Below are 114,311 nucleotides of genomic sequence, written 5' to 3' on the forward strand. Positions count from 1 at the left end.
TGCAGCGGGTGTGCCCCTGCGTGATCATGGGCCATAGCCAGGCCGGCCAGTTCGTGTACACGGCGGCGCAGCATGCGCCGGACAAGGTCAAGGCAGTGGTGCTGATCGAACCGGTGTCCGCTATCGACCCAGCCAAGGAAGACCCGGCCCGCGTCAAGCACATCCCGCATCTGACCGTGTGGGGCGACTACGTGTCTGAGAGCGCACTGTGGACGCGGTCCCGCAACACGGTCGAGACATACACCAACGCCATCCGCAACGCAGGCGGCACGGCCGACACGATCGATCTGCCCACACTGGGCATCCGCGGCAACAGCCACATGGTAATGATGGACCGCAACAGCGACGACGTGGCCCGGCTGGTGCGCAACTGGATGGTCAAGCAAGGACTTGAGAACTGAGGAAGGACTGTTTATGAGCGACAAAAAACTGACAGGAAAAATTGCCCGCGAACGCATCGGGCTGATGGAGGTGCCGCGCCCGCCTGAAGGGCTGGTCGAGCGCTTCAAGGCGCTCGGCGATGCGAGCAGCGTCGTCTCGGACATCCTGGACGAGCTGGGCATCACGGGGGCGCAGGGGGCTTCGCAGTTCGTTCCCACGATCGCGGGCGCGTGCATCGTCGGCCCGGCTTTGACGGTGCGCAACATCATGCTGCGCGAGCACCCTTATGAGTCGGCTCGTAAGCATGCGAACCGCATGGCCGAGTTCGAGGCGCACAACCTCGCCTTGCCGGGCGACGTGGTTGTCATTGATGGCGTGACCGGCGTCTCCAACATGGGCGGCATCTCAGCCCAGACAGGAAAGCGGCAAGGTGAGGCAGGCGCCATCGTCAGCGGCGCGATCCGCGACATTGGGCACTCTAGAAGCGTGGGCTACCCGCTCTGGGCGACGGAGATTTCGCCGGTCACGGGCAAGTGGCGCATCGAAACCGTCGAGATCAACGGCGACGTGGAGATCGGCGGCATTCGGGTCTCTCCGGGCGACATCGTGCTGGCTGACGACACGGGCGTGTGCTTCATCCCGCGCGCAAGGGCCGAAGAAGTGCTCGTGCTGGCGGAGAAGAAGGCCGCCGCCGAGGCCCGCAAATGCAAGCTCATTGAGGAAGGCTGCCCCGTGGCCGACCTGCCATCCAACGCCTGAGGATATTTCCATGAAGATCGCTATTCTCGATGACTATGCGGACATCGTCCGCCATCTGGACTGCTTCCGGAGCCTGCAAGGGCACGAAGTTTCCATTCTCAACGAGCACATCGCCGACCTCGACGCGCTGACCCGGCGCGTGCAGGAAGCAGATGCGCTGGTGCTGCTGCGCGAGCGCACGGTGATCGACGAGGCGTTGCTGAGCCGGTTGCCGGGGCTCAAGCTCATCAGTCAGAACGGACACGTGCCGCACATCGACCTGGATGCTTGCACCCGGCATGGCGTGGCTGTGTGCTCCGCGCTCACGTCGCGCCCTTCCTATGCGGCGGCTGAACTGACCTGGGGGCTCATCATTGCCGCCATGCGCCATATCCCCTTCGAGGCCCATGCGTTGAAGAACGGAACCTGGCAATCATCCATCGGGCGCGGGCTGCGCGGGCGCACCCTGGGCATCATGGGCTATGGGCGCATCGGTAAGGTCATTGCCAACTACGCCAAAGCCTTCGAGATGAAAGTGCTGGTGTGGGACCGCTACCTCGACCAGGCCATCAAGGACGGACACGCTGTTGCCGCAAGCCGCGAGGCGTTCTTTGCCGAATCCGACGTGCTGACGCTGCACGTGCGGCTGAACGACGAGACGCGGGGCTTCGTGACCCCCGAAGACCTCGCGCGGATGAAGCCCACCGCGCTCCTGGTCAACACGAGCCGGGCTGAGCTGATCGCCCCTGGCGTGCTGGCCGCGGCGCTGAAGGCTGGCCACCCCGGCATGGCCGCCGTCGACGTGTTCGAGAACGAACCGGTCACCGGCGCCGCCGACCCGCTGCTGTCGTTGCCGAATGCGCTTTGCACGCCTCACATTGGTTACGTGGAAATCGACAACCACGAGATCGCCTACGGCAATGCGTTCAAGCAGGTGCTGGCCTTTGACGTAGGCTCGCCGATCAACGTTCACAATCCGGAGGCCGTCCAGGGGATGCCGTTCGAGGCAGCCCAGGTGGCCCACTGATTGCCATGATCGTCGAGAACGCCTCTACACGATCAAGCCCGAGCACATGAAGGAATACCTCTCGCTCTACGAGCGGGAGGGCGCACCGATTCAGACGCAAGTCCTGCACTTGCTCGGACACTCTTCGCCGGACACGGGCGTGCTGCATCAAGTCATCCACCTGTGGGCCTACGACAGCATGGAAGACCGAGCCCGCAAGCGCGCTCAGCTGCGTGATGCGCCGGGATGGAAGGAGTACGCAGCCAAGGTCAGTTGAAGCCGGTTTTGGGGCTATTATTGAGATTTCCGTAAAACATGACAACCGATTCTTTGCTGGCGCGTTATCTCACTAACGGAATGGTTGGAGATGCGTGCGATGACGAAGAAGCCGTTGGACGATGCAACGAAGAAACGCTTGCGGGCTGGCCGGATGCTATTGGCGGGCAAGCGTCCGGCAGAGGTGGCGTTGGCCGTGGGGGTAGCCCGACAGACCGTGTACACATGGAAGGGCTTGCTCGATGAAGGCGGAATCGATGCGCTACGGGCCGTGCCAGGTCGAGGTCGCCCGGCCAGACTGGAACCGGAGCAACTCGCCGGACTGCGCAAGGCGCTACTACAAAACCCGACCGAACACGGCTTTGGCACCGAGCTATGGACGCTCAAGCGCGTGGGTGCGCTCATCAAGCGCATGTACGGTGTCGAGTTCGGACAAACGCAAGTCTGGCGCATCCTTGGGACCCTGGGTTTCAGCGTGCAAAAGCCTGAGCGCCGCGCGATCGAGCGCGACGAAGAGGCTGTACGCCAGTGGAAGCAGCGCACCTGGCCGGCGCTTAAAAAAAAGCCCGGCGCGAAGGCCGATTGATCGTCTTCATCGACGAATCCGGTATCAGCGAACGCCCCACTCGGGTGCGGACCTGGGCGCTGAAGGGGCAAACGCCGGTTATCCAGTTTCACTTCAACTGGAACCACGTGTCGGTGATCGCCGGCCTGAGTCGCACCAATTACCTGTTTCGGTTGTACGAAGGCAGCGTCAAGAAGGAGCAGGTGGTCGAGTTTCTCAAGGCGCTCAAAGCGCACCTCGAGCAGCCGCTGCTGATCATCTGGGATGGTGCCCGACCGCATCGCTCTGCGATGGTCCGCCAATACCTCGATTCCCTCGAGGGGCATATCCAAATGACCTTCCTGCCACCGTACTGTCCCGAGCTCAATCCGGTTGAGTACCTGTGGGCCTGGCTCAAACGGCATGCGATCGCGAACTTCTGTCCCAAGAACCTCGACGAGCTGCGCACCACCGCCCGCAACAAGCTCAAAGGTGCACAACACCGACCCTCGATCATCACTGCCTGCTGGATTCAGGCGAGCTTGTGGTGATGTCATGATTTACGGAAAGATCAATAATCCCGGCGCCACCAATACCGACCGGGTCAAGAATGCGCTGGAAACCGAATCCAGGCTTACTGGAAAGTCCGAGGCTGAACTGCTAAAGGCGAACGAGGATCGGATCCCGCTCGGCAGGTACGCCCGCCCGGAAGAAGTTGCGCCTATTCCTCGCGTCGAATTGCGCAAGCTACGTGACTGCGGCGTTGGTCACCATGGATGGTGCTCTGAATCCGATGGTGGTGTGAGCGCAAGCAAGTTTGTCGAGGGCGCGCGGGTATGCAACTGGGAGTCGGTCCGCCTCGTGGCTCGGTATGGTTCTCGGCCTGCGTCACGTCTTCTGAAACGATGCTACGAAAAAAGTCGCGAGCGCTTGTTCGCGGCGCAACAAGGCCCAAAGGGTGAGCGCGTGAGCGTGGGGGCTACGCGCTACGATCGAGATCGCCCCCCCAACATATGAGCGGTCCAAGACTGGTGGCAATCCAGAAATGATGCACCAGGGCCGGTCACATTTTCATTCCATTTCACTTGGAGAACCGTAATGCCGATCATTCAAATTACCATGGTCAAAGGTCGTCCCGATGAGCTCGTCAAGCATTGCATCAAAGGCATCGCGAATACAGTTCACGAGACCCTCGGGGTACCGCTTGAAAGCGTACGCGTCATTGCGTGCGAAGTGCCAGCCACGCACTGGGCTGCGGGGGATGTGACCAAGGATGAGCAGCGTGCGCAAAAGGGCGCTCCGCAATAGACACTGTCTTCGGCGTGTTCCCTGCCATCGCAGAGTGCTAGGAGAAGGGAAAGCGAATACCTTGCCGGTATCTTTCCCGCTGCCGCGAGAAGACAAAAAGACGAGAGACTGACGAGGGATGAATGGCGGCAGCAGGCCACCGCCACGGTCTACGTGGAGACCTGCCCTCGGGTTGCCGTCCGCAGGAGGATTCAGGTGCGAGGGACCAGCTTCTTTGGTCCCTCATCCTTCAGTCCTACGCGCTTGTGCTGCTATGCGAATCCGAGAGGAAATCGCAGCGCGAACTGGGCTTCACAGTGGCATTTGGCTTTGACCCATTATGTGAGTTCGTCGTGCTTTGGCATCCAGACATCTTCGTGCGAGAGGAGGAGTTTGTCGAGCTGCGCTGCCATCAGCGGACGGCCACGGAAATTGCCGTATGAAGACCTGCTACTAGCGTGAACGGGCCCCGACGTAGCTGCTCGTCACAGCCGCTCAAGTAGCCCCTTGGCTTGCCACAAGTCAGCGGTGTCGAAGCCTTCCGTGAAGGAGCCGCGAATTTCGGCAAGCATCTGCCGCGCTGCCGTCTTGCCCTGTCGTTGCCAAAGCCGAGCCAAGCTCAGCGCCGCTCGCAGCTCCAGCGACTTGGCACGTTGGTGGCGCGCCACTGCGATGGCTTTGTGAAAACACACTTCCGCCGTGTCGTCGCCCGTGGATCCATCGGTCCGAGCGCTTGGCTCATGAACCAGCAGTTCACCTTTGAGTCGATGCAGCTCCGCTTCGTAGTAGCGTTCCCCGGTTCTGTTCAGCATGGCCATTGCCTCGACCAGCGTATTCTGGCCTGCCTCGGCTTGCCCCGCGTTCCCATAGGTTTCGGCCAGCAGGGCCAGAAAGTATGACCTTCCGAGTTGTGCGCCCGTGGCCTGATAGGCGGTCAGGCCACGACGTATTAGGGCAATTCCTTCCTCGCCATGTCCGAGCGAGGCCAGCGCCCGGCCCTGAAAGATAGTTCCCCACGCCAGGTGAAGCGGAAACCCCTGCTCGGTCGAAAGCGTGACGGTCGCCTCGGCGCAGTCCATGGCCAGTTGCGCCTCATGCCGCACCTGATGTAGCTCGGTGGTAACGGCCGGCGCTGGCGAAGCCGGCCAACCCTCATGATGGGCACCATCTGCTTCTACACGTAAGACATCTGATGTTGATGCGTAAACCGCATCAATTCATCGAAACATTGCAATTCCCATTTTCCGTTGATCCCTACAAACTGGCTTCGAGTCGCCATCCGTCGTTTGCGCGGCCGCAAGGGCGGGGCGAAATACCAAAACAAGCCATGGGGAGATTGAATGAATATCAAGCTGGCGCGGGGGAACCGGGTAAACAGGAAGCTGGCGGCGGGAGCCGTCCTTGGTTTCGTCATCACTGGTGCCGTTCAGGCGCAGACCTCGTCCGGGGTCAACCTGTACGGCATTATCGATACCACGGTCCGCTATTCGAACAATAATGCGGGCGACAACAACTTGGCCGAATTGACCGACGGGTACTTCAACGGCTCGCGCTGGGGCATGCGCGGCAACGAGGCGCTCGGGGGCGGTCTGTCCGCCATTTTTAATCTGGAAAGCGGCTTTGATCCGACGACTGGGATATCGTCGCAGGGTACCGCAACGGCAAACTACGGTCAGCAAAGCACGGGCGGACAGGGACGCTTGTTCGGTCGGCAGGCCTGGGTGGGGCTGAACCACGACACCCTCGGCAAAATGACCTTTGGCCGGCAGTTCACCACGGCCTACGATGCCACGTCGCGTTTCCAGCCGAATGGGCATCCGAATCTGGACGCCGTTACTATCCTCAACGGCTATACGGGGCCGCGCCAGGACAACATGGCCAAGTACTTTGGGCAATGGGGCGCGCTATCGGCGGGCGCGCACTATACCTTTGGCGAGGTGGCCGGCCATATGAAGCGCAGCTCCAGTTATGGCGTCTCGCTGGGCTATAAGCAGGGTCCAGTGGACCTCGGTGGCTTCTGGCAGCAGGCCAATGCGCTGACGACGCCCGAGGCGAGAAAGGTGTGGGGCCTGGGCGGCAACTACCAGTGGGGGATAGTCAAGCTGACCTTCGGCTATCTGAACAATCGATTCGACGTGAGTCCAACCCGCAATGACGTATTTACCGGTGGCTTCGCGGTGTCGGCCACGCCGGCCCTTACGCTCTCGGTGGCGTCGCACTACGACCGGCAGCGCAATGCCTCCGGCAGCCGCATCATGGTGACCGGCGTCGCCGACTACAACCTTTCGAAGCGCACGGACATCTACGCCGAGGTTGATTTTAACCGCATCAACGGTGGCTACGCGCTGCCCGCATTCATGGGCGTCAAGGGTAGCAAAGTAGGCGGCGGTATTGGATTGCGACACCGCTTCTGAGTGACGCGAGCCGTCGCGCTGGCGGATGGGCTTGCCGACCCGGCGATTCAATGCGCATCCTGCATCAATACATCATAACTAGGCAATTCCCTCCGCCGGCGCGCGCACTCACAATCTGGTGTAAGCATGGCCGGGCAAGCACATAAAGCAAGGAGTCATCAGTGGAAGAACAGGCAATCGACCCTAAGACATGGATCGGACGCAGCGAGCAGCGGGAGGATACGGTTATCGCCGCACCGGTCGCGGCGCTGCGGGCAACGCTGGATTATCCGGCGGCAGCGCAACCGGCGGGCACCCCACTGCCGCCACTGTGGCATTGGCTCTACTTCTTGCCCATGCATCGCCAGAGCGAGATCGGGCCGGACGGCCATGCCAGGCGCGGGGGGTTCCTGCCTCCCGTGCCGCTGCCGCGACGGATGTGGGCCGGGGGCCAGTTCGAGTTCCGCGCTCCTCTACGGGTGGGCGACCGAATCCTGCGGACCTCGACGATCGATGACGTCTCCAGCAAGGAGGGGCGGACTGGCAAACTGGTGTTCGTCAAGGTCCGTCACGAGGTGTGCGCGGAAGGGGCTGCGGAACCGGCCTTGGTGGAGTTCCACGACATCGTCTACCGCGAAGCACAGCAATCAGGCGATGTGCCGGCCCCGCCCCAGGCCGCGCTGGCGGAAGCAGCGTGGCAGCGCCAGATCGTGCCGGACGATGTCCTGCTGTTCCGCTATTCGGCGCTGACCTTCAATGGGCACCGTATCCACTATGACCGCCGCTACGTGACCGAGGTCGAGGGCTACCCTGGGCTGATCGTCCATGGCCCGTTGATCGCCACGCTGCTGCTGGATCTGCTGCGGCGAGAGTTGCCCCAGGCCGACGTGGCGAGCTTTCGCTTCCGCGCGGTACGCCCGACCTTCGACCTGCATCCGTTCCAGGTCAGCGGGCAACCGCAGGCGGACGGCAAGACTATTCGCTTGTGGGCGTCCGATCATGAGGGCTGGTTGACCATGGACGCCACCGCGGTTCTTCGCTGATTTGCCTTACGGGAAAGGATGATGCAACCCCTCAAAGACCTGACTGTCGTCACCTTCGAACACGCTATCGCGGCGCCGTTCGCCACGCGCCAGCTTGCCGACCTCGGTGCGCGTGTCATCAAGATCGAGCGGCCGGGCGTCGGCGACTTCGCTCGCGGGTACGACGAACGCGTTCGCGGCATGGCGTCGCATTTCGTCTGGACCAATCGCTCGAAGGAAAGCCTGACGCTCGACGTCAAGCATCCGGCAGCAGCGGGCGTACTAACGCGCCTGATCGAGGAGAAGGCGGACGTGGTGGTGCAGAACCTCGCGCCGGGCGCGGCAGCGCGTCTTGGACTAGGCTACGACAGGCTCTCCGTGGTCAAGCCCGAATTGATCGTCTGCGACATCTCGGGCTATGGCGACGATCCTGAGCATCCCGGGCCGTACCGCGACAAGAAGGCCTATGACCTCCTGGTCCAGAGCGAAGCTGGCTTCGTGTCGGTGACGGGAACGCCGGAAGTGCCCTGCAAGGCTGGCCCTTCGATCGCCGATATTGCCGCCGGCATGTACGCCTACACCAACATCCTGGCTGCGCTGCTGCAGCGCAGCCAGACCGGACGTGGCCAGCGCATTGACATCTCGATGTTCGAGTCGCTGACGGAATGGAACTCTTATCCCCTCTACTACGCATTCGACGGCGCGGCGCCGCCGCCGCGGACCGGTGCAAGCCACGCGACCATCTATCCGTACGGGCCTTTTCCGGCTGGAGACGGCGTCACAGTGATGTTGGGGCTGCAGAACGAGCGGGAGTGGGCGAGCTTCTGCCGGAAAGTGCTCCAGCGGCCCGAACTCATCGAAGACCCGCGCTTTAGCTCAAATTCCAAACGCGTGGCCGAACGCACGGCGTTGCGGCAGATCATCGTGGATGCCTTTGCATCCCTGACTGGTACGCAAGTGGTGGAGCGACTGGAGTTGGCGCAGACCGCGAATGCCCAGGTCAACGACATGCAGGGCGTCTGGGAGCACCCGCAACTCAGGGCGCGCGGCCGCTGGACCGAAGTTGACTCGCCCAAGGGTGCACTGCCAGCACTATTGCCGCCGGGTACATGGAACGAAGGGCCGCGCATGGACCCGATACCGGCACTGGGCCAGCACACCGACGCTATTCTCGCGGAGCTTGGATATGGGCCCCACGAAATCGCGGCGATGCACGCGGACAGCGTTGTGTGACAGTCGCCTGGCGGGCGACGATACATCTGACATTGACGGAGAGGTAAAACACTATGGCTTCCACCATCATCGACTCGCGCATCTTTGGCGACATGTTCAGCGACGTGCGCATGCGCGAGGTGTGGTCCGACGAAAACCGAACCGCGAAGTACCTGGACATTGAACGTGCGCTGGCAAAGGTGCAGGGTGAGCTTGGCATCATCCCGAAGGAAGCGGCCGACGAGATCGTCCGGAACTGTGAGCTCTCGCAGATAGACTGGGTGAAGCTCAAGGCCAAGACCGAGCAGATCGGTTATCCGATCATTGCGGTGGTCAACCAGATCAATGAAAACTGCCGGGACGGACTCGGCGAGTTCTGCCACTGGGGCGCCACTACCCAGGACATTACCGACACCGCGGCAGTGTTGCAGATGCGCGAGGGGCTCGCACTTATCGAATCGGATCTCGACGAGATCGCCGACGCGCTCGCAACGCTGGCGAAGAAGTATCGCGACACGCCGGTGATTGGCCGGTCCAACCTGCAGCAGGCCACGCCCATTACCTTTGGCTATAAGATGGCCAGCATTCTCGCCGGGATCGATCGCCATCGCGAGCGGCTGCAGCAACTTAAGCCGCGTGTGCTGATGGGGGAGTTTGGTGGGGCGTCAGGTACGTTGTCCTCGCTGCAGACGGGCGCCATGGAAACACAGGCGGAGCTGATGAAGGAGCTGGGGCTGGCGCAACCGCTGATTTCCTGGCACACGGTGCGCGATACTATCGCCGAAGTCGGGGCCTTTCTCGGACTCGTCGGCGGCTCCCTCGGCAAGATCGCCATGGACGTAAAGCTGATGATGCAGACGGAGGTCGCGGAGGTGTTCGAGCCATTCGCGCCGGGGCGCGGCTCTTCGTCAACCATGCCGCAGAAGCGCAATCCGATCTCGTGTCTGTACATCCACGCCAACATCTCGGTGGCGCGACAGCACGCGGCTGCCCTGATGGACGCCATGGTCGCCGACCACGAGCGTTCCACCGGGCCGTGGGAGATCGAATGGGTATCGCTGCCAGAGATCTTCTGCCTGATTTCCGGCGCCTTGAAGCAGGCGAAGTTCGTGTTGCAGGGATTGGAGGTCGACGCCGATCGCATGCGGGCAAATATAGACATCACGCACGGGCTGGTGATGTCCGAGGCGGTAATGATGGGTCTCGGGCCGTACATTGGCCGCGAGTACGCGCATGATCTCGTCTATGACCTTTGCCGCGAGGCCATCACCGGCAACCGGCAGCTGATCGACATTCTCGCGGCCCATCCCGAAATCAGCCGCCACGTGTCGCGCAACCAACTCGAGGCGATGTGCGATCCAAGCAACAATTTGGGGCAAGCCGGTGTGATGGTCGACCGGGTGCTGTCGAGCCGGCGCTAGGTTGCTACCCTTGGAGGTGCGGCCCGCCCAGGAAGGCGTGGTGGCGCTGGCGCTTACGACCGGCTATTCCTTCAAGACGGCCGTGCGATCTACCTGGCGTCGGTGCGCATTATCCAGCCTGAGCCCTTCACTGAACTGGCGCCAGCGAGAATTGATGCCGCTGACGCGGACCGGCAGCGGATCGGACACGCTGGTCGCCACGCTGACTGCCATCTCTTAGCCGAAGCGGTCGAGCAGAGTTTGCCGAAAACGGGACTCGGGGCCAGCCCCGCGGCAAACTGCAGCATCGCCACCGTTACCCGCCGCGCCGGCGGCCGCCAGCTTTGCGACGCCCTGACTTTATCTCGCTAAGGAAGTCGTATAACTGCTGCGCTGCAGGCGTCAGGGAGCGGCTCTTGCGACGTATCAGCCCGATCTTGCGCGTAACGACAGGGTCGGTCAGCGGAACGCTAACGAGCAGGGGGTGGTCCGGGCCCGGCATGGCGATTGATGGCACCGCGGCGATGCCAAGGCCGGCTTCCACTAAGCCCAGAGTCGTGGTGACGTGCTGGGTCTCATAGATGCTCTGCGGCAATCCTGACACGTTGGACAGCGCCTGATCCAGGAGCAGGCGGTTGCCGGAGGCCTTGCTGACCGAGATGTAGTCATATTCGGCGAGGTCTGCCCAAGTCACGTGCCGCCGCTTCGCGATCGGATGATCGCGGCGGCAGGCTGCGACGAACCGTTCCTCCAGCAAAGGGCTGAACTCGATATCCGGCTCCTGTCCCCCCACGAAGTTGATCCCGAAGTCCGCTTCGCTGCGCGACACCGCTGACAGCACCTCGTTCGCGCTGGCATCCAGGATTTTGACTCGGATCTTTGGATACTGCGCGTGGTAGCGCGAGATGACCTGCGACAGGAAGTAATAGACCGTGGACGGTACGCAAGCAATGGTCACTTCTCCCATGCGAGTGGTCGTCACGCCCCGTATGCCAAGCAGCGTCTCGTCCAGTTGGTCGAGTATCTCCTTCACCTTCCGGTCGAACTCCCGACCGACAGTCGTCAAACTCACACGCCGGGTGGTGCGGTCCAGTAAGCGCACACCCAGCGCCTCTTCAAGCTTGTCGATGCGTCGGCTGAAGGCGGGCTGGGACACATTGAGGGAGGCGGCCGCCTTGCGGAAACTGTTCAGTTCGGCCACCGCGCGAAATGCCTGCAGATCGTTGAGGTTGAAGTTGATGGTCATCGGTGTTTTCTCCGTGCATTGTCACTGATGCTCAGTGTGCATCAATTGATCCTAAAAACTCAATTCACTAAATAGCGGGAAACGACGACCATGCGTATGCGGCCGGGCAGGCCGACGACAGAACGACATTAGACGGAGCAGACAGATGCAATCAACCAAGCGACTTTTCCTCGGCAGCCTTGTCATCGCGGCGGCGCTCGGGAGTACTGGCGCCCTGGGGGCCTACCCGGAAAAGCGAATCACACTGGTCGTGCCCACTGCGGCGGGAGGCGCCAACGACGCCATGGCGCGCGTGGTCGGCCAGGCCATGTCGTCGATCCTCAAGCAAACAATCGTGGTGGACAACAAGGCGGGAGCCAACGGGGCAATTGCAAGCGAGTTCGTGATGCGCGCACCCCCCGATGGTTACACGCTGCTGCTCGGCTACGTGGCCACGCACGCGATGAATCCCGCGCTGCAGACGCTACGCTATGACCCGGTCAAGGATTTCGTGCCGGTCGGCATGGTCGGTTCTTCGGCAACCGTGATGGTGGTCAATCCAAGTCTGAAGGCGACCGACGCAAAGACGGTGGTGGCGTTGCTCAAGGCGGCACCGGGGAAGCTCAGCTACGCCTCTGCCGGCAATGGGACAGCCCCTCACTTTGCGGCCGAAATGTTCAAGCTCTCCACCGGCACAAACATGCTTCATGTGCCCTATAAGGGATCAGCTCCCGCGATCAACGACACGGTTGCCGGACAGACCCAAGTGATGTTTCCGAGTCTTTTTACCGCGTTGCCGCAGTTGAAGAACGGCAAGCTGAAGGCCGTTGGCATCGCGGGCAGCAGGCGCTCGGCGCTGATGCCGGACCTGCCGACCTTGAAGGAACAAGGTATCAACGATGTCGACGTCTCACAGTGGTACGCCATCTTTGCACCGGCCAACACGCCGGCGCCAGTCGTCGAGGCGCTGAACAAGGCGCTCAATCAGGCGCTTGCCGACAAGAACGTGGCGCAGCGCCTGGAAGGCCAGGGCGCGGAAGTTACGGCCATGACAACTAGCCAAATGCGCACCTTCATGCAGCAGGAGCAGGTCAAGTGGAAATCGGTGGTTCACGCGGCAAAGCTGAAGGCGGACTGAGATGAGCAAGACCATACCTTGCGTGCTGATGCGCGCCGGCACCTCACGCGGGCCGTTCTTCCTGCGGGAATGGCTACCGGAAGGCGACGAGGCGCGCGACCAGGCGCTGATTGGCGCCATCGGCGCATCGGACCCGCTGCAACTCGATGGCGTCGGCGGTGGCAGTACGCTCAACAGCAAGGTCGCGATCGTGTCGCGATCCACGCAACCCGGGTGTGACCTGGACTACCTGTTCGCGCAGGTCGGGGTCGGCAACTGCTCGGTGGACACGCGGCCGAACTGCGGCAATATGCTGTCCGGCGTTGCCCCTTTCGCCATCGAGCAGGGGCTAATCCCTGCCCAGCATGGATCCACCCGCGTGCGCGTTCACAACGTCAATACCGGCGCCAGGATCGACGTGACGGTACGTACGCCGGGAGGCCGGATCAGCTACGACGGCGACACCCGGATCGATGGCGTCGCCGGCACCGGGGCGCCGATCTTGCTCGACTTCCTCGACGCGTGGGGCGCCGTGACCGGCAAGGTTTTCCCCACTGGCAACCGCATCGACCTGATCAATGGCATCGAGGTGACCTGCATCGACGCGGCCATGCCCCTGATGATTGTTCGGGCGCGCGACCTTGGAGTCAGTGGGCGCGAGGCACCGGCCACACTTGACAATGACGCCGCGTTGCTCGAGCGCTTGGAGGCGCTGCGGTTGCGGGCCGGACAGATGATGGGACTCGGCGATGTTTCCGAGAGCGTCATTCCAAAGCCCGTGCTGGTCAGTCCCGGCGACTCGCCGGATAGCATCACGTCGCGCTACTTCACGCCGCGCAAATGCCATGCGTCTCATGCCGTCACGGGCGCCATCGGCGTGGCCAGCGCATTCGCATTGCCGGGCACGGTGGCGAGTGAATGCCGTCGGCAGCCCGGTCGCCACGCATTGGTGGTCTTACATCCAGCGGGACGGATCGAGGTGGAGGTTGAACTGGAAGGTGAGGGCGAAGAGGCGATTGTGACCCGTGCAGCACTCGTTCGCACGGCCCGCAAGATCATGGACGGCCAGCTTCACCTGCCAGACTATGTTTTCTCGCGACCAGAGCAGGTAGGTGAGGCAACTCAGGTATCGCGACCAAAACCCCTTCGGATCATCGTGCCCACGCGCGCCGGCGGTGGCAACGATGCGGTGGCGCACCTCATCGGCGCGCGGCTTGGGCGACTGCTGGGGCAGGAGGTGGTCATAGACAACCGTGCCGGCGCCAACGGCGGGATAGCCTGTGAGTATGTGGCACGAGCGCTTCCAGATGGACAGACCCTGTTGCTCGGCTATGTCGGAACCCACGCGATGAATCCCGCGCTCCAGGAAGTCGCGTACGATCCCGTCGGCAGCTTCGCACCGATAGGGCTGATCGGATCGTCGCCGATACTGCTGGTAGGAAATCCCGCGCAGACGCCGGCCGACCTGTACACACTGATCGCCAGCCTGAAGCATGCGCCACGAAGCCTCAGATATGCTTCCGCGGGCGACGGGACGCCGCCGCACTTCGCTGCCGAGTTGTTCCAGTTGGCCACCGGCACGTCGATGCGCGGTATCACATTCGAGGGGGCCGCACCCGCGATCGCATCGACCATCGATGGACGATCCCAGCTCATGTTCTCCAGTCTCCTTACCGCTTATCGGCCGCTGCGCGCGGGCCAGTTGCATGCACTGGCGGTCGCCGCTCCACAACGCCTTCCCGGCCTGCCAGAGGTGCCGACGCTTGCGGAAGTCGGCGTCGCGGGGATGGAAATGGCGCAGTGGTACGCTCTATTCGCGCCTGCAGAAACTCCCGCTACGAAGGTGGATGAACTGAACCACGCTTTGGGTGAAGTTCTGAAGGATCCGGAGGTTAAAGCAGGCTTCGAGAGCTATGGCGCGGTACCCGAGCCTGGCCGCCCTGAACTGCTTGCCGCACGCGTGGAGGCTGAGTTGGCACGCTGGCGGCGCGTCGTTCGGGAATCGTCCTTGGCCCCGTCGCCGAACGGCGCTGAGCCATTGCAGCAGTTTTAAGAGCCGTGCTGATGCGCATGCGCGCGTGGTCGACCCGGCCGATAAGTGTTTCGGCCGGCAGTACAACGTCACTGGCATTTTCTAATCACATCTTTCCTCGACATGTAACCATGAACGCCGCTCAGTCAGATGGCACCCGCTCGTTTGAAGGAATTCCGATGGACCGAGATACTTCGCCTTCAGTGCCACCTTCCGGTGGGGCGTTGCCAGTTGTAGTCAAGCTTCTCCTCCAGCAGGCTGAGGACGATGATCTCCGGAACGTCGCCTTACTCGGATACAACTGACGCTCCGAACAGATGCGGCAAGAACGTCGCCCCTCTCACCCGCCAACTTCGACCACCGCCGCCCCGACCCTTCACAAAAACTGAACACGTCTTAATCACCGTCATCTTTCGTCGCCGCCGGGCTTTGCTTACAGTCGAGCCCACAAGGAGATTCCCCCATGAAAGATGTGCTGGTGATCGGCGGCGGCAATGCCGCGCTGTGCGCCGCGTTGATGGCGCGCGAGGCGGGTGCCTCGGTGCTGCTGCTGGAGGGCTCGCCGCGCGAATGGCGCGGCGGCAATTCGCAACACACCCGCAACCTGCGCTGCATGCACGAGGCCCCGCAGGATGTGCTGGTCGACGCCTACCCGGAAGAGGAATACTGGCAGGACCTGCTGAAGGTGACGGGTGGCATCACCAACGAGTATCTGGCGCGCATGACAATCCGTGCATCGTCGCGTTGCCGAGGCTGGATGCGCCGTCATGGCGTCCATTTTCAGCCGCCGCTGTCTGGCGCGCTGCATGTGGCCCGCACCAATGCCTTCTTCATGGGCGGCGGCAAGGCACTCGTCAACGTCTATTTCCGCAGTGCCGAGACACTTGGTGTCGAGATCCGCTACGACACCCCGGTTGTTGCCATTGAGCGCGACGGCGACCGTTTCGTCGCGGCCGTGACCGCTACCGGCGAACGCATCGAGGCCAGGAGCTGCGTGCTGGGCGCCGGCGGTTTCGAGTCGAACCGGGATTGGCTGCGCGAAGCCTGGGGCCAGAATGAACGCGGCGAGTGGCCGTCGGACAACTTCCTGATCCGGGGCACGCGCTTCAACCAGGGCGTGCTGCTGCGCCATATGATCGACGCAGGCGCCGACGCGATCGGCGATCCGACCCAGGCCCATATGGTGGCCATCGACGCACGCGCACCGCTCTATGACGGCGGCATCTGCACGCGGATCGACTGTGTTTCGCTCGGCGTGGTCGTCAATCGCGACGGGGAACGCTTCTACGATGAGGGCGAGGACTTCTGGCCCAAGCGATATGCTATCTGGGGCCGTCTGGTAGCGCAGCAGCCGGGGCAGATCGGTTTCTCGATCATCGACCAGAAGGCCATCGGCCGCTTCATGCCGCCGGTCTTCCCGGGCACGACCGCCGATACGCTCGACGAACTGGCGCGCAAGCTCGGCGTGCCGGAAGCCGCCTTCGTGCGAACCGTGGAAGCCTTCAACGCCAAGTGCCGGCCCGGCACGTTCGACCACACGGTGCTGGACGATTGCGCCACCGAGGGCATCGCACCGGCCAAGACGCACTGGGCGCGGCCGCTCGACACGCCGCCCTACATCGGCTACGCGCTGCGCCCCGGCGTGACCTTCACTTACCTGGGCCTCAAGGTCAACGAGCGGGCGCAGGTCCACTTCGATGGCCGGCCGAGCCCGAACCTGTTCGTTGCCGGCGAAATGATGGCCGGCAACGTGCTGGGTAAGGGCTATACCGCCGGCGTCGGCATGGCGATCGGCACGGCTTTTGGCCGCATCGCAGGCGTGAGCGCCGCGCGTGCCTGCGGTTTCCGACATCTCGATTTCGACATGGAGCAGCCCAATGCCATCGCTCGCTGAGCTGGTCGATCAGGCTCGTGCCGACGCGCAAGGCGTGGGCGGCACAGACCGACGCGTGATTCCGATTCATCCCGTATTGCCGCTGACGGCTGCCGAGGGCGAAGTCGCGCGCATCCTGCAGATCTGCAATGCCTGCCGCTATTGCGAAGGCTTCTGCGCGGTTTTCCCCGCCATGACGCGGCGGCTCGAGTTTGGCCGTGCCGATGTGCACTACATGGCCAACCTCTGCCACAACTGCGGGGCCTGCCTGCATGCCTGCCAGTACGCGCCGCCGCACGAGTTCGCCGTCAACATCCCGGCAGCGATGGCGGAAGTCCGTGGCCAGACCTACCAGGACTATGCGTGGCCGCTAGCGCTCGGCAAGCTGTACCGGCGCAATGGCCTCGCCTTGTCGCTGGCCCTTGCGCTCAGCCTGACACTGTTCCTGCTGATGGCTGTGGCGCTTAACGGTACGCTGTGGGGTGGTCCTGCCACCGGAAATTTCTATGCGCTGTTCCCGCATAACCTGCTGGTGTCGATGTTTGCGCCGGTGTTCGGGTTCGTTGTGCTTGCGCTGGCAATGGGGGTGCGCAGGTTCTGGCGCGAAGTCACCCCCGCGACCAGCGGTGCGCCAGTGAGCGCGCCGGCGGCGGCGGAGGCCGGTTCCGCCGTACTGCGGCTGAAATACCTGGACGGCGGTCACGGTGCCGGCTGCAACAATGCCGACGATGGCTTCACGCTTTCGCGCCGACGTTTCCATCACCTGACGTTCTACGGCTTCCTGCTGTGCTTTGCCGCAACTGCCGTGGCGACGATCTATCACTATGCCTTCGGCTGGCACGCGCCATACGAATTACCGAGCCTGCCCAAGGTGCTCGGTGCCGTCGGCGGCGTCAGCCTCGCGATCGGCACCGCAGGTCTCGGCTGGCTCAACCTGCAACGTCACTGCTTGCACCTGGCCCACGGCCAGCGGCCGATGGACCTCGGCTTCATCGCCTTGCTGTTCCTGACCGCCACCAGCGGCCTGGCGCTGTGGCTGGGCCGCGGCACGCCGGCGATGGCCATCCTGCTATGCCTGCACCTAGGGGCGGTGATGGCGCTATTCGCCACCCTGCCTTACGGCAAGTTTGCCCACGGCGTTTTTCGCAGTGCCGCGCTGCTGCGCCATGCGGTCGAGAAACGCCGGCCGAACCCGGTCGGGCTCGGGGCGGACTGATCGCCCGGCCGGCCATTGGCCAATTCTCACGCCCTTCCAGAATGACAATACGGAGACCGATTCGATGAACCGTCGACTGATCTTGCGCGCTACCTCGTTGGCAGCGCTCTGTTTTCCCCTTTCATCGGGCATTGCGCAAGCGCAGCCCATCGCCGGCGGCAAGCCGGTCACGCTGGTGGTCGGCTTTGCGGCCGGCGGCGCCGCCGATGCCGCCGCGCGGCTGATCGCCAAGAAGCTGGCGGACAACCTCGGCCAGCCGGTAGTCGTCGACAACCGTGGCGGTGCTGGCGGCAATATCGCCCACCAGCTGGTGGCCCGCGGTCCGGCAGACGGCAGCATGCTGCTGTTCGGCTCGATCGGGCCGCTGACCATCGCGCCACACCTGATGACGCTGCCCTACGATCCGTTCAAGGACCTGGCCCCCGTATCGGGCGGCGTGAACTTTCCCAATATGCTGGTGGTGCACAAGGGCGCCGGCGTGAAGAACCTGGCCGAGTTCGTCGCGCTGGCGAAGAAGAAGCCCGGTGCCGTGGACTACGCGTCCACCGGCGCTGGCTCCGCATCCCATCTGGCGGGCGAACTGTTCAACCAGCGTGCTGGCATCGAGATGGTCCATATTCCGTACAAGGGCGGTGCACCAGCACTGCAGGATTTGCTTGGCCAGCGTGTGACGTCGTACTTTGCGGCACCGCCGACTGCGATGCCGCAGGTCGAGGCCGGCAAGCTGGTGCCGCTGGCCACTACCGGCCCGGTGCGACCGGCCTACCTGCCGAACGTCCCCACCGTGGCGGAATCCGGCTACCCCGGCTTCGAGGCGCTGAACTGGTATGCCTTCGTGGCCCCGGGAAAGACGCCGGGGTCCGTCCTCGATCGCTGGAATCAGGAGATCGTCAAGGTGCTGAACGACGCGGAGGTGAAAGACGCCCTGAACAAGCATGGCCTGACTCCGCAGCCGACCACGCGGCCGGAACTGCTTGCCTTCATGAAGAAGGAAAGTGCAAAGTGGAGCGCGATTGTCAAGGAGCGAAAGATCACGGTTGATTGAGCCTGGGGATCGAACCGTCGCATCGCGTCGTGCAGATGCGGCTGGTGGCGGATCATGCTGGTCAGGCTGATGGCGGCATTGCGGCACCATCTCGATCTCACTCCTTGTGGAGCGTCGCACCGAACCACGCACCGTCGCGCACCAGGCTGCGCGCGGTATCGGCCAGCACGACCCGCGCCGCCAGCGCCGCAGGCGACAGTTCGTCGTCGGAAAGGCTGGCCAGCATGTTGTGCCGTCCAACCTGGGCGTCGACTACCAGCGAGCGGACCAGCGTCGGATCATTGAGGCGCGCGGTCGCTGCGCCCGGCTGGATGGTGGCACCGAAGCCGGCGCGCACCGCATCCATCGGCAAGAGCGTGAAGCCGCAGGTGGTCGTCGAAAACTATGGCGGCGGCACCGGGGTAATCGGCGCCAACAAGGTGCTGGCCGCGCCGGCCGACGGGTATACCTTCTTCCACGGCTCGATCAACGAGGTGTTCCTGTCCCCGTTACTGAATCCGGCAGCCCGCTATAAGCCCGAGGACTTGATGCTGGCGGCCCCCATCAGCGACGCCAATATCTTGCTACTCGTGCGCAACTGCCTGCCGGCCGACACGCTGGACAAATTCCTCGAACTGGCGAAGCAGAATAAGAGCAAGCCGCTGACCTACGCAACGGTCGGCATCGACTCGATCTATCACCTTATCGGCGACGCCCTCGGCGCGCATTGCCATCAGGCGCGTCATGTTCACCGACGGCGCCTAGTCGCGTACCACATTGATCAAGCGTGGTGGGCGCTTGGACGAGGTCAAGGATTTCACCTTGACCTTTTTGTTTCCGGCGCGCGTCACGGCAGTTGCGCAAGCTTCAGTCCGTCAGGAAACGCTGCGCCAGCAGGGTCCAGTAGGCCGCGCCGATGGCGATGTTGTCGTCGTTGAAGTCGTAGCCCGGGTTGTGCACCATGCAGGCGCCCGCGCTGTCGCCGTCGCCATTGCCGATCAGCAGGTAGCTGCCCGGGCAGCGCTCCAGCATGAAGGCGAAGTCCTCGCTGCCCGGCAGCGCCGGACCTTGCAGCACGACACCGTCCGCTCCCAGCAGTTCGAGCGCCGTGCGGCGCGCGAATTCGGTCTCCTGCGCCGTATTGACGAGCACCGCGTAGCCCTGCCGGTAGTCGATCTCCGCGCGCACGCCATAGCTTTCCGCCTGCGCCTGCACCAGGGCCTTGATGCGCCGCTCCAGCGTGGCGCGCACTTCCCGGTCCAGCGCGCGTACGCTGATCTCCAGCGTGGCCTCCTGCGGAATCACGTTGTTGGCGCGGCCGGCGTGCATGGCGCCGACGGTTACCACTGCCATCTGCAGAGGATCGACGTTGCGCGCGACCACGGTCTGCAGGGCTAGCACGATGCCGGCCGCCGCCACCAGCGGATCGGCCGCGCGGTGGGGCAGGGCGCCGTGGCCGCCCACGCCCCGCAGGGTGACGGTCGCGTAGTCCGACGAGGCCATCGTCGGCCCCTCGCGCAGCACCAGCTTGCCCTGCGGCATGCCCGGCATATTGTGCATGGCGAACACGGCGTCGCAGGGGTACTTCTCGAACAGTCCTTCCTCGATCATGCGCAGGGCGCCGCCCAGGCCTTCCTCCGCAGGCTGGAAGATCAGGTGGAGCGTGCCCGAGAACTCCCCCGCCCGCGCCAGGTATTCGGCGGCGCACAGCAGCATGGCGGTATGGCCGTCGTGTCCGCAGGCATGCATCACGCCGGCGTGGCGGCTGGCATAGGGCAGCCCGTTCGCCTCGTCAATCGGCAGGGCATCCATGTCGGCCCGCAGGCCAAGCCGGCGCTTGCCGTTGCCGCGCCGCAGCGTGCCGACCACGCCGGTGCCGCCCAGGCCGCGCTCGACTTCGTAGCCCCATTCCACAAGGCATTTCGCGACGGCGTCGCTGGTGCGATGCTCCTGGAAGCCGAGCTCGGGATGCTGATGGAGATCGCGCCGCAACGCGATGAACTTGTCTGCGCCCGCGCGCAGCGATTCCAGGACGGCATGCATGGGGTTTCCCTTTTTTTGTCGGGTGAGGGCCGTGATGCGTGAGGTGCGTCGGCGCGTTACTGGGGCTGAAGCCCAATGGCCTTGGCCAGGCCGCGATAGCGTGCGGTTTCGCTCTCATAGAAACGGGCCGCTTCCTGCAGCGACATCGGTGCGGCCACCAGTTGCATCTGGGTTTCCAGGCCCGCGCGCACGGCGGGATCCTGGAGCACGTTGCCGAGCGCCTGGTTCAGGCGCTGGACCACGTCGGGCGGCGTTCCCTTCTTGACCATGACGCCAGTCCAGATGGTGAAGGCGAAGTTCTTGAGCAGCTTGCCTTCGCTGATGGTCGGCTCATTGGGCAGCAGCGCGGGACGGTTGGCGCCCACGGTGGCCAGCAGCTTCAGCCGCCCCTGCTGCGCCATGGCGCCGAGCGCGGCATTGAAGGGCACGATGGCGAAGTCCAGCTGGCCACCACCGATGTCCTGGACCAATGGCGCCGCGCCCTTGTATGGCACGTGGGTCATCCTGGTGCCGGTGAGCTGCTGCATGTGTTCGACCAGGATGTGGTACAGGGAGCCCACTCCCACGCTGCCGTAGGACAAGGGCCTGTCCTTGCGGCTGCGCGCCAGCGTGATCAGTTCGTCGGAGGAATTGGCCTCCAGGTCCTTGCGCGCAACCAGCGCCAACACCGCGGTGGAGATGGGCTGCACCAACTGGAAGTCTTCGGCCTGCAGCTTAACCGCGGCGTTTGCCAGCGGGGAAAGAATGACCTCGTTGGGTGAACCCTGAAACACGTAGTAGCCGTCGCCCGGGGCGGACAGTACCTTCTGCGCGGCGATGGCGCCGCTGACGCCGCCCAGGTTTTCCACCAGCACGGTTTGGCCGAGCTGCTTGCCGATGGGCTGGCTCAGCACCCGGGCGATCGCGTCAGAAGCGCCGCCGGCGGGGTAGGGAACCATCAGCGCGATCGGCTTGGCCGGATAGGGTCCGGGTCCGCTCGCGGCAGCGCAAGCGGCGCCGGCCAGCGAGGCGGTGAGCAGGCCGGCCAGCAGGCGGCACAGGCGTCGTGTGAGGTACATCGTTGTCTCCTGTTGAAGGTGCCAGGTCTTGTGCTTGCCCCGGTCGGGGACGCATGGCTGCGAGCCATGTTAGGAAGGCCGTCCCGCGATGTCCAATGCATCATTTTTTGCATTATCATTACAAAATTGCATACGAGACGGCCGCATGAACCTGATTCAGCTCAAGCATCTGATTGCGCTGGCCGAAACCGGCTCTTTCAGCCAAGCTGCGGCGCGGCTGCACCTGACGCAACCGGCCCTCAGCCGCAGCATCCAGGCGCTGGAATCGGAGCTGGGCATGTCCCTGGTGGACCGCATCGGCAAGCGCAACGAGTTGACGCCGTTCGGGCAACTGGCGCTGGAGAGAGCGCGGCGAATCGCTTTCGAGGCCGGCGAGCTGAAGCAGAGTGCGCGCGACCTGCAAGCCGGGGAGGCGGGCATGCTGCGCATCGGGTTCGGGTCGGGGCCGGGCGCCATGCTGATGACGCCCTTCCTGGTCCATATGGGCAGGCACCATCCGAAGGTCCGACTCACCATCTCCCGCGGCGCCACCAATCTGCAGCTGCAGCAGTTGCGCGGCCGCGCACTGGACGGCATCGTGATCGACCTGCGCTCGCTGGTGCCGGGCTCCGATCTGAACGTGGAACGGCTGCCGGACCTGCGTGCCGGCTTCATCTGCCGCAGCGGCCATCCGTTGCACCAGCTGGCGTGCGTGCGCTTCGAAGATCTGCTGGCCTATCCGATCGCTTCAAGCCCGCTGTCGGACGAGGTGGCGCGCATCCTGGTCGCCCACTTCGGGCCGCGCGCACATCCGGATGAAATGGTCACGTTGCGCTGCGAGGAAATCGCCAGCCTGGTGGAAGCGGCCCGGAAGACCGATGCCGTCTTCCTCGGCATCATCGCGGCCGCGCGCGAGCCAATTGCGAGGGGGGAGCTGGCGGAACTGGTGCTGACGCCGCCCCTGCATACCAACGCGCAGTTCGCCCTGATCACCTTGCAGGGGCGGACCGAGACGCCCGCAATGCAGACGCTGCGGACGTTCATGGCACAGAGGATGCGGGAGTAGCGGCGCCGGCGGGCTCGGGGATCCACGTCTGCGCGACCGCGGCTGCGCCCGGTCCGGCTCCGTTCGAACTGCCCCGGCGGCCGTCCCCTGTGTGGGCAAGATCGAGGAACAATTCCCGCGCCGGAACAGGTCGGTGGCACGCACGATCGGTGTGGAACTGACATCGACCTCGATTACCCCCATGGGCGCGTCCAGCTTCAAATGGCTCGTCGGCGGCGGTGAGCGTACGCCGGAAGAGCGCATCCGGGAATTCTCCGGCCTGTTCACGAACGCGCGATATGTGGATGCCTATGGCCTGACGGAGACGTGTTCAGGCGACACGATGATGGAAGCCGGGCGGGAGACTGACAAGATCGGCTCGGGGCAGAAGAAGTGGCAAAGGCTGTCTTGTTCCTGGCCTCCGACTGGGCCGCGGCCATCACCGGGGTGAATCTGCCGGTGGATGCGGGATACCTTGTGGCACGATCCTGGGCTAGCTATGGCGGTTTGCGTCGGGCGACCGCCTAGACAAGCCACCGGCTGCCCACGGAATGCAACTGAATAACATCCGGCTGCCGTTCGATGTTGATGTCCACTGCCGCAGTGGAGGCTGCTGGTTGCGCGGCGCGATGGGTAGTGTCGCATTGAAGGCGGGGGAAAGTGCGCGGGTGAGCGCGTATCGGCGCTTTGACCTGTACACCATGTCGCATAGCCTCATAGCAGCCAGTGATGCCATACATTTTGACGTCATGGCTTCGAGGCGTCCCATCCGGGACGAGAGCGGTGATCACTCGCCGCGCAACTGGGCGCACGATCCGGCGAAACCCCTTACCTTGAAACTTGCGCGGGCAGTCTTTGGAGAACCGAATGCGCCTTGGAGTCGGGCGCATGCCGCAAGGATGCTCGATCTTTCACTGCGAGACCTCAGTGCGTGGATGCTCAGAGAGGGGGCAGCACTGACAAGCTTGGTTTGCGAGCAGCGTCTGATGCGAGCATTGATCGAGGTCTCGCAAGGCAAGGGCCAACATGGCAGGTATGGCTTTGTATCGCGCGAGCGCCGTGATACCGCCTTCTTTGAACGCTTCGGTGTATGCGTGGAACAGGCTGCCGTGATCGGCCGAGTCGGTACGGTGAGTTGGTCCGGTGACTTGGTCCTGGAACCCGGTTGACGCGGGTCGGTGGCAGGGCCGTCGGTCTTTATCGACGGTCAGGCGCAATCGTGCCCCGGCATGCCCGACGGTCTCGTCGGTGATGCAACTGCCAAGCGTTTATAACCGGGAGGGGACAGGTTTGGGGCAGACCGACACAAATTCGTCAAAAATCTGTCACTCACGTCAGAGAGATATCGGCGCGCCCCGGCGATGGAGTTTAGCTGCCGGACGTGCACATATTGTTCTTGATTTTGAAATGATTGTGCGAATCTCTGCATAATTGTTGACTCATTGCTGTCACATTCCTGTCGCACTATCTGGCGGCCGCGTCGGTGGGTGGTTTCGGCTCGCATGCAAGCCGTGACGCCACCGGCTGGACCCTCCGCCAAATAAGAACCTGGAATTGACAGTGAAAAAAGCTCTCTTCGCAGTAGCAGCCGCAGCTTGCGCCATGTCTGGCTCTGCCTTTGCCCAATCGTCGTCCAATGTGACGCTCTATGGCATCGCTGATGCCGGCATCAGTTTCCAAAACCACGTCAATGGTGGCGCAAATGGCAGTGGCTCTGTCGTTGGTGTGACTTCCGGGGGCCTCTCAGGTTCACGCTGGGGTCTGCGCGGGGTCGAGGACCTCGGCAGCAACCTGAAGGGCGTCTTCGTGCTGGAAAGCGGCTTCGATATCGATAGCGGCAAATCCGCGCAGGGTGGCCGGCTCTTCGGTCGCCAGGCCTACGTTGGCCTGCAGGGCAATTTCGGTGCCGTCACCCTCGGCCGACAGCAAAATTCGCTGTATGACCTGTTCGGAGCCTATGACCCGATGGCGGCGGGCCCGATGTACTCCCTGAATTCGGTCGACAATCAATTTAACGGTCGCGCCGACAACGCTATCAAGTACACCGGTAAGTTCGGCGGCTTGACGGCAACCGGCTTCTATAGCTTCGGCCGCGACGTGAACTCCGGCCTCGGCGGCGAAGTGCCGGGCCACTTCCAGGTCGGCAAGAACTTTGGTGGTGGTTTGGCCTACGCGAACGGGCCGTTCTCGGTGGGCGTCGCGTACGACCAGTTCCAGGGCAGCACCCTGGCTTCCGCGGACCTCGCCGCAAAACGTGCTGCGATTGGTACGTCGTATGCCTTCGGCGCTGCCAAGGTGTTTGGCGGCTACCGCTGGATGCGTGACGAAGTCACGACTGGCACGGCCCGTCACGACAACCTGTACTGGCTCGGCGCGAACTACAAGTTCACTCCCGCCTTTACCCTGACCGGCGCGGCTTACTACACCGACGCCCGCACCGACAGCAAAGATTCGTGGATGTTCGTGCTGAACGCTGACTACGCCTTGTCCAAGCGTACTGACGCGTACCTGCTGCTTGGCTATGTTAACAACAAGGGCAATGCAACCTTCGGTGTGACCAGTACGCCCAATACGATGCCAGGCCAAAACCAGACCGGCGCAATGCTCGGCATGCGACATCGCTTCTAACTTCCTGCCCGCAGGACGAGGCGCGCCCCCTGGCGTGCCCACGACAGTCTCATATCGACCTTGGCTTTCACTGTTAAGGGCGTTTGGCCGGCACAAGTGTCGGCCATTTTTTTCGTACGTCGCTCGCTGTCAACCGGTCCAGATGGGTTTCCCACGCGGCGGAACTGGGGCAGCCGGGCAGCGACGGAGCTTCGACGGGGGCAACTCATGCCGCGCCGCGAAGCCATCCGCTTTAGTGATCGGCGAGTTCACACAGGCGCGGCGCTAACGCATAATGCTTGGTCATACGAATTTCATTGCAGCGCTGTTCCAACCGCGCCGCATCGAATCCGGACCCGACGAGGCTTCGGAGAGAACAAGAAATCGGAGTCGCCTTGCCAACAGATCAGGTGCAGCGCAGTTCTGACGGGAACTGGATCGTTCCTATCCCCGGTCATAGTCCCTATTCATTCACCCGCATGAAATGCGGCTTCGACGCCCCCGACTCGCGTCATAAGGTGGTCTTGATCGACCTGAAGAAGCTGCTTGCTTGCGCAGATCGCGATAAAACGGACTATGTCCTCCAGGCTGCGCAGTACTGGCATGCGGGCAAGGTGCGCGGCATTCGCGAGTTCCTGGCACCCGGGCAGGAGCGGATTCCGGAAATTCCCTATGTAACGTTCACAACCCGGCGCTGCCGTACGTTAGCCGGATTGATTGGCTTTGCCCGCGAAGGTGTGGTGTCGTTTCGAAACGGCCAGCATCGCGCCCGCTATCTGGCCTTTGCGGGCGCAGGCGGCCTGCCGGTCGAGGTCCATGAAACTGAGGCGGATCTGCTCGAGCGTTTTTGCGGTTGGGGTCGTTAGCAAACGTCTGAACGCTTGACGGGCGCGGAAAGGGAAGAGTCTCTGCCTGGTTGTCGATCGAACACGGCGACCAGCGCTGCATGAAATCAGCGGCTGTCCTGGTCGAAGGGGTTCCAGCCGATCGTCCGGAAATCCTGGGCCAACGGCGCCGATCAGTCACGCAGGCAGAGGGGCGCGAACGGATCAGGCAGCCATCGCTTCCGGCTTGGCGCTCGCGCCTTCCAGCGAAAAGCCGCTATAGCGCTTCCAGCGCTGACTTCGTGATGATGTCCTTGTATTGCTTGCCGCCACCCAGATATACGAGGAAGACTCGCGGCTTGCCAGGGACGTTGGCACCCCTGGTGCACACGGTGCGGGGCACGGCGGGCAACGTCAACGACGTGGTTGAGGCCAACAGCCTGCTGCATGGCGACGAAACCGACGCGTTTGGCAATGCGGGCTATCAAGGCGTGGACAAGCGTCCGGACGCGCGGGCGGGCGTGAACTGGCACGCGGCGATGAAGCCCGGCAAACGTCGCGTCCCGGACCAAAGCAAACCGCTTGGCGCGCTCGTCAATCAGGTCGAGCGAATCAAGGCGGGCATCCGGGCCAAGGTCGAGCATCCGTTCCGGGTCATCAAGCGGCAGTTCGGCTACACCAGGGTCCGCTTTCGAGGGAGAGGAAGAACACCGCGCAACTCATGACCTTGTTCGCGCTGTCCAGCTTGTGGATGGCGCGCGGCAAACTGCTGGCTGCTCGAGCATGAGCGCGGTTCGGGCTCATGCTGATGCCTCGCGCGCAGCCCGCGAATGCTGCTCCGCGCGTGCCAGACAGCTTCGCTCTGGGCTGATAGGTTGGCGTCGTGGCGCATTTAGTTTCCCGTTAAATGGCCAAGCATACTCGATTCGCGTTTGTGCAGAGCATCCTTAGATCCAACGGTACCGAGAAAGTCGGATACCGCAGTCACAGTGATTGCACTTGTGTTGCGCGATGCCCTTTTGTCTTGGGATCAGGGCAATCGTGCAATACGATCGCGCGCAGCAACGTACTCCCGACTAAGCCGTCTCACGATCTCGGAGGTGGTAGGAATGTCATGGATCTGCGCCACGCCATGCCCGGCGCCCCAGATATCCTTCCAAGCTTTTGGCTTGGAGCGACCATCCGCAAAGCTCATCTTGGATTTCTCGCCTTCTCTCAGATTGTCGGGATCCAACCCAATACGCTCGATGCTTTCGCGGACGTAGTTTCCGTGCACACCGGAAAATAGGTTGCTATAGACGATGTCAGACGCGCCGGCCTTGATCAGCGATTGCTTGTAGTCCTGGCTCGCATTGGCTTCCTCGCTGGCGATGAAGCGCGTACCGATGTAGGCAAAGTCAGCGCCCATGGCCTGCGCCGCAAGAATTGCATCGCCGGTGGCGATAGCGCCGGACAGCGCGATGGGACCGTGGAAGCGACGACGGACCTCACCTACCAAAGCCATCGGCGACAGAGTTCCAGCATGTCCACCGGCACCGGCAGCGACAAGAATCAGCCCATCAACACCAGCTTCCAACGCTTTCTCTGCATGGCGCAGATTGACCACATCATGGAAGATAATGCCGCCATAGGAATGGACGGCTTCGACGATCTCCCGCACCGGCGCCCGCAGTGAGGTGATGAAGATTGGCACGCGATGGCGCACGCACGTTGCTACGTCTTGTTCCAGCCGCACATTGGAAGTGTGGGCAATCTGGTTGACCGCGAGCGGCCCGACAATCGCGCCGGGATTGGCCGCCCGAAAGGTGTCGAGCTCCTCCCTCATCAGCGTCAGCCATTCATCGAGTAATTCCGGCTGACGCGCATTCAATGCGGGAAACGAACCGACGATGCCGGCCTTGCATTGGGCTAGCACCAATTCCGGATAGCTCACCGTGAACATTGGCGACGAGATCACTGGCAAGGTCAGGTTCTGCAGGATGGGAGGCAGATGGGGGGCGGTAGCCATGATGGTGGTTCCCTTGAGTTGATTAAGTTCGGCTCAATCGAGCGACACACCGGAAAGTTTCACGCGTTCGCTCTGGATTTTTCGGTCTTGTGCCAGAAAATCCTTGAAGGCCGCTGGTGTGGAGCCTACCGCGACATAGGAGAACGCATCGATATACTTTCTCCGGAAGTCTGGAGACTGGACGATGCGGCTGACGTCAGAGGAAATCTTCTCCACTAGCGCGGTCGGCGTGCCATGCGGCGCCACAAGGCCGATATTGAAGACCGCATTGATCTCCTTGATCCCTAACTCCTTGAAGGTGGGCACATCGGGCAGCGCCGCCGAGCGCGTGTCCGCCGAGACGGCGAGGGCCTTGAGCGCGCCGGACTTGACGTGCTGCTCGATCACCGAGACGCCGAGCACGGCGGCATCGATCTGCCCTGAGATCACTTCTGGGATCAGTGGCGCGGCACCCTTGTAAGGGACGTGTACCATGGTCAGGTTCTCGTTATGCGTGAACATCGCCATGGGTAGGTGCGCGATGCCGCCGGCGCCAGAGGAGCCGTAGGTCATCGGCTTGCTTGCCGAAACCTTCTTCGCGAGCGCGATGAACTCCTTGAGTGAATTGGCGGGCGAGGTCTTCGGCACGAAGAACACCAACGGTAGTGCCACGAGTCGCGAGACCTCGGCAAAGTCCTTGTCTGGGCTGTACGGCAGCTTTTTGTACAGGAATTGGTTCATGGTTAGCGCAGCTTCCGTGCCAGCAAACAGCGTGTAGCCGTCCGGCGCGCTCTTGGCGACGAACTCGGCGCCGATGATTTCATTGGCGCCAGGCTTGTTCAGCACCACCACCGGCTGCTTCCACGCATCGGCAAGCCGTGGCGTGAGCCCTCGCACGAAGCTGTCCACCGGCCCGCCGGCCGAGTACGGCACGACGATGGTCACCGGCTTGCTCGGGAAGCTCTGTGCCGCCGCGGTGCCGGCAACCGTTAGGGCGACCAGCATGCCGGTCAGTCTGATAAGGGATTGCATGGTGTCTCCTGGTGTTCGTCTGGGGTTGCAATGCGCTACCGCGCGGGCGGCCGCGGACAGGGGCCCCGATTCTGCGATCGGATACCCCGCTGAAATTGATAATGGGAAAAAGCGGCGATGTGGCGCGCGTTCAGGCGGCCTGGGCGTCGCGCTTGAGCACCAGCACGTCGGTCGTGCCGTCCTGGATCACGCCACCGGTCTGGTCGATTAACTGCAGTCGCCGGTTCACGCGCCCTACGCGCTTGCTGGTGCCGGCCTCTGTTTCCAGGATCTCCATCCTGAGCCGCAGCGTCTGGCCTACGAAAATCGGGGCCGCGAAGGTCCAGTTCTGCAGCGACATCATGGCCACGGCTGATTTGTCAAAGACGCCGAGTTGATGCAGCATGCCGGTGGCCAGTGCGATGCCTAGCGCACCGTGGACCACACGCTGTCCGAAGCGCGTGCCCCTGGCGAATTCCGCGTCGGCATGGATCGGATTCCAGTCTCCAGACAACATTGAGAACATCGTCAGGTCGGTCTCGGTGATGGTGCGGCCAGTGCTCTCGAACACCTGCCCGCGAAGGAAATCCTCGAAATATAGCGTAGTCGGCATGAAATTTTTCCGGAGGGGGTTCACGCGCCGGCGGCCGGGACAAGTTCCGCCAGCCGCGCCAGTGCCAGGTCGCGCAGCCTGTTGCGCTGGATCTTCACGCCGTTGGAGCTCAGCGTGACCGGATAGGCATCGACGAACCAGACACGCGCGGGCACTTTGAACGGCGCTACTTGGGCGCGCATCTGGGCCATGACATCGGCCTCGGCTAGCCGGGCGCCGTCAGTGAGGATCAGAAAAGCGACCACGCGGGTCTGCCCATCGATTTCCACGGCGACCACTTGCGCATCGGCGACACCCTCGAAGCGCTTGAGCACGGCCTCGATTTCGACCGGGTTGACCAGGAACCCGCCCAGGCGAATCGCATCGCCCATGCGCGTTTCATACACGAAAGTGCCGTCGGCGCGTAGATGGCCAAGGTCACCGGTTCGGAAATAGCCGTCGGGACGTACCGCTTCAGCGGTTGCGTCCTGATCGTGGTCATACCCCAGGAACAAGCTCGGTGCGCTGATCTCAATCTCGCCGGACTGTCCAGCCGGCAGCAACGCCCCCGTCTGGACATCACGGATGCGCACGGTGGCCTCGCCCCGTGCCACCGGGAGGCCGCCTCCTTCGATGCGCGCCTGCACCGGCAGCGTCATCGGCTGGCAGGAAAACAATGCCAGGACTTCGCTCGATCCGTACAGCCCTGCGAGTGGAATGCCCCGTGCGCAAGCCTCGCGGGCATATTCGGAGAAGCTTGAAGTAAATGCACCGAAGCCGAATAGCCGCGCGGCCGGAAATGGCCGGTTCGCCGGTGCCGTGTCCAGGATGCGGCGATACATCTCATCGCTGCCGAATGTGTGCGTAACACGCTGGTCAGCCAGCAGCCTGGCGGCCTGAGGCCCGTCAAACGTGTCGAGCAGTACCACGGGCGCGCCCCCCGCGAACGCCGCCAGCACGCCATTCAGCCCGAATACGCCGCAGAATGGCAGCATGGCCAGCATGACCGCACCATCCGCATCCATGCCATAAGCGTGTGCACAACGCCAAGCATGATCGACGAGCGTGTGTTGGGGGTGCATCACCAGCTTGGGGCCTTTGGTGGTACCCGAGGTTGTGAACAAAATGGCGCAGGCATTGGGATCGGATTCATCCAGCCCTTGCACCGGCTCGCGCATATGCAAATCGAAAGGCACTACCGGGCGGCCCAACAGACGGGCGGGCGTTGCCGGACTGGCATCCACCACCGCGATGGCTTGCAGCGCGGGCAGCGAGGCGGGATCCACGGCATCGAGAATCCCGGCGAAGTCGACCTTTCGGAAGCCTGGTTGCAGCACCAGCAGGCAGGCGCCGCTCTTTTCGATGAGGTAGCTCACCTCTTCACTACGATAGCGCGTGTTGACCGACACCAGCGTCGCGCCGACGCGCGCCAGCGCAAAGAACAGCGCCAGCCATTCGATGCGATTGACGAGCCACACACCTACCCGGTCTCCCTTGCCGATACCCTGGGCGTCCAACCAAGCGACTGTGTGACGGCACAGCAGATCGAACTCCGCATGGGTGATGGCACGCTCACCCTCTATGAATGCCACCGCATCCGGGTGTTCTGCCAGGTGCGAATCGATCAGGCTCCACAGATTCGTCCTCATGCGGCCTCCCGTATTGCTGCATTCGCAGCGTGTTGATTGTTGTTCATCCATACACTTGCTGCCGCTTGTTCAGATCCTGCGCCCGGCATGCTGCCAGTAGCCATCGCGCAGCTTGCGCTTGTGGATCTTTCCGCTTTCCTGGCGCGGCAGTTCGGTGCGCAGTTCGATCACCTTCGGCACCTTGTAAGCGGCGAGCCGGTCTTTCAGCCACGCACGCATTCCCTCCGGATCCAGTTGCGCGCAGTCGGCAGGCTGTACCACTGCCACGACCATTTCGCCAAACTCTTCATGGGGCACGCCAAACGCCGCGCAGTCCGCCACACCCGGCATGCCGGACAGCGCGTTTTCGATTTCGGCCGGGTAGATGTTCACACCGCCGGAGATCACCATGTCGCTCTTACGGTCGCAGATGAACAGGAAGCCGTCGGCATCCACGTAGCCCATGTCGCCTACGCACGCCAGTCCTTCGCAATCCATCGCGGCGCGCGCCTCAGGGCGATTGTGGTAGGTAAAGTCCGCATAAGCAGGCTGGCGCACATGGATGTTGCCAACCTCTCCTGTGCCGAGGCGGCAGCCCGCGTCGCTGTAGATGCGCACCTCGGCCTCGCTCACAGGCCGGCCGACCGACCCGGGCTTGCGGATGGCGTCCGCGGACGAAATCACGGTGATCATGCCCATTTCGCTGCACGCATACGATTCGTTGATCACTGGCCCCCACCAATCGATCATGGCCTGCTTGATGGCAACGGCAAAGGGCGCGCCTGTACAGGCGACGAAGCGCACGGACGACAGGTCGTAGCGGTTGCGTACGTGTTGCGGCAATGCCAGCAGGCGTACGCACATGGTGGGCACCAGGTACAGGTGCGTGATGCGATGGCGCTCGATGGCGCGTAGCGTGGCTTCGGCATCGAAGCGGGGATCCAGCACGACCAGCCCGGTCGCCAGCATGGCCTGCATACCGTAGAGATTGGGGGCGCCGTGGTACAGCGGCGCGGACAGGTACACGCGCGCATCCGCGGAAAAATCGAACACGGCCTTGACGGTATCGCGCAGCAGGCGCGGCTGCTCTGGATGCAGGCCCTGCGCGAGGCGCCGCACGCCTTTTGGACGTCCAGTAGTGCCGGAGGTATAGGCGAAGCGTCCGCGCGGCCGGTGCGACGGACCGCTGTACGCCGCCTGTGCGCTGCGCCATGCTTCATAGCGAAGGACGTCTGCCGGCACTTCGCCGGTAACGCGCGAAGTGGGATAAGCCTGCAAGGCCAACGGTTCTGGCGTGACCGCCAGTACGCGCACCCCTTCCGGGATCGCGGCACGCAATGTTGCTAACAGGTCCGCCTCGATGAACAGGACACAGGCACCGCTGTCCTGCAGGATATAGCCCAGCTCATCCACGGTGAACCGCCAGTCCACCGGACAGTGATACGCGCCGACGCGGTTGCATGCCAGCGTGATCTCGAACAGCGCGGGCGCGTTGCGAAGCACGATGGCCACGACATCGTCCTCTCCCACGCCCAGGGCAGCCAGGCCGCCGGCAACCTGCGCGGCGCGGCGTTCGATCTCAGCGCCGTCGAACCGGGCTTCGCCATATTGCAGTGAGGCAACCATCAACTCTCTCCTTTGCGGTACGTGCAGTTATTCGGGCTGCAGCCCGGCGTCCTTCACTAGGCGGCCATGGACCGCCAGTTGGTGTTTGATCAGACGGCCGAACGCTTCAGGTGACGAGGGCGTCAAAGGAAAGCCCAGCCGGTCCATTTGTTCGCGTACCTTCGGATTGTTCATCGCGGCAACGAATGCTTGGTTCAGACGGGTCACGACGTCCTTGGGCATGCCCGCCGGTCCGACCAGACCTGCCCACGGCATGATCTCCAGATCCTGCATGCCGGCCTCGCGCAGGGTCGGCACATCAGGAAGCAGGCTGTTGCGCTGGGCATTGATGGATACCAGCGCGCGCAGTTTGCCCTCGCGCAGATAGGGCGCGCCGATGGTCGTACCGATCATGGCCTGGGTGCGGCCGGCGATCAGATCCAGCATGGCCGGCGGCTCGCCCTTGTAGGGCACCTGGGTCAGCTCAATGCCAGTGAGTGTCTTGAAGTGCGAGAACGCGACCACGCCGGTGTTGTTGCCGGTGCCGTAACTCAGCTTGCCGGGATTGGCCTTGGCGTAGGCAAGGAACTCTTTCAGGTTGCTGGCCGGGACGGCAGGGTTCACGTACAGGAAAAAGCCGAAGCGGCCGACATCGGCGATGGGCGTGAAATCGGTCAGCACGTCGTAGGGCGGCTTCTTGCGCAGCGCCGGCACCAACGACAGGTTGCCCGACGTGGCGAGCAGCAAACGGTAGCCGTCCGGTGTCGCCCGGGCCACCTCCTGCGCGGCCACTTGCCCTTCCGCGCCTGGCTTGTTGTCGATCACGATGGGCTGGCCAAGCTGGGCCGATGCCGCCTGGCCGACCACGCGGGCCACTGTATCCGTAGTTGCGCCGGCGGGAAAAGGCACCACTAGCGTGATGGGCCTGACGGGATACTCGGCCTGCGCATTCGTTGCGATTGTCGCACTACAAAGCAGTAGCGCGGGTATGATCCGCTTCATGTCTCCTCCGCCTTTTTAACAAGCAAACTGGGCTTTGGGAGAGTATTGCATCCACATTTCAGGCAGGTAAGCCTGCGCTTGCGCACAGGTGCGTTGCGCGCAGCACACCAATCGCCGCTCAAACTATGGAACTCGACGCTTACTTGTTTTTCGCCACGGTTGTGGAATCTGGCAGCTTTATGAATGCGTCGCTCAAGCTTGGCATTGACCGCTCCAATGTCAGCCGGCGTATCCGTAAGCTGGAGCGCGATGTGGAGGCGCAGCTCGTACGGCGGAGCACGCGCCGCATGAGTCTGACGGAAATAGGCGAGGCGTTTTACGCGCAATGCGCCGTCATCCGCGCCGAGGTAGAGCGCGCGGACGAACTACTGCATACCTTCGGCACTTCCATCCGCGGTCCATTGCGTGTGAGTTGTCCACCGGCGGTCGGCCGACTGTACTTGACCGCTATGTTTGCCGAGTTCTGCAATCTGTATCCCAAGGTATCGCTGTCGGTGAGCTTCAAAGGCGGTGCCGTGGACCTGATGGAAAATGATCTCGACTTGGCTTTGCGGGTCACCAATGACCCCGGCGAACATTGTGTGGCGCGTGCACTCGGGCCGATCGAATGGATGCTATGCGCGAATCCCGAGTATTTGGAGCGGCATGGTCGACCGGTCACGCCGGAAGATTTGGCGTCTCATACCTGCCTTGGCGTGCGCACACGTGTGGGGCTTGAATATGTGCGAGAAGGCAGTGACCTCGTGCACAGGGTTTCCATCCAACCGCATTTGGAGTGCTCGGACTATGGTTTCCTCGGCGAAATGGCTGCGGCAAAGCTTGGCATCGGCTTGCTGCCTTCGTATGTCGCAGTAGAACATCTGCAAAGCGGTAGGTTGGAAACCGTCCTAAACGAATACAGGCTAACCCGTTCGCCTGGCGGCACACTGTACGCGATCACGCTCCCTAACCGATACACGCCGCCGCAGTTGCGTGCATTTATTGACTTTCTGAAATGCAAATTCGAGCAGGGCTTGCCTTGGGGAAAGGACCTGATACGAACAGGGGCATAGCCCCCGCGAGTGCAAGGCGCAGCTGGAAGCCGCTATTGCATTCGAGTCTGGGCGAAAGGGGGCCGCTGAAAGCCTGAACAGTCAGCGCGGAGCGAAGCATGCTCGTCGTAGCGGCGAGTTTGTATCTGCGTTGGAGGCGCAGAAGAGGCGAGACGCTGTCCAAACGGGGGTCGAGGCCAAGAGCAAGCAGGAGGAGCGCCCCTGATCACTGGAGTAGGAAGACTAGCCAGCTGAAGGGGCCGGCCAGCTTCGACTCGACGTTGGTCGCGTTCGATCTTCGCGTTGCTTTGAGCTGCCGCCTTGTTGCGGATTTGCCGGTGCGCCAGATGTGCAGTTATTTCGGTTATGCCTCGCTCCAAGAGGCTCAGCGGTCGATTGCAGGCTTATTGCAGCGGGATGCCGGTGTCCTTGACCACGCGTGCCCAACGCTCGCGCTCACTCTTGATGAAGTTTCCGAAATGCGTGGGCGTATCGCCGCCGGGCACGCCGCCCAGATCAGCCAGGCGTGATTTGACCTCGGGCTCGGCGAGGATGATAGCCACGGTCCTCTGCAGCCGGTCGATCACGGCCGGAGGCGTGCCTGCCGGGGCCACCAGGCCAAACCACGCAGTCACCTGGAAGTCCTCCAAACCGGCCTCCTTCATGGTAGGCACGTCTGGCAGCTCAGGGACGCGGCTCGCGCTGGTCACGGCCAGAGCACGCAATTTGCCCGACTGGATATGAGGCAGGGAGCTGGGGAGATTATCCACCATCATGGTTACCTGGCCAGCGACTAAGTCGGCCACGGCCGGCGCCGCGCCCTTGTAGGGCACATGGATAATGTCAGTACCGGTGCGTTTGCGGAACAACTCGCCAGACAAATGGACCGACTGGCCAGTGCCGGACGAGGCGAAGGAAAGCTTGCCGGGCTGGGCCTTGGCCAGCGCTACCAGCTGGGCCACTGTACGCGCCGGCACGTTAGCATTGACCACAAGAATGTTGGGTACCGACACCACCATGCTGACCGGCGCAAAGTCCTCCGCGCGATAAGGTAGTTGCCGGTACAAGCTATAGTTGATCGCATTGGGTCCGATATTGCCCATCATCAGGGTATAGCCGTCGGGGGCAGATTGCTTGAGCGCCTGCGCGCCAATGATGCCGGCGCCTCCGGCACGGTTTTCTACCACTACTGGCTGGCCCAGGAGTTCGGCCATGCGTTTGCCAACCAGACGCGACGCGATATCCGTTGTACCTCCCGCTGCCGCAGGCACAATCAGGCGGATCGGCTTGTCGGGGTATGCCGCCAGCGCGGCGCCAGGGACGGCCAATGCCGCCACGCCAACGGCCCCCGTCATCCCGGTTGTCACCAATACCAGCCTGGCGATTGCCAGCCGCAGTCTTTCAAGGCCTTGCTTCATCGTCGTCTCCCTAGTTGATCACGCCAAGGCGTGCGCCCGCTATTTGCTGGATTGGTTCCAAAGGCGCGGCAAATACGGTAAGCCCACGGCGGTGACATTGGAATTCACCATTCACAAACGAGGCCTTCGACTTGACGAAACGCATGATCCCGGCAGCAACGAGCCTGCCGACCCCTTTTCCGTTCCGAGATGTGCGTGGGCGAAACGCTGGAGCATTGCCCCGTGATGCTCGGCTTCAGTGCCTTGGGGATGGCCAAATGCGGGGTGAATGTTGTGGCACGGCGAGACGAAACGCTGCTTCGAGAGGCTAGAGTTGCTGCGACGGGACACAGGTTGGGTTGGCGCTCGCAATCCACTAGGGCCGCGTGATCCATTATCTGCGCTGTTGCTCTCGCTATCTCGCGAACTATCAGCAGCGGGGGGCTCAGGGCTGTCCATTTCAAGCACGGGAGCAGAGTCGGTGGTCGACTATGTCATTGGCCAACGCATGAAAAGGAACGGGCGCATGCGATGGGCGATTACTGGAGCCAAAGGACTACTGCAGGTTTGATGTGCTGTTCTCAACGGCGAGGCAATATGCAATTTCAGGTGGTGGTATCCCTCGGCCGGAAGATCGTGCCATATGCGATTGTGGACTGTACGGTATAAACAGCGCTCCGCGTTTGGCCACTTTCAAGCTCGGGGTCTACGAAAACTGCGACTGATTGCTCCGCCTTGGCTATCTGCTGCGCGCTGGAGTATCGTGTTTGTCCGATGCACAGGAGGCGCGCGAGATGCGAGGCTGGCAAAGCACCTATTTGGGCGCGCGCGAGGTGCCGCGTGAACTCAGCTGTTTCGAATTGCAGACGTTCTTCAAGCGCTTCACCTCACGTGTACCGCCACGTCAACGTGACTGAACCAGTCAGGCTGGTCGGCGGCCCAAGCATCAATCGGCCTTCACACCTTCCACTTGGATGGCCAGCTTCACTTCCTGCTTGAAACCATACTGCTCACCGTAGTTCACGCCAAAGTCGGCGCGACTGAAGGTGCCGGTCGCATCGGCGCCGCAGGCTTCACGCTTGAGCATCGGGTGCTGAATGCATTTGAAGTCATGGATGGCCAGCTTGACGGGCTTGGACACGCCGTGGAGCGTGAGGATGCCGTCGACTTCGGTCGGCACGTCACCCTTGAACTTCGAGAACTTGCCCTTGTAGCTGGCTTCCGGGAACTTGGCGACATCGAGCATTTCGGCGCTCTTGACATGCTCGTTCAGCTTTGCATTGCCGAAGTCGATCGATGCCGGGTCGATTTTGACGTCGATCGAGCCCGCCCTCGCTGCGCGATCCAGGATCACAACGCCGCTGGTCTTGTCAAACTTGCCACGCCAGATTGAAAGACCGCCCATGTGATCCGCTTCAAAGCTCGGATACGTATGGGTCGGGTCGAGATTGTAGGTCACAGTGTTAGCTGATGCCACGCCAACAGCGGAAAAGGCCGCGATCGCGGCAAAGACGGTACGCAAGTTCATGGGGAGCAAACAAACCTCAGTAAACGAATAAGAGAAGGCAGGATGTCTTTTTCTGACATTCTGACGCCAACGCTCGTCGGGCGTCTGGTGTATTGATTATTGGGTGTGCAGCACCGTCGGCGGAAGCCTCTCGTTCACGAGTGTATTCAAAAAATTTGAATGCCCTCACGCGCCGGCAATGCGGAACTGTTGCTCACCGCCCCCCGTTATCAGCCCAAGCGTCCCCGCTGCTCTAACCCTCAAAACTCCACCATCGCAAAATCGTCTTTCCCCACATCGCACTCCGGGCAGCGCCAATCAGCAGGAATGTCTTCCCAGCGCGTGCCCGGCGCGATGCCGTCTTCAGGCCAGCCGTCGGCTTCGTCATAGACCCAGCCGCAGATGATGCAGACCCATTGCTTGAACTCGTTGCTGGAGGCCTCCACTGCAGCGGGGGTGGCAGTAACGGACTTGGTCACGGTGCCTTCCGGCTCTTCCAGACTAAACACCAGCGGCGACGACTGCGTCTGCTCCCTGTTTCCCATTCGTGCCTGCAGTTGCGTGAGCAGGGCTTGTGCTTCATCGGTGGTCAGGTCGATCCAATAAGGATCGCCGGCGCCGTCGTTCAAGCGTTTCGGGGAAAACTGGATTTCTACTGCGGTGCCTTTTTTATACATGCGACAGGGACGATGGAATCTGGTGTCTGCCGGCGGCTGCGGTGGGCCGCGCCGGCACAGTGGGCGAAGCGGAAGCACCGCGCGGCGGCTCAGCCGTGCATCTCAGTACGACGGAGGCGAGCAGGCCAAGCACGGCGACCAGACCCAAAGTCGAGGGGCGAGAGGTTGGTGTGGGGTTAGCCTGAGGCGGTGGGTTGCGTCGATCAGGCCAGCGCGAGCGGGCCGGCCAGCCATAGCGCGAAGTCGCTGACGACTTGCTGGTTCAGCGTGTGTCCGATCGGATAGCGGCGGTTCTGGTTTGGCACGCCCAGCGCAGTCAGCCACTCTTTGGCGCGCTCGGCCCAGGCCACTGGCAGCTTGTCGTCGAACTCGCCGTGGGCGATCAGCGCCGACAGCTTGGACAGTGCCTCGCGCGGCCCGAGATGCGGTTCGATCTCGGGCAGGATACGGCCGCTCAGCACTGCGAAGCCCGCTACCTCTTGCGGCGTGGTTAGCGACACGCTGGCGCTGAGGATGCCGCCCTGGCTGAAACCGGCGATCACCGTGGGCACGCGCTGCGCTGCAGTGTTGGCATCCTGCGCATGGAAGCTGCGCACCAGCGTGATCAGTTGCTGCCGGCTGCGCTCGGCCTGCGCCGCGTTGATGGCCGGCGCGCCGCCCTGGAAGCTGACTTCGAAGAAGCCATGCTGGCGCGGGCCGAAGGTCAGCGGGCCTTGCACCAGCGCTACCTGCACGCGCGGGTCGATGTAGCTCGCCACGGGAGCGAGGTCGGTCTCGTTGCTACCGACGCCGTGCAGCAGCAGTAGACGCCCATCTGGGACGCCATCCGTGTCGCGCAGGCGATAGCGCAGGCCGGAGGCAGCATCCTGCTGCAGCGGGCCGATGTCTTGTGGGGTGGTGTTCATCTCAAATCCTGTGTTCAAGGCTTGGGGACGGAGTTTTTGCTCAGGCCGCCGCGCTCGCGCCGATCGCATACGACTCCATCGACAGTACGCCATAGGTGATGCCGCCGTCGATCACCTGCAGCGGCTCGCCCGCGCTGGCCGCGCCCACGGCCATCAGCAGCGGCAGGAAGTGCTCGTCGCTTGGGTGTGCGCGCAGGGCATGCGGCGCGAGGCTGCGGTAGTTGATCAGCGGCTGCACGTTACCGTGCTGCGTGGCGGCCTGCACCGCGCCGCGCACCCAGCGGGTGAACTCGGCCACATAGGGCGCCTCGCCGCCGCCGTGGACGCGGAACTCGTTGAGGTTGTGCGTCATGCTGCCGGAGCCGACGATCAGCAGGCCCTCGTCGCGCAGCGGCGCGAGCGCGCGGCCCAGCGCCAGTGCGCCGGCAGGGTCCAGCGGATGCGGCAGTGGCACCTGGAACACCGGCACGTGCGCATCGGGTAGCAGGTGGTGCAGCGGCACCCAGGCGCCGTGGTCCAATCCGCGCTGCGGGTCCAGCCGCGTGGGGAAGCCGGATTCCGTCAGCAGTTCGGCCGTGCGCGCGGCCAGGGCCGGATGGCCGGCCACCGGGTATTGCAGCTCATACAGCGCGCGCGGGAAGCCGCCGAAATCGTGGATGGTATCGGGCTGCGCGTTGGTGCTCACGCGTACTTCATGCGGCGTCATCCAGTGCGGCGACACCACCAGCACTGCTTTCGCGGGCGGCAGCGTGCGACCCAATTCAGTGAGCTGCGGGCCGGCCATGCCGGGCTCGATGGCGAAGGTGGGCGCGCCGTGCGAGATGAACAGCACGGGTAGGGTGGTGCGAGTGGCGGTGGCGGTAGCGGACAAACGCAGTCTATTGGTTTCGCATTCGCTGATAAACTGCCTATCCTGTGATTAATCGTCCCGATAATCGAGACAATCAGCAAGAACGTGATGGATAGAGCCCTGGAAATGACTGTCTTCACCGCCGTGGTCGATGCGGGCAGCTTCGTCGGCGCAGTGGAGGGGCTGCGCATGTCCAAGGCGGCGGTGTCGCGCCATGTGGATGCGCTGGAGCAGCGCCTGGGCGTACGGTTGCTCCAGCGCACCACGCGCCGGCTGTCGTTGACCGAGGAGGGACGCATCTTCTACCAGCGCGCCAAGGAAGTGCTGGGGGCGCTGGACGATGCCGAGTCCGAGGTCAGCTCGCGCACACTAGAGCCCAGCGGACTGGTGCGCATCAACGTGCCGCTGACCTTCGGCATCCTGCACCTCGCGCCGCTGTGGGCCGCGTTCATGGAGGCACATCCGCAAGTGGACCTCGACATCACGTTGAACGACCGCGTGGTCGATCTCGTTGACGAAGGCTATGACCTCGCCGTGCGCATCGGCGACATGCCCAGTTCCGCCCTGATCAGCCGCAAGCTGGTCAGCACGCGCGTGCTGCTGTGCGCCACGCCGCGCTATCTGGAACGGCACGGCACGCCGCTGCATCCGCACGACCTCGCGCAGCACCGCGTGCTGGCCTACACCAACTGGTCCGATCGCGACGAATGGCATTTCGACGGCCCGCACGGGAAGGTCAGCGTGCGCACGCGTGCGCGCGTGCACACCAACAACGGCGACACCTGCCGCGCCATCGCGCTCGGTCACGGCGGCGTCATGCTGCAGCCCAGCTTCATGCTGCACGAGGACTTGCGTAGCGGCGCGCTGGTAGAGCTGATGCCCGATTTTCGCGCCGCCGAGATCGGCGTGTACGCCGTCTATCCCACGCGCAAGCAGCTGGCGCTGAAGGTACGGCGCCTGGTGGATTATCTGGTGGAGGCTTTTAAGGACGTGTCGTGGGAGCCGGCGGCCCCAACGCGCTGAGCAGCGCCACGGCCGCAGGTCGACACCACAACGGATACGAAGGATGCGGGGCCACACCGGCGCAGGCAAGCATGGGTTGCCGGCCAGTCCATCGTGATCACCGGCGTATCGCTGACCTGACCCGCCGCGATGCCAGCGGGCCAGCGCGCCACCAGCGGCACGCGGATGCCGCAGGCGGGGACGAGCTGGCCGCGTCTTCGGGCTGCACGCGGCATCCTGAATTTACGCTGGCGCTGGCGGGAAACGAAGGGCACGGCCTCGGCGCGCACCAATGGCCCTGCTCAATCTCTTGTCCGCCCCGCCAGTCAACGTTGGCCTGTTGCGCAGGTTGGGAATGAGGCGAAAGCCGCACTTGCGAACGCCTGGCGCCTCCTTTGTTTTGGATTGCGATCCCTCTGGGCTGGCCATCAAAAATGTCCATGCTTCCAGGCAGCGGTCTCCCTATCCGGTCAGTTCGACCGGGCTAAACCGGTCTTTTAGAAAAGCTTGATTGTCCGTTGCGCCACAAGTCCATTAGATTGGACCGAGCCGCCATTTCGGTGAATCAAACAGAAGAGAGACCATTCAGGAGACAACCGCCATGAATTGTGGACCCGTAGGTGACTTTGGCAGTGCAGGCGTTGCAGCGTCCAGGGAGGCGATCCATGGCAGCCACTGACGCGCGCGCGGGGGTGAATCCCGACCAGGTAATCCAGAAGTGCGCGCGGCGCATTGTGCCACTCGCCCTCTTCGGTTTCTTCCTTTGCTATCTCGATCGCTCCAACGTCGGCATGGCATCGCTGACCATGAATGCCGACCTGGGTATCACGCCAGCAATGTATGGGTGGGGTGTCGGCTTGTTTTTCTGGGGCTATTGCCTGTTTGAGGTGCCTAGCAACATTGCGCTGGCCCGGTTCGGCGCCCGGGTATGGATCGCGCGCATCATGGTGATGTGGGGTGCCGCCTCGCTGGCGATGGCCTGGGTCTGGAGTCCTGAAAGTTATTATGTGCTGCGCTTTCTGCTCGGCGTGGCCGAAGCGGGGTTTGTCCCTGGCGTGATCTATTATTTCCGGCTGTGGTTCCCGGAGCGGTACAACAACCGAATGATCGGTTTGTTCCTGTTGGCCAACCCCCTGTCGGCATTGATCGGCAACCCTCTCTCCGGGCTCCTGTTGCAAATGGACGGCATATTGGGAATGAAGGGATGGCAGTGGCTCTTCATTATTGAAAGCGTGCCGACCATTCTGTTCGGCATCGTGATCTTCTTGCTGTTGCCGAACTCCCCGCGTGCAGTCAACTGGCTGGCGCCGGCGGAAAAGGAATGGCTCGAGAACACGCTGGAGCGGGAGCGTATCGCCCGTCAGGGCATCAAGAGTGAATCCGTCGCCGGTGTCCTGCTGAGTGCGCGGATCTGGGTGCTTAGCTCGATCTATCTGGGGATCGTCATCGGCATCTACGGCGTTGGGTTCTTCCTGCCGCAGATCGTGAAGGAGTTCGGCCTGTCCACGGCATCGGTCGGATTCGTCAGTGCGATTCCGTCATTGTTCGGCGCCATTGCCATGGTGTTGTGGTCGCGGCATTCGGACAAGACCGGCGAACGGGCCGGACACACCGCCATTGGCTGCGCGCTGACGATGTTCGGACTGGCGCTGGCAGCCTATGCGCCGACACCGATGATCTCCATGATCGGGCTCACGCTCACCTCGATGGGGACGCTGGCTGGGATGGTGACCTTCTGGTCGATGCCTAACGCGCTGATCTCTGGCGGGCAGGCCGCGGCGGCCTTTGGACTGATTAATACGATCGGGTCCTTCGGCGGGGTGGTCGGCCCGAACATCATGGGTTACCTGCGCGGCAGCACCGGCGACTTCCGAAGCGGACTTCTCGGGCTTGCAGCGTGCCAGATCGTCGGCATCGCGGTGGCGTTGTACTTCCGCACGGCCGTCAACGCCGCGAGGGCGTCGCAAGGTCGAACCAGCACATTCGCGACGCCGCAGCATGGCCTCGGCAGCAGGGCCGGCGAATGAACGATTGCCATCCAAGCCAGCAAAGCTGGACCTACAAGAATGAGGATCAAATGAAACGCTATCAGTTGTTCATCGACGGCCGTTATGTCGATCCGGTGAAGGGAGAGTGGTTCGATACGGTCAACCCATATACCGGCGAGGCCTGGGCGCGCATCCCTCGAGGCACGAAGGAGGACGTCGATATCGCGGTTGCGGCCGCGTCGCGGGCTTTAAAGGAAGGAGCGTGGGCGACGATGACACCCACGGCGCGGGGCAAACTGATGCGCCGTCTCGGCGACCTGGTCCTGGAGAACGCGCAGCGCCTGGCGGAGACCGAAGTACGGGACAATGGCAAGCTGATGAGTGAGATGCTGGGCCAGCTTCGGTCCCAGCCTGAGTGGTGGTGGTACTTCAGCGGCCTGGCCGACAAGATTGAGGGCTCGGTCGTACCCCTTGACAAGTCCGATGCCTTTGCCTTTACCACGCACGAGCCGGTTGGCGTGGTGGCAGCCTTGACCGCCTGGAACTCGCCTTTGCTGTTTGTGGCGATGAAGTGCGCGCCTGCTTTGGCGGCCGGCTGCACAGTGGTCCTGAAGCCCTCCGAATTCGCTTCGGCGAGCACGCTGGAGTTCATGGAACTGACGCAGCAGGCAGGCTTCCCGGAAGGGGTGTTCAACGTCGTCACCGGCTTGGGTGCGGAAACCGGCGCCGCCTTGGCTGAGCACCCGGACGTCGCCAAGATCAGCTTTACCGGATCGGACGCCACGGGGGCCAAAGTCTATGCCGCGGCTGCAAAGTCGATGAAGCGGGTATCACTAGAACTGGGCGGTAAGTCACCCAACATTGTGTTCGAGGACTGTGATGTCGCTCAGGCCATCGCCGGTGCGGTGTCCGGAATTTTTGCGGCGACGGGTCAGACTTGTGTCGCCGGTTCCCGATTGCTGGTGCAGAACAGCATCAAGGACCGCTTCGTCGACCAGCTTGTCAGCATGGTTGCATCGGCACGCGTCGGCGACCCCAGCGCGCCGGAGACGAATATTGGTCCTGTCGCAACGCCGGACCAGTATCAGAAGGTGTTGCGGTACATCGACATCGCCAGGTCAGAAGGCGCCCGCTGCGTATTTGGCGGGGAACCTGTCTGGGATCTCCCTGGTGGCCAGTTCGTGCAGCCCACCATTTTTGTCGATGTGACGAATGACATGCGCATCGCGCAGGAGGAGGTCTTCGGCCCTGTGCTGTCCGTCATCGGGTTCGATGACGAAGCCGACGCAGTGCGGATCGCCAATGACGTGATTTACGGGCTTGCAGCCGGAGTGTGGACTAAAGATATTTCCAGGGCACTGCGTATGTCCAAGGCGCTGAAGGCTGGCACAGTCTGGATCAATACCTATCGGGGGATGAGTTTTAACTTGCCGTTCGGCGGGATGAAGCAATCCGGGCTAGGCCGTGAGAACGGTATCGAATCGGTTCGAGAGTTTCTGGAGACCAAGAGTGTCTGGGTCTCCACTGCTACAACTGCGCCGGTCAATCCGTTCATTCTGCGGCTTTGAGGTGGCGTCTGGCGCGCGCGGGGCGCTACCCCGGAAACCGGATTCCGGTCCGGCTTTTGCGGCATGCCGTCCTGCGTATTGCCAGCGGCTGAAGGGGGGACGGGGGCGGGGTCTATACTACATACTTGAGAGCCAGCGCCAAGGCTCCGTTACAGGCTGTGCCCAAACGCGATACGGGCACGGCAATCCCTTCTCACGCTTGCAGGTGCCTCAATGTCCAACGTTCCGCGCTTCGACCTGGTCGACCTCAGACTCTTCGTGGCGGTCGCAGAGGGCAACAGTCTCACCCGAGGCGCTGAGCGGGCGTTTCTGTCGGTGGCTGCGGCCAGCCTACGCATCAAGGGCCTGGAGGAAGGGTTGGGCGCGCAGCTTCTCTATCGAAACAAGCGCGGCGTATCGCCCACGCGGGCTGGTGAAGTGTTCGCGGAGCACGCGCGGCGCGTGCTTGCCGAGGTGGAGCAACTGCAGAGCAGCATCCAGCCATTCTCGCAGGGCGTGCGCGGCCATGTGCGCCTGTTCGCCAATGCCACGGCCATATGCGAGTTCTTGCCGGCGGTGCTGGCGCGTTTCTTCGAGACCCATTCCGCCATCACGGTCGATCTTCAGGAGCGCCTGAGCGCAGAGATCGTCCGAGCCGTGCTCGAAGGCATTGCCGATATCGGCGTCATCTCCGCACGCGTGGCCGCGGACGGGCTCGAGACGCTACCCTACAAGAAGGACCGCATGGTCCTGGCCGTTCCGGAAGGCCACCCATTGGCGGAGGTGCAGTTCATTCACTTCGCCGACACGCTTGATCATGAATTCATCAGCCTGGATTCACACAGCGCGACGTATTCCTATCTGCAGCAGGAGGTGCTGCAGCTTGGCCGCAGCATGCATCAGCGCATCCAAGTCGGCAGCTACGATGCGATGTGCCGCATGGTCGAGGCCGGCGTAGGCATTGGGGTGTTGCCCGAAATGGCGGCAAGCCGGCACGCCCGGTCCACGCGGATCAAGATCGTGCAGTTGCTCGACGACTGGGCCACCCGCGAGTTGCGCATCTGCGTGCGCAAGCAGAGCGAGTTGCCTGTATTCGCGCGGGAACTCATCGAATTTATCCTGCAGAACGACTGAACCAGTCGGGCCACACAAAGGTATTTTCGACGGGCCTAAAGCAGTCGTTTGTGAATCTCAAATTGCCGCCTTCGGCAGCGGCCACCAAACTATGACCTCGCGATAGAGGACGACAGCAATCGATACGGCTGTCTGACTCAACGTGCCCGGCCACGGCCTGGACGGGGGACTGGTGAGGTGATGCCGATGAAAACCCTGACTTATGTAAGTGAACAGTGCGCCCGGCGCTACCGATCTGCCGGCTGGTGGGAGGGGCGCACGCTTCTCGATGATTTCAATGCCGCAGTCGCGCGCCGCCCCTCGGCCACGGCTGTGGTCGGCCCGGACGGCCGGCGCATGAGCTTCGCCGAGCTCGATGAAGAGTCGCGGCGCGTGGCCGCAAGCTTCATGGCGATGGGGCTCGAACAGGGCGACGTGGTCTCGGTACAGCTACCGAACTGGATCGAATTCGTTACGGTGCATCTGGCTGCCACCCGCTTGGGCGCGGTGACGGCACCACTGCTTACCAGCTACCGCGAGCACGAGCTCTCCTACATCCTGCAGGTCTCGCGAACCTCGATCGCCGTCATTCCTGGCCACTACCGCGACTTTGATTTCCCTGCGATGTATGCCGGCCTCTGGCAACAGTTGCCGGAACTGAAGCAGGTGGTGGTCGTCAGCGGTGAAGCCCTGCCTTCGATGCGGACCTACGCCGAATCCCGCGCGTCGCCAGCGGCTGCTTTGCCAGCGAGGGAGGTGCGCGGTGACGCCGTGGCCGCCCTCATCTTTACCTCGGGAACTGAGGCCAGGCCCAAGGCCGTGATCCACAGCCACGACACAATGATGTACGGCACACGCACCATGCCGAAGCTGCTCGGGCTTACGCACGAGGACGTGGTATGGGCGCCAACCCCGCTGGGGCACGCAACCGGCTTCTTGTGGGGCATGCGGCTCGCCCTGACGCTGGGATGCAAGCTGGTGCTGCAGGATGCCTGGGATGCGGAGGATGCGCTGCGGTTGATCGAGGCCGAGCGCTGCACCTTCACGCTCGCGGCGACGCCTTTCGTGAAGATGCTCCTCGACAGTCCATCCGCCGGCCAGTGTGATAGCGCTTCATTACGCATGTTTGGCTGCGCAGGTGCACCGATTCCGCGCAGCCTCGGCCTGGAGGTCGAGGAAAAGCTTGGCTGCCGGCTGATTGGCATGTGGGGCATGTCGGAATGCTTCGTGGGCAGCGCGTCGCTGGCCACCGATCCGGAGGAAAAGCACTGGGGCACCGATGGGCGCGCCATGCCGGGCAGTGAACTGGCGATCTTCGACGAGACGCGCACACGCATGTTGCCGCCAGGGGAAATTGGCGAACTTGCAACGCGTGGGCCACACGTGGCGCTGGGCTACTTTGACGACCCACAGCGCACGGCGCAGGCCTTCTCGCCTGAAGGCTGGCTGTTTACCGGCGATCTGGCGACGCTGGACGCCGAGGGATATATGCGAATCGTCGGCCGCAAGAAGGACATCATCAATCGCGGCGGGCTGAAGATCAGTGCGCGGGAAGTCGAGGATTTCCTCCTGCAGCACCCATTGGTAAAGGAAGCCGTGGTGGTAGCCGTGCCGGATGCGCGCCTGGGTGAGAAAAGCTGCGCCTGTATCGTGCCTGACGGCCCGCGTGAGCCGACGCTGGCCGAACTGGTGCAGTTCCTGGAGGCACGTGGCATTGCCAGGTACAAGCTGCCCGAATCACTCGCCGTACTGGCGCGGCTGCCGATGACACCCAGTGGCAAGATTCAGAAATTCGCGCTGCGCGACGCCGTGATCAACGGCGGCTGCGCGGTGGAGACCATCTGAACGGACTGCACGCGTCCAGCTTCGCTCGTCCCACTACTAAATATTGGCGCGCTTGCCGCCCGTACTCGTGCTATAGGAGACAAAATTGAAACGAGATAACTACGATTATGTGATCGTCGGCGCCGGCTCTGCCGGTTGCACGCTCGCGTACCGGCTTTCGGAGAATCCCAATGTCCGCATCCTTGTGCTGGAGGCGGGCGGCTGGGATACACATCCGTTCCTGCATATCCCGCTTGCGTGGCCACATGTATTTTTTAACCGCATGAGCGACTGGATGTATTTTTCCGAGCCGGACGCCACGATCGCCAACCGGCGGCTCGATTGCGCGAGAGGCAAGGTCGTGGGGGGCTGCTCGACGGTGAATGGCATGACCTACATGCGCGGGCATCCGGGCGACTATGACAATTGGGCAAAGACACCAGGACTGGAGGCATGGGCCTATGACCGCGTGCTTCCCTATTTCCGCCGCACGGAGTCGTGGGAGGGCGGGGCGGACGCTTATCGCGGAGGTACCGGTCCGCTGACCACCCGCTATTCCCGCTTTGATGATCCGATATCAGAGAATTTTGTCGCCGCCGGCGTCGAGGCGGGCTACGCCTTTACGAAGGACTTCAATGGCGCCGAACCGGAAGGGTTCGCGGCATGGCAATCGACCATCCGTGACGGTCGCCGTTGCAGTGCGGCCGTCGCCTTTCTGAAGCCGGCGCTCAAGCGAGACAATGTCAAGCTCCAGACAAAAGCCCATACCACACGCATCGTGATGGAGGGCACAAAGGCGGTAGGGGTTGAGTATATTCAGGGAGGGCGATCACAGATCGCATATGCCGACAAGGAGGTCATCGTCGCTGCGGGTGCGATCAACTCGCCGCAGCTCCTGAACTTGTCCGGCATCGGTGATCCCTCCGAGCTCAAGGCGTTTGGCATCAAGACCGTTGTTGAACTACCCGGCGTGGGCAAGAACCTTCACGACCATATATCGGTCGGCGTCTCCTTTGCGCGCAAAGAGCGCAGCCCACTGCATCGCGCGATGCGCGCCGATCGCATCGTGCGCGAGTTGGGCAAGGCCTATTTTCGTGGCGAGGGCATCGCCACTGACCTTCCTTCCGGCGGCCTGGCTCACATCAAGAGTTCGCCCGACGAAACTCTGCCTGATATCGAACTCCTGACAGCCGCCGCGCCGAGCAACGCCGGGCCATACTTTCCGCCGTTCGTGCGCAGCTATACCGATGGCTTCATGATCCGGGCCGCCGTGCTTCGACCGGAAAGCCGCGGGCAGGTGCGCCTCGCCTCGGCAAGCCCGGATGTTGCGCCAATCATTGCGCAGAACTTCCTTGCCACGGATCGGGACCGCAAGGCCCTCAGAGCCGGCGTCAGGATGGCTCGCGATGTCGGACGCCAGAAATCGCTGGCGAAGATCGTCGACCGCGAAATCGCGCCGTCGGGCTATAGCGATGCCGAAATCGATGCGCATATCGGAGCGGCCGCGATCAGCGTTCACCATCCGGTGGGGACATGCAAGATGGGAAGCACGGACGACAGGATGGCCGTCGTCGATGCCGAACTGAGGGTGTTCGGTGTGCAGAATCTTCGCGTCGTGGACGCATCCATCATGCCCACGATTGTCGGCGGGGGCACAAATGCGCCCACCATCATGATCGCCGAGAAGGCTTCTGACCTGATCCTTGCTTCACACCGCTAAGACGCTGGCCCTGCCGGCCGTGGCGCCTTCCTGGATTCTGGCAAGAACGGCAAGCCAGGGCCAAGGAGGGCGCCGAGCCTGACGCCGGGGACACCCGGTGCTGTAGCACTCTCACCGCGCCACAAAAAATCCCCTTGCCTCGGAACGTAGGGCGGCTCGCCGCCCGTTAATACTGGCTTTGGTTCGCCATTCCAGCCACCAAATGCGATGCGGCCGTGGGAGATCCCCACGGCCGCATTGCCGAGACCACCAGGTTTAGTCCAGCGTCAAGACATATTTGCCGGATACCTGGCCGGAAGCGAGCTTAGCCAACGCCTGACCGGCGTGCGCCAGCGGCAAGGTGCCGGCGATCTTCGGCTTCAGCGCGCCTTGCTCATACAGCCGGAAGATTTCTTGTTGCACAGCCAGCACCTTCTCGGGTTGGCGCTCGCGGTAATCGCTCCATTGCAGCCCGCTGACAGCGATGTTCTTGACGAGAAGATAGTTGACCTTGACCTCGGGAATCCGTCCTGCCGCGAAGCCAATGACCACGGCCCGGCCGCACCATGCCATCGCGCGCAGCGCGGCATCGAACACGTCGCCGCCTAGGGTATCGAGCAGGACATCCACACCGTGTCCGGCCGTGGCGATGCGTACCTGGTCGCGCAGCGATTCGCGCAAGTCCGGGGCAGCGAGGTCGATCACCGCATCCGCGCCCAGTTGTCTTGCGGTGTCCACATGCTCGGCGCCGCTGACTCCGGCCAGCGCGATACCGCCCAGGCCCTTTACGATCTGGATCGCCGCCGAGCCGACGCCGCCGGCGGCACCGGTGACGAGGACTGTCTCGCCTTGGCGGAACCCACCGCGTTCCATCAGCGCGAAGTAAGCGGTCTGGTACACCAGGCCCATCGCGGCTGCGTCCTCGAACGACATGGCATCCGGGATGCGGAAGCACGATGCGGCATCGACGCTGACGAGCTCGGCGTAGCCACCGTACTCCAGCTGCGCTACCACGCGGTCGCCGGGCCGGAACCCGGTCACGTCAGCGCCGACCGCCAACACCACGCCGGCGGCATCCTTTCCCGGCGCGAACGGCCGTTGCGGAAGGATCTGATATTTTCCCTGCACGACCAGGACATCGGGATAGTTGACGGCGGCTGCACGCACGCCAATCAGTACATCGCTTTTGCCGAGCCGGGGATCGGGCAAATCGCCGACGGTGACGGATTCAGGAGCCGTAAATTCCTCTATGACAATAGCTTTCATAATCGATGGACCTCAGCGATCAAAACGTTGATTGTGCGCACCAAGCGCCGGCGCAGGCGCTACGCGCTCCGTGCCGCGGAAGGCGGCGTCCACGGGGACCGGCAGTGCCGGCATGGTCGCGCCGGCCACCGTGGTGACGGTGCGATCGAACAAACCTCGCTCCTGGAAGTGAGGGTCATGACGGGCCTCCTGCAGGCTCACCACCCGGCTCGTGCAGACGTCCTGCCCGGCAAAGCGGTCTTCCCAGTAGGCCACAGGATGTTTCGCAATGGCGGCGGCAACCGTGTCGACCGCTTGCGCCGGTGGCAACGCCGCCAGCGCGCCGGCATCGAGCCCAACCAGCGCCACGAAGTTGCCCCAGAACTTGTCTTCCAGCGGCGCCGCTGCCAGGAAGGCCCCATCGGCGGTGCGGTAGATCTGGTAGCGCGGCGTACCGCCCGTGACCAGTTCCGATGCCGTTCCGGGCCAGGATCCGAGCGCGCCGTTGCCAAGTCCCCAGTATTGGAAGGTAAAGAGGTTGTCCGCCATGGCCACGTCCAGGTGGACACCCTTGCCGGTCTGGTCGCGCTGACGCAGGGCGAGGAGGATGTTGATCATTGCCGGATAGGTGCCCCCGGCGATGTCCGCAATCAGGGCGGGCGGCAAGACCGGCGCACCATCGTTGCCCGCGGTCAGCGACAGCATGCCGGCCGCGGCCACGTAGTTGAGGTCATGCGCGGCTTCCGATGCGCGCGGGCCGCGCTGGCCGAAGCCGGTAATCGAGCAGTAGATCAGACGCGGGTTGATTTCGGCGAGCGCGGCATAGCCGAGTCCGAGACGAGCCATCACGCCGGGACGGAACTGTTCGATCAGCACATCGGCCTCACCAATCAGCGGCGTGAGTTGCGCCAAGGCTTCAGGCGACTTCAGGTCGATTGCGACGGACTGCTTGCCACGATTGAGCAGCACGAAGTTCGCGCTGTCGTCATCCACTTTCGGCGCATAGGAGCGCATCTCGTCGCCACGATCGGGACGTTCGAGCTTGATGACCTCGGCACCGGCTTCCGCAAGCAGCAACGAGCACAGTGGTCCGGGCAATAGCGTGCTGAAATCCAGCACCTTCACGCCGGCTAGCGGTTGTGTCATGGCTTGCCCCTGGATGCGTGCTCGGATCGGAGGGCGGCCACGCGCGCGCGCCGAGCCGGCGCGTAGGGTTCCTGTCCCAGCGCCTCGTAGAGCGCCTGCGTGACCCGGAAGTGGTGGGCGAGACCGGTGCGCTCCAGCAGCGAAATCGGTCCTTCGGGATAGCCAAGACCCAGGCACAGGGTCTTGTCCAGATCGTCCGCGTGCGCGAGCTTTTCATCCAGGCGCCGCAGGGCCGCGTTGAAGTAGGGACGGATGAGCCGGTCGACGATTCGGCCCGGGAAGTCATTGCAGACCGCAACGACCAGCCCGGCCGCCTGGAAGGCAGCCTTGGCTGCCGCCACGGCGGCGGGAAGGGTGCCCGGTTGCTTCACCAGTTCGATCAACGGACTTGGATCGGCGTCGCCGAGCCGGAAGCGGGCAAATCCGACCACGTTGGAGCCCTCAAGGCCACGGCTTTCGCCGGTGTAAATGCCGAGGCATTCCGTGCCCAGTTCGATGGCAACGAATGTACGGTACTCATGTCGGACACCGTCTGTGTAGGCCTTACCTGCATTGGCCCCAAGATAAATGACGCCTTCGGCGTCCTGCGATGCCGATTCGAGGAACGGGTGGGGCGAGGGAAAAGACCGGCTGCTGCCGGCTTGAACGATTTCATAGCGCATATCAGGCTCCAAACATCTTGGTGTCGCCATAGGTGTGGAATCCCACGCCTGTCTTCTTGCCGAGGCGGTTTGCGGCGATCATGCGACGCACCAGCGGCGGGCAGGCCGCGCGCGGCTCATGGGTCACGCCATGGAGGGCTTCGCACAGCAGCTTCTGCGTGTCCATCCCGACCAGGTCGAGCAACTCGAGCGGGCCCATCGGATAGCCGAGCGCGCTCTTGATGGCCAGGTCAATATCGGCTGGCTCGGCCACGCCTTGCTCGACCAATCTGATGGCATCGTTGTTGAACGGGATCAGGAAGTAGTTGAGGATGAAGCCCGGGGTGTCCTGCGTGGTGACCGGCTTCTGGCCCATCGCCTCCGCGAATGCCCACGCCTGCCGGAACGTGTCGTCCGATGTGGCTAGTCCCGGCGACATCTCGATCAGCTTCATCAATTGCGCCGGAAGGCAGAAGTGCATGCCGACAAAACGGTCCGGCCGTCCCGAGCCGCCGGCGATCTCGGTGATCGAGATCGTCGAGGTGTTCGACGCGAAGATCGTGCCCTCTGGGCAGACCTCATTGAGTTGGTGGAACAACTGGTGCTTGACCGAAAGATCCTCGAAGATGGCTTCGATGACGATGTTGCAGCTGGCGAGGCCGGCCAGCTCGGTGGTGCCTTGCCAGCGCTCCATCGCCGCGGCCGCGGCGCCTGCCGGCAGCTTTCCGCGTTCTTCGGATTTCCTCAGGAACGCCTCGGTCTGGCCGCGGGCGCGGTCCAGCGCTTGCTGCCGCGTGTCGAACACGATGGTCCGGAAGCCCGCGCGCGCCGCAACGATCGCAATACCCGCGCCCATGGTGCCGGCGCCCGCGACGCCGACGGTTTGAATGATTGTCACATCTATCTCCTATTTCTTAAGGAAGCTGCGCCCGATCAACTGACGATGGACCTGGTTGGTTCCCTCCCAAATCTGGGTGATCTTTGCGTCGCGCATCAGCCGTTCGACGCGGTAGTCATTGCAGTAGCCGTAGCCGCCAAACAACTGCACCGCATCGGTGGTGATGCGCATGGCGGCATCCGTGGCACGTTGCTTCAGCATCGAGGCTTCGATGCCGAAGTCCCGATCGCCGGCGTCTACCATCTCGCCTACCCGCCACAGCCACGATTCGCAAAGCGCGAGTTCCGTCGCCATGTCGGCGAGCATGAACTGGATGCCCTGGAACTCCAGGATCCGCTTGCCCGACTGGCGCCGCTCGTTGATGTAGTCCACGGCATCATCGAAGGCGGCCCGTGCGATCCCAAGCGCGTGTGCCGCGACGCTTGGGCGTGAACGGTTCAGCGATCCGAACAGGATCTGCAGGCCGTCACCGGGATTGCCGATCAGGTTGGCGCGCGGCACCCGGCAATTGTCGAACGCCAGGCTTGCTGTGCTTGATGCCCGCGTTCCCATCTTGTGCTCGGTGCCGAGGACACGTAGGCCTTCCGTGCCTTTTTCGAGGATCAGTACGGAGATTGCCGCTTTCGGGTCGCTGATGCCTGACCATTTCCCGAACACCAAGTACAGGTCCGCCACGTCGCCATTGGTAATGAAGGTCTTTCCACCGTTGATGACGATGTCATCGCCATCGGGTGTAAAGGTGGTGCGCATGCAGGTGGCGTCCGAGCCGGCAGATGGCTCGGTGATGGCCAGCGACGCCAGTCCGCCGTCCGCGATGCGCGGCAGCAGGCGCTGCTTCTGCGCCTCGCTGCCGAATTCGATCAGTGGTTTGATCGCGTGGAAGTTTGTCGCCCAGATGATGCCGGTGGACGCACAGGCTTTCGAGATCTCGCGTACACAAGCCAGGTAACTGAGGAAGGAGAGTTGCGCTCCGCCGTAGCTTTCCGGGATAAACATCGTATTCAGGCCAACTTCGTTGATGGCCTTGACGTTCTCCCAGGGAAATGCGGCCGAGCGGTCATGCTCGGCCGCACGCGGCGCGATCTGGCTGTTGCAGAGTTCCTTGACGCTGTCGAGCAGCATCGTTTCCTCGGAAGACAGCGGCAGGCGCGCGTCCAACCGTTCCAGCATGTTCATGGTCATTCTCCGATCTCGCCCCGGCTACAGGGCCATGCCCTGGCCACCGTCGACGTAGAGCGTTTCGCCTGTCAGGAAGCGGCCAGGAAGTTGGAACAGCATGGCGGCGAGATGGCCGATATCGCGGGATTGTCCGGGGCCGCCAACGGGGATCCGCTTCTTCAGGAACGCGTGCAGCGCGCCCTCGTTAAGTTCGTCACGATTGAGGTCTGTTTCGATATAGCCCGGCGCGACGTTGATCACCTGGATGCCATCACGCGCCCACTCCACGGCCAGGCAGCGCGAAATCGCGCCGACCGCGGCCTTTGACGCGCAATACGCCGCATTGCCACGCACGCCGAGCTTGTCGTAGAACGACCCGATGTTGACGATCAGTGCGGCTCCCGCTTCCCGCAGATAGGGATAGGCCACCTGGCTGGCGAGCAGCACCGACGAAGCGTTGGTTTGCATCACTCTTTCAAAGTCCGCAATGGGAAAGGTTGCCGACGGACCCTGCAGGTGAACGCCCGCGTTGTTGACAAGACCGATCACCGGCTTGCCGAACAGCCCGGGCACGGCCGCGAATGCAGCCTTGATCGACGCCCGGTCCGTAATGTCGCAACGCAGGGCAGCCAGCCGTTGGTGTGCCTCGGCATCGAGGCCATTGGCATCGGGCAACTCGCCGGAGCGCGAAAGACAGGCGACGTGCAGGCCGGAACGCGCCAGTTCGATGGAGATCGAGGCACCGATACCGCGGCTGCCCCCAGTGACAATGACAGTGCCTTCTTTGAGCTCAGGCATCCTTGAACTCCGGTGAACGCTTCTCAATGAATGCGCGCATGCCTTCGACCGAATCGGCCGTCTGATAGGCAAGGGTGGAGAGGTCGGCTTCGATCTCGAGCCCCTGGTCAAGTGTGGTTTCCGCCCCACGTAAGACCGCTTCGCGGGCAAACTGGGACGCGCAACGGCTGTACCCGACGAAATCGGCCATGAATGCCTTGCCCAGTTCAGCAGGGTCGCCATCGGCTACGACGCGGTTTACAAGGCCCCAGCGTTCTGCTTCGATCGCATCGACCGTGCGGCCTGACATCACCATTTCCAGTGCCCGGGCTTCGCCAATGAGGCGCGGCAGGCGCTGCGTGCCGCCATAGCCCGGGATGAGACCGAGCTTGACTTCCGGCAGCCCCATTCGCGCATTGATGGTGGCGATGCGGAAGCTGCATGCCATGGCAAGCTCAAGCCCTCCACCAAAGGCGTATCCATGCAGGACCGCCACCGATGGGATGGGCAATCTGGCCAGCTTGTCAAAAGTCCGCTGACCGAACTGGGCACCGAGTCGCTGCTCCATTAGGCTGCGGTTCATCAATTCCTTGATGTCGGCTCCCGCGCAAAAAGCCTTTGGCCCGGCACCGGTCACGATCAGCGCGCGCGCATCCGAGGCGCGTATCTGATCGAGGGTGTACGACAGGGCCTCGATCATAGTGAACTGCAAGGCGTTACGCGCGTCAGGCCGATTAAGGGTGAGGATGGCGTAGGGGCCGTCAAACTTGATTTCAATCGACATGGTCAGGCTCCTGCAGTGGCGCGCGTGCGGTAACGAACAGCCGCTGGATTCAGCTCGCCTCGCATGGTCATCTCGACCAGATCGCGCTTGAGAATCTTGCCGCTGGGCGTCAGGGGGAACTGATCCAGGCTGAGGAAGAATTCCGGCATGTCGTACTTTGACAAGCCACATTCGGCCAGATGGGCCAGCATGTCATCCGGGTCCAGTTCAAGTCCGGCGCGAAGCACCACCGAAAGGCAGACCTTTTCGCCGAGGCGCTCGTCCTGCACCGCATACGCCGCGGCACGCTCCACGACCGGATGCCGCATGGCCAGTTCCTCGATCCGCGCCGGATGGATGTTGTGCCCCCCACGGATGATCAGGTCCTTCTTGCGGCCGACAATCACGATGCAACCGTTCTCGTCAATCATGCCAAGATCGCCACTCATGAACCAACCGTGACGGTTGAATGATGTCTCAGTGGCCACCTGGTTGCCGAAGTAGCCGAGCATCAGCAGCCCGCCGCGTCCGCCGATCTCGCCGACTTCGCCAATCTCGGCTTCGACGTCGGGGTTGTCCCGGTTCCACAGCCGTACCTCATAACCGCGACAGGCACGGCCGCATGTCGACACGATCGTATCGGCGCTATCGGACGGGATAGTGTAGTTGTGCGAGCCGTTCTCTGTCATGCCGTAGACGTTCTGCGGCGTGACGCCCAGGCTCAAGAATCTCTGCGCGACTTCCTGCGGAATGGCAGCGCCTGCCATGTAGAAGGTGCTAACCTCGCCCAGCGACGATACGTTGCCATCTCGCATGGCCTGCAGGATGTCCATAGCGTGGGTCGGAACGCCCATCACGTATGTGGCACCGGTTTCAAGAATCCGGTCCAGCGCCTGCTTCCCGGCGCGGAGATTGGTCATGACCAGCTCTGCGCCGGATACCAGTACCTGCTCAAGCGCGACGGTTCCGATGTGGTGGCTCATCGGGCTGAGGGTCAGCAACGTGGTGTCGGCGGTCTGTCGCCAGTCGTCGACTAGCGCCCGTCCGTTGGCCAGCAGCGTGTTGTCGCTGTGCATGACGCCTTTGGGCTGCCCCGTGGTACCGGACGTAAAGGCCAGGTACACGATCTTGTCGGGGTTCAGATCGGCGTGCGCGCCCGCTAGCGGTGCCTGACGGCCTGGAAATGACAGCGCACCTGCCCCAGCGCCATGGCGCTCCTCCTCTGCATTGTCGAGTGTGTAGATGGCGCGTAGCGTGGGGATGTCGTTCACGCGCGAGAAGACCGAGCGTTGGCTTGCGTCCGCGCCGTAGCCCGCCATGGCAAACAAGGCGCGGCATTGGATGCGGTTAAGCAGTGTGCAGATCTCGTCGACCGTGTAGTTCTGGTGCAGCGACGGGCAACAAACGTAGCCATTGCGGGAGCATGCGAGGAACACGATGGTGGCCTGCACGACATTGGGCAGCCAGATTCCCACGCGGTCACCGGATTTCAACCCCTGGCAGTGGAGGGCCTCGGCGACGCTGTCGGCCCAGTCGACAACCTCCCGCCAGGTCAGGCGGACATCGTCGTCGCGCAGCGCGTAGGCAGTGGGCCGCTCGCGCGCGTGGCGGCGGGCAAGCGTGTAGAGGGTTTCCTGCTGCCAGATCCCGGACAGGTAGTAGTCTCGCGCATGCTGCGGATTATGAAGTGTCAGGATGTTTTGCATGATGATCACCGGGGGCATCAATGGCCGAACTTCGATGGGTCCGGCTTGCGGCGCTCGGCAAAGGAAGCAGCGAGTTCGTCATGTTCGCTGGAATCCAGATAGCCACGCAGCAGCAGGTCATGCGCCATGCGGGATAGGCCGCTGACGCCGCCGTGGCGGGCGTTGAAGGCGCTTTTCAGCGAGGCCAGTGCGAAGGCACCGCGTTCGGCAACTTCGAGGGCATATTCCCGCGTGGCAGCCGCCAACTGGTCGTCGGGGACCACGCGGTTGATCAAGCCAATTCCCAGCGCCTCGCGCGCGGTGATCTTGGGATTGCAGTACCAGATGTCCTTTGCGCGCTTCTTTCCGACCAGGTCTTCCAGGTACCAGGTGCCATAGCCGGCATCGAAGCTGCCCACCATCGGGCCGACCTGGCGGAAGACCGCGGATTCCTTGGCGATGGTCAGGTCGCAAACCACCTGCAGCACGTTGCCCCCGCCCACGGCGAAGCCGTTCACCGAGGCAATCACCGGCTTTTGCAGCCGATCGATGCTTTCATACATCTCCAGCGTCGGCAGCACGCCGGCATAGAGCGTCGTGTCCTGCATGCCGTCCTTGCGACCGCCGGTGCAGAAGAACTTGTCGCCCGCACCTGTGATCACGATGACACGAGTCCGCGTCTCGCGCCGGATCTCATTGATGCAATCACGGATCTCATGGCACATGGTCTCGGTGAACATGTTGCCGTCCTGGGGGCGATTCAGCGTGATGGTGCCGACCGGACCGTCTTCCTTATATAGGATTTCGGAATAGGGCATTTTTGTCTCCTGGTTAGACGATTTCTGAGTCGATGAGGCCCGCGACGCAAGTCGCGGACATGGATAGTTCTTCCCTGAGAATGTGTTCGGTGTCTTGCCCCAGCGCCGGCGGCGGCGTACGGAAGACCGCGCTGGCGCCGTCGAAGCGAATCCCCAGGCCTACCTGGGGGACCAGGCCTGCCGAGCCCTGGGCGGCGAAGAACATGCCGTCCTCGCGCAGCGGGTTGTCGTTGGCCAGCTGATCGATGCTGTTGATCGGACCGGACGGAATCCGATGCTGTGCAAACAGCGACAACCAGTGCTGGCGCGGCTGCGTGGCCAGCAGTTCGGTGATGACCTGAACGATGGCGTGGCGCGCTGTGCGCCGTTCGGCATTGGTCGCGAATTGCGGTTGCTGGCCGTAGTCCGGGCGGCCCACCGCGGCCCAGAAGCGCTGCCAGATCGCATCGTTGCCAAGCCCGAGCGTAATCGGGTAGTCCGCGGTATCGAACACCTGATAGATGGCGATGACCGAATCGGTTCCCCCTGAGCGGTTGGGCGGCTCTCCCGAGCCGAGGTAAGGCACAATCCGCGGTGACATGAAGCGGGCCATGGTTGCCACCATGGAAATGTCGATCTGTTTGCCAGCGCCGGTGCGGGCGCGTTCGAACAGGGCGGCCAGCGTAGCCATGGCGATATCTTGCCCAGCGAGCAGATCGGCAGCGGGAGTCCCTACCTTCTGCGCAGGGCGATCCGCCTCGCCGGTCAGATGCATCACACCAGAGTAGCCTTCGGCAATCAGGTCATAGCACGGCAGTTCTGCTCGATCTCCCTGCAAGCCGAAGCCCGTCACCGACACATGGATCAGCCGTGGGTTGAGGCCGCTCAGTGTGGTGTAGTCGAGGCCGAGCTTGTCCTGTACGCGCTGAGAAGTGTTCATTACCACCACGTCGACGCTGCGCACCAGATCGTGCGCCACGCGCCGACCCTCCGGCCGCGTCAGGTCGATGGTCATGCTGCGCTTGTTTCGATTCATGCTCAGGAACCAAAGCGACTCGCCATCGAGGAACGGCGGACCCCAGCTGCGCGTGTCATCGCCGCCGTGGCGCTTCTCTACCTTGATCACATCCGCGCCCAGGTCGGCTAGCAGCAACGTGCCGTACGGGCCAGCCACCGAGGTTGTGAAATCCAGCACGCGGATGCCCTGCAGGCACGAGAGGCCGGCACTTGGGGCTTGGAATGGAAGTGTCTTGAGTGTGTCCATTTCGGATTGGAGCAATGCAAGGGGGCCTCCATACTGCAAGGCAAGGTATCAAGTGCCCAGCGGCTGGCGGGCGACGATCACCGGATCGTGCATGCCATGAATGGGCCGGAGCGGGTGTTCGAAGTGTGTCCGCTCCGGCGGATCGCGGCAATTTGACATTGGTTAAGCAGTGCTTTTAGCCGACCAAAAACAAGGCTCGGTTTGAGGCCTCGCTACCGGGAGCGCGTGCAGCCGTGTGTAGGGGATCTGGGCATCTGGCGTATGTGCGGCTTACGCTTTGCTTTGGATAGCTAAAAGCACCGCTTTGCTAATCTCAAATTGCCGCCTTCAGGGGACCAGCGCAAACTATCGTCAAGTCGCCACCCAGGTGGCTCTCGCGTTGCGCCAGGCAGTTCCGTTATCCGCCTGCCTGTACTCGAAAGAATTTGCACAAGGAAACGGGCTGCATGCGCGCCCGAACTAAGGAGACGACGGTGCGTAAGATTTTTCAGGTTTTCGCAGCAAGCCTGGCCTTGCTGGCGCTCAGCCCGGCACTACAGGCCCAGGGCTACCCCCAGAAGCCTATCCGGTGGATCGTTCCATGGCCGGCTGGCGGCGGCGCCGATATCGTGGCACGACTGATGAGCACCAAGTTGGGCGAGGTTCTGGGACAGCCCGTCATCGTCGACAACCGTGCCGGTGCTGCAGGCAATATCGGCGCCCAGGTTGCCGCACAGTCCGCGCCGGATGGATACACCATCGTCTTTGCGTACTCCGGCACGCACGCCGTGAATCCGCATCTCTATAAGAAGATGTCATTCAAGGAAAGCGACTTTGTGCCGGTCATCCTGCTCACGTCGGTACCGCAGGTGTTGGTGGTCAACTCCACCGTGTCAGCAAAAAATGTGAAGGAGTTGGTTGCCATTGCCAAAGCCCGGCCGGGCTCCATCAACTACGCGTCCAGCGGCAACGGGTCGATCAATCACCTGGCCGGTGAGATGTTCGCGCGCATGGCTGACATCCAGCTGCTCCATGTGCCATACAAAGGCGGCGGGCCGGCATCCACCGCGCTTCTGGCGGGTGAGGTGAACATGATTTTCGGTGAGCCGGGAACGGTGATACCGCTGATCAAGCAGGGGAGAGTGCACGCGCTTGCCGTATCAAGCCGAAAGCGAGCCACCAGTCTCCCTGACGTGCCGACCATTGCGGAGGCCGGCCTTCCTGGCTACGACGTCACCTCGTGGAACGGCGTGCTTGCGCCCGCAGGCACGCCCGCGGAAATCATCATCCGCCTGAACCAGGCCTTCAATCGCGTCTTGGCTATGCCTGAAGTTCGCCAGGCAATGCTGGAACGAGGCTACGAACCGGTGGGCGGAGAGCCCGGCCAGTTTGGCAAGCACATTCAGCAAGAGCTTGCGAAATGGGGCCCAATCGTCAAGCGCATCGGCCTGCAGATCGACTGAGGGTGCCAAAGCCATGATCTTCATGAGTCAGAGCGGGCTGACAGACCTCGGCCGCAAGGCCGAATGGGACCGCTGGTACGAGGAGCATCTGCGCATCATGGTCACGGTTCCCGGGATCCACTCGGCGCAGCGCTTCGAGACCAACCATCCTGATTGGCCGCCATCGTTGGCGATGTACACGGTTGCGTCGGCCGCTGTCTTTGAAGACCGCTATTACCAACAGGTCAGAGGCATGGGCGGCTGGCTTCCACTGATCGACAAGCGTTTCTATCGTCGAACGCTGTTCGATGGATTGCAGCAGGCCCCGTTGGTCAAGAAGGCCGCGGTGTTGGTAGTGACGGACCAGGAGCAACACCGGGGAGTCCTGCAAGGGCTTCGATTCCTGTGGCCGGACGCCGTTGGCCTGGACCAGGCGACGCCATGCCGCGGCATAGCCGTGGTTGCCTGTGACAGCGCCCAGTCCTTGGTCGGGCGTCGTGACGTCGCTGTCTACCAGCCCTCGACACCACAGTACACAGCACAGGCGAAACGCCAATGCCAATGAGCGGGAGCTCCGGCAGATTCTCGTGTGGTTGCGATGCAGGCGAACGCCTGCAACGGACCGTAGCACTCCACCCGAAGGGAAGAGAAACATGTTGAAAACACCTGTCATGCTGACTATCTGGACCGACATCGCGCCACAGGATCGCGACGAATGTGACAGGTGGTATATCGAGAAGCACATTGCCGAGCGCATGGGTGTGCCGGGGTGGCTAAGGGCGCGGCGCTTCACTGCGGCCACGCCAGACACAAATCCCCAAACCTTGGCCCTTTACGAGATCGCCAGCGTTGAGGACCTGCTGTCTGATCATTACCTGTCGCTGCAGCGCAATGTGGATGCACAGGACCAACGGATGCGTGCGGCGTTCCGCAATGTCGCGCGGGCCTCGCTGCTGCTGACCCACAGCATCGGTCCTGGCGACGGCGGCGTGCTTGTATCCGCGCGCTTCTGCGCACCACAGGACGCACATGATCGCGCCTGTGCACGCAAGCTGCTCGTCGAAAGCGTGATGCCGCGCTTGGCCAGCATGACAGGTGTGACAGGCGTGCACTTGCTTACCGCATCACAGGAACTTCGGGCGCGCCAGGACCTGCATCGGAAGTCCGGCGCCGACGACGCGCCGGTCGACTGGGTCCTGTTGCTGGAGGCCACGGAGGAAGACCGGGCAGATGCGGCCTGTCATCAGTTGCTGGAGGACAAGAACGCTGCCGAGGTCGGCCTCGGTGATGCCGTCACAGGCACCTACCGTCTGATGTACGCGGCCACGAACACCGCATCGATCGGGCAAGGGATTTGAAAATGACAACGAAAATGGTCACTGACGTACTGGTCATCGGAGCAGGAGGGGCCGGTCTGGCCGCCGCCTACGAAGCCGCGAAGATCGGGCGTAATGTGGTGATACTGGAGAAGAACCCACAGCCCGGCGGCTCCACGTCCTGGTCTGTCGGCTCCGTCACGGCAACCAACACGCCGCATCAACGCAGCGCGGGCATCCAGGACAGTGCCGACGCGCACTTCGAGGACCTGGCGCTGCACGCTGGCGCACTGGCTCCGCGCGACAACCTGAAATTGCGGCGGATTCTGGTCGACCACAGCAGCGACATGCTGCAGTGGCTGATCAACTTGGGCGTGGTGTTTGTCGGGCCTCAGGAGGAACCTCCGCATCGTGTGGCACGTATGCACAACGTGGTGCCCAATTCCAAATCCTTTGCTTACCACCTGACCCGGCACTGCAAGGCCATGGGGGTGGATATCCTGGTGAACACCCGTACAAGTGGCTTCATTGTCGAGGACGGCCGTGTGATCGGTGTCCAGGCCGAAGGGCCTGACGGTCGCAAGCGTCGAATCGTCGCCCGGCATGGCGTTGTCCTGGCCTCTGGTGACTACAGCGGTGCGGAGGATCTCAAGCGCAGTCTGGCGTCAGAGGCGGTCGTTCCGGTCGAGCCGGTCAACCCGACGGCGACCGGCGACGGCCATCGCATGGCGCTGGCAATCGGCGCCCGCATCATCAACGGCGACATCGTCCGCGGGCCAATCATGCGATTTATCCCGCCTACCCGACGCAATCTCGTGCAGCGGCTGCCTCCGGCCAGCGCTATCGCCCGGCCCATCGCCTGGGCCATGAAGCATCTTCCCCAGAAGGTGCTACGGCCCTTCCTGATGAGTTTCCTGACCACCGCGCTGGGTCCTTCGCCGGATCTGCTGCGCCAGGGCGGCATTCTGATCAACCAGCAGGGACGTCGCTTCACCGATGAACTGGGAGCGCCCGCAGCCGATGTCGCGCGCCAGCCCAACAAGGTCGCATGGATCGTCATGGACGAGGCGATGGCCAGCAAGTTCAAGCAGTGGCCATTCTTTGTCTCGACCGCTCCGGGCGTGGCCTACGCGTATTTGAAGGACTACGAGCGCAACCGGCCGGACATATTCCACCGCGCCAGCACCCTGGAAGGCCTGGCCGACAGTATGGGGGTGCCTGCAACTGCGCTGCGTGATGCTGTCAAGAACTACAACGCCTCGCCGGAGAGAGGTGGCCGGCCAGCATTAAATACAGGGCCCTACTACGCGCTGGGTCCCATCAAGAGCTACGTGGTGTTCACCGACGGGGGCCTGCTCGTGAGCGAGCGGCTGGAAGTGCTGGACGGCAACGACGCACCTATCCCGGGGCTGTACGCCGCCGGATCGGCCGGGCAAGGCGGGCTACTGCTCGAAGGTCATGGACACCATCTCGGCTGGGCTTTCGTGTCGGGCCGAATTGCGGGGCGCAATGCAGCATCCTCGCCAGCAACCACTACTGTTTCATCCACTCCAGTGAGTATCTGAAATGAGCCGAATCGGTCTGTTCGTACCGTCGTCCAACACCACCGTCGAACCGGAGTTCTATCGCGCGCTGCCGCCGCATGTCACCCTGCATGTGGCGAGGCTGTACCTGACGCAGATCGCGACGGACTCCATTGAGAACGTCGTGCGTGATATTGAAACCCAGGCTCGCAACCTGAGCAGCGCGGATGTCGACGTTTTGGTGCTTGGCGCAACGGCTCCAAGTTTTCTCAAAGGATTGGGCTATGACCGCGAGGTCACCCGGCGCATCGAAGAGGCTTCGGGAAAGCCAGCCACCACGACCTCCACGGCGTTGGTGGACGCCTTGCACCATATGGGCATAGCCCGGGTCGCACTGGGTGCTGCCTATGACGATCGCGTAAACGGCATTGCCAAAGGCTTTTTGGAGGCAAGCGGCTTCGAAGTTGTCCATGCCAAAGGTCTCGGCCTTGTCGACAACCTGGTCGTCGGACGTCTGGAGGCCAGCAGCGCGCGAGACCTGGCACGCGAAATCGACAGGCCGGAGGCTCAGGCTATCGTTCTGGCCTGCACCAACTGGAAGACGATGGACGTACTCGCGGAATTGGAGCAGGAGCTGGGCAAGCCGGTCATCTCCACCACGCAGGTCAGCATTTGGGCCGCGTTGCGGATGATTGGCGAGAAGGAGGCCATCGAAGGGTACGGATCCCTGCTGCGCACAATGTAAATGCGATTTTTGGCCGGATAGCCGCGCCGCGTTGGCGTGGGCGGCCGTCCCCCGTCGCCTTCTGCGAGCCGGCCTCACCTGAATGCCTTCGACGTCCCCCTCGAATCGTTGCCGCAACGCCTTCCTCAAAAACACCAATGAACGCATCTTCCACCCCCGACTCCGGAATCCATGTCTTGGGCATCGTGGGCACCGGCGCCATGGGCCGCGGCATCGCGCAGATTGCCGCCCAGGCTGGCCTGACCGTCAACCTGTACGACGCCAACCCGCAAGCTGTGGCCGCCGCCCGCCAGCACCTGCAGGACACGCTGGCCAAGCTCGCCGACAAGGGCAAGATCAGCGCAGCCGATGCCGAGGCCACGCTGGCCCGCGTCAAGCCCTGCGGCGCGGTCGAAGACCTGGCTGGCTGCGACATGGTGCTGGAAGCCATCGTCGAGAAGCTGGAGGTCAAGCGCGACCTGATCGCAAGGCTCGAAGCCGTGCTGCGTGAAGACGCCATCATTGCCTCGAACACGTCTTCGCTGTCGATCACCGCGATCGCCGTGGGTGCCAAGCACCCAGGCCGGATCGCCGGCTACCACTTCTTCAACCCCGTGCCGCTGATGAAGGTGGTCGAGGTCATCGACGGCCTGTCGGGCAACCCGGCGGTGGGCGACGCGCTGATGGCGCTGTCGCGCCGCATGGGCCATACGCCGGTGCGCTGCAAGGACATGCCGGGCTTTATCGTCAATCATGCCGGCCGCGGCATGAATATCGAAGGCCTGAAGGTGGCGCAGGAAGGCGTGGCCGAGTTTGCCGACATCGACAACATCATGCGCGAGCAGGCCGGTTTCCGCATGGGGCCGTTCGAGCTGATGGACCTGACTGGGCTGGACGTGTCGCACCCGGTGATGGAATCGATCTACAACCAGTTCTACCAGGAACCGCGCTACCGTCCCTCGCCGATCACGGCGATCCGCTCGGTCGGCGGACTGGTCGGCCGCAAGGCTGGCGCCGGTTTCTATTCCTACGCCGATGGCCAGAAGCAGGTGCCCGCCGCTGCCGTGGTGCCTAGCGCCCGCCCGTCGAGCGTCTGGGTCAGCCACGAGAGCGAGCGCGGCCACGCGATGGTGACCAAGCTGCTGGGCGCGCTGGGCGTGACCCCGGAAGGTGGCAACAAGCCGTCGGCCGACGCGCTGATCATCGTCACGCCGCTGGGCCTGGACGCCACCACCAGCGCGCTGCAACAGGGCCTGGACCCGGCCCGCACCGTCGCCATCGACACGCTGCTGCCGTTCGAGGCCACCAAGCGCCGCACGCTGATGACCACGCCGGCCACCAGCGCCGCTGCGCGTGACGCCGCGCACGGCCTCTTTGCCAGCGACGGCGTGCCGGTCACGCTGATCCGCGACTCGGCCGGCTTTGTCGCGCAGCGCGTGCTCTGCTGCATCATCAATATCGCCAGCGATATCGCGCAGCAGCGCATCGCCACGCCGGCCGACATTGACCTCGCCGTCAACCTGGGCCTGGGCTACCCCAAGGGCCCGCTGGCGCTCGGCGACGCGGTCTGCCCGCAGCTGGTGCTGGAGACCCTGCGCAATATGGAAGCGCTGACCGGCGACATGCGCTACCGCCCGAGCCCGTGGCTGTGGCGCCGTGCTGGTCTCGGCATGTCGCTCTTGATGGACGAGGCTTGATACGCCGCCTTGGCACCGATGACCAAGTACGCAGTGCAGCCAGAGGCCGCTCTCCGTTCGATCATCCTCCAATCGCCAGCGTACGCGCGTGTCCATCTGCGCGGACTGCGCTTTCCGTTCCCCGTGGTTGCAGAGGTCATCGAAGGCGATTGTGAGCTAAACGTGCCGGGTCAGATGCGGGCAAACCAGGACAGTGTGTTGCACTCGATCCGGCCGCTCGAATCGCCACGCCTTGTGCTGGCGGAGCGGGCCCGCGTAGCGTTCCGCCAGCTACCCGGCCAGCCGGTGCAGTCTGATGCAAGAGAGCGTCCACACAAGCCGATCGCATGCATCGTGGCGCTCGCCGTGTTCCAGTCACCGCAAAAGCCGTGGCGGCTCGCAACGGCCTCGCGAGAGCTCCGCATCGATCACCCCGGGCGACTGTCCCGAACGTTGATGAGTGAAGGCGAAAGCTTCGTCGACCTGGTGGCGACGCAGCGCCTGATGCGCGCGCTGTTCGACCTGGCTGAAGGGGACTGCCAAGCCGCGAGGGCCGGATTCTATGGCTTCCCGGATCGCGCTCGGCTTGAAGATGCAATTTTTGATCGCTTCGGGGTGGACCCTTCATTGCTGCATCGCCTACTGAACATCCGCTAGCAAAGTCGAGCAACCTGCCATTGACGGCCAGTAGCGACGACTTGGCGGCCGACCGCCTTGCTACTGGTCCTCGTGCCGAGGGAGTCCGTCGGAGGAGCCGCGCAAACCAGCCCGCCTTCCGGAACAGCAGAACGCACAGAACAGAGATGACGCCTGTCACGAGAGTCGCAGAGCATGCAGCCGTCTCCCTCGGAATATGACAGCCGTCAGGGATAGATAATTTCACCATCATGAAATAACCTGGCCAGCAGACTCCGTGCTGACTTGACTGGGCCTCCATGCCACGACCGCTCCCTATCTGACTCCTTTTTCGCGGGCGACAATTCACACCATTCACCAGTTGGGCGACCGCATTCGAGCAACCCGCGCAGGGGAAGGGATGCCCATTGAGCAGGCAGCGAGGCATTGCGGGATCTCCATCGGCATGCTGTCCAAGCTGGAGAACGGCAAGGGCGTCAATCTCGAGCACGCCCTGCGTGTGATGGACGGACTAGGTTTGACGATGCTGGTCGTTCCCAAGGCGCATGCGCCTTTGCTCGAACAGGCAGCGGCCCAGATCGGCGAGGATGCGACCAGGGAACAGCATGCCTGGCGGGACGAGTAGTGCCGCGATCAGGATGGGCGTTATTCTCGGATACGGTCCTCGATCGGTGCGGAAATGCCATTGGCTTGGCGTGCGGATGTGCCTTCCGCTTTGCTGAGGGGTATCGTCCCGATTCGGCTTGGTGACGACGGCTTCGACGGTTTGGGTCGCGCCGTTGGCGTACGCCTCGCTTACAGTTGCTGCGCACGTTTTGCATCCTCCGGTCGGACGTGCCCGGTCTCCAGGCCGGCCAGATCCCTAAGACCACAATTGCCGGATCAATAATCAGCCCAGGCGATTGGGGGGCTGGGGTTGGTCCAGCCATTCTCGAACACCATCTCGTCCAGGGATTGCCGTCTGGCCCAGCCTTCCTGTTCCAGCATCGGCTTCTCATAGAAGGTTTCGACCTGGCCGAGGCACAGCACAGCCACTGGCCGGGCACCGGGCGGCAGCCGCAGCAGTCGGCCAAGCTGTTCAGGGTCGAACAAGGAAACCCAGCCCACGCCGATTCCTTCCGCGCGCGCAGCAAGCCAGAGGTTCTGGATGGCGCAGGCCACCGAAGCGAGGTCCATGTCCGGCATGGTGCGCCGACCGAAGATATGCCGCTCACGTCCATCCATCAGCGCTGCCACCAGGACTTCCCCGCAGTCCAGGACGCCCTCCACCTTGAGTCGCATGAACTCGTCCTGGCGTTCGCCCAGGGCGAACGCGGTGCGCTGGCGTTCGGCATCGACCAGAGCCTGGACCTGCGTTCTCAGGCTCCTGTCAGTGATGCGGATGAAGCGCCAGGGTTGCATGAAGCCGACGCTGGGGCCGAGATGCGCCGCGTGCAACAAGCGTTCTAGCAATGCAGGATCGAGCGGGTCCGGCCGAAAGTGGCGCATGTCGCGACGCTCCCGGATGACGCGATAGACGGCGGCAATTTCACTGTCGCTGTAGCAATAAGGGTTCATGGCTTGATTAACGCGGCGGTGGCGCTTGGGCTGGAGGGAAAGTAGCAATGGAGGTTTGCCGTGACGATCGATAGCTTTGCCCTGTGCGTTTTGCCGATGCTGGCTCATCCTAGGACTTGCTGGTCCAACCGATGCGGTGCCGCTCTTGGGTGGCCTGATGCCGCGCATCCTCTTCGCTGTGCAGGTAGCCGCTGGTGGTGGCGATCGAGGCATGGCCAAAATTGTCCCGCACAAAGCGCAGGTCGACCTGCTGGTCGGTCATGTGTGAGCCGGCGGTGTGGCGCAGCCAGTGGGCCGAGGCGCTGGCCAGGACATCGGCCTGCGCCTTCCATTCGGGCCCGCGCGACCGCAGGCGCCCGGCCGCCATGCCGAACACCTCCTTCAAAATCAGGTGCAGCGCCCCGCGCGACAGGGCCTTGTCGCGACCCGTCTCACGGCCGATGACGGGCAGCAGCAGCGGGCGCGTTTCCCCAGGCTGCGGGGTCGGCGCCAGGCCGTGGGCGCGGCGGTAGCGCGCCAGTTCGGCGATCAGCTCGTCGGAGGCCGGCACCAGCCGGGCCTTGTTGCCTTTGCCGGTCACCTCCAGCCACCAGCGCTCGATGCCCTGGGCATCGCGCCGGCAGAAGAACGCCCCCATGGGGGTGCCCGTCACCTCGGCGGCCCGCAGCCCGCCCAGGTAGAGCACCGTCAGCACCCAGCGGCAGCGCGCGGCATGCAGGCGCTCGCGCTCGGTGTCCACCGGCATCGCCTCGACGGTTTCCTTGACGGTCGCCCACAGCTCGTGACTGAGGTAGCGCGTGATCCGTGGCCGGCTGGGGGCGCGTCGGCGCCGGGCCAGCGCGAGCGGGTTGCCGGCCAGGTAGCCGGCTTCGGTCAGCCAGGCGAAGAGCGCGTTCAGGATCACCATCGCGTGGCGCACGCTGGCGGGCGACAGCGGCCCGGCAAACGGGCGCCAGTCCGGATGACTGCGCGCGAGTTTCTTGCTGCCGGCCAACACCCAGCGCGCGGCCGGCTGCGGGTCGGCCAGGAAGCGTTCATAAACGAGCAGGTCTTCGTGAGTCAGTGAAGACAGTGGCTTGCCGAGTTGCAGCACGCCCCACAGGATCAGTCGCTCCACCTCGCGGCGGTAGGCAGGGAGCGTCGCCGCGCTGTCGGCATAGCGCGCCAGCCACGCGGTGACGGCGGCCAGGTCGTCGGTCGCGGCAATGCGGGTGGCCGAGGCCGGTGCGCGGTTGCTGCCGTCGCGCCCGGACAGTGCCGGCGGCAGCCGCAGCTGCTCCAGCGGCGTGGGCAGGGCGGCGACGAGGCCGGGCGTCGGCGGGGAGGGCGGATGGGCGGGGGATTCCAAGGTCGAGTCAGCGTGGGGAGGCGGTTCGAGCCCATATTATAGACATAAGCGCAGTTATGTCTAAAGTTTTGCCAAGAAAATTGGATATATGTCGTATTACGTAGTAATATTTGTCATAACTTTTCCGTTTTTCTCCCGATGGCCGCTGCCGACCTGGATCTGACCGACACTGCGCTACAGGCCGACTTGGCCGAGTTGCGCGGGCGCTTTCCCGAAACCCGCGCGCTCTACCGCGAGGTGTGCGGCCTGCTGTTCTTCCGCTACGGCGTCACGCCCACCGCCAACAAGCTCTACAGCCTGGTGCGCAAGGGCAGCATGGGCACGCCCGCCGAGGTGCTGCAGGCGTTCTGGCAGGAGTTGCGCGGGCGCACGCGCGTGACCATCGACCATCCCGACTTGCCGGAGGCGTTGAAGGAGATTGCGGCCGGGGCGGTGCAGACCATCTGGCAGGCGGCCAACGAGGCCGCCACCGGCGAGCTGGCCACGCTGCGCGCCGAGGCCCGCCATGCGGCCAGCGTCGCCGAGGCCGAGCGCGATGCCGCGCACGCCGAGACCGCGCTTGCGCGCGAGGAAGCCGCGGCGCTCGTCGCGCAACTGGACGCCGCGCGCCAAACCATCGAGGAGGTTCAGGCGACGCTGGCCGCGGAACTGCAGGCGCACGCGGCGACCCAGGCGCGGCTGGAAGCGGGGCGGGCGGAGCTGGACGCCGCCGGCCGGCAGCTGGCGGTACTGCGCACCCAATTCTCGACGGAGCTGGAACGGGCGCGCGAGGCGGTGACGCTCGCGCAGGAACGCGCCGAAGCCAGCGAGCGGCGCAGCTTGCGCGAACTGGACCACGAGCGCACCGCGCGTCAGAAGAGCGAGCGCACGGCCGAAGAGTTGCGTACGGAACTGGCGGCGGCACGCAGCGAGGCGCGCGATGCCGCGGTGGCGCAGGCGGAGGGTCGCGCGAAGCTGGAAGCGCAGGCCGCGGCCCTGGCTGATCGGCTCGCGGCCACCGAGCAGGCGCAGCGCAAGGCGGCGAGCGACCTGGAGGCCGTACAGGCGGAACTCGCGGCGGCACAGCGTCGGGCCGAGCGGGGCGAAGCGGAAGCGGCGCTCGCGCGCCAGCTGCTGGCCACCTTGCGCGTCGCGCCGCCCGAACGCGACGGCGGTGGCAGTGGTGGAAGGCGGCGCAAGGCCGGCAGTCCGCCGGCGACCGCGCCGGAAGACCACGGGAAAGAGCCGGGCAGCGACCAGGGGGCGGCGGCGCTGCCTGACAATCAGGACGATGGCAACGCCAGCAGTGACGGCAGCGATGACAGCAAAGACTGAGCGGGCGGACGCGATCCGCCGGATCCAGGCGCAGATGGACGACTACGGGCAATCCCCCAACCTTGCATCACATAAACGCCGATGGGTAAGTTCGAACGACACGCAAGAGACAAGGTCTCACCGTCCATGGGATTAGGAAGCGTCTGCACGTGCAGTGACTTCAAGAAGGAGAACGAATTGGCCCCAGAGCAAGTGGTTGAACCCGTTGTCGCGAGCAATGCGACGGACGGACTTGGTCAGATGGAGCTTCCCATCGCTGAGGCGATGCGCGACGCGGATCTCGTCATTGGTGAAGCCAGTGATGCGTGCGTCGGTAGTGGCAGCGTTGACACTCAGACCCGACGCTTGGACTTCTGGTCGACAAGCCGGGATAGCGGCCCGACGGCGACCGTGTCATATCGGCGCCGGCGGCCTTACACAGCCCCGGACGCTTCAACGGAAGACGTGGCACCGGAAGAATCGATGGAAGCCACCGCCTCGGAAGCGTTGACTGAATCTGACGCGCCGGAAGCGCCCATTGAAGCCATGCCCTCGGAAGCGACCACTGAAGCCGTGGCCGAAGCTCCGGCTGAAGTCCTGGCCACGGACGAACCGGCGGAAGCTGCCGCCCAGGACGGGGTAATCGTCCTTTCCGCGCAAATTGATACGGTTGAAGGGAAAATGGCCCGCTATATCAATGACTTGCGAAAATCCCGCAGTGCTATTTTTCCTATGCCGTAAGTCGTTGGTGGCATTGGAGATTTCGCATTTCAACGTATCAATCTGCACGGAAAGCACGAACACCCCCTCCAGGAGCGAGCCACGCGAGACCTTCGCTCGATGCAAAGGCCGTCCGCGGCGGTCGGCGCCATGGAGCTGGAACACATGTTTGGCGAGATCGATGCCGAGGATGTCGATTTCCATGATGAACCTCCACGTGTCAGGTTAGGCAGACAGTGTCCCCCGAAGGGAGGCGCCGGGTCCATCTCAGTAAAATCTGGCGGTAAGAAACGAATTACCTTTACAAATCAAAGCGTTAAGAAATCATCAAGTTCACCAGCAGAGAAAAGCGCATCTCTTGGTCTGCTCTTCTCTAAGTGGAGGGTCATTGCCAACCCATTGATTTCAATGAGTTTCTTGCCAATGTTATCGGGAGAACAAATTGACCACAAGTGATGATTCGCACTCTCGATTGAGATGACAACTGAAACGGATATTGCGCCGCTTACGCTTTACTGCTAACACGCATGAAGGTCTGTGGGGTCGTCCAGAACCCCGCATTCGATTAACCTGCAATGTATCCATTGTTTCCTCCCGTAGTGCTAGTGAGGCTATCGGGCATATGGAGCATTGAATACACCAGTCACCGGCGTTACCGTAAATACAAATGCAATGACAGGTAACCTGGAGAAGAAAATGAGGGACCCGCTCGCCAACTTCGACTGGCCTTCACTGTACCGTCGATACGATGAGACTTGCCGAGGTTACCGTTCATATTCAAGCTTGCTCGCAGTCTTTGGGTCACGCCCGCCTGCCAGTGATAGGGCGCTCTACTACGAATTAATCAACCGCTTCTCTCCGGCTGAGAGCTTTTCATGCGTCAAACCATTGGGGATCTACGAGGCGCTTCTCTACTGGAAGCTTTACTCACAAGGTAGGGCGATAAAAAATATTGGAAAGTGGATAGGAAATAATGCAGATGAGCGGCAGCGCATCCAAGAAGACCTTATTGCTTTGTTCGGCTCTCTTCCCTCGGTACTTCACAGGGATGTTAAAGAGATACTTTCCATTATTAGGATGTTCGACGAGTTTGAAATTCCTGTAATGAAAAATCTAACAGCGCTTCCTGTTAGAACCACTTTTCTTCATTTTTTATACCCATCAATAGTCCCAATCTTCGATCAGTACGTTTTGAAGGCAGTGGGGGCATGGAAGGATAACGCCAATCACAATATCCAGGCACTGGAAAAATATTTGCCGCACGCCTGGATGCTTTCCGACAAGTATGCGAATCAGGCTACGGCCTTTCGGGAAACCTCGCTTCGGATAATCGATATGGCGCTGTGGGTGGCTCGTGGACGTCAGATCGAGAGTTGTTAGGAGCAGCTCAGGGGGCTGTGGGGCTGCTGCTCGGGGTGATCGTCCTTTTGCTGCGGATTGATACGGTGACCGTCCGGAAAGCCGCTCCGCAGCAAGGCTTTCCGACTTCCCCTTTATCGAGAATTTCGACTCTGTCGCAAGTCGTTGATTCAAAAGAGCTGGGAGCGCGATCGTATCAATTTACAGCAAAAGGACGATCACCCCATGATATGGGCGCTTCTGGCCCATGGCCGGCAGTATCAGAAGGATTACATCAGCGTGAAGCCGGGTTGAGAGGTAAGCACCACGTTGGAGATTAGCGTTCTTACAGGGTGAAACGTCGAAGGTTGCGTTGGTAATCGAGTGTGATGACAAGTCAGGTAGGACCGGGACCTGCTAAGCCTGTGGGGTGATACGAGCCTTGAGCTCGCTGTACGAATGAGGCGCAGGTCAGCGTATTTCATAGGGGCCAGCAGCGGCGATACCGGCTGCAAGAGGGCCGAATATAGAGCTGCAGCCCATCCTGTCAGTGTCTGAACAAGCGAAAACCTGGCGCAAACGGGACGCGTTCATATAGATCACCCCCGATAGCGACCAACTTCCGCTTCGCAGCGAAATGTCGCGATGGGCCAACAAGAGACTCATGCACCGCACAAAAACGTCGGTGTGGCCCCCTTCCAACTTCTCGAGAATCTGAAGTGGCGATAGACTAGCTGATCGCCAGCTCCATTCGCTCGCAGTAGAAGCCTGCGACCAGACGCGTCAGCCCCGAGGTGGGGTCGGGCAGGGTCTCGTCCAACCGGAAGATTCCGAGATTGAAAAAGGTGATCGTCGCGACCACCTGCGTCAAATTCGCGCTGAGCAATTCGAGGGTGCCTGTCTTCTCGTCCATCGGCGTGGAATGGCCTTCGATCACCATGGTGCGATAGAAGTCGCGCCAGGTCGCTCCCGAAACCGGGCTGAGCTCGATCTGGAGGTCGGGAAATTCGACCAGGTTCGCCTGCGGCTTCACCGTGAACGAATCGATCTTGATGACCTTGGTGCAGTCGAGGCCGGGGATGCTGAGCCGGAAATTGGACACGAGCGACGGTGCCGGCGGCCGTGGCACGGCTGGCAGCGTCGCCGGTGGCGCCACGTCACTTGTCTGTTGCGGCGCAAGACGAACCGTCATGATGGCGGGGTCGTGCGATGTACCGTCGAGCGTCGGAACAGTCGCCTCCGCGACGAGCGCCCTGACGAACTTGCGCCTGGACACCGGTCGGCCACTGACATCGGCGGCGATCAGCGCGCCATTCGCTTGCGGACGTGTGCCCTTCCAGGCGTTCCCGACCAAGTCGAACAGCGGTCGCGCGCTATTGAAGGCGGCTTCGATCGCAATCGGCTCGAACCGGGTACCGGAGAGATGTTTTCCCCGGAATGCGCTCATGGTGGGAGGATCATTGACGACGACGCCCACGGCAGCGCCGCCCTCGATGGAATTGACGGGGATGGACTGGCCCGCGAGCTCGAGCCGGAAGCTCCGCGTCGATGCTGCGCCGCTCGTGGCGGATGGTTCTGCGGATATCTTTGCGGCCTTCTTTGCGGCCTTCTTCGCGTACGGCTTTGCAGACCTCTTTGTGGGCACGGCACTCTCCCTTGACGTTGTATCGAACGGAGGTCGGGTATTTTAATGCCTCCCGCCGGGCGATTGCTTCTCCAAAGGTCGCGACTTCGCCGTCTGGCCTTGTACCAAAACAGATCTCGACCGGAGAGACCGCAGCATCCTGGGCAAGATACCCAGGTCCGCGCCAGCCAGCAAGGGGTGTTCGTGCTTTCCGTGCAGATTGATACGTTGAAATGCGAAATCTCCAATGCCACCAACGACTTACGGCATAGGAAAAATAGCACTGCGGGATTTTCGCAAGTCATTGATATAGCGGGCCATTTTCCCTTCAACCGTATCAATTTGCGCGGAAAGGACGATTACCCCTGGAGGGGCCGTGCGCACACTGAAGCCGGGGATGGTCGTCATGGAAGCCTGCAGCACCGCCCATCACTGGGCGCGGCGCTTCCATTCGCTTGGCATTGAGGTTCGGCTGATCAGCCCGCAGTATGTGTCGCCCTTCGTCAAGACCAACAAGAACGATCGCAACGATGCCGAGGCAATTGTTGAGGCCGCCAGCCGGCCTGCCATGCGCTTCGTTGCGATCAAATCGGTCGAGCAACAGGACATCCAAGCCGCACACCGGATGCGCGCCATCCTGATCAGACACCGGACCGTCATGATCAACCAGATGCGTGGTCTGCTCGGCGAGCGTGGACTCACGATTTCGCGCTCACCAGAGGCGTTCAAGCGGGCAATCCCGGACCTACTCAGCAAGAGCGCCGACGAACTGACGTCATTCTGCCAGACGCTGCTGACTGAACTGCTGCAGCACCTGCAGGCGATCGAGGAGCGAGTCCACTTGATAGAATCATCGATCCAGTCGTTCATGAAGCAATCTGTGCTGTGCAAGAAGATCGCGCAAGTGCCTGGCATCGGCCCGATTACCGCCACGGCCATGGTCGCCGCCGTCGGCGACGCCAAGCAATTCAGGAACGGCCGGCATCTGGCGGCCTGGCTCGGCCTAGTGCCACGCCAGTACTCTTCGGGAGGCAAACCTCGACTGCACGGCATCAGCCGGCGCGGCGACACATACTTACGGACTCTGCTCATTCACGGCGCACGAGCGGTCCTGCGTTACTCAACCCAAAAAACTGATCCCCAGAGCGTCTGGCTGCAGCAGCTGATCGCGCGGCGCGGGCACAACTGCGCGGCGGTCGCGCTGGCCAACAAGAACGCGCGCGTCATCCAGGCACTGCTGAGCAGTGACTCGAGCTATATGGTCCGCACTGCGGCAGCGTAACTTCTGGGCTTGCTTGCAAGGAGGAAAAATACCCACGCTGGTTTGCGGAGCTTCTCAAAGCGATGACGAAATTGGTTGAACCAGCATCCTAAAGCCTGATTTTCGTGCCGGCGGCCCTTGTCAGGGCACGCCGCGATTTTGCTAAGGACAGGATGCGCGGATCTCATCGAGGCTGCGGGCATGCTTCGGCAAGAGCCCACTAGGCAAGCCGGATACATGCATGCAGACCGTTTCGACATCACGAACAAGAAGCTTGCAAAAGGCGTCGGGTCCATACATGCACGGAAAGTACGACAATGACGTTTCGAATCGGTGTCCATCCGCAACGCATCAGTCTCGTGCGTATGTTCCGTCTACTCCATAGATAGACTTATCTTCATCGATTGCTCGCCAAGCCGCCAGCGCAGGCAGCTGCGGATTTTGTTTGAGACGCTCCTTCGCATGACTCTTGAGCTTCTCGATTGAGCAGTAGGCTTCAATTCTGGTATGGTCCTCCGGTAACGAGTAGATCTGTCCATTCGTCGAGTCATAGCTGTATGCGCACATTGCCAGTACGAACCCATCCAGCGAGGGATCCACACTCTTCATAGCCGAAAACACGTTCGGGCACACACTTGGCTTTGCTATAGCTAGCCTTGACAGTATGAATCCGGGATTGCAGGTGGTGAGCAACCGGGCAGCACGGGCTGCTTGTAAGACGTTCTCCGCCAGTTCGGACTCCAGTCGCTCCTTATCTTCCGGCGCACAGTACAGCTTGTCCGAGTCCTTCGTGTCATAGAGGTAGCTGCCAGCGAATAGCTCCATTGCGACGGTAAGTCCCTGGGGATTGGTAGCCACCTCAGCTGCAATTTTCGACTCATTGCCAAGGGCAGTGGCTCTTACAATCGAGGTGATGGCGCGAAACGCAACATCTTCGACCCTAATGCTGAAGAAGCTGGGGCGCGACTTGGCCCGCGTGGAAAACGGCTCTGCATCCGCCAAGTTCGCCAGATTCAGACATAGGGCTTCCACGTCGGAAATTCCTGAGCCAACAGTGGACTCGGCCACGTCGCCGAGACACTCAAGAAACTCGACACAGTTCACCCCTGAAAGCGAGCCAGCGATTGAGTCTCTTTGCTTGGGGTGCATCAAATAGCGACGTGCTTGAACGAAGCTGACATCGGCGCCGCTGACATGTAGTTGGAGTGCTACCAGAAGTCTCGACGGGGCTGCGAGATGTCCTTCAACGTCGCTGACTGTGCCCAGGGAGCTTTCATCATCTGCGCTTGCCGTGAGGGGAAAAATTCGGTGGACCAGCCTTCGGACCGCGGACGGGTAGCTACTTTTATTAAATGCGTCCTTCCTCCATTTGGACCCTTCCTTGAGCATGTCGGCTGCCGTGACAAAAGGGTTGTGACGGCCCGGAAGTGTGCCGACAAACCATTGAGGCTCCTTTCGCATGAGATCGTAGACCTCCGGTGCTTTCACCATGATTGCGGCAAGACCGATAATGTCGGCTAACACCACCTCGCCGCGAAGGGCCGGCTCAATGATTGCCACGGTATTGAAGACCCGAGCATAGTCTCTCGGCTGCTCCAATATCTCGCGAAGCCCGGAGAAGTATAAGAGCTGTAAGCGATCCTCGGAGTTCGGGAAGTGGCGAATGCTGGCATCAGGATGGAGGCGGGCGAGCGCCTCGTTGATAAGGGCAGCACGCGCCTGGAGTCCTATAGCAGGAAGCGGCAATCGAACCTGCACGATTTTGTCGAGGTACGTCGTAGACTGGGGTACGTTGGCCGACTTGAGCGCGTTACCAACGTACTGCGGATCCCATGCAAGAACGTATCCCACATTTGGCAGGTCGCCGACCGCTTTCACAATACGTATCATCTCGAAGGCCTCGAGCGGAAAAAGCCTGTCAATGTCATCGACAAAGACGATGATGGAGCGCTTGAAGCGGCGTAAGGCTTTCTCAACTTTCAGCTTCTTAGCTTCGATATCGGGCGTCTTGTAGTCGGATACGGATTCAACTGCGTCTCCGGCCGCTGCGACCACGGACTTCACTAGGGAAGCCCACGGCTCGGCACCCGGAACCAACTTGATGAAATCGAAGACCTTACTGTACGCTTTCAGTTCCCGAGCAACCTTCTTGCCGGCAGCAGCATGGTCGGTAAGCTCAACTTCGTTGGAAATTTTGGAGAGGAAGTTGCGCAGTAGTGCGTCTCGGTCACCAACAAGCCACGGATTGAAATGCACGATTACCGGAGCGGGCTCTTGTGCTCGGAGCAACGCTTCGATCATTGCGAGCGTTGACGTCTTGCCGCTACCCCATGCGCCGTCAACCGATAACACGAAGCCAGTTGCCGAGTTGACCCGATTCAACGCCGTAACTGCAGCTTCGGCATAGCCTTGACGGCCCAGCTTGTCTTTCTTTAACGCTTCCTCCCATCGCAATGGGTGGTCAAAGCCAAGTTCTACTTCATCCTTCGTAGTCATGCATATTTCCCGATTCATGTGACATACGGCAGCAGTCGACCGAGGAGGGGGCTATATATCTCCCCCCACATGGCGCCTGACCGGTGGGGCGTCCAAGGCCTCGCTCTCGTAGAGGAAGGTATTACGCTTTCCCGCATGTCGGGCAAAGTTTGATGATATTTTCTTTAAATTTATGCAAATATGGAATCCATATTTGCATGTTTTCGGCATTATGGCCAGCATCGAACGAACTGCCTATCCTCGTCTCTAGACGACCCGTTGCGGTCATCGTGTCTGGCGAAGAGCAGTCATTCAGCCAGGGGGCTCGCTGGGGGTATAGCTTGCGGATACGGCCGTGCGACCCACCCCATCCAACGAACGGGAGCACTGGTCAACACTACCGTGGTCGTGAAGGCGATGGGGCACGCAGGCCACGTTCAAAAGGACGTTGGGCAACGGAAGGGGCAATCTCGATCAAACTCGGAGCGGACAACTACATTAATCGCATCGTCGCGTTCATTGAAAGCAAATCAGGCTCGGGCCGATTCGACGCCATTGTAGGGAGCCACCTTCGATTCGTCGGCGAGCGTTTGGATAGCGTCTTCGAGGCCGCGCAGATGGGTCCGCACGCCACGGTTGATACGGAGAAGGCTGACAGCTATGTCGTCTATACCTATGTTGTGGTGGGCCACGTACTGATCTTGCTTACCTAAGCCCGTTCTACTGAGCGCTCGCGGTCCGTGCGGTCACGCTTCCCTTCCCATGCCCGATATCGCACCCTACCTCTGCCGGCTAGGCCTCTTACCTTGCTCGATCTGAAGTTTCCCGTACATCAGCAATGATTGGAAATAGAGCGGCTCTGTTGGCGATTTGGCGCACTCTTTATCGAGGATCGCCTCGATAACGCTGGATGCCGGCAAGTTGATGATTTGATCCGCCGTCCGCCCCGCATTCATGCCGGAAAGGAAGCCCTGGACCCAGACGACTGCCGACAATTCGTAAAGCCTATCCTGCTCCCTTCGCGCCTTGATCCAATCTCCGCAAGAACTATCTTGCGCCCCGAGGCCAACAATAACAACTGGGTCTTGCGCGAACGCGCCGCTCATTGCAAAAACCGTCACGGCGGCTGCAACAATCTTACTCATTTTCGCTCCTCGGCAACGTTTCTTGCATTGTGCTCCCCAAACCGAACGAGTTAGGTTCTGCACCGTAATGACGAAACGAAATTGTTTAAGCATAGTAGTTGAACTGGATGCTCGAAGGGCCGCATTTTGGCGCGACATCGAGGGTCCGCTTGTGGCCGGGAGGCGCCTGATCGAACCCGAATTCCACTACGCTGGCGTCGGCCGGCAGCAGCCGACCCTTCTGCGTCGCTCATGATCAGTTCGCTGAACGACTGTAGGTGAAATTACAACGCTCATGCGCCGTTTGCAGATTCGTGAGTTACTCCGCGACCAACACACGTAGCTGCCGGAGATCGCTGGTCTTTACGGCTTGCACAAAACCGTTACGCCGATCGCCATGCTGGCACGCGATGAAAATGTCTGCCAGGTAATCGTCGAGGCGACGTCCCGATTCAATGCTGAGCGGCGGCCCCCAAATGCCTTTCCGTACGATCGGCATTGTGTTCGTCCCTGTTGGCGCTTCCAACCCGATGAAGTGCTTGGTCTTCTGGGCCATCAGTCCGCACTGTCGGAGGAAGTTATCCTGCTGGTTTTGAGGTAGTGAGTCGATGCCCGAGCCCTTTGCCTGCCCAAGCACAGCCTTGCTTACGCCAGATGTCGACTCTAGAACAATTGCAAAATCTGCTCCAAATTCCGATTCGGCAGAGCTCGGCCCCCGATCGTTTACCACAGATGTTCTCAGCCATGACGACCCAATTTGGATCTGCATGCCCGCAAGTTTCCCCATGAGTGCCGCAACATAGGCGGGCTCCTGCTGAAAAGCTAAACGGGAGAGTTGCCGGCACGCCAACTCGACCTGTAGGCGAAACTGCATTCGGACCTCTTCGTTCGAGTCGCGCTGTAGCTCTGTTTGCATAGGGCAATTTTCACCCGTTCAGAAGTTCAGTTGAACAGTCGACCGCACAAGGCACGAGCTGGCGCCCCTTGGCGCGCGACGTGAACCGTTGCGATGCGATTTGTCGGATCGATACTTGCGACTCGGACACGATTCCCGAGCCGAAGACGGACAGCTTCTCCGGCGTACTAATCACGCTGCCGGCTCCAAGAGTCAAGTTGCCACAAGGAGTACAACATGGGTGCGGACCGTGACCTCATCGGCGAAACCATGTTAGCAAATCTCTTCTCGAAGTCGGCTCCGAAACTGGTCAAAGTGAAAGCCCAGTTCGTATGGGGTCCTGACAGTAAGACCAAAGGTGCTCCACAGCTGCGTTTAGTGAAAGGAATGCAGACTCTGCTTTTCCATTTATCACCAGATCAAACTCGACCCCTTGCATTGAAGGGGTATCAATTACACGCCAGGAGTTCGGGCGTATGAACACTCGCATTTCGGTCGTCGGAAGTTTTGACGTATCGGAGCCCGGCTATCTTGGAGTCCTAGCATGGGGAATTAATGCAGAATCTCTGAGCTAAGAGGGAAGCCATCTTGGCGAATGCGTTGCGATTCTCGACCCATGTACGCGCCCCACCTTGGTCCTAGAGCGTGTAGATCAGTACAGGTCAGAATCGATTGGTCGTGCGACGCGGGGTATATTTGATCGCCTCGGCGACAATCGCTTGCCAGTATAGGCGGGCCGCAGGGTAGTTTGGGAACGTAACAGGGTCATCGGAGACTACCGTCATCCCCAACTCGGTCACGGTGTATTCGGTTTCGTCTCGGTTGACCGTAATGGTCAGGGCGTAGCCCTCGTGCTTGAATTCGGACAGCAGTTTTGCCATGAGGAAGGAGAGTAATGTTAGCGCAGCCGGCTAGCTACAATGTGATGCTGCAATTGACGCCATTGTAGCCAAGAACAAGTTGGGCACAACGAGAGAGCCACGTCCGGAAGGCTAGGAAGCCTAGCCGGAAGCCAGAACTGCAGCCGTTAAAGGGGGCGAGGGATAAAGCCGAAAATGACGCATATGCCCAGAAGTAATAAAGAACGCGGCTTTTATGTCTGAGTACGGCCTGTCGTCGGTGCGACCCTACGAGGTCGGCTGGTTGGGTTCCTGCCGGCCATTGTCGACAGCACCGCGCGGCAACTTGCGAAGCATGCCGAGAGGCTGGCATACGACCAAGATAGAGGGGTGGCCGTGATTCGAAAATATCTGAAGCTTCAGATATTTTCGAATCACGGCCGGCCCTCGACCGCGCGCCAGCAGAGCGAGCGCGCGGCCGAAGCGTTGCGCGGCGAACTGGGGGCGGCGCGCAGCGAGGCCCGCAACGCGGCCGTGGCGCAGGCCGAGGTCCGGGCCCGACTCGAAGCCCAGGCCGCGGCGCTCACTGAGCGGCTCGCCAGCGCCGAGCAGGCGCAGCGCAAAGCGGCGCACGACCTGGACGCGGTGCAGGCGGAGTTGGGCGCGGCGCAGCGCCGGGCCGAACGGGCCGAGGCCGAAGCGGCGCTGGCGGGAGAGCGCGCCAAAACGGGGGCTGACGGCCGGACCGCTACTGAGAGGCCAATGAGGCACCTACAATGCGCGCATGGCTTCCGATCCTGGGCCGGCGATCTCCGTCCTTCAACTTCGAATTGCTCTGCGCGGCCTGAGCCCGTCGGTTTGGCGACGCGTCCTCGTTCCCGAGCACTTGACGCTCCGGCGATTGCACAATGTCATCCAGGTCGTCATGGGCTGGGCCGACGAACATCTGCACACGTTCAGTATTCGTGGCAGGCGTTACGGCGAAGCTCATGAGGGCGTCTTGCAGTTCTGCACAGTCGCCAGCGAACTGCCGCTGACCGCGTTTCATCTCCGAGAACACGAAGGCTTCGTCTATGTGTATGACTTCAACGCGTGGTGGCGCCACGAGATACGCATGGAGCGGCGTATGCTGCGGCAACAGCCTGGCCAGTTGCCCCGTTGCGTGGCGGGTTGCGGGCCATGCCCGCCCGAGGACATTGGCGGAATCGAGAGGTATCTGGAGGACAGGGACGAACACAGTGAATATGAGTTCGTCGATTGGATCGAGTCGCTGCGCGAAGGGCCAATCGTGCTGGAAGACCTGCGCGACGAGGTCGATAGGTGGCTGATTTGGCTGGATCGTCGCTTTGATCGTCGGATCGTCAATGATCGGTTGCGAGAGCTCGAGGGGTAGACTGGTCGCCGCAGCTTCAAAGGGAGGAGGGCGGCCATGCGTATCAGCTTGCAACTCGTAGTGCAGGACGATGGAGGCACGCCAGCCACCGTCACCGAGATTGCCCAGTTCGAGAGAGATCGCCTTGATGTGGGCTCGCTGGGGCTGCATCTGGAGGAGGCGAAATCATTGCTGGGCCGGCTGCAGCGCACGATGGTCACGGCACAGGTTGCCGCGGCAGTTGCCCGGACCAGCGTTTGCCACATGCGGGGCGCAGCTGGCTTGCAAGGGCCACCATCACTTGGTTTTCCGGAGCGCGTTCGGACGGCTGTCGATTGACAGTCCGAGGCTGTACCCCTGCCGGCAGTGCCAGGGCGACGCACCTAGCTTCAGTCCGGTCGCTAACTGCTTGCCTGAGCGGGTCAGTCCAGAACTGCAGTATCTCGAGGTGAAGTTTGCAGCGTTGATGTCGTATGGTCTGACCGTCAATGTCCTGCAGGAAGTATTGCCGCTCGATCATGTACTGGCAGCCAGCTCGATCCGACGCCAGGTCACTACGCTCGGTCGCCGGCTGGAAGTGGAGCAGGCCACCGACGCGCGGCAGCAGGCGGAGGTGGACGCGAGCGTCCGCTCGCCCGAGATTCCCGAGCCCAGTCCGGTCCGCGCGGTTGGCATTGACGGCGGCTTCCTTCGACGGGCCGGACACCAGCGCCGCCAGGATGGCTGGTTTGAAGTGATTGTCGGGAAGTCCCTGCGGGATCAGGATGGCGGGCATAGTTTTGCCTACGTGCATAAACTGGAGCGCCGACCGGCCGATCGTATGTGGAATTTCCTTCTTCGTGAGGGTGTGCAACCCAGTCAGCCGGTGACCTTTCTGTCGGACGGCGGGGATACCGTACGGTTTGCCCAGCTCGGCTTTGGTGACCGCGGTGAATACGTTCTCGATTGGTTCCACATCGCCATGCGGGTACAGAACCTCGAACAGATGATCAAGGGTCGGCCGGCCCACAGCGACGGCCCCAGCAACGCGGAATTGATCAAGGCGCTGCATAGCGCCAAGTGGCACCTGTGGCACGGCTGCCCCTATCCGGCGTTGCGCCGACTGGAAAGCCTGGGCTGGGATCTGGACGCTGAGGCCAGCCCCGAGGAGGCCAAACTCCTTGGCAAGCTCGAGGAGTTCATTGTCTACTTGGACAACAACCGGCACTTCATCGTGAACTACGGTGACCGCTATCGACATGGCGAGCCCATTGCCTCAGGTTGAGGGGCGGCCGGGATTCGAAAAAAATCCGCCACATCTTCGCTAAGCCGCTGATTTAAATACGAAATCGATCGATGGATCGAGTGGCGGCACGCGCCGCTGCAGGTCGAGCAGGTAGTCGCCGAACCGGTTGATGTGCTCGCGCCGGTAGGGCGACAACGCCTTGAGGACGTCGGCATTCACCGGATGTCCACGCTCCTGCAATTCCTTGAGCTTGCGCGACATCCACTGAACGTTGTGGAGGATGACCATGTTGGCGACCAACTGGTTGTACTTGATCACCTTGCGCTGTTCGTGCCGCAGATTTTCGGCGATCACGCCGTCGCCGCCAAACATCAACCATTGCGCGAAGTCATTGAACTGCTCGCTCTTGTTGGTCGCGGCATGAATAGTGCGCCGGAGCTCCGGGTCGCTCAGGTACTTCAGCAAGAACAGCGTGCGGATAACGCGGCCCAGTTCCCGGAACGCAAAGTACAGCTTATTCTTCGTACTCTCAGATCCCAGCCGGCGCAGGATGGTCGACGGCGTCATCTTGCCGGCCTTGATCGAAACGGCCACCCGCATCATGTCAGGATAGTGTCGTCGGATCAGATCCCAGTCGATGGACCGGCGGCACAGGCGCTCGATATGGTCGTATCGTCGGCGTCGGTCCGACTTGTAAAGCACCAGATCCTTGATATTGCGCATGCGCGGCATCAGATTGATGCCCAGCAGGTAAGACAGGCCAAACACCGGGCCACTCTGCGCTTGGGTGTCACCGTGAATGGTATCCGGCTGAATCTCAGAGCCATTTCTGATGAGGCCGTCGAGGATGTACACCGCCTCATGCACGCCGCACGGAATGAAGTTGCTGAAGAGCGCGATGTACATGTCGGAGACATGGTAGTAGCCAATCCCGCCGTACCCGCCATAACGGATGTGGTACTCCGACAGCAGATTCTGCTCATACAGAGTCCACTTCGTGCCGTCCGCGGACGCGCGTTTGCCACTGCCCCAGTACTTCGGTAGCGCGAATTGATTGTATGCGTTGATGACCTTCACAATGGCCTTGTCGAGCCGCTCTTCCGTGACGTGATGCAGGTTCAGCCAGGCAATTTGCTTGCGGCTCAACCCCTTGACGGACCGAGCCGTCTGGCTCGGTCCCAGATTGCAGCCGTAGCAGAACAGCGTGCAGATAACTCGCTTGCGAGGGTCATCGATCTTGGCATCGAAGCCGGACAATGGACCGAACAGTCTGTGCAGATTGAGCCATTGCTCCGTTTCGGTCAGCACGTCAAGGATGCTGATCTGCGGCATCGATGCGGTGATAGCCTGGTCGATCAGCATCAGGTTGGGCGGGTCAGGTGCCTTGCCGGGCCGGTGGATGATCAGCCCCTGTTCTCCGAATTCGATGCCGTCGTTCTCGGGGAAGTTGGCATCCACCTCGTCGAGTGCCGTGCTCAGTCTGTCCGATAGTGTTCTGACGAAGTTCTCGCCATCCGTTGGCAGGCCAACGACTTCACAGTAATGCGGTAACTCCCGTTCGAACACCTCCTCGGATACCTGATGGAGGCGGAAGTCGTCAAAGCGGTCACTGCCCTCCACGTAAAGATCGCCTGAGCTCAGCTCACGCATGACCTGATCGAACACGCACAACTCAAAGTACCTACGATGGAGCAGACGACTACTCCGGCCATCCGGAAAGATGGCCTTCTCCCACTTGGCCGGGAGCCAGTCGAGCGGAAGGTTCAGTAGATCGTCGTCCGTAAGGTGCAAATGTTCGCGGTGCGAGGTCCGAAAGCCCTGTATCCAGGCCAATGCCACCAAGACTGTCTTGTCCTGCGAACTGGATTTGAGCGACAAGACCTCAAGGCACTGAAAGAGCAGGGAGCGCTGCTGGCGGTACGGCGCGAGCATGAATGGGAGATCGAAGTTGCCAGCGTACGCGATATGCTCATTGCAGCGGACAAGCGCACCTGCTGCATCGTTACCGAGGACCTCACGCACCTTATCCAGCCGGAAGATATCGGCAATGCCGTCATCCTCCAGAACCTGCAGGACATCACGGAACTGGCTGACCAGGTCTTCCAAGGAGTCCGCATGCGCGAGCTGATATTGTTGCAGTCGGGTCCTGGCGAGGTTCTCGAGCTTGCGCATGACCTTGATGAAGATTTCGGCCACATCGTCGAGCGCCTTCTGCAACTGCGCGTGAATGAAGAGCACTGCTAAAGTTAATCGTTTGGCCGGCTTGAGCGACTTGAACTCAGCAATGTCAAGCGCCCGGGCCTCCGTCACCAGTTGCGTGCGTTTGGACACGGAAAGCAACGCTGGTGCTTGTGGGAGACCGTCGGCCAGGCTTCGCAGGGTCTGGATGTGTTTGAGGAAGCTGGCGATTTCGCGCGCGGCGGGGCGCTTGGGCTCGCGCTTGAGCTGGTCCCAACCGGATTGCTCGCCCTGACCGTTAAACAACGCCTCAATCCGAGCGATCTGCGAGTCGTCGAGCGTGTCAGCGATGGCACGATAGATGGCTTCATTGCACCGGCTGCGGGCCTGGGTGGCCATTCGGTGAAGACTGGCTAATGGCGGCAGTTCGCACCGTAGCCGGATCAGCTCTTCGATCAGCACGTTGATAATGTCGGGCAATTCGACCTTGGTGTGCGCCGCCTCGGTTGCGAGCGCCTCCAGCCATTTCAGCGTGTTGGCTTCGACCGGTCGAATGTGGAGATACCCGCGTAGCAACTTCTGATGGCGGGACCGGGTGCCAGAGGCATCGTAGCGCTTGACTGTTGCGCGGGGTAGGGCAGAGGCCCGCAGTGCTGCGCGCACGTGATCGATCACGATAGGAGGTACCTCAGCCAGCATGGGGAAGTAGCCAAGGCGCTGCAGCAGTTTGAGCTGCACCAGAATCAGGACAGTCGTTGAGGTGCGACGGGACTGGCTGCGCGCGAAGCGGATCTCGGTCGGTGTCGGTGTGAACGCAGCTTCCAGTTCGGCGGTGGTAAGCTCAGCCGGCAGCGCTGGATAGGCGGTATCGTGGATCGAGGGCATCCTTATTGCCGCACGACGTCCAGATTGATGTGCCCCATGTACCCGATCTCGTCATCATTGCGGATTGTTCTGTCGCCAGTTGAAGCTGCCAAGGTCCACCCCCTGTTTTCCAAATCCGCTACCTCCCTTGGGTCCGGTATCGGAGCCCCTCGACAGCGTGCGTGCCAGGATGTGGAATTTGCCCGCCTTTGATGACAGATCGACGGGCCAAGCGCTCCCGACCTCAGCCTCATCTTTGCCGGTGTGTGCCGTTTGACGCACTCATCGCAATTTGAGCTCTTTTTAGCCGGGGGCGCAGCCACGAGGTTATCCGGGGCGCTGGGAAGGCTGGATTTCCTCGATAAATCAAAGGGTTGCCAGACATGTGGCGGAATTTTTGCGAATCCCGGCCGGCCCTCTTCCATGCGGGGCAGAGCGTCGAGTTTTTCCGCGTCGGGTAGCGATGTCGGTTAGCTCGGCATCGGCCGCGGATAGAACTGCGGCCGTAGCCCTTGTGATAGCGGATTCCCGTATCTTGGCCACGCCCCCAGATGGCCTGGCGGCCTCGGCACGCGCACAACTTGCTACAAATCCGGATGGCCGTGCTCAATGACCAGTTCCGATCGCACATTGAGCGATGGTATCCCTCCGTCGCCGGAGGAGAACGCCACCGCCTTGCCGCTTAGTCAGCCCCCGTTTTGGCGCGGTCTCCTACATTGACGCGCTGATCCAAGGAAGTGGCGCAAGAACCCGACAGGCTATGGCATAACTGCCATCGAACGCCGCAGAGCAAAATCTGCCACAGCTTGGCACACCGCAGTGGCTTGAGACCGAAATACGGCAGTACCTTCGCAGCGGTAGCTACGACAGCAGCTTCGCAGGCTGGCCAGGCAAACTTTGGCGAGACAGCGCCTGCCAACCGCGTACCAATCCGCAAAGAAAGGACGGTGCAGCGCGAAACGAAGAATCAATGAGTCATTGTTTTGGAACGTCTTTTCAAGCCTGACCGTATCAATCTGCTGCAAAAGGACGATTACCCCTATAGTTGGGCGGTCCTGGTAGGGGCAGTGTCGCAACGACGCATCGCGCCGGCGACCACTACGTCGGCACCAGCGCGAGATTTTTATGGGCAGTGCGCATTTCATTAATCCCAGTCCGGCCTTCCGGTTGCAATAATTCGCAGCGGATACCCCCGTTGTTCAAGCGGCTTGCGCAATACGATCCGGCTGGAAAATCTTTCGATCCCGATATCGTCTTTCAACAACTGCTCCATTAGTGTCTGAAAATAAGCGATATTAGGTGCGATGACTTTCAGAAGGTAATCGTAACCGCCACTGACGTTGTAGCATTCGACGATTTCGTGGTACTTCTCAACCCCTGCTTCAAATTTGCGGAAGTCTTGGGGCCGATGGCTACTGATAGTAACCTCGGAAAACACGATTACGTGGCTGCCCAGCTTCTCCAGTGCGACCTCCGCACGGTAGCCACGGATAACGCCGGTTTCCTGAAGCCGTTTCGTGCGGAGAAGACATGGGCTTTCACTGAGGCCAATGGCTGCGGCCAGGTCGACATTCGAACAGCGTCCCTCGCGCTGAAGATGCACAAGAATCTTGATGTCAAACTGGTCGAGGGAAGCTGAAGCTCGCATGAGTCGATACTACCGTCAGTGTCGGCCCTAGTTACCTCCGCTTTGCGGATTGCACTGTGTTAGCGCTTCGTCGAGCGTTTCGATGACGATGCCGGCTTGTTCCGAGGATAGCACCAGTGGTGGTCGAATCTTGAGAACATTGTGCCCCATCGCACAGGCGCTGAGCAAGACGCCCTTGTCGCGCATTCGATTGACTACCCGGGTGGTAAGCTCGCGATCGGGCGTTCGCGATGCGCGGTCCGAGACAAGTTCAACGCCGACGAACAGGCCCACGCCACGCACGTCACCAATGGCCTCATGTCGGGTGGCGAGATCGGCGATGCCGTCACGCAGGATGTTGCCTACCCTGGCGGCATGCTGCACCAGGCTTTCCTTCTCGATCGTATCCAAGACCGCCAGCGCAGCCGCACACGATACGGTATTGCCGGCGAATGTGTTGAAGTATCTTGAGTTCTTTCCGAATTCTGCCAGCGCGTCAGCAGTGGCCAGCAGCCCCGCGACAGGCTGTCCATTGCCCATCGGCTTGCCGAGGGTGACGATGTCGGGGATGACACCGTGACGCTGAAAACCCCAAATATGCTCGCCGGTCCGGCCGAAGCCTGGCTGGACCTCGTCGGCGATAAAAAGGCCGCCAGCCCGCTTGATCGCGTCGACCGCGCCCTTCAAAAAGCCCGCTGGTTCAGGAAGGATGCCGTCGCTCGTGAACAGGGAATCGACAATCAGTGCCGCAGGCTTGATGCCGTGACGCCGAAGATCGGCGATCGCCGCCTCGACATCGCGCGTGAAGCGTTCTGAGAGGTCAGCACCCTCAGCATGATAGAGACGCGGTGCTGGAACCAGGCGAACGTGGGCGCCGAGATCGACTGTCACGCCGAGTGATGGCGAGAATTGCGACACTGCGTCGGTAAAGCCATGATAGGCGGTTTCGGTCACGATCACGCCCGTGCTACCGGTGCGCACCTTTGCGATGCGATAGGCAAGGTCGTTTGCCTCGCTGGCCGTGCAGGTCAACATGAGATGGGCAAGGTTAGTCTCAGGCACGCTCGCGAGCAGGCGTTCGGCCAGTTCGAGGATCGTGTCGTGCAGATAGCGGGTGTTGGTCGCGAGGGTCTGCACTTGCCTGCATATCGCCTCGGTCACCGCCGGGTGACAATGTCCAAGTGACGCGACGTTGTTGTAAACGTCGAGATAACGCCGACCTTCCGGATCGATCAGCCACACGCCTTCGCCGCGCACGATGTGAAGCGGATGTTCGTACATCAGCCTATATGCCGGCCCGAGCAATGCATCGCGCCGATCGATCATCGCCGCAGTGACAGGTCCCACGTTGGCACGTCCGGGGATATAGGCGTTGACCATGTTGAGGTCAGTGGTACTTTTCATTCACTTATCCTTTTCGTACTTCGGTTAGTAGTCGGTCGCGCGCCTCATTGCGGGAAAGAGCGGCCATCTGAGAGAGCGCTTCCCATGCTGCGGGATTGTGGCGCATGATGTAGGCCCGGTTCTCGGGGTAGCGGGCGGCGCGCCATTCGGAAATCAGCGCTGTGATCAGGTGGCGTGTCGCCATGAGATCAGTGATGATCTCCTGCTCGATTTCGGTAAGCGGCAGCGTCGCGTGATAGGCACCGACGAACTGCGCAGGCCCCTCGAACGGATCGGCGTTGCCAGTCATATGAAAGGCCGCCGCTGTAGCGACCTCGCCGACCAGCGGCGCATACAGCATGTCGCCGAAGTCGATAATCCCCAAAATGCGTTCATGATCGTCGGGTGCGACCAGAACGTTGTAGAGATGGTAGTCGTTGTGGATTACCTGCGCCCTCACCGAGGCGAGACGCGGCAGGACATGGTCGCTGAAGCGCGACATGAACGACTCAGCGAGCGCGCGACGCGAGGCGTCCACGATGCCATCGAGCTTCGCTGTCAGCCGGTGCGCCGCCGAAACATTCCAGAGCAGATTGTGCATCGCGGAAGGATGCGTGAAATCGCGCAACGCGAGGTTTAGTTTGGCGAGCACTGTCCCCATGGCCCGACGCTGTGCGGCGGTCCGGGGAGTCTCCCGAATCTGGACGCCGTCGAGATAGGTAAGCATCCGCACGGTGGTTTGAAGCCCATCGGCCAATGCCACAGTGTCGCGCGTACGTCCGCTAAGCGTCCGCACGACTCGGGGCACTGGCTGGTCGGGCGATACGCGGGCGATGTGGTCGAGCGCAGCGATCTGGAAATCGACCACCGAAACCGGCTCCGATGGATTGCTGATCTTGACAACGTAACGAGTCCCATCCGCTGTCTCTATGCAGCAATTCTGGTCGCGTTCACCGGCCAGCGATTTGACACTGCCATCGATACCGTAGAGACGACTGACCAAGGCTCCCACTTCGTCTAGAACAAGGCTGGGCGCCGCTGTGCTCAACGCCGCTGCCGTAATCGGGCGATTCTCCGGCATCATGCGTCTCATTTCACCATCGCGGTCGGAAACAGGCCTTCAAGTCCAAGCAAACCGGGAAGTTGGCGAACATCGGTCAACCTGTTGACACCATAGCTATCGGAAGTGGGCTCGTGACCCCGATCGATGAACGCTTTGGCCATGAATCCCAGATCGGACGCCGTCATGAGGTCATAACGAAAGCTCGACGAGACGTGCATCATCTGGTCTGGTCCGCAACCGAGCTGATCGAACATATATTCGAATATCTGGGCCCGCGGTTTGTAGGCGCGTGCTTCCTCCGCGGTGTAAACGGCGTGGAAGGGCGCCTTGAGGTGCGCGACGCTATGCGGAATCAAATCGACCATCGAATTCGAGAGAATCACCAGCGGGATGTGCGGAGCAATTGCCTCAAGCACCTCAACTACGTCCGGATGGGGCTGCCAAGTTGGGACCGCGTCGTACAAGGCGACCGCATCAGATGCGCGATATTCAACGCCATGTGCCTGGCACGCCCGTTGAATGGAATTTTCAATAACGTCAAAGAAAGGTTTCCACTCGCCTAATATTTCATCGAGGCGGTAAAATCGGAAGCTGTCAAGAAATGCCTGCATCTGATCAGTCGGAACGCGATCTTCGAAAATCTTTTTGGCTGTCGGCCCCATTTCGAAGTTAATGAGAGTGCCGTAACAATCGAAGCTGATGAATTTCGGTTTGTATGTCATTTGGTTAATTCTCTACAGGTGGACAAGTACAAATAAGTCTATTGGGATCAGTGCTAAGGAGGTGCTTTTTTGCCGGGAGAACCAGGCAGTTTCCACTTGAATCTGGAGCATGCTTGGTATTTCCTACCTCGACCGTTCAGGTCTAACTTTGTCGGGCGGCTCATTAAGGCACTGCCTGAGGAAAAGGGCACATTGAGGCTCTTGCGACAACGCGAGACCGGCGCAAACATGTCATGTCGCGAACGAGGCCGCTCGCACAGAGGCCAGTTCTCCTAGTGGCGCGGCGGACGACGGTCCCCTCATGGCCGCGAAGGGGACTTTGGCCTGCCAGAAGAACGTCACCTTCGATCCTCGGGGCGGCCGGCACCAAGCTCTTCGAGCAGCGATTTGAGTGCATCGAGTTCTGAGCCGAAGCCGCTCCAGTCACCTGCCTTCAGGCGCTCGATGGCGCGACCATAGTGTGCGAGAGCGTCTCGCGCGCGCGTCCGCCGAACCACCGGCAGGTGAAGCCATGGGGCCGGCCTCCTTGAAGAGCGCCGCGATGGTTTCGTCCAACGCATTCTCCATCACCACACGGTCACCATAGGCACCGATTACCCGTTGGGCGGGCCGCATCATGTGTTACGAACGCCACTCGTTGGACTATGCCCGGCGTCGGCTTGCCTCTCGTCCAGCGAGGCACGCCACGAAGGCAGGCCCCAGTCGAACTGTGCCTCTCTGCTGAGGCGGCTTGGCCTTCAACGCGTCAAAGGCGTCATTGCGAAAGCAAGCGTCAGGTACGGCACTTACCCCAACGCCCTGCGCGCGACAAATACACTCCATGCGGCACATAGATGTGGCGCCGTGTAACGGAAGCAACCCCGGTGATGCAATGTAAGCGTATCTGCCCAACCGTGACCGGGGGCAGCACGAATCGGCCGATGTCCTTTCGCGGAACGGCGCAAGCTGGACCCCTTGAAATTTGGCTGCGCAATTACTATTTTATTTTCGCTCAGGCAGTCGCGACCATTGCGCGCTGCGTGTTTCTGTTTGTTTGCCAGCAGCTTGGCAGGTGGATGGGAGCGCGTATGCCCCTTCGCCTCCTTGCTGCATCGAAGGAGGGATACGACCATGAGCGATCTTTTCTTTGGAACCGACCTCTTCAGCGAACTCGACCGCATGCAAAGGCAGATGGCGAGTTTGTTCGGCGGCTTCCCATCCAGCATCCGCTCCGGCCGCTTCGGGGCATTTCCCCCGGTCAATATCGGTGCCACGGACGATTCCATCGAGATTGTCGCGTTCGCACCCGGGCTCAAGCCAGACCAGTTCGAGGTGTCGATCGACAAGGGCTTGCTGACCATCAGCGGCCAGCGCGAAGCGGCGCAAGCTGCGGAAGATCCCGAGGTCCGGTTGTATGCGCAAGAGCGGTTCACCGGCACGTTCCGGCGTGTGGTCGAATTGCCGCAGAGCGCCGACCCCGACAAAGTCCAGGCGCGCTATGCCAACGGCTGCTTGTCTATCAGTGTTGGCAAGCGCGAAGCCTCAAAGCCCCGGGCGATCACGGTCCAGTAACGCCAGGAGAAAGCCATGAACGACACTACCCAAATGGTTGAGCGCAACCAGAACGCGGTGGCAAAGAGCCAGGAGGACAGGTCGTCGCCGACGATGACGCTGCTCCCCGCGGTTGACATTATGGAGGACGCCAATGGCGTCACCCTCTGGGCCGACCTTCCGGGCGTGACGAAGGACAAGCTCGAGGTGAATGTCCACGACGGCAACCTCCATATCGAGGCGGAAGCGGTCGTGCCAACCCCCTCCGGATTGCGGGTCCAGCACGCGGAGATTCGCCAGCCACACTTCGCACGCGCTTTTTCACTGAGTGCCGACCTTGACGCGTCGAAGATCGAGGCGAACTTGCAGGACGGTGTGCTCAAACTGACAATCCCGCGTCGCGACGAAGCGCGTCCACGCCGCATTGCAGTCAACGTGGCGTGAGTTGCCGCCGCCGGGTACCGGTGGCGTCTGCAAGGGCGCCACCGCAGTACCCGCGGAAATGGGCTGGACATACGTCGGTGAGGACAAGATGAAAACAGACCTGGGCAAATGGAACCCATTCAAGTTCCTACGCAAATCGACAGAGGATAGGCAGCCGACGGGCGAGTCGTCGAATGTTCCCGCGCCAAGGCACTGGACACCGGACTGGCCCGACGTTTCACGGCTGTTTTCAAGCGATCCCCTGCGTGCGATGGGCGAGTTTCTGCATGAACCCTTCGCGGGCTTTGGCGGCTTGGATCGATGGTTCGGTGACTTCAGTTCGTCGCGCTTCCAACCTCGCATCGATGTAGTCGATGATGGCACGGCGCTGAGGATCACGGCGGAGCTGCCCGGCATGGATCGCGAGGACCTGCAGACTACCATCGAAGATGGCGCCCTGGTATTGCGAGGTGAGAAGAAGCAGGACATTCGGAGCGAGGAAAACGGCTGCTACCGCCTGGAGCGGGCATACGGCGCCTTCATGCGCAGTATCCCGCTGCCCGATGGCATCGACCTCGATCACATCGATGCGAAGTTCGACAGAGGCGTATTGACGCTGCGTCTACCCAAGACCGGAGCGCGGCAATCTGCGGTGAGGAAGATCGAGGTGAAGTGAGTGGAAGATGGCGAGCTGCGTCAAGGGCATAGACTCGCGTGAGTCTGTTGCGCTCAGCTGGGAGATTCCAGCTGGCCATGCAAGGTAGCGCGTCCGAGGCCCTTTCTGGCATAGGCGGCGCTCGGAACGCGCGGTGCTGGCTTGCAACCGCAGCGAATCCACGTGCGACGCTGAGGTCTTGAAATCGCCGGAATGGCCTCTATTTCCGCCGGTAAACACTTCCCGAGATGGAGACTTCGATGGAATTCGATTCTGAGTGGGTGACGCTAGGCAGGCATCGGGTGCGGCTCAAGTGCACGCGCGGCTTTCCTACCGAGCGGACGCGGCGCGTAGCGGAGTTGGTCACAGTCGCGATCGATAACAACCTCAGCGCGCGGGCCCGTTTGGTCGACGTCACGGCGCAAGGCGATGCTTACGTGATCAGCATCGGCACGACGTTCGAAAAGGACAGAGTGGCGGCCCCCCACCTGGAAGTGGCACTGGCCACGATGTTCGGCTTGGCGCCCGAGCAGATCACGATTGACATTGTCGTCGTCAGTCAGGCAGAGGTGGATGTGCATTTTGGCGTATATGAGCGGATGCTGGCAGAGAAGCTCGGCACCGTGCCGGCCATTCAGTGAAGCGCCAGGATCGGTGCCTGGCCAATAATGCTTGTGGTTTGAATCCACACGCCGGCGTTGACACGTGAATGTCCTGAACGGCGGCCCGGACACGACCCGATCGGCCGGACAAACTCATGATCACAGTGATGGGACGAGGAGCAAGGCTATGAACATCCGTCCACTACACGATCGCGTCATCGTCAAACGCTTGGACGCAGAACACAAGACGGCCAGCGGTATTGTCATCCCCGATACCGCCGCCGAAAAGCCGGACCAGGGCGAGGTCCTGGCTGTCGGCCCCGGCAAGCGCCTGGGCGATGGCCATGTCAGCGCGCCGAGCGTGAAGATTGGCGAGCGCGTGCTATTTGGCAAGTATGCGGGCACCACCGTCAAGCTTGAAGGCGAGGAGGTGCTGGTGATGCGTGACGAGGACATTCTGTGCGTCGTTGAATAGAGGAAGGAACAGAAGACTAGCGTTTCGCAAGGAGTCTCATCATGGCAGCCAAGGAGATCCAATTTCAGGAGTCCGCGCGCCGCCGCATCGTGGCGGGAGTCAACCTGCTGGCCAACGCGGTCAAGGTCACGCTCGGCCCCAAGGGGCGCAATGTGGTCCTCGAGCGATCGTTCGGGCCCCCGCTGATCACCAAGGATGGGGTGTCGGTCGCCAAGGAAATCGAACTGCGCGACAAGTTCGAGAACATGGGGGCCCAGTTGGTCAAGCAGGTTGCGGCCAAGACATCCGACGTGGCCGGTGACGGCACCACGACCGCCACCGTGCTGGCCCAGGCGATGGTTCAGGAGGGCATGAAGGACGTGGTGGCGGGCCTGAATCCGATCGATCTGAAGCGCGGCATGGACCTGGCCGTGAGCGCGGTCGTCGAGGCGCTGCGCAAGCTGAGCCGGCCCTGCACTACGAGCAAGGAGATCGGCCAGATCGGCGCGATCTCCGCCAACGCTGATGAGACGATCGGCAAGATCATCGCTGACGCGATGGCCAAGGTCGGCAAGGACGGGGCCATCACTATTGAAGACGGCAAGTCGCTGGAGAGCGAGCTGGAGGTGGTCGAAGGCATGCAGTTCGATCGCGGTTATCTGGCCTCTTACTTCATCAACCAGCCCGAGAAGCAATCCGTCATGCTCGAAGAGCCGTATATCCTGCTGCAGGACAAGAAGATATCGGCGATTCACGATCTGCTGCCGGTGCTCGAGGCCGTGGCCAAGACCGGCAAGCCGTTGCTCGTCGTGGCCGAAGACGTGGAAGGCGAGGCACTTGCGACCCTGGTCGTCAACTCCCTGCGCGGCACCTTCAAGGCCGCCGCAGTGAAGGCACCGGGCTTCGGCGACCGGCGCAAGGCCATGCTGGAAGACATTGCCATCCTGACCGGTGGCACGCTGATCGAGGAACAGACGGGCAAGCAGCTAAAGAATGTCGTGCTGGAAGATCTGGGGCACGCCAAGCGCGTCGAAATTGAGAAGGAGAGCACGACCCTCGTCGGCGGCGCGGGCGAACCCGCAGCAATCGAGGCCCGCATCAAGGCCATACGGCGGCAGATCGACGAGGCCACCAGCGACTACGACAAGGAGAAGTTGCAGGAGCGGGTCGCCAAGCTGGCCGGTGGCGTGGCGGTGATCCGGGTTGGCGCGGCCACCGAGGTGGAAATGAAGGAGAAGAAGGCGCGCGTCGAAGACGCCCTGCATGCCACGCGGGCCGCGGTCGAGGAAGGCATCGTTGCGGGCGGCGGCGTCGCGCTACTGCGCGCCCGCACCCAGCTTGAGCCGCTTCAAGGCGCCAACGCCGATCAGGAAGCCGGCATCCGAATCGTGCTGCGTGCCCTGGAGGAACCGCTGCGGCAGATCGCCGCCAATGCCGGCGAGGAAGCGTCGGTGGTGCTGAACCGGGTACTCGGACATGACGGCAACTTCGGCTGGAATGCGGCCACCGGTGAATACGGCGATCTGTTCGAGATGGGGGTGATCGACCCCACCAAGGTGACCCGTACCGCGCTGCAGAACGCCGCGTCCGTCGCCGGGCTGATTCTGACCACGGACGCGTCCGTGGTCGAAGTACCGAGAGACATGGGCAAAGCCGCTGCAGCGTCACCGGAGCTGGAGTATTGAAGGGACGCATAGGCGCGCGGGGGTGGTGCAGCGCACGGCTTTCGATTCACGTTTCCAACCAAGACAGCGCCCAGGCGCTTGGACATCATGAGCAAGATCATCGGCATTGACCTCGGCACTACGAACTCGTGTGTGGCGCTGATGGAAGGTAACCAGGTCAAAGTGATCGAGAACTCCGAAGGTTCACGCACGACACCGTCCATCGTCGCCTATGTGAACGACGAGGAAATCCTCGTCGGCGCACCCGCCAAGCGACAGGCCGTCACGAATCCAAAGAACACGCTGTTTGCGGTCAAGCGGCTGATCGGCCGCCGCTATGAGGAAAAGGAAGTGCAGAAGGATATCAGCCTGATGCCCTTCACGATCTTGAAGGCCGACAACGGCGACGCATGGGTCGAAGCGCAGGGCCAGAAGCTCGCCCCGCCGCAGGTCTCGGCTGAGGTGCTGCGCAAGATGAAGAAAACCGCCGAAGACTATCTCGGCGAGCCCGTCACCGAAGCCGTCATCACGGTGCCCGCCTACTTCAACGACAGCCAGCGCCAGGCGACCAAGGATGCCGGGCGCATCGCCGGGCTGGACGTCAAGCGGATCATTAATGAACCGACCGCGGCGGCGCTCGCGTTCGGCCTGGACAAGAGGGAAAGCCGCGACCGCAAGATCGCCGTGTTCGACCTTGGCGGCGGCACCTTCGACATTTCCATCATCGAGATCGCTGACGTGCAAGGCGAGAAGCAGTTCGAAGTGCTGTCGACGAACGGTGATACCTTCCTGGGCGGCGAAGACTTCGACCAGCGCATCATCGACTACATCATCGGCGAGTTCAAGAAAGACCAAGGGGTCGACTTGTCGAAGGACGTGCTGGCGCTGCAACGTCTGAAGGAAGCCGCGGAGAAGGCCAAGATCGAGCTCTCGTCGAGTCAGCAGACGGAAATCAGCCTGCCGTACATCACGGCCGACACCAGCGGGCCGCGGCATTTGAACCTGAAGCTCACACGTGCAAAGCTCGAACCTCTGGTCGAAGACCTGATCGAGCGCACGATGGAGCCGTGCCGTATCGCGATCAAGGATGCCGGTATCGCGGTCGAAAAAATCGACGACGTGATTCTGGTGGGCGGCATGACCCGCATGCCCAGGGTGCAGGAGAAGGTCAGAGCGTTCTTCGGCCGCGAGCCGCGCAAGGACGTCAACCCCGACGAGGCGGTGGCAGTGGGTGCGGCGATCCAGGGTGCGGTACTAACCGGTGAGCGCAAGGATGTGTTGTTGCTCGACGTCACCCCGCTTTCGCTCGGGATCGAGACCCTGGGCGGCGTGATGAGCAAGATGATCACCAAGAATACCACCATCCCGACCAAGTTCTCTCAGGTCTTCTCTACGGCCGACGACAACCAGGCGGCGGTAACCATCAAGGTGTACCAAGGCGAACGCGAGATCGTTACGGGCAATAAGATGCTGGGCGAGTTCAATCTGGAGGGCATTGCGCCGGCGCCGCGGGGCATGCCGCAGATCGAGGTGACGTTTGACATCGACGCCAATGGCATTCTGCACGTGTCGGCGAAGGACAAGGCCACCGGCAAGGAGAACCGGATCACCATCAAGGCTAACTCGGGCCTGTCTGAAGGCGAGATCCAGCGCATGGTACATGACGCCGAGGCTCATGCTGATGAAGACCATCGACAGCGGGAGTTGGTCGATGCGCGCAACCACGGTGACGCGCTGGCACACAGTTCGCGTAAGGCGTTAGCCGAATACGGCGAGAAGCTGGATGCGGGCGAGAAGGAGAAGATCGAATCCGCAATCAGGGACCTTGAGGCGGCACTGAGGACCTCCGACAAGACCGAGATCGAGGCCAGGACGCAGGCCCTGGCCACGGCCTCGCTGAAACTCGGTGAAAAGGTCTATGCGGACATCCAGGCTCAGCCGGGCACTGGCTCCGGTCGCGCCGCGGACGCGAAAGAGGCGAGCGCCGAGAAGAAAGGCGAGGACGTGGAGGATGTTGAGTTCAAAGAAGCGGGCGCCAAGCAGTAAATTAGCCGACGTCCGTCAAACTTGGGGTGCCTTCAAGAAACGGTTTTTTTCGTACGTTTGCGGCCTCTGTCGGGGTTTCTTGTAATGATTTCGCGGCCGGCATATACGGCGAAGAACACGCCTAAGTGGCTGCGACAGCCAGGGGCTTGTCAAACCGGTTAGCAACGACTGACGCCTTCGCATAGAACCGAAGACCAACCCCTACGGCTGTCATAACGTACCGAAAATATACCGGTCCTGCTTTCTGCAACTGCCATCTGCGAGATGTCTTCAGGGAGTTTTCCCCGTGCGCTATTCATGTACCGTCAGGAAACCGCACATCAGGGGGTTCCTACGGTCAATAGATCATCGACGATGCGGCTGACACCAACTGGAATCCGGTTCTCCTGCCAGACCTCTTAGAGGAGGATACGATGAACACCGACCCGAAAAAGTGGAATCTCTTCAAGTTCCTTCGCGGGGCGGCCCGCAAGTCCGATGGGGACAGCCCGGAAAGCACGCCGGCGAGCGAACAATGGCGCGCCTCCTTGCCTGACATTCCGCGACTGTTCTCACGCGAACCGTGGCGCGCAGTGGAGGAGTTCTTTCATGACCCGTTTGCCGGCCGTGGTGCACTCGAGCGATGGTTTGGCGACTTCAGTTCATCGCGCTTCCAGCCGCGCATCGACGTGGTCGACGAAGGGCAGGTGCTGCGCGTGACCGCCGAATTGCCAGGGATGGATCGCGAAGACCTGAACGTGAGCGTCGAGGACGGGGCGATCGTGCTGCGCGGCGAGAAAAAGCAGGACGTGCGCAGCGAGGAAGATGGCTGCTACCGGCTAGAGCGCGCCTATGGAAACTTCGTGCGCACGATTCCCATGCCGGAAAACGCCGACCCCGATCACACCCTGGCAAAGTTTGACAATGGTGTGCTCACGTTGACCGTGCCGAAATCAGAGCCGGCGCGATCCGCGAGTCGCACGATCGATATTGGCTAGGGCAAGCAGGCAAGAAAGGAAAGCGCGCCAAAACGGGGGCTGACGGCCGGACCGCTACTAAGAGGCCAATGAGGCACCTACAATGCGCGCATGGCTCCCGATCCTGGACCGGCGATCTCCGTCCTTCAACTTCGAATTGCTCTGCGCGGCCTGAGTCCGCCGGTTTGGCGGCGCGTCCTCGTTCCCGAGCACTTGACACTCGGGCGATTGCACCATGTCATCCAGGTCGTCATGGGCTGGGCCGACGAACACCTGCACACGTTCAGCATTCGTGGCAGGCGTTACGGCGAAGCTCAGGAGGGCGTCTTGCAGTTCTGCACAGTCGCCAGCGAACTGCCGCTGACCGCGTTTCATCTCCGCGAACACGAAGGCTTCGTCTATGTGTATGACTTCAACGCGTGGTGGCGCCACGAGATACGCCTGGAGCGGCGTATGCTGCGGCAACGGCCTGGCCAGTTGCCCCGTTGCGTGGCGGGTTGCGGGCCATGCCCGCCCGAGGACATTGGCGGAATCGAGAGGTATCTGGAGGCCAGGGACGAACACAGTGAATATGAGTTCGTCGATTGGATCGAGTCACTGCGCGAAGGGCCAATCGTGCTGGAAGACCTGCGCGACGAGGTCGATGGGTGGCTGATTTGGCTGGATCGTCGCTTTGATCGTCGGATCGTCAATGATCGGCTGCGAGAGCTCGAGGGGTAGACTGGTCGCCGCAGCTTCGAAGGAAGGAGGGCGGCCATGCGTATCAGCTTGCAACTCGTCGTGCAGGACGATGGAGGCGCGCCAGCCACCGTCACCGAGATAGCCCAGTTCGAGAGAGATGGCCTTGATGTGGGCTCGCTGGGGCTGCATCTGCAGGAGGCGAAATCATTGCTGGGCCGGCTGCAGCGCACGATGGTCACGGCACAGGTGGCCGAGGCAGTTGCCCGGACCAGCGTTTGTCCCACGTGCGGGGCGCAGCTGGCTTGCAAGGGCCACCATCACTTGGTTTTCCGTAGCGCGTTCGGACGGCTGTCGATTGACAGTCCGAGGCTGTACCCCTGCCGGCAGTGCCAGGGCGACGCACCTAGCTTCAGTCCGGTCGCTAACTGCTTGCCTGAGCGGGTCAGTCCAGAACTGCAGTATCTCGAGGTGAAGTTTGCAGCGTTGATGTCGTATGGTCTGACCGTCAACGTCCTGCAGGAATTATTGCCGCTCGATCATGTACTGGCAGCCAGCTCGATCCGGCGCCAGGTCACCACGCTCGGTCGCCGGCTGGAAGCGGAGCAGGCCACTGACGCCCGGCAGCAGACGGAGGTGGCCGCGAGCGTCGGTTCGTCCGAGGTCCCGGAGCCCAGTCCGGTCCGCGCGGTCGGCATTGACGGCGGCTACCTTCGCTGGGCCGGCCACCGGCGCCGCCAGGATGGCTGGTTTGAAGTGATCGTCGGAAAGTCCCTGCGGGATCAGGATGGCGGGCATAGTTTTGCCTACGTGCACAAGCTGGAGCGTCGACCGGCCGATCGTATGTGGAACTTCCTGCTACGAGAAGGTGTGCAACCAAGTCAGCCGGTCACCTTCCTGTCGGACGGCGGGGATACCGTACGGTTTGCCCAACTCGGCTTTGGTGACCGCGGTGAGTACGTTCTCGATTGGTTCCACATCGCCATGCGGGTACAGAACCTCGAACAGATGATCAAGGGCCGGCCGGCCCACGGCGGCCCCAGCAACGCGGAATTGATCAAGGCGCTGCATAGCTCCAAGTGGCACCTGTGGCACGGCTGCCCCTATCCGGCGTTGCGCCGACTGGAAAGCCTGGGCTGGGATCTGGACGCTGAGGCCAGCCCCGAGGAGGCCAAACTCCTTGGCAAGCTCGAGGAGTTCATTGTCTACTTGGACAACAACCGGTACTTCATCGTGAACTACGGTGACCGCTATCGGCATGGCGAGCCCATTGCCTCAGGTTTTGTCGAGTCAGCCGTCAACCAGGTGGTCAGCAAGCGGTTCGTCAAACGGCAGCAGATGGCTTGGCGGCCTCGGTACGCGCACAACCTACTGCAAATCCGGACCGAGGTGCTCAATAACCAGCTACGTTCTTACGTTGAACGCTGGTATCCCTCCATCGCCGGAGAAGAAGACCACCGCCTTGCCGCTTAGTCAGCCCCCGGTTTGGCGCGGTCTCCGTCAGCTGGCGGAACTGCGCACCCAATTCTCGACGGAGCTCGAGCGCGCACGCGAGCAAGTGGCCATCGCCCAGGAGCGCGCCGAAGCCAGGCTCGTTTGTTTCCACAAGCCAGTGGAACCCATGGATACTGCAGCGGGCCAGATTTAAGTCTGGCGGCCAGGATGGGGCCGCCAGGCATCCGGGTTTAGTGATGACGGCGCGAAGCCCGAGATCGTGATGCACCATTCCCTTGGCCGAGGGCACACGTGCGCACCACCTGCTCCACGAGCTCAACTACATCGGAGCGCAGCGCAACCGTCCCGCCTCCGGACTTTCGCCGCCAAACGCTGCAGCGGTATTCCACCAATCTGGAAGCATGCAGGCGATCAGGCGTAGTCCGCTTAGCGGATGAACCATGCAATGCTGCACTTGTTCGCTGCGGCTCTCGCCGTACAGGCACCACATGCAGAAGTGTTCGCAGTTGTTGGTGAACAGGCAATATCGGTCCTCGCCCAGGCGGGAGCGGGCGCGCCGGACAGCGTCGGTCGCGCTGTACCGCGCCGTTGGCGAAGGCAGCACGATGATGCCCTGATCGTCGGCGAATGCTTCCAATGTCAGCGCTTCGACCGGTCCTCGTTGCTGCCGATGCCAGTAGCCCGCGTAGTGAACCACCATGCCGTCACCGACATAGATGCCGTGGTGGGCGTAGCATTTGCGCGGAGAGATGAGATGCGCACCGAGCGGTGGCTCTGGATCTGGCGCTCGGAATGCGCAGGTTGCCACGTCGGCCGCTGGCTGGACCAGCTTTGCAATTTCACCCGTGGAAGTCATTTCAATCTCTCTGATTCTGGCTGGAGTCTGCGACGTCCGCTAACGGCATAGGGCATGCCAAGGACACTGATTGCGAACCTCGAGGGTCCCGAGTTGCACGGAAGAGATGGAATGCGACTACTTCCTTCTCCAACCAGGCGGCAGCAAAATGCAGGGGCCAGGAAGCTGGCCTCTGTTTCACAATGGCTGGTTAGCCCTTGCCCAAGTCTTCGACCAGCGGGGAGCGGCGGAAGCTGATTGCGAGGCGATTGAGTGCATTCATCAGGCTGATCGCCATCGTCAGGTCAGCGAGTTCCTTTTCGCTGAAGACTGCTGCGGCCGCGCGGAAGGCGTCATCAGGGACATAAGTTTTAGAGACGCGCGTCACAGATTCAGCCCATGCAAGCGCTGCCTTTTCGCGGTCACTGAAGAGAGCGCCTGCTTCCTGCCAGACTCGCACGAGCGCGAGCTTTCCGATCGACACGCCTTTCTTCACCAGGTCGCGCGTGTGCATGTCCAGGCAGTACTTGCAGCCATTGATCTGGCTTACGCGCAGATAGACCAGCTCCACGAGAACATCATCAAGTCCGGACTGCAGGATGTATCCGTAGACACTGCCGAACGCCTTTACGCCGCCCGGAGACGCTTTTGTATAGTCCAGCCTCATTTCGAACTCCTTTCGCAAGTCGTCAGTTCCTTGTCGTCGCTATCCACGACAAACACGGCCAGCAGTTTGGCGGGCACCTGCTTACGCGAGCCAAGGCAGCGATTTGCTCGGCGCCCCCGAAGCCTTGCTTGCCTCATTTGCAGTGCCCGTGTCACTGGTGTAACCCGGCGGAGCAGAGACTCCCCTCAGGTCTTGACCTGCGAGCAGTTTGTCCTTCGTGCTGTTGATGTGGCTCAGTGGCGCCGATCTACCTTTCAGGTCATGGCCGGCCGTCAGCGGACGACTTGTTACCCACGCCGATTCGGCCGCTGACGCCCACGCGGTAACGCCAGCGGACAGGATCGCAGTGGCGCAAAGTGCGCTAATCAATCGGATCTGATTCATGATGAACTTCCTTCGTTTATAACTACGATCAACATAGTCGTAGTAACGATAGTAGATCTTGCATCGAAGTGCAAGTCATGAGCGCAGGTCGGCGGGTGGCAGGCGACAGGAGAAACCTTGCGTGTGAAAGCTACGACTCATAAAATCGCAGTTTTGCACGCGTATGAAGGTCGCGCGCCCGGTCTGCTACCGCAACGCCGAGGGGCTCAAGATCCGTCCTTATGCTCTGCAGCACATGATTGCGAATCCCGGCCGACTCTCGAGTGGAGCCGGAGGATCGTCAGCTGATGGAGCCGCATACTCAATTCCCAAGCGAGTAAGAACGGTGCGCGAGCAGGTGGCTATCGCGCCGCAGTGAACGGAGGCCGTCCTAGCCTCACTCAAGAAGGCACAACGCGAGACATCCACAGGCAGGCGGAGTGCGCGCGGTAGTCCGCACTGGTCGTGTCTCCTGTATGCGAGCGGCCTGAAAGTCCGTGACAGCAGCAGGCTACTTGAGCGTGAGCTCGTACATGCCAGTGACGTCGTCCATCACCTGAAGAATTCGCTCGCTGGTCGTGGCAATGTTTCTCAACTGCTCCGCTCGACTGACGCCAGTTTGACTGAGCGCCTCTTTAAAGAACAGCCACTGAGAACCGGCAAGCTGCAGTTCGCCTCGGATTGCTGCAGTGTTTTGTGGTGCCGATGTCAGCAGTTCCTGCGCGGCGCCGAATTCGGTGGTAGCCGTGTCCAGCTCCTGTGTCATCTGGGGGGAGGTGATACCCCAGGCGCGTAACATGCTGATCTTGGCGATTCTCTGCGAGAGCATTCGCTGGCGGCCGGCAACGTTGATCAGCTTTGCCGTAGTGGTGCCGGAGAATCTCTCCAGCTGTACGGTACCCTGTTGTGCAAGCTTCAGTACCTCCTCGCTCATCCTGGCGATTGTCTTCCCGTTCTCGAGATTCGGTTCGCTGCTGGACAGCAACTGCTTATAGGAAATCCACGCGTGCTCGAGTCTCGCGTAGGTGTCCTTGATCTCCGACGTAGGCGCGTACGCCTGCAGATCCTTGAGTTGCTTGTCGAAGAGCGCGACTGACTGCTCCAGGATCCGCCTGGCTCGTTCGACTTCAACACCGAGGCCAGCCTGGCAATAGGCCTTGGCCATGCGCTGGGACAGCATGCGCTGGCGGCCCGCTTTGTTGATGGCCGAGTTAATGGTCAGTGTTTCGGCCGATGCGGTTCCGGCCAAGGCAAGCGCCAGGACGCTGCAGACGAGCAGGCAAGCGACACTGAGGTAACGTTTCAAGGCAGTCTCCGCATCAGTGTCCGACGGAATTCTTCTGCGCGCCGTTCGAGCCAACGACGTGGCGGATCAACTGATCCATTTCCTTGATGATGCCCGCCAGCACTTCCGTGATCACCGAGAACTCCTTGCCGTACTGCCCGGCCCGCGCCGCCGAGACGCGCCCATTCATTGCGACGATGTTCGCCTGCATCGAAATACTGCTGAGGCGCTCGACGAGGTCGGTCTGGCGCTTGCGAACCGTGACTTCGCAACGGTGCATTTCCTCCTGATAGGCCTGCGTAACGGTCTGCAGCAGTTCAAGTATTGGTGTGGCCTGCGCGACCAGCGCATCGAGCGCTGAGGCACGCCGGCTGGTTTCGGCTGTCGGTGCGTCTATTGCTGTCCTGACCTGGCCAATGAATTCGCGGATACGTGCATCGGCCCGTGCATTGCCAAAGTACAACTGCTGCAAGGGACCGGAGAATACGCCGGGCAACCGCTCATTGCCCTTCACGAGATCCGAATGCGCCGACTCGAACATCGCCAGGCACCTCCGGACGATATCGAGCGCCGCAGGATCGCCGCGCGAAGCGAGCAGCATATGAAGGACGATCCGTTGCGACAGCATGCGCTGCCTTCCGGACAAGTTGATCAACGTACCGATGGTCTCGGCCGACACTTCGGCCTGGGGTAGCGGGGTAGAGGAAGCGTTCATGCCATGCCTTGCAGGGGAGTGTTGACGCAGACGCGCGCCGCGCTGACTGGAAAATCAAGCGCCCGATGCCAGAGCAGACCGGTTCCCGGCAGGCGGTCATTTCGCTTCGCGGCGCCGTTGCACCGTACGCCTTCTTCGGAACGTGTCATCGTGACTTGTCAATTTGTTTCAAGGCCATTGGCCTGTGTGCCCCAAACGCAATATGTGTGCCATACCTCACGCAAGTCGCGGAGGGGCTGAGGCGCAGGGAGCAAAGGGCCCGGCGCACTAGTCTGGTGCCTGATGGTGCATAACGATGCGTGCGCTGGGAGAAGTTCTGCAAGGGCGGCGAGGCGACTTCGCTAGTGTAGCGTTCTGTTCTTGATGGAACTTATATGAATTCGGCGTCTCCAATGCCCTACTGCGATACAGCGTGGAGAGAGCGAGTGCGAGTTGCCCCCGAGATCATGTTGACCGACGAGGAGCGAACCAAGTTGACGAGGCTGGTTCGGTCGAAGCTCACGAGCGTGAGGCTGGCGCAGCGCGCGCGCATTGTGCTGCTGGCCGCCAACGGATTGCAGAACAAGGACATCGCCGAGCAGTTGGGAGTCGGACGCGTGCAGGTCTCGCGTTGGCGTGAGCGGTATGCGCAATCGGGGCTGGCCGGTATCGAACGCGACTTGCCGCGCGGTGCGCCGCCGGTGAAGGTGGACACGGCGCGGCTGGTGGAGCTGACCACTCAAACGAAGCCCGTGGCGGCCACGCACTGGAGCACGCGCAAGATGGCCGCCGAGTTGGGCGTGAGCGCCAGCACCGTCATGCGCCATTGGCACGCCCACGGGTTGAAGCCGCACATCGTGCGCGGCTTCAAGGTCTCGCGCGATCCGCGGTTCGTCGAGAAGCTTGAAGACATCGTTGGCCTCTACATGTCGCCACCCGAGCACGCGCTGGTGCTGTGCTGCGATGAGAAGAGCCAGGTGCAGGCGCTGGATCGCACGCAGCCCGGCTTGCCGTTGAAGAAGGGACGTGCGGCCACCATGACGCACGACTACAAGCGCAACGGCACGACCACGCTGTTTGCCGCGCTCAACGTGCTCGATGGCCAGGTCATCGCCCAGTGCCAGCAGCGCCACCGCCATACCGAGTGGCTGAAGTTCCTGCGCAAGATCGACCGCGAGACGCCCAAGGACAAAACGCTGCATCTGATCGCCGACAACTACGCCACCCACAAGCATCCTGCGGTGCAAGACTGGCTGGCCAAGCATCCGCGCATCAACATGCACTTCACGCCCACCTCGGCGTCATGGCTGAACATGGTCGAGCGGTTCTTTCGCGACATCACGACCGAGCGACTTCGCCGCGGCGTATTCACCAGCGTGCCGGAACTGGTCGACGCCATCAACGAGTACATCGCTCACCACAACACCAACCCCAAGCCGTTCATCTGGACCAAGAGCGCTCGCGACATCCTACAGAAGGTCATTCGCGCCAACCGCCGCTTAAGTTCCAAACAGAATGGAACATTGCACTAGAATAGGCACTTCGATCGTGTTTCCACACGAGTGTCTGGATTGCGGCGGGTCAGAGGATCGCAGCGATGCCCTGGCGATCGGCTGTTGTCCTGTGCCCCCATATGAAGTTGAAATGACAAAGACGAAAATCTCGATCATGGCATTCGTGCTTGCCGCCGTCAGTTCGTTGGCGCATGCGAGCCTGGCCACGGATGCTCGGGCGTTCAAGAATGGCGTCAAGACAGCAGGAAAGCAGACCGGGCATGCTGTGCGCGATGCCGCGCACGCGGTGGGCCGTGGTGCGAAGGGTGCCGGCCACACCGTGGCTGGCGCAACAAGGAACGGCTATCACGCGACGAAAAGGGCGGTGACAGGGCACGAATAGAGGTCGCGACCCGCTAACGAGCCTTGGGCCGGATACGCAACGGCATCACACCGCCGCGCTGTCAGCTCGGGCGCGCCATTTCCTGGGTCACCTCGGATTTTTTCCGCACGCCACGCAGCATCTCGCCTACGATGCCTGTTACGCCCGAACCCGCGAGAGCCTGAACGCGTGGTGCCCGACCGTGGGCGCGATGCCCTGCACCAGCTGGGCCAGCAACTCGCCGGCGGCGGGGCCAGTGCCAAATCCGTGGCCGCTGAACCCCATGCCAATGAAGAAGCCGGGAAGGGAGTCCACTGCCGAGATGACTGGCAGGGCGTCGGGGGTGACATCCATCATGCCGCCCCAGGCCTGGACCACCTGGGCGCCTCCGAAGACGGGGAACGCCCGCTGCAGTTGACGGAGCGCGGCGAATACGGAGTTGGTGTTGGGTCCGGGGTCGCCTGAAGCCACGGCCGAACGCGGTCAGGTGCGCGAGCTCTTGCAGGCTGCGGTCGAAATGTTGCCGGCAATCGACCGCTGCGTTTTCATGCTTCGGGCCGTCGAAGACATGAGCGTGGAGGAAACGGCTTATTGCCTTGGCGTAAGCGGTGACGTGGTCAAGACGCGCTTCCTCCGGGCCCGCACAATGCTGCGCGAATCCCTGGCTGAAGAGGTAAATCCCTATCTGCAAAGCACGTTCAGTGTTGCGGGCCCACGCTGCGACGCGGTGGTCAATCACGTGCTCGCCGCCCTTCGCGTGCGCGGGCTCTTCCGTCCGCATTGACGACCATTCGCCGCGAGAAGTTTCACGGGACCGGCACCGGGCGGAACAGTTTCGACCATCGGAAAAAGCGCGCAGTCGGCCGATGCCGCCGAAAGTGTAGAAGGTGCGGAAAAGCTGACGTGAGCAACTTCTAATTGCTTGCCGGTCCGCACCATCTAGCATTCTGAGAACGCCCGTGCTCGGTGCACCGGATCCTGATCCTGACGCGGACAATTGCGGATTCTTTTTCTCCCTTTCGGCGCACTGTTTCATCGATGTAACGAAGTAACACCGCCGCAGATCTGATCTTGAAAGCCGTACGTTGCGCTTTGTTTTTGGCGCCATATAGTGACTCTGCCTGGCGAGATCAGCGTCTTCTTGACGCCCTGATTGCCGGACCAGTCAACCCAGGGTACCGTGGGAGCGCGACATGAGACGTGTATTCAAATCGGCAGAGCATAACGAAACGTTCCTCGACGAGGGGGCCGTTCTCGCGCAACTCCTGACTGGAGAGGAAGTGCGTGCATTGCAGCGCTTTTATTGGAATGAGGCGCCATCCTCGGAACTTGGGTTTCATGCGACGATGTTCAGTGACGATGCGGAATATCGCGCGCGCGTCGACGCAAAGATAAAAGAATATCTCGCTCCGCGTCTCGCAATGTTTCTCGATGACTATCGCTGTGTTGTCGGAAATTTTGTCGTTAAGGAGCATAGCCGTTCGGGAACCGAGGTTTCCCTCCATCAGGACTGGACCTTTGTCGATGAGCGCTTGATGCGCTCGGTCAATGTCTGGTGTCCTCTCATCGACACCGACGCCTCGAACGGCGGGCAATCGATCTTCAAAGGCAGCCACCGCATCGTCGACGTTCTGCGTGGGCCCTATTTTCCGAACCCCTTCGTGACGCTTGCCGAGACGATCGTGGAAAAGTATCTGATGGACGTTCCACTGCGCGCGGGACAGGCGATTATCTACGATCACGCGCTGGTCCATGCTACGCCACCGAACCGGAGCCGGCAGACGCGCGTCGCGGCGAACATGGTGCTGGTTCCCAGCGAGGCGCAACTGCTTCACTGCTATCTCGAGCAAGGCGCCCCACGCGCCAGGCCAGAGCTGTTCGCCGTCGACGACGAGTTTTTCCTTCACAACAAGATCGGCGATCGGCCAGGCGGACGCTTCCTCGGTTATGTCGATAACGCCATTCCGGCCATCGCCCTCGAACAGTTGCCGCTCGTCCCGGCGTGACGCAGTCCAGCCGGCTGTCGCACCCGGCTCACGGGCAAATATCCCAACGTTGCGACAAAGGAGTCGTACGCAATGACTAACGAGCAAATGGAAAATTTCCTCGCCATCGGCGAGCAGTTGGGGCATAGCCGATCCCACCTCCTGGCGCGCGGTTCACAGACTTCAACGGTAACGGTGACAAATATCGAGCAGCTCCGCGCCCTGGTGCGTCCGCGCAACCCGCAACATTTGCAGGACCGCGAAGCCGATATCAGCCAGCGTTCTGCGGGGAGGCCAAGGACGCTTGCGGAACACATCGAATCGTACCTGTACGGCCAGGGCGAGCTTTCCACCTCGCATGTGAACGCGGCGAACGCCGGACTGCCGGTGAACGTGCGCCTTGTGTCCGATGGACTCTTTACGATGCCGCACGGCGAAACCGTGATCGGACCCAGCGTCGATCCCACCGTCTGGAATTACGGAACGTTGAATTTCTACAGCGATTCCGTTCTGACGGTGAAGAACACGTACTTCACCCTTAACGTGCAGAACCTGGTGATGCAATACGTGGACCCCAAACAGTAGCCAGCACGGATTGAACGGGAGACTCATATGCCTACCTATGGAATCGGAATCATGGGCGCGGTTCAGAATCCGCCGCCCAAGCCCGCGAAACAACCCCAGGGAAATACGCCGCCGCAGGCAAAGGAAGGAAAGTGTGTCTGGGGTGATTCGCATTGCATGCAAGACGGGCAGAACGGCGGCGATGGTGCAATGGGCAACGCTGGAACGAACGGTACCAACGGCGTCCAGGGCCTTGGCGCGCTTACCGCGCAACTCAATATCACTACCCTGACAGGTTTCCTCGTCGTGGCGTCGCAAGGCGGTCCCGGGCAGGATGGCGGTCCGGGAGGGGATGGCGCCGATGGCGGAAATGGTGGTCAGGGCGGTAACGGACCCTCGTGCCAGGCCATCGGCTGTAGCGCGGGCAACGGTGGAAACGGGGCCAACGGCGCCGCCGGCGGGAATGGTGGCAACGGTGGCAATGGCGGCAACGCGCAGAAAGTCACGATCAACATCCCGTTGGCCGGGGGCGGCACGATTTCCACCAATCCGGTGGCCGGTATTGTCGGGCAAGGTGGTATCGGCGGCCTTGGAGGCAACGTCGGTGCGGGCGGCGAGCCAGGAACGCACGGGTACGGCGGGCACGACGGGAAGCGGGGTTCGCCGGGCACAACAGCGGGCGCGCGCGGAAATCCGGGCAATCCGGGCACCACGATGGGCAACATTGGCATCATTGCCATTGTGCCGCCTCGCAGCTGACTGCCGTCATGCCGGTGCTGGGTGCGATCCCGATGGCGCCTTACACGGACCGCATGTTTCGTGGGCTGTTCGGCGCCGTGGCATCACTTCTACCGGAGGGGGCAGTACATGCACGCCAGGTCGCGGAGATCCTGCTTCATCATCCTCGGGTCGATGCCGAAGCGGCGCACCCGCGCTCCGATCTTAACGTCAACGGCTCGCCGCTTCAGTTGCTGTTGTCGGCCAGGCCGGCACGTTGGGAAGCCCGTCTTATCGCAGATCCGGCGTTCTATGAAGCGGATCCGCTGGTCCGTTGGCAAAAGAGCCTGGCGGCGCTGGAGGCAACGCTCCGCGCGACCGGCGCTGAAGGACTACGAGAACTGGTTCGACTGACGGTGGCGGCTGTCATACCGCAGGATGAGCCGGCGCTCCGCCAGTACCCGACCGGCATGATCCGCCTGGCTGCGGGACTCACTTCGCGCGGCGCCGCAGTCTATATGGGGGCGCCGCATCGGGTGGACCGCTGGGACGTGGCACGGAGATGGGCCGCTTGCGTGCTCGGCTCGGCGGATCCGGCACATGCGCTGATCGGTCGGCTTGAGCCGAATGCGGCAGTCTTCGGCATGGGTGTGGAAGGGGTGAGCCTGCCGCACGCGCGGGCGAAGCTGTACTGGCGCTTGCGGAAGTCCGTCCCGATCGACGCGTTCGACATGCCTTGGCTTGCCAGCCCGGCGATGTCCCGCTTTCTCGCCGCGGTACTTGGCGACGGGAGCATACCCCTGAACGCGCTCACGTTCTCCGCTGCGTTTGACGTCGCGGATGGCACGCTGACGGATGTAAAGGCCGATGTGTGCGTCGCGAACGCAGGTCTCGGCCTGCGCGATGCGCTGCATTGTGTCAACGAGCAAGCCGCACTGCTCGGCCTGTCGCCTCGGCCGCTCGACCGATGCAGTGAAGTTCTCGAGCAACATCACGTCGATATCGGCTGTCTGGGGCTGGGTAGCGACAGTCGCGGCACGCACCGCCTCAATATTTACCTGCACCAGCGATACCCGGCCCCCAGGATTCCTCGAACTGACAGGTAGTGACGCCATGAGCATCGAAACATCAGCCAATCCCATCGGCGTCGAGGAAGAATCGACCGTCCCGGAGCTACGGACGTTCCAGACGCTCGATAGTTCGATCGGACGCATTTCCGAGAACGTCAATCTGTTTCGCGGCGACGTGACCCTTTCGCTGGCATTGCTTACGCTCGCGAATCGAGGCGGACTGGAGGTGGATGTCAGCCTGAACTACCAGAGCGACATTCTTTGGGAGGTCAGTACATGGAATCTCGAAAGTCCGACGTCCATCGTTGGCCTGGGCTGGCAGCTGCCCTACGAGATGATTCAGCTCGACATCCATAACTCGGTCTCGCCATTCGACGACGCGTACTACCTCAGCAGCACTGACGGATCGCAAAGCCAGCTCCGTCTGACGTCGCAGACGGTCGATGTGTGGACCTTCGAAGCGGAAGATTTCGACTTCTCGACCATTGTTTACTATCCGAAGAAGGAGATCTGGAAGATCACGGATGCGTCCGGCCTCACTCGCATCTATGGTGCTGACGTTTCCGCGGGCGATAGTCCGGCAGCGTTGCGCAATGCGATCAAGTGGGGCGGGGTGGACGGCAACTGGACAGACAGCAGCGTCCAGCTGGGGCAAAGCAATTTCCCGATCAGCTGGAATCTTGCCCGTGTGCGCAATCAATGGGGTGACGAGATCCAGTTCACCTACTCGCAGTTTCCCGACGATGCGATCCAGATCGGCGGCCCCGGCGGGAACTACTTCACTCGCGCCTCCTATCTGACCAGGATCACCGATCCCGCGGGACGCATCGTCACGTTCAACTACGCGGCCAAGACCTACAACGACACGATCCGCGAATACGAGGCGCCTCACGTCAGTCCCAACCCGGCGGGACCTTTCGCGTTCCAGGACCGCTATGAAACACGGTTCCTCGACAGCATCGACGTCAGCCAGAAGACCGCGGGTGTCGTGCGTGACCTGTTTGCGATTCGCCTTGCCTACCTTGTTGAGAATCTCGCCGATCCGGCGACACCGGGGGACAAGCGCTACCTGTACAAGCGGTATCTCGCTGGCATTACCACGGTGAATGCCGATGGCAAGATCCTGCCCGGTTTGCAGTTCACGTATTACGACGGCTCCCACGCGGCGGGGGACAATGCGGCGGTCCATCGTGGCGCGATCGAGAGCATCACTTTTCCAGATGGCGGCGTTGCGACCTACAAGTACACCTGGCAGCCGGTGAGCAGCACCTCGCTCGACTGCACCATGCAGAGTTCGGACCCGAACTGGATAGCGGGCGTCCCGCGCTTCTGGTTCGCGCCGGACTATCTGGTCATCACTTACTACGACGAAGTCAATTCAAACAAGCTGACCGTTGCCGTCTACGACTGGAACGGTCAGTGGCTGGTCTCCAAGCCCGTCGTCACGAATCTTCCCTACAGCCTCGACCTGGATTCGCTTCAGGTCGTTCTGCAGCAGGAGAATTTCACGGTGTCATACCGCCTGACTGGCGCCGGCACGAACGGCGT

104 protein-coding genes and 9 pseudogenes (2 of these 113 only partly in view) are annotated in these 114,311 nt (G+C 61.8%); 68 read left to right on the plus strand and 45 right to left on the minus strand.

Annotated features, from left to right (window positions below; genetic code table 11):
* From ABNX08_RS09360 to ABNX08_RS09390, 7 genes are all read left to right on the plus strand, one after another.
* Positions 1-401, plus strand: partial view of an esterase gene (locus tag ABNX08_RS09360; RefSeq protein WP_041681032.1) — the end only. Its footprint begins 646 nt before the window's first position; the window shows 401 of its 1,047 coding nt (coding positions 647-1,047); its start codon lies beyond the left edge, outside the window; its stop codon occupies positions 399-401.
* 13 nt (positions 402-414) lie between these two features.
* Positions 415-1,140 (plus strand): RraA family protein, encoded by a 726-nt coding sequence (locus ABNX08_RS09365; protein WP_022534929.1) that lies wholly within the window; start codon positions 415-417, stop codon positions 1,138-1,140.
* A gap of 10 nt (positions 1,141-1,150) precedes the next feature.
* Positions 1,151-2,146 carry a D-2-hydroxyacid dehydrogenase family protein gene (locus tag ABNX08_RS09370; RefSeq protein WP_022534930.1) on the plus strand — a complete coding sequence of 332 codons (996 nt, stop codon included), beginning with the start codon at positions 1,151-1,153 and terminating at the stop codon, positions 2,144-2,146.
* A gap of 46 nt (positions 2,147-2,192) precedes the next feature.
* Entirely contained in the window at positions 2,193-2,402 is a 210-nt protein-coding gene (locus tag ABNX08_RS09375; RefSeq protein ID WP_022534931.1) for an NIPSNAP family protein, read from the plus strand.
* A gap of 99 nt (positions 2,403-2,501) precedes the next feature.
* Positions 2,502-3,496, plus strand: a protein-coding gene (locus ABNX08_RS09380) for an IS630 family transposase (RefSeq protein WP_349606938.1) whose coding sequence is annotated in 2 segments (ribosomal slippage) — positions 2,502-2,967 and positions 2,967-3,496 — 996 coding nt in all. Because the reading frame shifts where the segments join, the coding sequence is not laid out codon by codon here.
* Positions 3,497-3,500: 4 nt separating this feature from the next.
* On the plus strand, positions 3,501-3,962 hold the full coding sequence (locus ABNX08_RS09385; RefSeq protein WP_349606940.1) for a hypothetical protein: 462 nt from the start codon (positions 3,501-3,503) through the stop codon (positions 3,960-3,962).
* Between the two features lie 81 nt (positions 3,963-4,043).
* Entirely contained in the window at positions 4,044-4,253 is a 210-nt protein-coding gene (locus ABNX08_RS09390; RefSeq protein WP_022534934.1) for a tautomerase family protein, read from the plus strand.
* Between the two features lie 464 nt (positions 4,254-4,717).
* Here ABNX08_RS09390 and ABNX08_RS09395 read toward each other — a convergent pair whose 3' ends face one another.
* Positions 4,718-5,311, minus strand: coding sequence for a hypothetical protein (locus ABNX08_RS09395; RefSeq protein ID WP_041681034.1), 594 nt, complete (start codon positions 5,309-5,311; stop codon positions 4,718-4,720).
* Between the two features lie 261 nt (positions 5,312-5,572).
* Between ABNX08_RS09395 and ABNX08_RS09400 the strand changes: the two genes are divergently transcribed.
* The 4 genes from ABNX08_RS09400 (at position 5,573) to ABNX08_RS09415 (ending at position 10,280) form a co-directional block, all read left to right on the plus strand.
* Positions 5,573-6,646: a porin gene (locus tag ABNX08_RS09400; protein WP_022534937.1), complete on the plus strand. Its 1,074-nt coding sequence runs from the start codon at positions 5,573-5,575 to the stop codon at positions 6,644-6,646.
* Between the two features lie 161 nt (positions 6,647-6,807).
* On the plus strand, positions 6,808-7,668 hold the full coding sequence (locus tag ABNX08_RS09405) for a MaoC family dehydratase N-terminal domain-containing protein (protein ID WP_374063656.1): 861 nt from the start codon (positions 6,808-6,810) through the stop codon (positions 7,666-7,668).
* A 21-nt stretch (positions 7,669-7,689) separates the two neighbouring features.
* A complete protein-coding gene (locus tag ABNX08_RS09410; RefSeq protein ID WP_022534939.1) occupies positions 7,690-8,880 on the plus strand; it encodes a CaiB/BaiF CoA-transferase family protein in 1,191 nt (396 codons plus the stop codon).
* 53 nt (positions 8,881-8,933) lie between these two features.
* Complete coding sequence (locus ABNX08_RS09415; RefSeq protein WP_022534940.1) at positions 8,934-10,280, plus strand: adenylosuccinate lyase family protein; 1,347 nt, start codon at positions 8,934-8,936, stop codon at positions 10,278-10,280.
* Positions 10,281-10,575: 295 nt separating this feature from the next.
* On the opposite strand, the gene ABNX08_RS09420 is transcribed toward ABNX08_RS09415, so the two are convergent.
* On the minus strand, positions 10,576-11,505 hold the full coding sequence (locus ABNX08_RS09420) for a LysR family transcriptional regulator (RefSeq protein WP_022534942.1): 930 nt from the start codon (positions 11,503-11,505) through the stop codon (positions 10,576-10,578).
* A 283-nt stretch (positions 11,506-11,788) separates the two neighbouring features.
* On the opposite strand from ABNX08_RS09420, the gene ABNX08_RS09425 reads away from it, so the two are divergent.
* The 5 genes from ABNX08_RS09425 to ABNX08_RS09445 all read left to right on the plus strand — a co-directional run bounded on the left by ABNX08_RS09425 (position 11,789) and on the right by ABNX08_RS09445 (position 18,767).
* On the plus strand, positions 11,789-12,622 hold the full coding sequence (locus ABNX08_RS09425) for a Bug family tripartite tricarboxylate transporter substrate binding protein (protein ID WP_374063657.1): 834 nt from the start codon (positions 11,789-11,791) through the stop codon (positions 12,620-12,622).
* A 1-nt stretch (position 12,623) separates the two neighbouring features.
* Complete coding sequence (locus tag ABNX08_RS09430) at positions 12,624-14,654, plus strand: 4-oxalomesaconate tautomerase (RefSeq protein ID WP_022534944.1); 2,031 nt, start codon at positions 12,624-12,626, stop codon at positions 14,652-14,654.
* 442 nt (positions 14,655-15,096) lie between these two features.
* On the plus strand, positions 15,097-16,527 hold the full coding sequence (gene tcuA / locus ABNX08_RS09435; protein ID WP_349606944.1) for an FAD-dependent tricarballylate dehydrogenase TcuA: 1,431 nt from the start codon (positions 15,097-15,099) through the stop codon (positions 16,525-16,527).
* Positions 16,511-17,722: a tricarballylate utilization 4Fe-4S protein TcuB gene (tcuB, locus tag ABNX08_RS09440; RefSeq protein WP_022534947.1), complete on the plus strand. Its 1,212-nt coding sequence runs from the start codon at positions 16,511-16,513 to the stop codon at positions 17,720-17,722. Before tcuA ends, tcuB begins: the two co-directional genes overlap by 17 nt.
* A 64-nt stretch (positions 17,723-17,786) precedes the next feature.
* On the plus strand, positions 17,787-18,767 hold the full coding sequence (locus ABNX08_RS09445) for a tripartite tricarboxylate transporter substrate binding protein (protein ID WP_022534948.1): 981 nt from the start codon (positions 17,787-17,789) through the stop codon (positions 18,765-18,767).
* A gap of 97 nt (positions 18,768-18,864) precedes the next feature.
* On the opposite strand, the pseudogene ABNX08_RS09450 reads toward ABNX08_RS09445, so the two are convergent.
* Positions 18,865-19,131 (minus strand): annotated as a pseudogene (locus ABNX08_RS09450) (LysR family transcriptional regulator); the annotation flags it as partial.
* On the opposite strand from ABNX08_RS09450, the pseudogene ABNX08_RS09455 reads away from it, so the two are divergent.
* Positions 19,079-19,471 (plus strand): annotated as a pseudogene (locus ABNX08_RS09455) (tripartite tricarboxylate transporter substrate-binding protein); the annotation flags it as partial. The pseudogenes ABNX08_RS09450 and ABNX08_RS09455 sit on opposite strands and share 53 nt — an antisense overlap.
* A 142-nt stretch (positions 19,472-19,613) precedes the next feature.
* Here the strand turns inward: ABNX08_RS09455 and ABNX08_RS09460 are convergent.
* Both ABNX08_RS09460 and ABNX08_RS09465 read right to left on the minus strand, forming a co-directional pair.
* A complete protein-coding gene (locus ABNX08_RS09460) occupies positions 19,614-20,789 on the minus strand; it encodes a M20 aminoacylase family protein (protein WP_022534951.1) in 1,176 nt (391 codons plus the stop codon).
* Between the two features lie 56 nt (positions 20,790-20,845).
* On the minus strand, positions 20,846-21,847 hold the full coding sequence (locus ABNX08_RS09465) for a tripartite tricarboxylate transporter substrate binding protein (RefSeq protein WP_022534952.1): 1,002 nt from the start codon (positions 21,845-21,847) through the stop codon (positions 20,846-20,848).
* 145 nt (positions 21,848-21,992) lie between these two features.
* Between ABNX08_RS09465 and ABNX08_RS09470 the strand changes: the two genes are divergently transcribed.
* The 7 genes and pseudogenes from ABNX08_RS09470 to ABNX08_RS09500 form a co-directional block, all read left to right on the plus strand.
* On the plus strand, positions 21,993-22,892 hold the full coding sequence (locus ABNX08_RS09470) for a LysR family transcriptional regulator (RefSeq protein WP_022534953.1): 900 nt from the start codon (positions 21,993-21,995) through the stop codon (positions 22,890-22,892).
* Positions 22,893-23,094: 202 nt separating this feature from the next.
* Positions 23,095-23,253, plus strand: a pseudogene (locus ABNX08_RS09475) (acyl-CoA synthetase); the annotation flags it as partial.
* Positions 23,254-23,264: 11 nt separating this feature from the next.
* Complete coding sequence (locus ABNX08_RS09480; RefSeq protein ID WP_374063658.1) at positions 23,265-23,399, plus strand: SDR family oxidoreductase; 135 nt, start codon at positions 23,265-23,267, stop codon at positions 23,397-23,399.
* A gap of 23 nt (positions 23,400-23,422) precedes the next feature.
* Positions 23,423-24,040 (plus strand): hypothetical protein, encoded by a 618-nt coding sequence (locus ABNX08_RS09485; protein ID WP_349606948.1) that lies wholly within the window; start codon positions 23,423-23,425, stop codon positions 24,038-24,040.
* Between the two features lie 391 nt (positions 24,041-24,431).
* Positions 24,432-25,499, plus strand: a complete 1,068-nt coding sequence (locus ABNX08_RS09490) for a porin (RefSeq protein WP_022534956.1) — start codon at positions 24,432-24,434, stop codon at positions 25,497-25,499.
* Between the two features lie 374 nt (positions 25,500-25,873).
* A complete protein-coding gene (locus ABNX08_RS09495) occupies positions 25,874-26,344 on the plus strand; it encodes a hypothetical protein (protein ID WP_022534957.1) in 471 nt (156 codons plus the stop codon).
* A gap of 338 nt (positions 26,345-26,682) precedes the next feature.
* A pseudogene (locus tag ABNX08_RS09500) lies at positions 26,683-27,089 on the plus strand (transposase); the annotation flags it as partial.
* Positions 27,090-27,332: 243 nt separating this feature from the next.
* Here ABNX08_RS09500 and ABNX08_RS09505 read toward each other — a convergent pair.
* The 6 genes from ABNX08_RS09505 to ABNX08_RS09530 form a co-directional block, all read right to left on the minus strand.
* Positions 27,333-28,310 carry a nitronate monooxygenase family protein gene (locus ABNX08_RS09505; RefSeq protein WP_022534959.1) on the minus strand — a complete coding sequence of 326 codons (978 nt, stop codon included), beginning with the start codon at positions 28,308-28,310 and terminating at the stop codon, positions 27,333-27,335.
* Positions 28,311-28,343: 33 nt separating this feature from the next.
* Positions 28,344-29,321, minus strand: a complete 978-nt coding sequence (locus ABNX08_RS09510; RefSeq protein ID WP_022534960.1) for a tripartite tricarboxylate transporter substrate binding protein — start codon at positions 29,319-29,321, stop codon at positions 28,344-28,346.
* 130 nt (positions 29,322-29,451) lie between these two features.
* Positions 29,452-29,913, minus strand: coding sequence for a MaoC/PaaZ C-terminal domain-containing protein (locus ABNX08_RS09515; protein WP_011154309.1), 462 nt, complete (start codon positions 29,911-29,913; stop codon positions 29,452-29,454).
* Between the two features lie 20 nt (positions 29,914-29,933).
* Complete coding sequence (locus tag ABNX08_RS09520) at positions 29,934-31,541, minus strand: AMP-binding protein (protein WP_022534961.1); 1,608 nt, start codon at positions 31,539-31,541, stop codon at positions 29,934-29,936.
* Positions 31,542-31,610: 69 nt separating this feature from the next.
* The gene (locus ABNX08_RS09525) at positions 31,611-33,146 is read right to left on the minus strand and encodes an acyl-CoA synthetase (protein ID WP_022534962.1); all 1,536 of its coding nucleotides are present in this window, start codon (positions 33,144-33,146) and stop codon (positions 31,611-31,613) included.
* Between the two features lie 27 nt (positions 33,147-33,173).
* Positions 33,174-34,001 carry a tripartite tricarboxylate transporter substrate binding protein gene (locus ABNX08_RS09530; protein ID WP_349606953.1) on the minus strand — a complete coding sequence of 276 codons (828 nt, stop codon included), beginning with the start codon at positions 33,999-34,001 and terminating at the stop codon, positions 33,174-33,176.
* 251 nt (positions 34,002-34,252) lie between these two features.
* Here ABNX08_RS09530 and ABNX08_RS09535 point away from each other — a divergent pair, with 251 nt between their 5' ends.
* Complete coding sequence (locus ABNX08_RS09535; RefSeq protein WP_022534964.1) at positions 34,253-35,179, plus strand: LysR family transcriptional regulator; 927 nt, start codon at positions 34,253-34,255, stop codon at positions 35,177-35,179.
* Positions 35,180-35,562: 383 nt separating this feature from the next.
* Here ABNX08_RS09535 and ABNX08_RS09540 read toward each other — a convergent pair whose 3' ends face one another.
* Positions 35,563-36,513: a tripartite tricarboxylate transporter substrate binding protein gene (locus tag ABNX08_RS09540; protein WP_041681411.1), complete on the minus strand. Its 951-nt coding sequence runs from the start codon at positions 36,511-36,513 to the stop codon at positions 35,563-35,565.
* An 809-nt stretch (positions 36,514-37,322) separates the two neighbouring features.
* On the opposite strand from ABNX08_RS09540, the gene ABNX08_RS09545 reads away from it, so the two are divergent.
* A complete protein-coding gene (locus ABNX08_RS09545) occupies positions 37,323-37,472 on the plus strand; it encodes a hypothetical protein (RefSeq protein ID WP_349606955.1) in 150 nt (49 codons plus the stop codon).
* Positions 37,473-37,501: 29 nt separating this feature from the next.
* Here ABNX08_RS09545 and ABNX08_RS09550 read toward each other — a convergent pair whose 3' ends face one another.
* The 4 genes from ABNX08_RS09550 to ABNX08_RS09565 form a co-directional block, all read right to left on the minus strand.
* A complete protein-coding gene (locus tag ABNX08_RS09550) occupies positions 37,502-38,083 on the minus strand; it encodes a YceI family protein (protein WP_022534966.1) in 582 nt (193 codons plus the stop codon).
* A 239-nt stretch (positions 38,084-38,322) separates the two neighbouring features.
* The gene (locus ABNX08_RS09555) at positions 38,323-38,739 is read right to left on the minus strand and encodes a rubredoxin (RefSeq protein ID WP_022534967.1); all 417 of its coding nucleotides are present in this window, start codon (positions 38,737-38,739) and stop codon (positions 38,323-38,325) included.
* Between the two features lie 203 nt (positions 38,740-38,942).
* Complete coding sequence (locus tag ABNX08_RS09560; RefSeq protein WP_022534968.1) at positions 38,943-39,644, minus strand: alpha/beta hydrolase; 702 nt, start codon at positions 39,642-39,644, stop codon at positions 38,943-38,945.
* A gap of 40 nt (positions 39,645-39,684) precedes the next feature.
* A complete protein-coding gene (locus tag ABNX08_RS09565; protein WP_022534969.1) occupies positions 39,685-40,515 on the minus strand; it encodes a dioxygenase in 831 nt (276 codons plus the stop codon).
* Between the two features lie 87 nt (positions 40,516-40,602).
* Here ABNX08_RS09565 and ABNX08_RS09570 point away from each other — a divergent pair, with 87 nt between their 5' ends.
* The 6 genes from ABNX08_RS09570 to ABNX08_RS09595 all read left to right on the plus strand — a co-directional run bounded on the left by ABNX08_RS09570 (position 40,603) and on the right by ABNX08_RS09595 (position 49,688).
* Positions 40,603-41,517, plus strand: a complete 915-nt coding sequence (locus ABNX08_RS09570; RefSeq protein WP_022534970.1) for a LysR family transcriptional regulator — start codon at positions 40,603-40,605, stop codon at positions 41,515-41,517.
* A gap of 644 nt (positions 41,518-42,161) precedes the next feature.
* Positions 42,162-43,523, plus strand: a complete 1,362-nt coding sequence (locus ABNX08_RS09575) for an MFS transporter (RefSeq protein ID WP_022534971.1) — start codon at positions 42,162-42,164, stop codon at positions 43,521-43,523.
* Between the two features lie 50 nt (positions 43,524-43,573).
* Positions 43,574-45,052 carry an aldehyde dehydrogenase gene (locus ABNX08_RS09580; protein ID WP_022534972.1) on the plus strand — a complete coding sequence of 493 codons (1,479 nt, stop codon included), beginning with the start codon at positions 43,574-43,576 and terminating at the stop codon, positions 45,050-45,052.
* A gap of 213 nt (positions 45,053-45,265) precedes the next feature.
* Complete coding sequence (locus ABNX08_RS09585; protein WP_022534973.1) at positions 45,266-46,165, plus strand: LysR family transcriptional regulator; 900 nt, start codon at positions 45,266-45,268, stop codon at positions 46,163-46,165.
* A 180-nt stretch (positions 46,166-46,345) separates the two neighbouring features.
* Positions 46,346-47,989: an AMP-binding protein gene (locus ABNX08_RS09590; protein WP_349607000.1), complete on the plus strand. Its 1,644-nt coding sequence runs from the start codon at positions 46,346-46,348 to the stop codon at positions 47,987-47,989.
* A gap of 85 nt (positions 47,990-48,074) precedes the next feature.
* Positions 48,075-49,688 (plus strand): GMC family oxidoreductase, encoded by a 1,614-nt coding sequence (locus ABNX08_RS09595; RefSeq protein WP_022534975.1) that lies wholly within the window; start codon positions 48,075-48,077, stop codon positions 49,686-49,688.
* Positions 49,689-49,943: 255 nt separating this feature from the next.
* On the opposite strand, the gene ABNX08_RS09600 is transcribed toward ABNX08_RS09595, so the two are convergent.
* From ABNX08_RS09600 to ABNX08_RS09645, 10 genes are all read right to left on the minus strand, one after another.
* On the minus strand, positions 49,944-50,876 hold the full coding sequence (locus tag ABNX08_RS09600; RefSeq protein WP_374063659.1) for an NADPH:quinone oxidoreductase family protein: 933 nt from the start codon (positions 50,874-50,876) through the stop codon (positions 49,944-49,946).
* 69 nt (positions 50,877-50,945) lie between these two features.
* Positions 50,946-52,058, minus strand: a complete 1,113-nt coding sequence (locus tag ABNX08_RS09605; protein ID WP_022534977.1) for a CaiB/BaiF CoA-transferase family protein — start codon at positions 52,056-52,058, stop codon at positions 50,946-50,948.
* Positions 52,055-52,720 carry a 3-hydroxyacyl-CoA dehydrogenase family protein gene (locus tag ABNX08_RS09610; protein ID WP_022534978.1) on the minus strand — a complete coding sequence of 222 codons (666 nt, stop codon included), beginning with the start codon at positions 52,718-52,720 and terminating at the stop codon, positions 52,055-52,057. The genes ABNX08_RS09605 and ABNX08_RS09610 overlap by 4 nt, the downstream gene beginning before the upstream one ends.
* A 1-nt stretch (position 52,721) precedes the next feature.
* Positions 52,722-53,597, minus strand: coding sequence for a 3-hydroxyacyl-CoA dehydrogenase family protein (locus ABNX08_RS09615; protein ID WP_022534979.1), 876 nt, complete (start codon positions 53,595-53,597; stop codon positions 52,722-52,724).
* 9 nt (positions 53,598-53,606) lie between these two features.
* Positions 53,607-54,773, minus strand: a complete 1,167-nt coding sequence (locus ABNX08_RS09620; protein ID WP_022534980.1) for an acyl-CoA dehydrogenase family protein — start codon at positions 54,771-54,773, stop codon at positions 53,607-53,609.
* Positions 54,774-54,797: 24 nt separating this feature from the next.
* On the minus strand, positions 54,798-55,553 hold the full coding sequence (locus ABNX08_RS09625; RefSeq protein ID WP_022534981.1) for an SDR family NAD(P)-dependent oxidoreductase: 756 nt from the start codon (positions 55,551-55,553) through the stop codon (positions 54,798-54,800).
* On the minus strand, positions 55,546-56,316 hold the full coding sequence (locus ABNX08_RS09630; RefSeq protein WP_022534982.1) for an enoyl-CoA hydratase/isomerase family protein: 771 nt from the start codon (positions 56,314-56,316) through the stop codon (positions 55,546-55,548). Before ABNX08_RS09630 ends, ABNX08_RS09625 begins: the two co-directional genes overlap by 8 nt.
* A gap of 2 nt (positions 56,317-56,318) precedes the next feature.
* Positions 56,319-58,001, minus strand: a complete 1,683-nt coding sequence (locus ABNX08_RS09635; RefSeq protein ID WP_041681414.1) for an AMP-binding protein — start codon at positions 57,999-58,001, stop codon at positions 56,319-56,321.
* Between the two features lie 17 nt (positions 58,002-58,018).
* Positions 58,019-58,798 carry an enoyl-CoA hydratase-related protein gene (locus ABNX08_RS09640; protein WP_022534984.1) on the minus strand — a complete coding sequence of 260 codons (780 nt, stop codon included), beginning with the start codon at positions 58,796-58,798 and terminating at the stop codon, positions 58,019-58,021.
* A 13-nt stretch (positions 58,799-58,811) separates the two neighbouring features.
* Positions 58,812-59,972: a CaiB/BaiF CoA transferase family protein gene (locus tag ABNX08_RS09645; protein ID WP_374063660.1), complete on the minus strand. Its 1,161-nt coding sequence runs from the start codon at positions 59,970-59,972 to the stop codon at positions 58,812-58,814.
* Between the two features lie 515 nt (positions 59,973-60,487).
* Between ABNX08_RS09645 and ABNX08_RS09650 the strand changes: the two genes are divergently transcribed.
* The 8 genes from ABNX08_RS09650 (at position 60,488) to ABNX08_RS09685 (ending at position 67,962) form a co-directional block, all read left to right on the plus strand.
* Positions 60,488-61,483 carry a Bug family tripartite tricarboxylate transporter substrate binding protein gene (locus ABNX08_RS09650; RefSeq protein WP_374063661.1) on the plus strand — a complete coding sequence of 332 codons (996 nt, stop codon included), beginning with the start codon at positions 60,488-60,490 and terminating at the stop codon, positions 61,481-61,483.
* Positions 61,484-61,496: 13 nt separating this feature from the next.
* Positions 61,497-62,027 carry a hypothetical protein gene (locus ABNX08_RS09655; RefSeq protein ID WP_022534987.1) on the plus strand — a complete coding sequence of 177 codons (531 nt, stop codon included), beginning with the start codon at positions 61,497-61,499 and terminating at the stop codon, positions 62,025-62,027.
* An 88-nt stretch (positions 62,028-62,115) separates the two neighbouring features.
* On the plus strand, positions 62,116-62,820 hold the full coding sequence (locus ABNX08_RS09660; RefSeq protein ID WP_022534988.1) for a hypothetical protein: 705 nt from the start codon (positions 62,116-62,118) through the stop codon (positions 62,818-62,820).
* 14 nt (positions 62,821-62,834) lie between these two features.
* Entirely contained in the window at positions 62,835-64,343 is a 1,509-nt protein-coding gene (locus ABNX08_RS09665; RefSeq protein WP_374063662.1) for an FAD-dependent oxidoreductase, read from the plus strand.
* 1 nt (position 64,344) lies between these two features.
* Positions 64,345-65,046 (plus strand): aspartate/glutamate racemase family protein, encoded by a 702-nt coding sequence (locus ABNX08_RS09670; protein WP_022534990.1) that lies wholly within the window; start codon positions 64,345-64,347, stop codon positions 65,044-65,046.
* A gap of 137 nt (positions 65,047-65,183) precedes the next feature.
* Positions 65,184-66,722, plus strand: a complete 1,539-nt coding sequence (locus ABNX08_RS09675) for a 3-hydroxyacyl-CoA dehydrogenase (RefSeq protein ID WP_051369731.1) — start codon at positions 65,184-65,186, stop codon at positions 66,720-66,722.
* Positions 66,723-66,731: 9 nt separating this feature from the next.
* Positions 66,732-67,358 carry a hypothetical protein gene (locus ABNX08_RS09680; protein WP_349606968.1) on the plus strand — a complete coding sequence of 209 codons (627 nt, stop codon included), beginning with the start codon at positions 66,732-66,734 and terminating at the stop codon, positions 67,356-67,358.
* Positions 67,359-67,737: 379 nt separating this feature from the next.
* Complete coding sequence (locus ABNX08_RS09685) at positions 67,738-67,962, plus strand: helix-turn-helix transcriptional regulator (RefSeq protein WP_022534993.1); 225 nt, start codon at positions 67,738-67,740, stop codon at positions 67,960-67,962.
* Positions 67,963-68,219: 257 nt separating this feature from the next.
* Here the strand turns inward: ABNX08_RS09685 and bluB are convergent, their stop codons facing one another.
* Both bluB and ABNX08_RS09695 read right to left on the minus strand, forming a co-directional pair.
* A complete protein-coding gene (bluB, locus tag ABNX08_RS09690) occupies positions 68,220-68,894 on the minus strand; it encodes a 5,6-dimethylbenzimidazole synthase (RefSeq protein WP_041681037.1) in 675 nt (224 codons plus the stop codon).
* A 109-nt stretch (positions 68,895-69,003) separates the two neighbouring features.
* Positions 69,004-70,242: a tyrosine-type recombinase/integrase gene (locus ABNX08_RS09695; RefSeq protein WP_022534995.1), complete on the minus strand. Its 1,239-nt coding sequence runs from the start codon at positions 70,240-70,242 to the stop codon at positions 69,004-69,006.
* A 138-nt stretch (positions 70,243-70,380) separates the two neighbouring features.
* On the opposite strand from ABNX08_RS09695, the gene ABNX08_RS09700 reads away from it, so the two are divergent.
* Positions 70,381-71,556 (plus strand): DNA-binding protein, encoded by a 1,176-nt coding sequence (locus ABNX08_RS09700; RefSeq protein ID WP_349606971.1) that lies wholly within the window; start codon positions 70,381-70,383, stop codon positions 71,554-71,556.
* An 81-nt stretch (positions 71,557-71,637) separates the two neighbouring features.
* Positions 71,638-72,276, plus strand: coding sequence for a hypothetical protein (locus ABNX08_RS09705; protein ID WP_349607003.1), 639 nt, complete (start codon positions 71,638-71,640; stop codon positions 72,274-72,276).
* 39 nt (positions 72,277-72,315) lie between these two features.
* Here ABNX08_RS09705 and ABNX08_RS09710 read toward each other — a convergent pair.
* Positions 72,316-72,459: pseudogene (locus ABNX08_RS09710) on the minus strand (IS110 family transposase); the annotation flags it as partial.
* Here ABNX08_RS09710 and ABNX08_RS09715 point away from each other — a divergent pair.
* A complete protein-coding gene (locus ABNX08_RS09715; RefSeq protein ID WP_349607005.1) occupies positions 72,406-72,711 on the plus strand; it encodes a hypothetical protein in 306 nt (101 codons plus the stop codon). The pseudogene ABNX08_RS09710 and the gene ABNX08_RS09715 sit on opposite strands and share 54 nt — an antisense overlap.
* Positions 72,712-72,951: 240 nt before the next feature.
* Positions 72,952-73,635: a hypothetical protein gene (locus ABNX08_RS09720; protein WP_349606972.1), complete on the plus strand. Its 684-nt coding sequence runs from the start codon at positions 72,952-72,954 to the stop codon at positions 73,633-73,635.
* A 688-nt stretch (positions 73,636-74,323) separates the two neighbouring features.
* Here ABNX08_RS09720 and ABNX08_RS09725 read toward each other — a convergent pair.
* On the minus strand, positions 74,324-75,238 hold the full coding sequence (locus ABNX08_RS09725; RefSeq protein ID WP_349606973.1) for a hypothetical protein: 915 nt from the start codon (positions 75,236-75,238) through the stop codon (positions 74,324-74,326).
* A 355-nt stretch (positions 75,239-75,593) separates the two neighbouring features.
* Here ABNX08_RS09725 and ABNX08_RS09730 point away from each other — a divergent pair.
* Positions 75,594-76,499: pseudogene (locus ABNX08_RS09730) on the plus strand (IS110 family transposase); the annotation flags it as partial.
* A gap of 330 nt (positions 76,500-76,829) precedes the next feature.
* On the opposite strand, the gene ABNX08_RS09735 reads toward ABNX08_RS09730, so the two are convergent.
* The gene (locus ABNX08_RS09735) at positions 76,830-78,974 is read right to left on the minus strand and encodes a P-loop NTPase fold protein (RefSeq protein WP_349606975.1); all 2,145 of its coding nucleotides are present in this window, start codon (positions 78,972-78,974) and stop codon (positions 76,830-76,832) included.
* Positions 78,975-79,543: 569 nt separating this feature from the next.
* Between ABNX08_RS09735 and ABNX08_RS09740 the strand changes: the two genes are divergently transcribed.
* Positions 79,544-79,666, plus strand: coding sequence for a hypothetical protein (locus ABNX08_RS09740; protein WP_374063663.1), 123 nt, complete (start codon positions 79,544-79,546; stop codon positions 79,664-79,666).
* Between the two features lie 66 nt (positions 79,667-79,732).
* Here the strand turns inward: ABNX08_RS09740 and ABNX08_RS09745 are convergent, their stop codons facing one another.
* Positions 79,733-80,098, minus strand: coding sequence for a hypothetical protein (locus ABNX08_RS09745; protein ID WP_349606978.1), 366 nt, complete (start codon positions 80,096-80,098; stop codon positions 79,733-79,735).
* A gap of 298 nt (positions 80,099-80,396) precedes the next feature.
* Entirely contained in the window at positions 80,397-80,951 is a 555-nt protein-coding gene (locus ABNX08_RS09750; protein WP_349606980.1) for a hypothetical protein, read from the minus strand.
* A 258-nt stretch (positions 80,952-81,209) separates the two neighbouring features.
* On the opposite strand from ABNX08_RS09750, the gene ABNX08_RS09755 reads away from it, so the two are divergent.
* A complete protein-coding gene (locus tag ABNX08_RS09755) occupies positions 81,210-81,452 on the plus strand; it encodes a hypothetical protein (protein WP_349606982.1) in 243 nt (80 codons plus the stop codon).
* A gap of 182 nt (positions 81,453-81,634) precedes the next feature.
* Here the strand turns inward: ABNX08_RS09755 and ABNX08_RS09760 are convergent, their stop codons facing one another.
* Entirely contained in the window at positions 81,635-81,853 is a 219-nt protein-coding gene (locus tag ABNX08_RS09760) for a hypothetical protein (protein ID WP_349606985.1), read from the minus strand.
* 405 nt (positions 81,854-82,258) lie between these two features.
* On the opposite strand from ABNX08_RS09760, the pseudogene ABNX08_RS09765 reads away from it, so the two are divergent.
* The 3 genes and pseudogenes from ABNX08_RS09765 to ABNX08_RS09775 all read left to right on the plus strand — a co-directional run.
* Positions 82,259-82,540 (plus strand): annotated as a pseudogene (locus ABNX08_RS09765) (KfrA protein); the annotation flags it as partial.
* 55 nt (positions 82,541-82,595) lie between these two features.
* Positions 82,596-83,204: a plasmid pRiA4b ORF-3 family protein gene (locus tag ABNX08_RS09770; RefSeq protein ID WP_349606989.1), complete on the plus strand. Its 609-nt coding sequence runs from the start codon at positions 82,596-82,598 to the stop codon at positions 83,202-83,204.
* Between the two features lie 36 nt (positions 83,205-83,240).
* Positions 83,241-84,441: pseudogene (locus tag ABNX08_RS09775) on the plus strand (ISKra4 family transposase); the annotation flags it as partial.
* Positions 84,442-84,486: 45 nt separating this feature from the next.
* Here ABNX08_RS09775 and ABNX08_RS09780 read toward each other — a convergent pair.
* The 6 genes and pseudogenes from ABNX08_RS09780 to ABNX08_RS09805 form a co-directional block, all read right to left on the minus strand.
* Positions 84,487-87,471: a Tn3 family transposase gene (locus ABNX08_RS09780; protein ID WP_349606991.1), complete on the minus strand. Its 2,985-nt coding sequence runs from the start codon at positions 87,469-87,471 to the stop codon at positions 84,487-84,489.
* Between the two features lie 1,123 nt (positions 87,472-88,594).
* Entirely contained in the window at positions 88,595-89,098 is a 504-nt protein-coding gene (locus tag ABNX08_RS09785; RefSeq protein WP_022540326.1) for an Lrp/AsnC family transcriptional regulator, read from the minus strand.
* 27 nt (positions 89,099-89,125) lie between these two features.
* Positions 89,126-90,481, minus strand: a complete 1,356-nt coding sequence (locus ABNX08_RS09790) for an aspartate aminotransferase family protein (protein ID WP_349606992.1) — start codon at positions 90,479-90,481, stop codon at positions 89,126-89,128.
* Between the two features lie 4 nt (positions 90,482-90,485).
* Positions 90,486-91,544: a phosphotransferase gene (locus ABNX08_RS09795; RefSeq protein ID WP_022540324.1), complete on the minus strand. Its 1,059-nt coding sequence runs from the start codon at positions 91,542-91,544 to the stop codon at positions 90,486-90,488.
* A 5-nt stretch (positions 91,545-91,549) separates the two neighbouring features.
* Positions 91,550-92,245 carry a haloacid dehalogenase type II gene (locus tag ABNX08_RS09800; protein ID WP_022540323.1) on the minus strand — a complete coding sequence of 232 codons (696 nt, stop codon included), beginning with the start codon at positions 92,243-92,245 and terminating at the stop codon, positions 91,550-91,552.
* A 338-nt stretch (positions 92,246-92,583) separates the two neighbouring features.
* Positions 92,584-92,848 (minus strand): annotated as a pseudogene (locus ABNX08_RS09805) (hypothetical protein); the annotation flags it as partial.
* 507 nt (positions 92,849-93,355) lie between these two features.
* Here ABNX08_RS09805 and ABNX08_RS09810 point away from each other — a divergent pair.
* The 10 genes from ABNX08_RS09810 (at position 93,356) to ABNX08_RS09855 (ending at position 102,726) form a co-directional block, all read left to right on the plus strand.
* Positions 93,356-93,796 (plus strand): Hsp20/alpha crystallin family protein, encoded by a 441-nt coding sequence (locus ABNX08_RS09810; protein ID WP_022540322.1) that lies wholly within the window; start codon positions 93,356-93,358, stop codon positions 93,794-93,796.
* A gap of 15 nt (positions 93,797-93,811) precedes the next feature.
* Positions 93,812-94,219 (plus strand): Hsp20/alpha crystallin family protein, encoded by a 408-nt coding sequence (locus ABNX08_RS09815; protein ID WP_022540321.1) that lies wholly within the window; start codon positions 93,812-93,814, stop codon positions 94,217-94,219.
* Between the two features lie 88 nt (positions 94,220-94,307).
* Positions 94,308-94,874: an Hsp20/alpha crystallin family protein gene (locus tag ABNX08_RS09820; RefSeq protein ID WP_041682411.1), complete on the plus strand. Its 567-nt coding sequence runs from the start codon at positions 94,308-94,310 to the stop codon at positions 94,872-94,874.
* Positions 94,875-95,113: 239 nt separating this feature from the next.
* Entirely contained in the window at positions 95,114-95,494 is a 381-nt protein-coding gene (locus ABNX08_RS09825) for a hypothetical protein (RefSeq protein WP_020201309.1), read from the plus strand.
* Between the two features lie 148 nt (positions 95,495-95,642).
* A complete protein-coding gene (locus ABNX08_RS09830; protein WP_022540319.1) occupies positions 95,643-95,930 on the plus strand; it encodes a co-chaperone GroES in 288 nt (95 codons plus the stop codon).
* Between the two features lie 41 nt (positions 95,931-95,971).
* Entirely contained in the window at positions 95,972-97,594 is a 1,623-nt protein-coding gene (gene groL / locus ABNX08_RS09835; protein WP_022540318.1) for a chaperonin GroEL, read from the plus strand.
* An 87-nt stretch (positions 97,595-97,681) separates the two neighbouring features.
* On the plus strand, positions 97,682-99,619 hold the full coding sequence (gene dnaK, locus ABNX08_RS09840; RefSeq protein ID WP_022540317.1) for a molecular chaperone DnaK: 1,938 nt from the start codon (positions 97,682-97,684) through the stop codon (positions 99,617-99,619).
* 413 nt (positions 99,620-100,032) lie between these two features.
* Entirely contained in the window at positions 100,033-100,596 is a 564-nt protein-coding gene (locus ABNX08_RS09845) for an Hsp20/alpha crystallin family protein (protein ID WP_022540316.1), read from the plus strand.
* 90 nt (positions 100,597-100,686) lie between these two features.
* The gene (locus tag ABNX08_RS09850) at positions 100,687-101,295 is read left to right on the plus strand and encodes a plasmid pRiA4b ORF-3 family protein (protein ID WP_022540314.1); all 609 of its coding nucleotides are present in this window, start codon (positions 100,687-100,689) and stop codon (positions 101,293-101,295) included.
* A 36-nt stretch (positions 101,296-101,331) separates the two neighbouring features.
* Positions 101,332-102,726, plus strand: a complete 1,395-nt coding sequence (locus tag ABNX08_RS09855) for an ISKra4 family transposase (protein ID WP_374063664.1) — start codon at positions 101,332-101,334, stop codon at positions 102,724-102,726.
* A gap of 301 nt (positions 102,727-103,027) precedes the next feature.
* On the opposite strand, the gene ABNX08_RS09860 is transcribed toward ABNX08_RS09855, so the two are convergent.
* The 4 genes from ABNX08_RS09860 to ABNX08_RS09875 all read right to left on the minus strand — a co-directional run bounded on the left by ABNX08_RS09860 (position 103,028) and on the right by ABNX08_RS09875 (position 106,573).
* A complete protein-coding gene (locus ABNX08_RS09860; protein WP_349608214.1) occupies positions 103,028-103,564 on the minus strand; it encodes a lecithin retinol acyltransferase family protein in 537 nt (178 codons plus the stop codon).
* 190 nt (positions 103,565-103,754) lie between these two features.
* Positions 103,755-104,210, minus strand: a complete 456-nt coding sequence (locus tag ABNX08_RS09865; RefSeq protein WP_349608216.1) for a carboxymuconolactone decarboxylase family protein — start codon at positions 104,208-104,210, stop codon at positions 103,755-103,757.
* Positions 104,211-105,084: 874 nt separating this feature from the next.
* A complete protein-coding gene (locus ABNX08_RS09870; RefSeq protein WP_349608218.1) occupies positions 105,085-105,879 on the minus strand; it encodes a type IV pili methyl-accepting chemotaxis transducer N-terminal domain-containing protein in 795 nt (264 codons plus the stop codon).
* 13 nt (positions 105,880-105,892) lie between these two features.
* Positions 105,893-106,573, minus strand: coding sequence for a type IV pili methyl-accepting chemotaxis transducer N-terminal domain-containing protein (locus tag ABNX08_RS09875; RefSeq protein ID WP_349608220.1), 681 nt, complete (start codon positions 106,571-106,573; stop codon positions 105,893-105,895).
* 392 nt (positions 106,574-106,965) lie between these two features.
* On the opposite strand from ABNX08_RS09875, the gene ABNX08_RS09880 reads away from it, so the two are divergent.
* Positions 106,966-108,084 carry an IS630 family transposase gene (locus tag ABNX08_RS09880; protein WP_374063665.1) on the plus strand — a complete coding sequence of 373 codons (1,119 nt, stop codon included), beginning with the start codon at positions 106,966-106,968 and terminating at the stop codon, positions 108,082-108,084.
* Positions 108,085-108,220: 136 nt separating this feature from the next.
* Positions 108,221-108,448, plus strand: coding sequence for a hypothetical protein (locus ABNX08_RS09885; protein ID WP_374063666.1), 228 nt, complete (start codon positions 108,221-108,223; stop codon positions 108,446-108,448).
* Positions 108,449-108,586: 138 nt separating this feature from the next.
* Here the strand turns inward: ABNX08_RS09885 and ABNX08_RS09890 are convergent, their stop codons facing one another.
* Positions 108,587-108,898 carry an FAD-binding oxidoreductase gene (locus ABNX08_RS09890; RefSeq protein WP_022535047.1) on the minus strand — a complete coding sequence of 104 codons (312 nt, stop codon included), beginning with the start codon at positions 108,896-108,898 and terminating at the stop codon, positions 108,587-108,589.
* A 16-nt stretch (positions 108,899-108,914) separates the two neighbouring features.
* On the opposite strand from ABNX08_RS09890, the gene ABNX08_RS09895 reads away from it, so the two are divergent.
* From ABNX08_RS09895 to ABNX08_RS09920, 6 genes are all read left to right on the plus strand, one after another.
* The gene (locus tag ABNX08_RS09895; protein ID WP_349607261.1) at positions 108,915-109,211 is read left to right on the plus strand and encodes a sigma factor-like helix-turn-helix DNA-binding protein; all 297 of its coding nucleotides are present in this window, start codon (positions 108,915-108,917) and stop codon (positions 109,209-109,211) included.
* Between the two features lie 409 nt (positions 109,212-109,620).
* On the plus strand, positions 109,621-110,433 hold the full coding sequence (locus ABNX08_RS09900) for a phytanoyl-CoA dioxygenase family protein (protein WP_349607260.1): 813 nt from the start codon (positions 109,621-109,623) through the stop codon (positions 110,431-110,433).
* 72 nt (positions 110,434-110,505) lie between these two features.
* Positions 110,506-110,997 carry a hypothetical protein gene (locus ABNX08_RS09905; protein WP_349607259.1) on the plus strand — a complete coding sequence of 164 codons (492 nt, stop codon included), beginning with the start codon at positions 110,506-110,508 and terminating at the stop codon, positions 110,995-110,997.
* Between the two features lie 27 nt (positions 110,998-111,024).
* Positions 111,025-111,735: a hypothetical protein gene (locus ABNX08_RS09910; RefSeq protein WP_022535051.1), complete on the plus strand. Its 711-nt coding sequence runs from the start codon at positions 111,025-111,027 to the stop codon at positions 111,733-111,735.
* Positions 111,736-111,743: 8 nt separating this feature from the next.
* Positions 111,744-112,799 (plus strand): hypothetical protein, encoded by a 1,056-nt coding sequence (locus ABNX08_RS09915; RefSeq protein WP_349607258.1) that lies wholly within the window; start codon positions 111,744-111,746, stop codon positions 112,797-112,799.
* A gap of 7 nt (positions 112,800-112,806) precedes the next feature.
* Positions 112,807-114,311, plus strand: the 5' portion of a protein-coding gene (locus ABNX08_RS09920; RefSeq protein WP_349607257.1) for an RHS repeat-associated core domain-containing protein. 6,577 nt of this gene lie beyond the right edge of the window; only the first 1,505 of its 8,082 coding nucleotides appear in the window; its start codon is at positions 112,807-112,809; its stop codon lies off the right edge, out of view.

Source organism: Cupriavidus sp. DF5525 (assembly GCF_040149425.2).
GTDB lineage: Bacteria > Pseudomonadota > Gammaproteobacteria > Burkholderiales > Burkholderiaceae > Cupriavidus > Cupriavidus pickettii_A.

What these genes read in the sequence shown, in the direction of transcription:
- ABNX08_RS09365 (WP_022534929.1), top strand. Translation starts at nt 415, where the DNA reads ATGAGCGACAAAAAACTGACAGGAAAAATTGCCCGCGAACGCATCGGG.
- ABNX08_RS09370 (WP_022534930.1), top strand. Translation starts at nt 1,151, where the DNA reads ATGAAGATCGCTATTCTCGATGACTATGCGGACATCGTCCGCCATCTG.
- ABNX08_RS09375 (WP_022534931.1), top strand. Translation starts at nt 2,193, where the DNA reads ATGAAGGAATACCTCTCGCTCTACGAGCGGGAGGGCGCACCGATTCAG.
- ABNX08_RS09385 (WP_349606940.1), top strand. Translation starts at nt 3,501, where the DNA reads ATGATTTACGGAAAGATCAATAATCCCGGCGCCACCAATACCGACCGG.
- ABNX08_RS09390 (WP_022534934.1), top strand. Translation starts at nt 4,044, where the DNA reads ATGCCGATCATTCAAATTACCATGGTCAAAGGTCGTCCCGATGAGCTC.
- ABNX08_RS09395 (WP_041681034.1), bottom strand. Translation starts at nt 5,311, where the DNA reads ATGGACTGCGCCGAGGCGACCGTCACGCTTTCGACCGAGCAGGGGTTT.
- ABNX08_RS09400 (WP_022534937.1), top strand. Translation starts at nt 5,573, where the DNA reads ATGAATATCAAGCTGGCGCGGGGGAACCGGGTAAACAGGAAGCTGGCG.
- ABNX08_RS09410 (WP_022534939.1), top strand. Translation starts at nt 7,690, where the DNA reads ATGCAACCCCTCAAAGACCTGACTGTCGTCACCTTCGAACACGCTATC.
- ABNX08_RS09415 (WP_022534940.1), top strand. Translation starts at nt 8,934, where the DNA reads ATGGCTTCCACCATCATCGACTCGCGCATCTTTGGCGACATGTTCAGC.
- ABNX08_RS09420 (WP_022534942.1), bottom strand. Translation starts at nt 11,505, where the DNA reads ATGACCATCAACTTCAACCTCAACGATCTGCAGGCATTTCGCGCGGTG.
- ABNX08_RS09425 (WP_374063657.1), top strand. Translation starts at nt 11,789, where the DNA reads ATGGCGCGCGTGGTCGGCCAGGCCATGTCGTCGATCCTCAAGCAAACA.
- ABNX08_RS09430 (WP_022534944.1), top strand. Translation starts at nt 12,624, where the DNA reads ATGAGCAAGACCATACCTTGCGTGCTGATGCGCGCCGGCACCTCACGC.
- tcuA (WP_349606944.1), top strand. Translation starts at nt 15,097, where the DNA reads ATGAAAGATGTGCTGGTGATCGGCGGCGGCAATGCCGCGCTGTGCGCC.
- tcuB (WP_022534947.1), top strand. Translation starts at nt 16,511, where the DNA reads ATGCCATCGCTCGCTGAGCTGGTCGATCAGGCTCGTGCCGACGCGCAA.
- ABNX08_RS09445 (WP_022534948.1), top strand. Translation starts at nt 17,787, where the DNA reads ATGAACCGTCGACTGATCTTGCGCGCTACCTCGTTGGCAGCGCTCTGT.
- ABNX08_RS09460 (WP_022534951.1), bottom strand. Translation starts at nt 20,789, where the DNA reads ATGCATGCCGTCCTGGAATCGCTGCGCGCGGGCGCAGACAAGTTCATC.
- ABNX08_RS09465 (WP_022534952.1), bottom strand. Translation starts at nt 21,847, where the DNA reads ATGTACCTCACACGACGCCTGTGCCGCCTGCTGGCCGGCCTGCTCACC.
- ABNX08_RS09470 (WP_022534953.1), top strand. Translation starts at nt 21,993, where the DNA reads ATGAACCTGATTCAGCTCAAGCATCTGATTGCGCTGGCCGAAACCGGC.
- ABNX08_RS09485 (WP_349606948.1), top strand. Translation starts at nt 23,423, where the DNA reads ATGCAACTGAATAACATCCGGCTGCCGTTCGATGTTGATGTCCACTGC.
- ABNX08_RS09505 (WP_022534959.1), bottom strand. Translation starts at nt 28,310, where the DNA reads ATGGCTACCGCCCCCCATCTGCCTCCCATCCTGCAGAACCTGACCTTG.
- ABNX08_RS09510 (WP_022534960.1), bottom strand. Translation starts at nt 29,321, where the DNA reads ATGCAATCCCTTATCAGACTGACCGGCATGCTGGTCGCCCTAACGGTT.
- ABNX08_RS09515 (WP_011154309.1), bottom strand. Translation starts at nt 29,913, where the DNA reads ATGCCGACTACGCTATATTTCGAGGATTTCCTTCGCGGGCAGGTGTTC.
- ABNX08_RS09520 (WP_022534961.1), bottom strand. Translation starts at nt 31,541, where the DNA reads ATGAGGACGAATCTGTGGAGCCTGATCGATTCGCACCTGGCAGAACAC.
- ABNX08_RS09525 (WP_022534962.1), bottom strand. Translation starts at nt 33,146, where the DNA reads ATGGTTGCCTCACTGCAATATGGCGAAGCCCGGTTCGACGGCGCTGAG.
- ABNX08_RS09535 (WP_022534964.1), top strand. Translation starts at nt 34,253, where the DNA reads ATGGAACTCGACGCTTACTTGTTTTTCGCCACGGTTGTGGAATCTGGC.
- ABNX08_RS09540 (WP_041681411.1), bottom strand. Translation starts at nt 36,513, where the DNA reads ATGACGGGGGCCGTTGGCGTGGCGGCATTGGCCGTCCCTGGCGCCGCG.
- ABNX08_RS09550 (WP_022534966.1), bottom strand. Translation starts at nt 38,083, where the DNA reads ATGAACTTGCGTACCGTCTTTGCCGCGATCGCGGCCTTTTCCGCTGTT.
- ABNX08_RS09555 (WP_022534967.1), bottom strand. Translation starts at nt 38,739, where the DNA reads ATGTATAAAAAAGGCACCGCAGTAGAAATCCAGTTTTCCCCGAAACGC.
- ABNX08_RS09560 (WP_022534968.1), bottom strand. Translation starts at nt 39,644, where the DNA reads ATGAACACCACCCCACAAGACATCGGCCCGCTGCAGCAGGATGCTGCC.
- ABNX08_RS09570 (WP_022534970.1), top strand. Translation starts at nt 40,603, where the DNA reads ATGGATAGAGCCCTGGAAATGACTGTCTTCACCGCCGTGGTCGATGCG.
- ABNX08_RS09575 (WP_022534971.1), top strand. Translation starts at nt 42,162, where the DNA reads ATGGCAGCCACTGACGCGCGCGCGGGGGTGAATCCCGACCAGGTAATC.
- ABNX08_RS09580 (WP_022534972.1), top strand. Translation starts at nt 43,574, where the DNA reads ATGAAACGCTATCAGTTGTTCATCGACGGCCGTTATGTCGATCCGGTG.
- ABNX08_RS09585 (WP_022534973.1), top strand. Translation starts at nt 45,266, where the DNA reads ATGTCCAACGTTCCGCGCTTCGACCTGGTCGACCTCAGACTCTTCGTG.
- ABNX08_RS09590 (WP_349607000.1), top strand. Translation starts at nt 46,346, where the DNA reads ATGCCGATGAAAACCCTGACTTATGTAAGTGAACAGTGCGCCCGGCGC.
- ABNX08_RS09605 (WP_022534977.1), bottom strand. Translation starts at nt 52,058, where the DNA reads ATGACACAACCGCTAGCCGGCGTGAAGGTGCTGGATTTCAGCACGCTA.
- ABNX08_RS09610 (WP_022534978.1), bottom strand. Translation starts at nt 52,720, where the DNA reads ATGCGCTATGAAATCGTTCAAGCCGGCAGCAGCCGGTCTTTTCCCTCG.
- ABNX08_RS09620 (WP_022534980.1), bottom strand. Translation starts at nt 54,773, where the DNA reads ATGAACATGCTGGAACGGTTGGACGCGCGCCTGCCGCTGTCTTCCGAG.
- ABNX08_RS09625 (WP_022534981.1), bottom strand. Translation starts at nt 55,553, where the DNA reads ATGCCTGAGCTCAAAGAAGGCACTGTCATTGTCACTGGGGGCAGCCGC.
- ABNX08_RS09630 (WP_022534982.1), bottom strand. Translation starts at nt 56,316, where the DNA reads ATGTCGATTGAAATCAAGTTTGACGGCCCCTACGCCATCCTCACCCTT.
- ABNX08_RS09635 (WP_041681414.1), bottom strand. Translation starts at nt 58,001, where the DNA reads ATGCAAAACATCCTGACACTTCATAATCCGCAGCATGCGCGAGACTAC.
- ABNX08_RS09640 (WP_022534984.1), bottom strand. Translation starts at nt 58,798, where the DNA reads ATGCCCTATTCCGAAATCCTATATAAGGAAGACGGTCCGGTCGGCACC.
- ABNX08_RS09650 (WP_374063661.1), top strand. Translation starts at nt 60,488, where the DNA reads ATGCGCGCCCGAACTAAGGAGACGACGGTGCGTAAGATTTTTCAGGTT.
- ABNX08_RS09655 (WP_022534987.1), top strand. Translation starts at nt 61,497, where the DNA reads ATGATCTTCATGAGTCAGAGCGGGCTGACAGACCTCGGCCGCAAGGCC.
- ABNX08_RS09660 (WP_022534988.1), top strand. Translation starts at nt 62,116, where the DNA reads ATGTTGAAAACACCTGTCATGCTGACTATCTGGACCGACATCGCGCCA.
- ABNX08_RS09665 (WP_374063662.1), top strand. Translation starts at nt 62,835, where the DNA reads ATGGTCACTGACGTACTGGTCATCGGAGCAGGAGGGGCCGGTCTGGCC.
- ABNX08_RS09670 (WP_022534990.1), top strand. Translation starts at nt 64,345, where the DNA reads ATGAGCCGAATCGGTCTGTTCGTACCGTCGTCCAACACCACCGTCGAA.
- ABNX08_RS09675 (WP_051369731.1), top strand. Translation starts at nt 65,184, where the DNA reads ATGAACGCATCTTCCACCCCCGACTCCGGAATCCATGTCTTGGGCATC.
- ABNX08_RS09685 (WP_022534993.1), top strand. Translation starts at nt 67,738, where the DNA reads ATGCCCATTGAGCAGGCAGCGAGGCATTGCGGGATCTCCATCGGCATG.
- bluB (WP_041681037.1), bottom strand. Translation starts at nt 68,894, where the DNA reads ATGAACCCTTATTGCTACAGCGACAGTGAAATTGCCGCCGTCTATCGC.
- ABNX08_RS09700 (WP_349606971.1), top strand. Translation starts at nt 70,381, where the DNA reads ATGGCCGCTGCCGACCTGGATCTGACCGACACTGCGCTACAGGCCGAC.
- ABNX08_RS09705 (WP_349607003.1), top strand. Translation starts at nt 71,638, where the DNA reads ATGGGTAAGTTCGAACGACACGCAAGAGACAAGGTCTCACCGTCCATG.
- ABNX08_RS09715 (WP_349607005.1), top strand. Translation starts at nt 72,406, where the DNA reads ATGGAGCTGGAACACATGTTTGGCGAGATCGATGCCGAGGATGTCGAT.
- ABNX08_RS09720 (WP_349606972.1), top strand. Translation starts at nt 72,952, where the DNA reads ATGAGGGACCCGCTCGCCAACTTCGACTGGCCTTCACTGTACCGTCGA.
- ABNX08_RS09735 (WP_349606975.1), bottom strand. Translation starts at nt 78,974, where the DNA reads ATGACTACGAAGGATGAAGTAGAACTTGGCTTTGACCACCCATTGCGA.
- ABNX08_RS09745 (WP_349606978.1), bottom strand. Translation starts at nt 80,098, where the DNA reads ATGAGTAAGATTGTTGCAGCCGCCGTGACGGTTTTTGCAATGAGCGGC.
- ABNX08_RS09750 (WP_349606980.1), bottom strand. Translation starts at nt 80,951, where the DNA reads ATGCAGTTTCGCCTACAGGTCGAGTTGGCGTGCCGGCAACTCTCCCGT.
- ABNX08_RS09755 (WP_349606982.1), top strand. Translation starts at nt 81,210, where the DNA reads ATGGGTGCGGACCGTGACCTCATCGGCGAAACCATGTTAGCAAATCTC.
- ABNX08_RS09760 (WP_349606985.1), bottom strand. Translation starts at nt 81,853, where the DNA reads ATGGCAAAACTGCTGTCCGAATTCAAGCACGAGGGCTACGCCCTGACC.
- ABNX08_RS09770 (WP_349606989.1), top strand. Translation starts at nt 82,596, where the DNA reads ATGGCTTCCGATCCTGGGCCGGCGATCTCCGTCCTTCAACTTCGAATT.
- ABNX08_RS09780 (WP_349606991.1), bottom strand. Translation starts at nt 87,471, where the DNA reads ATGCCCTCGATCCACGATACCGCCTATCCAGCGCTGCCGGCTGAGCTT.
- ABNX08_RS09785 (WP_022540326.1), bottom strand. Translation starts at nt 89,098, where the DNA reads ATGCGAGCTTCAGCTTCCCTCGACCAGTTTGACATCAAGATTCTTGTG.
- ABNX08_RS09790 (WP_349606992.1), bottom strand. Translation starts at nt 90,481, where the DNA reads ATGAAAAGTACCACTGACCTCAACATGGTCAACGCCTATATCCCCGGA.
- ABNX08_RS09795 (WP_022540324.1), bottom strand. Translation starts at nt 91,544, where the DNA reads ATGATGCCGGAGAATCGCCCGATTACGGCAGCGGCGTTGAGCACAGCG.
- ABNX08_RS09800 (WP_022540323.1), bottom strand. Translation starts at nt 92,245, where the DNA reads ATGACATACAAACCGAAATTCATCAGCTTCGATTGTTACGGCACTCTC.
- ABNX08_RS09810 (WP_022540322.1), top strand. Translation starts at nt 93,356, where the DNA reads ATGAGCGATCTTTTCTTTGGAACCGACCTCTTCAGCGAACTCGACCGC.
- ABNX08_RS09815 (WP_022540321.1), top strand. Translation starts at nt 93,812, where the DNA reads ATGAACGACACTACCCAAATGGTTGAGCGCAACCAGAACGCGGTGGCA.
- ABNX08_RS09820 (WP_041682411.1), top strand. Translation starts at nt 94,308, where the DNA reads ATGAAAACAGACCTGGGCAAATGGAACCCATTCAAGTTCCTACGCAAA.
- ABNX08_RS09825 (WP_020201309.1), top strand. Translation starts at nt 95,114, where the DNA reads ATGGAATTCGATTCTGAGTGGGTGACGCTAGGCAGGCATCGGGTGCGG.
- ABNX08_RS09830 (WP_022540319.1), top strand. Translation starts at nt 95,643, where the DNA reads ATGAACATCCGTCCACTACACGATCGCGTCATCGTCAAACGCTTGGAC.
- groL (WP_022540318.1), top strand. Translation starts at nt 95,972, where the DNA reads ATGGCAGCCAAGGAGATCCAATTTCAGGAGTCCGCGCGCCGCCGCATC.
- dnaK (WP_022540317.1), top strand. Translation starts at nt 97,682, where the DNA reads ATGAGCAAGATCATCGGCATTGACCTCGGCACTACGAACTCGTGTGTG.
- ABNX08_RS09845 (WP_022540316.1), top strand. Translation starts at nt 100,033, where the DNA reads ATGAACACCGACCCGAAAAAGTGGAATCTCTTCAAGTTCCTTCGCGGG.
- ABNX08_RS09850 (WP_022540314.1), top strand. Translation starts at nt 100,687, where the DNA reads ATGGCTCCCGATCCTGGACCGGCGATCTCCGTCCTTCAACTTCGAATT.
- ABNX08_RS09855 (WP_374063664.1), top strand. Translation starts at nt 101,332, where the DNA reads ATGCGTATCAGCTTGCAACTCGTCGTGCAGGACGATGGAGGCGCGCCA.
- ABNX08_RS09860 (WP_349608214.1), bottom strand. Translation starts at nt 103,564, where the DNA reads ATGACTTCCACGGGTGAAATTGCAAAGCTGGTCCAGCCAGCGGCCGAC.
- ABNX08_RS09865 (WP_349608216.1), bottom strand. Translation starts at nt 104,210, where the DNA reads ATGAGGCTGGACTATACAAAAGCGTCTCCGGGCGGCGTAAAGGCGTTC.
- ABNX08_RS09875 (WP_349608220.1), bottom strand. Translation starts at nt 106,573, where the DNA reads ATGAACGCTTCCTCTACCCCGCTACCCCAGGCCGAAGTGTCGGCCGAG.
- ABNX08_RS09880 (WP_374063665.1), top strand. Translation starts at nt 106,966, where the DNA reads ATGCCCTACTGCGATACAGCGTGGAGAGAGCGAGTGCGAGTTGCCCCC.
- ABNX08_RS09885 (WP_374063666.1), top strand. Translation starts at nt 108,221, where the DNA reads ATGGCATTCGTGCTTGCCGCCGTCAGTTCGTTGGCGCATGCGAGCCTG.
- ABNX08_RS09900 (WP_349607260.1), top strand. Translation starts at nt 109,621, where the DNA reads ATGAGACGTGTATTCAAATCGGCAGAGCATAACGAAACGTTCCTCGAC.
- ABNX08_RS09905 (WP_349607259.1), top strand. Translation starts at nt 110,506, where the DNA reads ATGACTAACGAGCAAATGGAAAATTTCCTCGCCATCGGCGAGCAGTTG.
- ABNX08_RS09910 (WP_022535051.1), top strand. Translation starts at nt 111,025, where the DNA reads ATGCCTACCTATGGAATCGGAATCATGGGCGCGGTTCAGAATCCGCCG.
- ABNX08_RS09915 (WP_349607258.1), top strand. Translation starts at nt 111,744, where the DNA reads ATGCCGGTGCTGGGTGCGATCCCGATGGCGCCTTACACGGACCGCATG.